This window comes from Chitinophaga terrae (ex Kim and Jung 2007), assembly GCF_900107795.1.
Taxonomy (GTDB): Bacteria; Bacteroidota; Bacteroidia; order Chitinophagales; family Chitinophagaceae; genus Chitinophaga; species Chitinophaga terrae.
In genome coordinates this window covers 346,028-456,576 of sequence record NZ_FNRL01000002.1, presented here as the reverse complement: position 1 = coordinate 456,576, position 110,549 = coordinate 346,028, and the positions used below count along the sequence as shown (strand labels likewise).

88 protein-coding genes, 4 tRNA genes and 1 rRNA gene (1 of these 93 cut by a window edge) are annotated in these 110,549 nt (G+C 45.8%); 44 read left to right on the top strand and 49 right to left on the bottom strand.

All coding sequences use genetic code 11. From position 1 onward, the window contains the following. From BLV62_RS04000 to BLV62_RS28900, 4 genes are all read right to left on the bottom strand, one after another. Positions 1-183: ribosomal RNA gene (locus BLV62_RS04000) — 16S ribosomal RNA — on the bottom strand; the annotation flags it as partial. Between the two features lie 551 nt (positions 184-734). Then, positions 735-1,496 (bottom strand): tRNA pseudouridine(38-40) synthase TruA, encoded by a 762-nt coding sequence (gene truA, locus BLV62_RS03995; protein ID WP_089758914.1) that lies wholly within the window; start codon positions 1,494-1,496, stop codon positions 735-737. Positions 1,497-1,520: 24 nt separating this feature from the next. Beyond that, the gene (locus BLV62_RS03990; protein WP_168927867.1) at positions 1,521-2,816 is read right to left on the bottom strand and encodes a DUF4476 domain-containing protein; all 1,296 of its coding nucleotides are present in this window, start codon (positions 2,814-2,816) and stop codon (positions 1,521-1,523) included. Between the two features lie 169 nt (positions 2,817-2,985). Beyond that, complete coding sequence (locus tag BLV62_RS28900; protein WP_168927868.1) at positions 2,986-3,483, bottom strand: biotin/lipoyl-containing protein; 498 nt, start codon at positions 3,481-3,483, stop codon at positions 2,986-2,988. Between the two features lie 133 nt (positions 3,484-3,616). Between BLV62_RS28900 and BLV62_RS03980 the strand changes: the two genes are divergently transcribed. Further along, positions 3,617-6,166, top strand: coding sequence for a M1 family metallopeptidase (locus BLV62_RS03980; protein WP_089758908.1), 2,550 nt, complete (start codon positions 3,617-3,619; stop codon positions 6,164-6,166). Positions 6,167-6,199: 33 nt separating this feature from the next. Here the strand turns inward: BLV62_RS03980 and BLV62_RS03975 are convergent, their stop codons facing one another. From BLV62_RS03975 to BLV62_RS03960, 4 genes are read right to left on the bottom strand one after another with little or no spacing between them, the layout of a single operon-like run. Further along, positions 6,200-7,120 (bottom strand): DUF1835 domain-containing protein, encoded by a 921-nt coding sequence (locus tag BLV62_RS03975; RefSeq protein ID WP_089758907.1) that lies wholly within the window; start codon positions 7,118-7,120, stop codon positions 6,200-6,202. A 19-nt stretch (positions 7,121-7,139) separates the two neighbouring features. Beyond that, a complete protein-coding gene (locus BLV62_RS03970; protein ID WP_089758905.1) occupies positions 7,140-7,910 on the bottom strand; it encodes a TPM domain-containing protein in 771 nt (256 codons plus the stop codon). Between the two features lie 34 nt (positions 7,911-7,944). Beyond that, the gene (locus BLV62_RS03965) at positions 7,945-8,403 is read right to left on the bottom strand and encodes a TPM domain-containing protein (RefSeq protein ID WP_089758904.1); all 459 of its coding nucleotides are present in this window, start codon (positions 8,401-8,403) and stop codon (positions 7,945-7,947) included. 56 nt (positions 8,404-8,459) lie between these two features. Continuing rightward, positions 8,460-9,038: a LemA family protein gene (locus BLV62_RS03960; RefSeq protein WP_089758902.1), complete on the bottom strand. Its 579-nt coding sequence runs from the start codon at positions 9,036-9,038 to the stop codon at positions 8,460-8,462. A gap of 387 nt (positions 9,039-9,425) precedes the next feature. Here BLV62_RS03960 and BLV62_RS03955 point away from each other — a divergent pair, with 387 nt between their 5' ends. From BLV62_RS03955 to BLV62_RS03935, 5 genes are all read left to right on the top strand, one after another. Beyond that, positions 9,426-9,890 carry a response regulator gene (locus tag BLV62_RS03955; protein WP_089758900.1) on the top strand — a complete coding sequence of 155 codons (465 nt, stop codon included), beginning with the start codon at positions 9,426-9,428 and terminating at the stop codon, positions 9,888-9,890. Between the two features lie 114 nt (positions 9,891-10,004). Next, complete coding sequence (locus BLV62_RS03950) at positions 10,005-11,375, top strand: dipeptidase (protein ID WP_089758898.1); 1,371 nt, start codon at positions 10,005-10,007, stop codon at positions 11,373-11,375. Positions 11,376-11,499: 124 nt separating this feature from the next. Next, positions 11,500-11,907, top strand: coding sequence for an RNA-binding S4 domain-containing protein (locus tag BLV62_RS03945; RefSeq protein ID WP_089758896.1), 408 nt, complete (start codon positions 11,500-11,502; stop codon positions 11,905-11,907). 371 nt (positions 11,908-12,278) lie between these two features. After that, positions 12,279-13,502 carry a diaminopimelate decarboxylase gene (gene lysA / locus BLV62_RS03940; RefSeq protein ID WP_089758894.1) on the top strand — a complete coding sequence of 408 codons (1,224 nt, stop codon included), beginning with the start codon at positions 12,279-12,281 and terminating at the stop codon, positions 13,500-13,502. 210 nt (positions 13,503-13,712) lie between these two features. Next, entirely contained in the window at positions 13,713-16,055 is a 2,343-nt protein-coding gene (locus BLV62_RS03935; protein WP_089758892.1) for a GAF domain-containing protein, read from the top strand. A 43-nt stretch (positions 16,056-16,098) separates the two neighbouring features. Here the strand turns inward: BLV62_RS03935 and BLV62_RS03930 are convergent, their stop codons facing one another. Together BLV62_RS03930 and BLV62_RS03925 are read right to left on the bottom strand one after the other, a co-directional pair. After that, positions 16,099-19,755 (bottom strand): BamA/TamA family outer membrane protein, encoded by a 3,657-nt coding sequence (locus tag BLV62_RS03930; RefSeq protein ID WP_089758890.1) that lies wholly within the window; start codon positions 19,753-19,755, stop codon positions 16,099-16,101. Continuing rightward, entirely contained in the window at positions 19,752-20,603 is an 852-nt protein-coding gene (locus BLV62_RS03925; RefSeq protein ID WP_089758888.1) for a hypothetical protein, read from the bottom strand. The genes BLV62_RS03930 and BLV62_RS03925 overlap by 4 nt, the downstream gene beginning before the upstream one ends. Before the next feature lie 113 nt (positions 20,604-20,716). On the opposite strand from BLV62_RS03925, the gene BLV62_RS03920 reads away from it, so the two are divergent. Genes BLV62_RS03920 through BLV62_RS03900 form a run of 5 tightly spaced genes read left to right on the top strand, consistent with a single transcriptional unit; the run spans position 20,717 to position 26,420 of the window. Then, positions 20,717-21,967, top strand: coding sequence for a Pycsar system effector family protein (locus BLV62_RS03920; protein WP_089758948.1), 1,251 nt, complete (start codon positions 20,717-20,719; stop codon positions 21,965-21,967). Positions 21,968-21,977: 10 nt separating this feature from the next. Continuing rightward, positions 21,978-23,963 carry a polyphosphate kinase 1 gene (ppk1, locus tag BLV62_RS03915; RefSeq protein ID WP_089758886.1) on the top strand — a complete coding sequence of 662 codons (1,986 nt, stop codon included), beginning with the start codon at positions 21,978-21,980 and terminating at the stop codon, positions 23,961-23,963. 27 nt (positions 23,964-23,990) lie between these two features. Then, the gene (locus BLV62_RS03910) at positions 23,991-24,491 is read left to right on the top strand and encodes a thioredoxin family protein (RefSeq protein ID WP_089758885.1); all 501 of its coding nucleotides are present in this window, start codon (positions 23,991-23,993) and stop codon (positions 24,489-24,491) included. Between the two features lie 8 nt (positions 24,492-24,499). Beyond that, positions 24,500-25,012 (top strand): DUF4442 domain-containing protein, encoded by a 513-nt coding sequence (locus BLV62_RS03905; protein WP_089758883.1) that lies wholly within the window; start codon positions 24,500-24,502, stop codon positions 25,010-25,012. A gap of 4 nt (positions 25,013-25,016) precedes the next feature. Beyond that, entirely contained in the window at positions 25,017-26,420 is a 1,404-nt protein-coding gene (locus tag BLV62_RS03900; protein WP_089758880.1) for an MBL fold metallo-hydrolase RNA specificity domain-containing protein, read from the top strand. Between the two features lie 38 nt (positions 26,421-26,458). On the opposite strand, the gene BLV62_RS03895 is transcribed toward BLV62_RS03900, so the two are convergent. From BLV62_RS03895 to BLV62_RS03870, 6 genes are all read right to left on the bottom strand, one after another. Next, positions 26,459-29,659, bottom strand: a complete 3,201-nt coding sequence (locus BLV62_RS03895) for a ligand-binding sensor domain-containing protein (protein ID WP_089758879.1) — start codon at positions 29,657-29,659, stop codon at positions 26,459-26,461. A 222-nt stretch (positions 29,660-29,881) separates the two neighbouring features. Further along, a complete protein-coding gene (locus BLV62_RS03890) occupies positions 29,882-30,805 on the bottom strand; it encodes a leucine-rich repeat domain-containing protein (protein WP_139169911.1) in 924 nt (307 codons plus the stop codon). A gap of 59 nt (positions 30,806-30,864) precedes the next feature. Beyond that, complete coding sequence (locus tag BLV62_RS03885; RefSeq protein ID WP_089758875.1) at positions 30,865-31,596, bottom strand: endonuclease; 732 nt, start codon at positions 31,594-31,596, stop codon at positions 30,865-30,867. Positions 31,597-31,673: 77 nt separating this feature from the next. Continuing rightward, positions 31,674-32,147 (bottom strand): hypothetical protein, encoded by a 474-nt coding sequence (locus tag BLV62_RS03880; protein WP_089758873.1) that lies wholly within the window; start codon positions 32,145-32,147, stop codon positions 31,674-31,676. A 174-nt stretch (positions 32,148-32,321) separates the two neighbouring features. Then, a tRNA-Glu gene (locus BLV62_RS03875) sits at positions 32,322-32,393 on the bottom strand. Positions 32,394-32,462: 69 nt separating this feature from the next. Further along, on the bottom strand, positions 32,463-33,146 hold the full coding sequence (locus tag BLV62_RS03870; RefSeq protein ID WP_089758871.1) for a DUF1345 domain-containing protein: 684 nt from the start codon (positions 33,144-33,146) through the stop codon (positions 32,463-32,465). Between the two features lie 255 nt (positions 33,147-33,401). Here BLV62_RS03870 and BLV62_RS03865 point away from each other — a divergent pair, with 255 nt between their 5' ends. Together BLV62_RS03865 and BLV62_RS03860 are read left to right on the top strand one after the other, a co-directional pair. Continuing rightward, complete coding sequence (locus BLV62_RS03865; RefSeq protein ID WP_089758869.1) at positions 33,402-36,179, top strand: TonB-dependent receptor; 2,778 nt, start codon at positions 33,402-33,404, stop codon at positions 36,177-36,179. A 248-nt stretch (positions 36,180-36,427) separates the two neighbouring features. Further along, on the top strand, positions 36,428-39,145 hold the full coding sequence (locus BLV62_RS03860) for a hypothetical protein (protein ID WP_089758867.1): 2,718 nt from the start codon (positions 36,428-36,430) through the stop codon (positions 39,143-39,145). A gap of 90 nt (positions 39,146-39,235) precedes the next feature. Here BLV62_RS03860 and BLV62_RS03855 read toward each other — a convergent pair whose 3' ends face one another. Further along, entirely contained in the window at positions 39,236-40,033 is a 798-nt protein-coding gene (locus tag BLV62_RS03855; RefSeq protein WP_168927869.1) for a helix-turn-helix transcriptional regulator, read from the bottom strand. 85 nt (positions 40,034-40,118) lie between these two features. Here BLV62_RS03855 and BLV62_RS03850 point away from each other — a divergent pair, with 85 nt between their 5' ends. Further along, positions 40,119-41,012 carry a TIM barrel protein gene (locus tag BLV62_RS03850; protein WP_168927870.1) on the top strand — a complete coding sequence of 298 codons (894 nt, stop codon included), beginning with the start codon at positions 40,119-40,121 and terminating at the stop codon, positions 41,010-41,012. 224 nt (positions 41,013-41,236) lie between these two features. Here BLV62_RS03850 and BLV62_RS03845 read toward each other — a convergent pair. Further along, a tRNA-Glu gene (locus tag BLV62_RS03845) sits at positions 41,237-41,311 on the bottom strand. Between the two features lie 140 nt (positions 41,312-41,451). On the opposite strand from BLV62_RS03845, the gene gap reads away from it, so the two are divergent. From gap to BLV62_RS03830, 3 genes are all read left to right on the top strand, one after another. Then, positions 41,452-42,468 carry a type I glyceraldehyde-3-phosphate dehydrogenase gene (gap, locus tag BLV62_RS03840; protein WP_089758863.1) on the top strand — a complete coding sequence of 339 codons (1,017 nt, stop codon included), beginning with the start codon at positions 41,452-41,454 and terminating at the stop codon, positions 42,466-42,468. A gap of 168 nt (positions 42,469-42,636) precedes the next feature. Further along, positions 42,637-43,830 (top strand): phosphoglycerate kinase, encoded by a 1,194-nt coding sequence (locus BLV62_RS03835; protein WP_089758861.1) that lies wholly within the window; start codon positions 42,637-42,639, stop codon positions 43,828-43,830. A 128-nt stretch (positions 43,831-43,958) separates the two neighbouring features. Beyond that, on the top strand, positions 43,959-45,377 hold the full coding sequence (locus BLV62_RS03830; RefSeq protein ID WP_089758859.1) for a cation:proton antiporter domain-containing protein: 1,419 nt from the start codon (positions 43,959-43,961) through the stop codon (positions 45,375-45,377). Positions 45,378-45,526: 149 nt separating this feature from the next. On the opposite strand, the gene BLV62_RS03825 is transcribed toward BLV62_RS03830, so the two are convergent. The 9 genes from BLV62_RS03825 to BLV62_RS03785 all read right to left on the bottom strand — a co-directional run bounded on the left by BLV62_RS03825 (position 45,527) and on the right by BLV62_RS03785 (position 53,710). Then, the gene (locus BLV62_RS03825; protein ID WP_089758857.1) at positions 45,527-46,813 is read right to left on the bottom strand and encodes a lytic transglycosylase domain-containing protein; all 1,287 of its coding nucleotides are present in this window, start codon (positions 46,811-46,813) and stop codon (positions 45,527-45,529) included. Between the two features lie 10 nt (positions 46,814-46,823). Continuing rightward, positions 46,824-48,275: an Asp-tRNA(Asn)/Glu-tRNA(Gln) amidotransferase subunit GatA gene (gatA, locus tag BLV62_RS03820; RefSeq protein ID WP_089758855.1), complete on the bottom strand. Its 1,452-nt coding sequence runs from the start codon at positions 48,273-48,275 to the stop codon at positions 46,824-46,826. A 62-nt stretch (positions 48,276-48,337) separates the two neighbouring features. Then, positions 48,338-48,595, bottom strand: a complete 258-nt coding sequence (locus BLV62_RS03815; protein ID WP_089758852.1) for a Sec-independent protein translocase subunit TatA/TatB — start codon at positions 48,593-48,595, stop codon at positions 48,338-48,340. Between the two features lie 374 nt (positions 48,596-48,969). After that, positions 48,970-49,317, bottom strand: coding sequence for a 50S ribosomal protein L19 (rplS, locus tag BLV62_RS03810; RefSeq protein WP_089758850.1), 348 nt, complete (start codon positions 49,315-49,317; stop codon positions 48,970-48,972). A 119-nt stretch (positions 49,318-49,436) separates the two neighbouring features. Further along, complete coding sequence (gene trmD, locus BLV62_RS03805) at positions 49,437-50,111, bottom strand: tRNA (guanosine(37)-N1)-methyltransferase TrmD (protein ID WP_089758848.1); 675 nt, start codon at positions 50,109-50,111, stop codon at positions 49,437-49,439. A 5-nt stretch (positions 50,112-50,116) separates the two neighbouring features. Then, on the bottom strand, positions 50,117-50,638 hold the full coding sequence (gene rimM, locus BLV62_RS03800) for a ribosome maturation factor RimM (RefSeq protein WP_089758847.1): 522 nt from the start codon (positions 50,636-50,638) through the stop codon (positions 50,117-50,119). Positions 50,639-50,731: 93 nt separating this feature from the next. Beyond that, positions 50,732-51,193: a 30S ribosomal protein S16 gene (gene rpsP, locus BLV62_RS29095; protein ID WP_089758845.1), complete on the bottom strand. Its 462-nt coding sequence runs from the start codon at positions 51,191-51,193 to the stop codon at positions 50,732-50,734. Positions 51,194-51,304: 111 nt separating this feature from the next. Then, positions 51,305-52,645: a signal recognition particle protein gene (gene ffh, locus BLV62_RS03790; protein WP_089758844.1), complete on the bottom strand. Its 1,341-nt coding sequence runs from the start codon at positions 52,643-52,645 to the stop codon at positions 51,305-51,307. Between the two features lie 198 nt (positions 52,646-52,843). Beyond that, positions 52,844-53,710, bottom strand: coding sequence for a sigma-70 family RNA polymerase sigma factor (locus BLV62_RS03785; RefSeq protein WP_089758842.1), 867 nt, complete (start codon positions 53,708-53,710; stop codon positions 52,844-52,846). A gap of 364 nt (positions 53,711-54,074) precedes the next feature. Here BLV62_RS03785 and BLV62_RS03780 point away from each other — a divergent pair, with 364 nt between their 5' ends. After that, positions 54,075-54,455 (top strand): START-like domain-containing protein, encoded by a 381-nt coding sequence (locus BLV62_RS03780; protein WP_089758840.1) that lies wholly within the window; start codon positions 54,075-54,077, stop codon positions 54,453-54,455. Here the strand turns inward: BLV62_RS03780 and BLV62_RS03775 are convergent. Continuing rightward, positions 54,452-55,069: a hypothetical protein gene (locus tag BLV62_RS03775; RefSeq protein ID WP_089758838.1), complete on the bottom strand. Its 618-nt coding sequence runs from the start codon at positions 55,067-55,069 to the stop codon at positions 54,452-54,454. The two genes, BLV62_RS03780 and BLV62_RS03775, sit on opposite strands and share 4 nt — an antisense overlap. Positions 55,070-55,198: 129 nt before the next feature. Between BLV62_RS03775 and BLV62_RS03770 the strand changes: the two genes are divergently transcribed. The 3 genes from BLV62_RS03770 to BLV62_RS03760 all read left to right on the top strand — a co-directional run bounded on the left by BLV62_RS03770 (position 55,199) and on the right by BLV62_RS03760 (position 59,058). Continuing rightward, positions 55,199-56,638, top strand: a complete 1,440-nt coding sequence (locus BLV62_RS03770) for an LptF/LptG family permease (protein ID WP_089758836.1) — start codon at positions 55,199-55,201, stop codon at positions 56,636-56,638. A gap of 11 nt (positions 56,639-56,649) precedes the next feature. Continuing rightward, positions 56,650-57,324: a phosphatase PAP2 family protein gene (locus tag BLV62_RS03765; protein ID WP_139169909.1), complete on the top strand. Its 675-nt coding sequence runs from the start codon at positions 56,650-56,652 to the stop codon at positions 57,322-57,324. A 105-nt stretch (positions 57,325-57,429) separates the two neighbouring features. Continuing rightward, a complete protein-coding gene (locus tag BLV62_RS03760; protein ID WP_089758832.1) occupies positions 57,430-59,058 on the top strand; it encodes an ArnT family glycosyltransferase in 1,629 nt (542 codons plus the stop codon). Between the two features lie 210 nt (positions 59,059-59,268). Here the strand turns inward: BLV62_RS03760 and BLV62_RS03755 are convergent, their stop codons facing one another. Continuing rightward, entirely contained in the window at positions 59,269-60,000 is a 732-nt protein-coding gene (locus BLV62_RS03755) for a superoxide dismutase (RefSeq protein WP_089758830.1), read from the bottom strand. 430 nt (positions 60,001-60,430) lie between these two features. On the opposite strand from BLV62_RS03755, the gene BLV62_RS03750 reads away from it, so the two are divergent. The 6 genes from BLV62_RS03750 to BLV62_RS03725 all read left to right on the top strand — a co-directional run bounded on the left by BLV62_RS03750 (position 60,431) and on the right by BLV62_RS03725 (position 66,119). Further along, positions 60,431-61,528: a ThiF family adenylyltransferase gene (locus tag BLV62_RS03750; RefSeq protein ID WP_211117799.1), complete on the top strand. Its 1,098-nt coding sequence runs from the start codon at positions 60,431-60,433 to the stop codon at positions 61,526-61,528. Positions 61,529-61,615: 87 nt separating this feature from the next. Then, entirely contained in the window at positions 61,616-62,287 is a 672-nt protein-coding gene (locus BLV62_RS03745) for a hypothetical protein (protein WP_225889598.1), read from the top strand. 31 nt (positions 62,288-62,318) lie between these two features. Beyond that, positions 62,319-64,466, top strand: a complete 2,148-nt coding sequence (locus BLV62_RS03740; protein WP_089758824.1) for a sensor histidine kinase — start codon at positions 62,319-62,321, stop codon at positions 64,464-64,466. A 22-nt stretch (positions 64,467-64,488) separates the two neighbouring features. Next, entirely contained in the window at positions 64,489-65,586 is a 1,098-nt protein-coding gene (locus BLV62_RS03735; RefSeq protein WP_089758822.1) for a sensor histidine kinase, read from the top strand. After that, the gene (locus tag BLV62_RS03730) at positions 65,570-65,989 is read left to right on the top strand and encodes a response regulator (RefSeq protein WP_089758820.1); all 420 of its coding nucleotides are present in this window, start codon (positions 65,570-65,572) and stop codon (positions 65,987-65,989) included. The genes BLV62_RS03735 and BLV62_RS03730 overlap by 17 nt, the downstream gene beginning before the upstream one ends. 57 nt (positions 65,990-66,046) lie before the next feature. Continuing rightward, positions 66,047-66,119: transfer RNA gene (locus BLV62_RS03725), tRNA-Ala, on the top strand. A 40-nt stretch (positions 66,120-66,159) separates the two neighbouring features. Here BLV62_RS03725 and BLV62_RS03720 read toward each other — a convergent pair. Genes BLV62_RS03720 through BLV62_RS03700 form a run of 5 tightly spaced genes read right to left on the bottom strand, consistent with a single transcriptional unit; the run spans position 66,160 to position 73,269 of the window. Continuing rightward, entirely contained in the window at positions 66,160-67,413 is a 1,254-nt protein-coding gene (locus BLV62_RS03720; RefSeq protein ID WP_089758819.1) for a hybrid sensor histidine kinase/response regulator, read from the bottom strand. Positions 67,414-67,464: 51 nt separating this feature from the next. Next, positions 67,465-68,037: a chemotaxis protein CheB gene (locus BLV62_RS03715; RefSeq protein WP_089758817.1), complete on the bottom strand. Its 573-nt coding sequence runs from the start codon at positions 68,035-68,037 to the stop codon at positions 67,465-67,467. Positions 68,038-68,058: 21 nt separating this feature from the next. Further along, positions 68,059-68,886 (bottom strand): CheR family methyltransferase, encoded by an 828-nt coding sequence (locus BLV62_RS03710; RefSeq protein WP_225889599.1) that lies wholly within the window; start codon positions 68,884-68,886, stop codon positions 68,059-68,061. Continuing rightward, positions 68,883-69,263 (bottom strand): response regulator, encoded by a 381-nt coding sequence (locus BLV62_RS03705; RefSeq protein WP_089758815.1) that lies wholly within the window; start codon positions 69,261-69,263, stop codon positions 68,883-68,885. Before BLV62_RS03705 ends, BLV62_RS03710 begins: the two co-directional genes overlap by 4 nt. 1 nt (position 69,264) lies before the next feature. Next, on the bottom strand, positions 69,265-73,269 hold the full coding sequence (locus BLV62_RS03700; protein WP_089758814.1) for a response regulator: 4,005 nt from the start codon (positions 73,267-73,269) through the stop codon (positions 69,265-69,267). A gap of 153 nt (positions 73,270-73,422) precedes the next feature. Between BLV62_RS03700 and BLV62_RS03695 the strand changes: the two genes are divergently transcribed. Next, positions 73,423-73,827, top strand: coding sequence for a response regulator (locus BLV62_RS03695; RefSeq protein WP_089758813.1), 405 nt, complete (start codon positions 73,423-73,425; stop codon positions 73,825-73,827). A 150-nt stretch (positions 73,828-73,977) separates the two neighbouring features. Here the strand turns inward: BLV62_RS03695 and BLV62_RS03690 are convergent, their stop codons facing one another. Next, positions 73,978-75,366 (bottom strand): S41 family peptidase, encoded by a 1,389-nt coding sequence (locus tag BLV62_RS03690; protein ID WP_089758811.1) that lies wholly within the window; start codon positions 75,364-75,366, stop codon positions 73,978-73,980. A gap of 128 nt (positions 75,367-75,494) precedes the next feature. Here BLV62_RS03690 and BLV62_RS03685 point away from each other — a divergent pair, with 128 nt between their 5' ends. Beyond that, on the top strand, positions 75,495-77,801 hold the full coding sequence (locus BLV62_RS03685; protein WP_089758809.1) for a tetratricopeptide repeat protein: 2,307 nt from the start codon (positions 75,495-75,497) through the stop codon (positions 77,799-77,801). A 33-nt stretch (positions 77,802-77,834) separates the two neighbouring features. Here the strand turns inward: BLV62_RS03685 and BLV62_RS03680 are convergent, their stop codons facing one another. Next, on the bottom strand, positions 77,835-78,155 hold the full coding sequence (locus BLV62_RS03680) for a VOC family protein (protein ID WP_139169907.1): 321 nt from the start codon (positions 78,153-78,155) through the stop codon (positions 77,835-77,837). Between the two features lie 175 nt (positions 78,156-78,330). Next, positions 78,331-79,551 carry an ROK family transcriptional regulator gene (locus BLV62_RS03675; RefSeq protein ID WP_089758805.1) on the bottom strand — a complete coding sequence of 407 codons (1,221 nt, stop codon included), beginning with the start codon at positions 79,549-79,551 and terminating at the stop codon, positions 78,331-78,333. A 175-nt stretch (positions 79,552-79,726) separates the two neighbouring features. Here BLV62_RS03675 and BLV62_RS03670 point away from each other — a divergent pair. Next, positions 79,727-79,808, top strand: a tRNA-Leu gene (locus BLV62_RS03670). 193 nt (positions 79,809-80,001) lie between these two features. Here the strand turns inward: BLV62_RS03670 and BLV62_RS03665 are convergent. The 6 genes from BLV62_RS03665 to BLV62_RS03640 form a co-directional block, all read right to left on the bottom strand. Continuing rightward, the gene (locus tag BLV62_RS03665) at positions 80,002-81,000 is read right to left on the bottom strand and encodes a PorP/SprF family type IX secretion system membrane protein (RefSeq protein WP_089758803.1); all 999 of its coding nucleotides are present in this window, start codon (positions 80,998-81,000) and stop codon (positions 80,002-80,004) included. 10 nt (positions 81,001-81,010) lie between these two features. Further along, positions 81,011-81,943: a T9SS type B sorting domain-containing protein gene (locus BLV62_RS03660; protein WP_089758801.1), complete on the bottom strand. Its 933-nt coding sequence runs from the start codon at positions 81,941-81,943 to the stop codon at positions 81,011-81,013. Positions 81,944-81,951: 8 nt separating this feature from the next. Beyond that, positions 81,952-82,812, bottom strand: coding sequence for a hypothetical protein (locus BLV62_RS03655; protein ID WP_139169905.1), 861 nt, complete (start codon positions 82,810-82,812; stop codon positions 81,952-81,954). Between the two features lie 3 nt (positions 82,813-82,815). Further along, complete coding sequence (locus tag BLV62_RS03650; protein ID WP_089758797.1) at positions 82,816-84,177, bottom strand: immunoglobulin domain-containing protein; 1,362 nt, start codon at positions 84,175-84,177, stop codon at positions 82,816-82,818. Between the two features lie 295 nt (positions 84,178-84,472). Then, a complete protein-coding gene (locus BLV62_RS03645; protein WP_089758796.1) occupies positions 84,473-87,466 on the bottom strand; it encodes a glycosyl hydrolase in 2,994 nt (997 codons plus the stop codon). 177 nt (positions 87,467-87,643) lie between these two features. Continuing rightward, on the bottom strand, positions 87,644-88,951 hold the full coding sequence (locus BLV62_RS03640) for a hypothetical protein (protein ID WP_089758794.1): 1,308 nt from the start codon (positions 88,949-88,951) through the stop codon (positions 87,644-87,646). A 626-nt stretch (positions 88,952-89,577) separates the two neighbouring features. Between BLV62_RS03640 and tig the strand changes: the two genes are divergently transcribed. The 4 genes from tig to BLV62_RS03620 all read left to right on the top strand — a co-directional run bounded on the left by tig (position 89,578) and on the right by BLV62_RS03620 (position 93,351). Continuing rightward, the gene (gene tig / locus BLV62_RS03635; protein ID WP_089758792.1) at positions 89,578-90,957 is read left to right on the top strand and encodes a trigger factor; all 1,380 of its coding nucleotides are present in this window, start codon (positions 89,578-89,580) and stop codon (positions 90,955-90,957) included. Beyond that, positions 90,947-91,648 (top strand): ATP-dependent Clp endopeptidase proteolytic subunit ClpP, encoded by a 702-nt coding sequence (gene clpP / locus BLV62_RS03630; protein ID WP_089758791.1) that lies wholly within the window; start codon positions 90,947-90,949, stop codon positions 91,646-91,648. The genes tig and clpP overlap by 11 nt, the downstream gene beginning before the upstream one ends. A gap of 154 nt (positions 91,649-91,802) precedes the next feature. Further along, positions 91,803-93,047 (top strand): ATP-dependent Clp protease ATP-binding subunit ClpX, encoded by a 1,245-nt coding sequence (clpX, locus tag BLV62_RS03625; RefSeq protein WP_089758789.1) that lies wholly within the window; start codon positions 91,803-91,805, stop codon positions 93,045-93,047. A gap of 115 nt (positions 93,048-93,162) precedes the next feature. After that, a complete protein-coding gene (locus BLV62_RS03620) occupies positions 93,163-93,351 on the top strand; it encodes an HU family DNA-binding protein (RefSeq protein ID WP_089758787.1) in 189 nt (62 codons plus the stop codon). Positions 93,352-93,745: 394 nt separating this feature from the next. Here BLV62_RS03620 and BLV62_RS03615 read toward each other — a convergent pair whose 3' ends face one another. The 6 genes from BLV62_RS03615 to porX form a co-directional block, all read right to left on the bottom strand. After that, positions 93,746-94,621, bottom strand: a complete 876-nt coding sequence (locus BLV62_RS03615; RefSeq protein WP_089758785.1) for a c-type cytochrome — start codon at positions 94,619-94,621, stop codon at positions 93,746-93,748. A 391-nt stretch (positions 94,622-95,012) separates the two neighbouring features. Next, complete coding sequence (locus BLV62_RS03610; protein ID WP_089758783.1) at positions 95,013-96,152, bottom strand: acyl-CoA dehydrogenase family protein; 1,140 nt, start codon at positions 96,150-96,152, stop codon at positions 95,013-95,015. Positions 96,153-96,164: 12 nt separating this feature from the next. Then, positions 96,165-96,869: a ComEA family DNA-binding protein gene (locus BLV62_RS03605; protein ID WP_089758782.1), complete on the bottom strand. Its 705-nt coding sequence runs from the start codon at positions 96,867-96,869 to the stop codon at positions 96,165-96,167. Between the two features lie 66 nt (positions 96,870-96,935). Then, entirely contained in the window at positions 96,936-97,697 is a 762-nt protein-coding gene (locus tag BLV62_RS03600; RefSeq protein ID WP_089758780.1) for an MBL fold metallo-hydrolase, read from the bottom strand. Positions 97,698-97,719: 22 nt separating this feature from the next. Next, positions 97,720-98,037, bottom strand: a complete 318-nt coding sequence (locus BLV62_RS03595) for a hypothetical protein (protein ID WP_089758778.1) — start codon at positions 98,035-98,037, stop codon at positions 97,720-97,722. A 23-nt stretch (positions 98,038-98,060) separates the two neighbouring features. Beyond that, positions 98,061-99,614 carry a T9SS response regulator signal transducer PorX gene (gene porX, locus BLV62_RS03590; protein ID WP_089758776.1) on the bottom strand — a complete coding sequence of 518 codons (1,554 nt, stop codon included), beginning with the start codon at positions 99,612-99,614 and terminating at the stop codon, positions 98,061-98,063. A gap of 335 nt (positions 99,615-99,949) precedes the next feature. On the opposite strand from porX, the gene BLV62_RS03585 reads away from it, so the two are divergent. The 10 genes from BLV62_RS03585 to BLV62_RS03540 all read left to right on the top strand — a co-directional run. Beyond that, positions 99,950-101,194 carry an HD domain-containing protein gene (locus tag BLV62_RS03585; RefSeq protein WP_089758774.1) on the top strand — a complete coding sequence of 415 codons (1,245 nt, stop codon included), beginning with the start codon at positions 99,950-99,952 and terminating at the stop codon, positions 101,192-101,194. Between the two features lie 68 nt (positions 101,195-101,262). Then, on the top strand, positions 101,263-102,312 hold the full coding sequence (gene lpxD / locus BLV62_RS03580; protein WP_089758772.1) for a UDP-3-O-(3-hydroxymyristoyl)glucosamine N-acyltransferase: 1,050 nt from the start codon (positions 101,263-101,265) through the stop codon (positions 102,310-102,312). A gap of 42 nt (positions 102,313-102,354) precedes the next feature. Continuing rightward, positions 102,355-103,779, top strand: a complete 1,425-nt coding sequence (locus BLV62_RS03575) for a bifunctional UDP-3-O-[3-hydroxymyristoyl] N-acetylglucosamine deacetylase/3-hydroxyacyl-ACP dehydratase (protein ID WP_089758770.1) — start codon at positions 102,355-102,357, stop codon at positions 103,777-103,779. After that, positions 103,776-104,570, top strand: coding sequence for an acyl-ACP--UDP-N-acetylglucosamine O-acyltransferase (lpxA, locus tag BLV62_RS03570; protein ID WP_089758768.1), 795 nt, complete (start codon positions 103,776-103,778; stop codon positions 104,568-104,570). Before BLV62_RS03575 ends, lpxA begins: the two co-directional genes overlap by 4 nt. Next, a complete protein-coding gene (locus tag BLV62_RS03565) occupies positions 104,567-105,184 on the top strand; it encodes an ABC transporter ATP-binding protein (protein WP_089758766.1) in 618 nt (205 codons plus the stop codon). Before lpxA ends, BLV62_RS03565 begins: the two co-directional genes overlap by 4 nt. Positions 105,185-105,237: 53 nt before the next feature. Then, positions 105,238-106,512 carry an MFS transporter gene (locus BLV62_RS03560; protein ID WP_089758942.1) on the top strand — a complete coding sequence of 425 codons (1,275 nt, stop codon included), beginning with the start codon at positions 105,238-105,240 and terminating at the stop codon, positions 106,510-106,512. Positions 106,513-106,538: 26 nt separating this feature from the next. Then, a complete protein-coding gene (locus BLV62_RS03555) occupies positions 106,539-107,378 on the top strand; it encodes an MBL fold metallo-hydrolase (RefSeq protein WP_089758764.1) in 840 nt (279 codons plus the stop codon). A 61-nt stretch (positions 107,379-107,439) separates the two neighbouring features. Continuing rightward, complete coding sequence (locus tag BLV62_RS03550; protein WP_225889601.1) at positions 107,440-107,820, top strand: co-chaperone GroES; 381 nt, start codon at positions 107,440-107,442, stop codon at positions 107,818-107,820. A 105-nt stretch (positions 107,821-107,925) separates the two neighbouring features. Continuing rightward, positions 107,926-109,485, top strand: a complete 1,560-nt coding sequence (locus BLV62_RS03545; RefSeq protein ID WP_089758763.1) for a helicase HerA-like domain-containing protein — start codon at positions 107,926-107,928, stop codon at positions 109,483-109,485. 32 nt (positions 109,486-109,517) lie between these two features. Continuing rightward, a protein-coding gene (locus BLV62_RS03540; protein ID WP_089758761.1) for a Gfo/Idh/MocA family oxidoreductase crosses the window boundary here: on the top strand, positions 109,518-110,549 show its 5' portion. Its footprint extends 21 nt past the window's final position; 1,032 of the gene's 1,053 nt are visible here — the first part of the coding sequence; it begins with the start codon at positions 109,518-109,520; its stop codon lies beyond the right edge, outside the window.

Below are 110,549 nucleotides of genomic sequence, written 5' to 3'. Positions count from 1 at the left end.
ATTCCTATGGGGTATTAATCCAAATTTCTCTGGGCTATTCCCCGCTTGAAGGAAGGTTGCGTACGTGTTCCGCACCCGTTTGCCGGTCGCCACCCAGTATTGCTACCTGTGCTGCCCCTCGACTTGCATGTATTAGGCCTGCCGCTAGCGTTCATCCTGAGCCAGGATCAAACTCTCCATTGTAAAGAAGTTGATACCTGACTAATTTCTCTCGAAATCAATCGGATATTTTTTTAATAATGTTAGCTGTTACATTACCTGTTTAAATTGAACCAAACTATCACTAATTTGATTCGTGCTGTTGTTTCCATTCTTTCAAAGAACTTCGATCATTACTGATCTGTTGCTGATGTCTGAGATCCGATCTCTGTGCCCTTGCGGCCTACATCTTAGTTAAGAACTTACCCGTCGTTGTCGTTGGGGTTGCAAAGGTAATTAACTTTTCATTTCTACCAAATCTTTTTCCATTTTTTTTATTGAAAGCGCTAAAGATAATTCAACATACTGCTATCAAACATCCAAGCGTGAAAAATGACCGGAATTAAGAAGAGAAGAACTTTGCAAAAACCGCTTTTTCATCGACGCGGAGCGCAAAGGTAGCAGGTTTTGCATTATATCCAATGCTTTAGCTTAAAAATTTTTTAATCATCTCACAAAGCCCTTGATAACAAAGGGCCCCAGGTTTAACCACCTCACGATAAAGGATAATTGAAAACAGCAGGAAACCCTCCCCGCTAACGCTTAAAATGTATAGGTTCCAACAACCGGTCAGGATAGTTCACCTGCATCAGGAACAAGCCCTGGGGCGGCACCGCAAAATCGGCCCTGGTACAATCTTTACTTTCAATCACCGCCCGGAATTCAGAGAGCGACAGCTTCCCTCTTCCTACCCTTAACATCGTTCCCACCAATCCTCTCACCATTCCTCTCAAAAACCGGTTGGCCTTAACGTTATAGACTATACGGTGTCCCTCTGTCGACCATTGCGATTCCATTATATTACACAGGAAGGTTTTTACCTGGGTGTTCCGCTTAGAGAAGGTAGTAAAATCAGTATACTCAGTAATAATGGAAGCCGCCTCCTGCAAAGCTGCAATATCCAGCCTGTAAGGGAAGAAATATCCCCTGTCTTGCAGGAAAGGATCTTTCTTTGTATATAAAGTATATTCGTAAGCACGGCTCAGCGCCGCAAACCTGCTGTTGGCATCCGGCGGCACAGCATAAACACCATTCAATACCACATCGTCCGGTAAAATGGCATTTATTTTATAAATAAACTGGGGATGTAAAGGAAGTTCTGTATCGAAATGTAAAAAGTTCTGATAGGCATTCACCCCTGCATCTGTACGGCTGGACCCAGTGCTGACGATCGTTTCTCTAAATAAAATACTCAAAGCCCTGTCTACTTCCGCCTGAACGGTATGAGCATTTTCCTGCACCTGAAATCCACTGTAAGCGGCTCCTTTATAAGCTACTTCGATAAAATACCTGTTCATAGGCGGCGAAAATACAGAATTATCCTATCGGCGGATCATTGCCTTGAAACGTTTCTTATAATAATCATCTATCAGCAACGATTCCAGTGCTGCATACTTTTCAGAATCATACACTTTGGAATAACCGTATTCCAGCAACTGGTAACGGGTGTCATCTGCTGTCAGCAACTGGCCCAGGGTTTTCACCTGTGCTGTTTCCAGGCAATAGTTCCGGGATTGCTTCCTGAAAACGTCTATCATGCTGTTATCGGTACGGGCGGCAACAAATTTGCGAAGCAACTTACGGAAAGTAGCATCATCCATAATATTCACACAATCTGAATTCACCAGCCGGACAGCGGGTTTCTTTTCCTCCTCTGTAGCCGCAACTTCCTCTGTTTTCTTCTTTTTCTTTTTGGAAGATGACTGTTCTTCCGGCGCGGCTGCCGACACGCCATAACCGCTCGGATCTGTTATGATATTGGCAGGATGCTCGGTATCATCAAATAACTTACGTTTCTTTTTCCTAGAAGCCTTAGTGGTAGTTTCTTCTACAGGATCTGTATCTGCAACCGGTGTAGTTACTACTGGTGTTTCCTTAGGCGCTTCTGCAGGTTTATCGTTCTGGAATTCAATAAAATCAGGCTCGTCGGACTTTGTCTTATGCTTCTTGTTCCTTTTTGGCCGCTCCTCTTCCACAACCGGTGTCACTACCGCGTCTTCCGCCGCCGAAACTGCAGCGGCTTTGCTTTCTTCCGCCAGCACCGATCTAAGGATATCCTTCTCTTCATCTGTCAACGGCGCCCGGGCCTTTTTCCCGCTCTCCGCTTTCTCCTCTGTTTTTGCAGGCTCGGTAGCTGCAGCAACAGGCACTTCCTCTATATTGCGATCATCTGAAGTAACCACTACTTTATCCAGCGCCGAGGCAAAAGAGTTACCGGATGATGGTTTAGGAGCCGGTTTCTTGGGGCCTGTTACGATGGCTTTATCTGCGAAAGCCGTTTCCAGGTCTTTCTGCAGGTTATTCATCATTTCACCTTTTTCCGTCGCAGTATCAACGTTCGTTGCAGCTGCAACAGCAGGTTCTGTAGCTGTTTCCGGCTCGGTAGCCGCAGCAACTGATCCGCCATCCGGTTTGAGCTCCTTAAATGTTTGTAAATTATATAATGCGTAACTTGAGCTTCCTGAACGTTTCAGCAAATAACCCTGGTCATTTTTCGCGACCCGCAGGTTGAACTGTGCTTCATGGGCCTCTTCTTTAGGAAAACCCACTGTAATATTGGTAGTTCCGTTCTCTAATTCGGGAAGAATGATATACCCACGCTCGGTGGAACTAAGCACTTTACCATTGTGCTTTACATAAAACGGCTGGCCCTTCTCACTTTGAATATATATATAATAATGTTGTTGACGTTGCGCCGATAAAGAGCGGCCCAAGATCAAGCATATACAAAGGAATAGTAATGTTTTAAAACGCATATTATGAATTGAAAATAATCCTTTGCAAATATTATTCCAGCACTATCAACACTTCTCCTTTCTCCACTGCCGTACGTTCCGCAACCTTAATTTCCTTCACGGTTGCATCTGAAGTGGCTTTGAATACATTTTCCATCTTCATTGCTTCCAGTATCAATACCGGGTCTCCTTTTTTGATAGCCTGCCCCGGTGTCACCAAAACTTTTAAAACCAATCCCGGCATCGGTGCTTTGATATCATTCACCTTCCTGGCCATAGCGTCTTTAATGCCCATAGAAGCCAATAGCTGGTCTATCGGTTCTTCCAGCGCTACCTCGAACAGTTGCTGGTTAATCTGCAATACGACAGTTTTGCTTTCTCTATCTACCTTTAAAACCTGAGCCTGGTAACTATAGCCATCCATTATGACGCTATAATCGCCAGACGGAAGCTGCACGGCAGACCAATTCACTTCCCGGTCGTTACAGGTTACTTTTTTATCATGATTGATAGCAAATGCAGATTTGCCATTGACTGTCGCTTTGATCATTGTGTTAATTTTAGACCCTGTGGACAACAAAAATAGCATTTTTAACCACTTAGCTCGTTTTTAGCCCATTTGTTTAAATTTGGGCCTTTGAAAAAATCGCAAGCCGATACTTTTGTTTAAAACAATCTTTTACATGAATCAACAACTGAAGCAATCCTTAATGGGGATGCTGATAGGAGGAATGGCGCTGGCGGGTTTGAATACCCCCCTGTTTGCCCAATCCGAGAAAGCAACCCAGGACGACCCCGCCCTGAAAATTTACAGAGCCTCTGCCACCAAGATCAACGACCTGGTACATACAAAACTGGATGTACGCTTCGATTATGCCAAAAGATACCTGTACGGCAAAGCATGGGTTACCTTAAAACCTCACTTCTACCCTACCGATAGTTTAACCCTCGATGCCAAAGGCATGGATATTAAAGAAGTAGCGTTGGCAAAAGGAGCAGCCAACACTCCTTTAAAATATACCTATGATGGTATGCAGCTGCATATCCAGCTGAATAAAACTTACCAGGCAACAGAATCTTATACTGTATATATCAGTTATACAGCCAAACCTGACGAACTTAAAGTAAAAGGCAGCGCCGCGATCACGAACGCCAAAGGGTTATATTTTATCAACCCTGATGGGAAAGAGCCAAATAAACCTACCCAGATCTGGACACAGGGAGAAACAGAAAGTTCCTCTGTATGGTTCCCGACGATCGATAAAACCAACCAGAAAACGACCCAGGAGATCAGCATGACCGTTGAAAAGAAATATGTAACCCTTTCCAACGGTAAACTGGTAAGCCAGAAAAATAATGCTGACGGTACCCGTACTGATACCTGGAAAATGGACCTGCCTCATTCTCCTTACCTGTTTATGATGGCGGTAGGAGAATATGCTATTGTAAAAGATTCCTGGAAAGGGAAAGAAGTAAGTTATTATGTAGAGAAACCATATGAAAAATATGCCAGGAACATTTTCGGGAACACTCCTGAAATGCTCACCTTCTACTCAAAGATCCTGGGCTACGATTACCCATGGGTAAAATACTCGCAGATCACGGCCAGGGATTATGTTTCCGGGGCTATGGAAAACACCACTGCAACCCTGCACGGGGAGTTCCTGCAAAAGACAGATCGCGAACTGCTGGATAATAATAATTCCAACGAATGCGTAGTGGCCCATGAGCTGTTCCACCACTGGTTTGGCGACCTAGCCACTGCCGAATCATGGAGCAACCTCACGGTGAACGAATCGTTTGCTGATTACAGTGAATACCTCTGGCTGGAACATAAATACGGGAAGGACGCTGCCGACGAACATGCGCTGGAAGCGGCCCAGTCTTATATGTCTATGGTGCAATACAGCGGGGATAAAGACCTGGTGAGATTCCATTACCACGATAAAGAAGACATGTTCGACCAGGTTACCTACCAGAAAGGCGGCAGGATCCTGCATATGCTGAGAAATGCGGTAGGCGACAGCGCCTTCTTCAGGTCACTGAACCTTTACCTGCGTACCAATGCCTTTAAAGCTACCGAAGCTCATCAACTGCGCCTGGCCTTTGAAGAAGTAACCGGCAGGGATATGAACTGGTTCTTTAACCAATGGTATTTCGGAAAGAGCTTCCCGCAATTCGATATAAGCTATAACTATAACGATGCTGCAAAGAAAGTAACGGTGATCATCCAGCAGATCCAGCGTGAGAACAAGACCTGGCAAATCCCGATGGCTATAGACGTTTATGAAGGCAGCAAAGTAACAAGACACAACGTAACGGTTGCCAACCGGGTAGATTCATTCACTTTCGCCTACAACACCAAACCTGACCTGGTAAATGTGGATGCAGAGAAAGTGATCCTATCGAAAACTGACGACCACCGCGCCTTCAGCACCTATGCTTTCCAATACCATCATGCGCCCGGCTACCTGAACCGCCGCATTGCCATTGAAGAAGCTGCAGATGCACAGGCTACTAACCCTGAAGCGCTGAAATTACTTCAGGCTGCACTGAAAGATAAATACCACGGGCTGCGTTCTTACACTATTTCAAAACTGAATTTTGAAAATGAAACAGTAAAAAGCGCCACCCTACCCATCATCCAGGAACTGGCAAAACAGGACCCCAGCTCTCTCGTTCGTGCAGCTGCCCTGGATGCCCTCGGCGCCCTGAAGAACGCACAGTATGCATCCCTGTTTGAAGCGGCCATCAAAGATCCATCCTATGCCGTGGAAGCGGCGGGACTGGAAGGATTAGCCGCCCTGGATATCGATAAAGCCTATACGCTGGCCAAACAATTGCAGAACGATTCGAAAGGCAAGCTGGTAAATGCCATTACAGGCGTTTACGCCAGGAAAGGCAACCCGGATGATGTAGCTTTTGTGGCAAATAAGTTCGACGAAACAAGCGGGCAGGATAAACTGAATGCGGCGTTTGATTACCTGGGCTTCCTTTCCAAGATCAACAATACCGACGCGGTGATCAAAGGAATTGAGCAGGTAAAAGCCATGTGTGTGCAGTTTAACAACCCGCAGGTTAACAACTACATCAGCAACTGGATGCAGGAAATAAGCAGGAAAAAAGCAGATGAAGCAACCGCCGTGAGTGGCGACAATAGAGCTGCACTGGAAAAGCAGGCAGAATATTTTAAAAAGGCATCTGAAGAAGTGAAAAGTTCTTCTAAAGACTAATACGAAGAAAGCGGGGCACAGCGCCCCGCTTTTTTAATCAATTTCTACAAGGCGGTTAAGGGATTGATCCCAGCGCCAGGGGGTTGTGGCAAGCCTGACCCCTCCCAGCCAACGATGTTCCAACGATACATAGTCGAGATAATTTTCCTGTTCTTCCAGTATCTCTCTACCCAGGCTGGTGATCATGAGCAATTGTTCGCGTTCGTCTATCACGCCCGCATCTTCCATGCGATGCACAAGTACGTCTAACTGGAAGTTACTGAAGCCGTATATTTCCAGGTCTCGCCAGAAGAACATATAAAGTACATACCAGCGGTAGCTGCCAAGCGCCAGTTGCAGCAGGAAGTATTGTTCAATGACGCTCAGACCGGTTACTACATCCGGGAAACGTTTTAAGTGGGCGGTAATGGCTGATGGTATATGTTTCAGGTTGCCGGTGGGCATTTTGCTGATGGTTTCCAGCAGCAATGGGGTATCCATGCACCAGGCGTCCCAGATATCTGCGGCCAGTGAGAGATCGTCGGTTTGCAACCGGGTTCGTTTTTCAAAAGCTTTCGGTATGTCTTCTGAGCCTGGGTGATGAGGGAGGTCTACAATACTGATAGGGATTTGTTTATCTATTTTACTGTTGGCTATAAAATGAAGTATGAAGAGGAGGTTTACCTGGGAGAAAAGGTCATATTCGAACCAAAGTACGATTTCGTCTGAAGAGCTGGCGAAGGATACCATCTTCTCCAGCTCAGTGACTACATTGCTATAATAAGTTTGTTTATCGATCCCGTAATGAAACTGCAGGTGTTTGGCCCTGCTTTCGAATAAGGTTGGGAGGTTGTTGGTATTTTTTACCTTGCCTTCGCACATCATTTCCCGGCATATTACTACTTCTCCGGGCACCTCGCATTGCCGAAACAAGGTAAGGGCTGCATCTCCGTTTAACACATGTAGGTATCTCATAAAATAGTTTTCTATTCTTTTACCAACTTCCGCTGGCGCCTCCTCCACCACCAGAACCGCCTCCGAATCCGCCGAAGCCGCCACCGCCAGACCAGCCGCCTCCACTGCTGCTTCCGCTACCCCAACCGCTGCTCATCCCGCCTATTACAGGCCAGATCCATCCGCCACGCCTGTTGTAGGTGGTACCGTTACCGCCACCGCCTCCACGACTGATCATTGCTATTACGATGATGATCAGCATAATGAGGAGAAAAATACCACCTATGCTAATCCCCGAGTCGTCTTTTTTCGGACTGCCTTTATATTCGCCTGCCGCCGCTTTTTCAATAGCGGTAACTGCGTCGTCCAGTCCTTTATAATAATTGCCTTCCCTGAAGGCAGGTTTGATAAAATTGTTGATGATGTCGTTTGCTACTGCATCCGGCACCACTCCTTCCATGCCATACCCGGTTTCAATCCTTATCTTTCTATCCTCAACAGAAACAAGAATCAGCAAGCCATTGTTCTTTTCTTTCGTTCCTATCCCCCATTCTCTCAGGATCTTTAATGCAACCTGGCTGATATCGTAATCGCCAACTGATTTAAGGGTAACGATAGCGATCTGCGTGGAAGTACTGTCGTTATACGCTACCAATCTTCGTTCCAAAGCTTCGTCCTCACTTCCTAGCAGGATCTTCGCAAAATCATTCACTAAAGTTGGAGGATTGGGGCGAGGAGGGATATTCTGTGCATTGGCAAACAGACCTATCAATACAAATAATCCCGGTAATAACCAGCGTAATATCCTCATTGTATAAAATACTAATTCGTTAAGAAAGAATCCCTTATTTGCCGAAAACTATGTCATCAGGCAGTTCATTGGCATCGTTTCCGGCTTCATGTGGGAAATGGGTTCGGAGAGAAGCGCCAATTTCCGCGATACAGGCTTCAATTCCTTCGATGATCCGATCGCGTTGAAAGTGGCTGATGAGCAGCTCCGCTTCTTTTTCCCAGAAATCGTTGCCTACTTTCTCATGAATACCCTGGTCGCCTAAAATCGCGAACTGGTGATCTTTGATGGCCACGTATACCAATACCCCGTTGCGCAACCTTGTTTTAGCCATATCAAGGGAATTAAAAACTTCCTGGGCGCGTTCAAGGGGATTTACGTATTTACAGTGGTTTTCGACAAATAGTCTGATTTCTCCGGATGTTAATCGTTCTGCCACCCGGATAGCCTGCACCAATCTGTTCTTTTCTGTTTCGGAGAAAATTTCTTTTTGTTTTAAAAAAGGAATGCGCATGCTATAGGTTTATGAAGCCAGGAGTTTGAATTCTCCTGGCTTACTCAATGAATTAATCAGAACTTTACCTGCGGGGCAGTTGCTGCGCCCTGATCGGCTTCGAAATAAGGTTTTTGTTTAAACCCGCCGATACCGGCAATAATATTATTAGGGAACGTTCTTACGGCACTGTTATAATCTTTTACCACTGCGTTAAAATCGTTCCTGGCAACATTGATCCTGTTTTCAGTTCCTTCCAGTTGGGCCTGGAGGTTCTGGAAGTTAGCATTAGCTTTCAGTTCCGGATAATTTTCTGAAACTGCCAGTAAACGTCCCAATGCGGCTCCTAACTGGCCCTGGGCCTGTTGGAACTGTTGCAGTTTTTCGGGGGTCAGATCGCTGGGGTCTACCTTGATCTGCGTAGCGCTGGCGCGGGCCTGGGTTACTTTTTCCAGGGTTTCCTGTTCAAAATTGGCGGCGCCCTTTACGGTAGCAACCAGGTTAGGGATAAGATCTGCACGGCGTTGATAGCTGCTTTGTACAACTCCCCACTTTTCTTTCACTGCTTCGTCCTTGTTTACAAGACCATTGTACTTTCCGCAACCAAACAATACTAGAATTGCCGCAATGACAATGACAATAATACCTGTTTTCATCTGAATTAAAATTTAAGTTTAGGTGCCGTCCGTTGTGCAAAACACATTCCTGTTTTGACCACTTCGGGCAGAAGTAGTTGATTTACCCGGTGAGTGCTATAAAAAAAGCGGTGAACGCACGATTTTCATAACTATACGAAAATAGGGAAACTCGTCCACTAAACCGCCCGATGGATAAGGAAACGGCATTTTTTTAAAAAAGTTCAGTCATCCTTGAAATATTCATCATAAAACAGTATGTTTATATGTACCTTTGTAACGGTTAAACCCTAAACGGTTTAATCAATTTAAGGTGAATGGGGCAGAGAAAAGGACGCAACATCTCAATTAAAAAGTTTCATTGTTTCTAACTCATTTATTATCAATAATAGGATTAAGTCTGCTTAAATGAGTGCACAACACATTCATATACTTTATATAGACGATGAAATACACAACCTGAATGCTTTTAAAGCATCTTTTAGGAGAATGTACAGCGTTGTTACCGCCACTTCTGCTGAAGAAGCAGAGAAATTGCTTGCCGAACAGGAGTTTCATATCATCATCTCTGACCAGCGGATGCCTAAAATGACAGGCATCGAATTTTTCGAATCAATACTGGACAAGTACCCTGAACCTATCCGCATGCTGCTGACCGGCTATGCCGACATCAATGCAGTAGTAGATGCTATCAACAAAGGACAGGTTTATAAGTATTTTTCCAAACCCTGGAATGAAGATGAGTTGAAGCATAACATCGATAAAGCCTATGAAGTATATGCCTTACGTAAAGAGAACAGGGAGTTGACAGCCAAGCTGCTGGACGTTAACCAAAAACTCGAATTCCTGGTAAGGCAGAAACTTATCTCATAAACTGCCGTTTTACCGTCGCTCCTCTCCTATACCGAAATTTACCCAACCGGAAAAATTTCCAAATATTGATTTTCCGTTAACTTGCACCCCATTGTGAACTTAATTTCCTGAATCATGCAAGTTTGGAAAGATTACCAGGCAGAGAACAAAGACCGTTTTCTGGACGAATTACTGGCATTATTGCGCATCCCTTCTGTGAGTGCAGATTCCCGGTATAATGAAGATACCCGTAAATGTGCGGAAGCTGTAAAACAGCGCCTGCAGGAAGCGGGTGCGGAGAATGTAGAAGTATGTGCAACCGCCGGCCATCCGATTGTATACGGAGAAAAAATTATAGACCCTTCTTTACCTACCGTACTGGTATACGGACATTACGACGTTCAGCCGGCCGACCCGCTGGATCTCTGGCATAGCGGCCCGTTCGAACCTGTGATTAAAGACGGTAACATATACGCCCGCGGAAGCGCAGACGACAAAGGACAGTTTTACATGCATGTAAAAGCCTTTGAAACAATGAATAAAACCAACACCCTGCCTTGCAATATCAAATTCATGATAGAAGGGGAAGAAGAAGTTGGTTCCGCTAACCTGGGCATCTTCCTGAAAGACAATAAAGAAAGACTGAAAGCTGATGTAGTACTGATCTCCGATACTTCCATGATCAGCCTGGAAAACCCGTCTATCGACACCGGTTTACGCGGTCTTTCCTACATGGAAGTAGAAGTGACAGGCCCGAACCGCGACCTGCACAGTGGCGTATATGGCGGCGCAGTTGCCAATCCCGCCACTATCCTGGCAAAAATGATCGCTTCCCTGCACGACGAAAACAATCATATTACCATCCCTGGCTTCTACGACAAGGTGCAAACACTGAGCGACGAAGACAGGAAAGCGCTCAATGCAGCCCCATTTGATGAGGAAGAATATAAAAAAGACCTGGGGGTAGATGAACTGTGGGGAGAGAAAGGGTATACTACGATAGAAAGAACAGGCATACGCCCAACCCTGGAAGTGAACGGTATCTGGGGTGGTTATACCGGCGAAGGTTCTAAAACCGTATTGCCTTCCAAAGCATACGCGAAAATCTCTATGCGCCTGGTTCCCGACCAGGATTGGCACGAAATCTCCGATCTCTTTGCCAAACATTTTGAAGCGATTGCGCCTAAGAGCGTAAAGGTGAAAGTAACCAAGCATCATGGCGGCAGTCCTTACGTTACTCCAACAGATGCGGTAGCGTTCAAAGCAGCGCAGAAAGCTATCAATGCTACATTTGGCAAAGACCCGATCCCGGTGCGCGGTGGCGGAAGTATTCCTATTGTAGCCCTTTTCGAAAAAGAGCTGGGGTTAAAGACCATCCTTATGGGATTTGGCCTGGATAGCGATAACCTGCATTCGCCTAACGAAAAGTATGGATTGGAAAACTACTATAAGGGTATTGAAACCATCCCTTATTTCCACCAGTACTTCGCGGAAATGAGTAAATAACTATCGTTTTAACGGCATACAGGATCGGAGTAATTAAAAATACGGGATTGCAGCATTCTTCGTATTTTTAATGTTACTCCGATCCTTTTGTATTAAAGGAAGTGATTTAGTTAGAATAAGTAATATGAGTAACACAACAACAGAAAAAGTACGGGTAGATAAATACTTATGGTCTATACGGGTGTTTAAAACCCGCAACCAGGCTTCTACGGCCTGCGATACAGGAAAAGTTAAGATGAACGGCGCCCCCGTAAAGGCAGCCAAAGCAGTGTCTGTAGGTGATAAATTTGAGATCAGGGGAGAAAACCGCCGTTGGGTGATAGAAGTAACCGGCATTATTTCCAACCGGGTTGCCTATAGTGAAGCTATCAAATATTATATAGATAATACCCCTGATGAGGGTAAGTTGGATGCAGCCTACATACCGTCGGCTTTCCAGACGGGTAAACGCCAGAGTAAGATCGGGCGGCCTACCAAGAAAGACAGGCGGAGTATTGAAGGGTTTATGGAAGGAGGTGTGGAGGAAGAGTAGGGAGTTGAAGGCCTGACAGCTTTAAGAAAGGTTCCTCTTTATACTTCAGAGGCGCCTTTTTATTTTTATAGCCTGTCTTTTAGCTCCTGCTGTATTTCCCAGGCAGATCTTTTATTCTTTCTATTTCGGCTTTAATTGAAGCAGCAGGCATCAGTAAAATGGAAAAGCAGGCAACGCTTGTGCTGGAAGTGGCGCTGTCTGAATTGTTTACCAGGTAATATGACTGGAGCCTGTAGACTCTCTGAACGATGTTTCCCCCGGACTTTATCAACCCGGGCAGCAGTTATAGCGGATTCTCCCCGATTTTCTAAAATTTCTCACTTTTGCGTAGTAATTTTGCCAACTCATATATTAAAAAATAAGGATTATCAATGCCTAAACAAAGCGACGTACTCTCTGCAGATTTCCTTGTGAAAGTAGCAGAAGAATTTGGTACACCTGTGTATGTGTATCATGCAGAAAAGATTAAAAATCAATACGAAAAGCTGCAAAAGGCTTTCCACAAGACCAACACCCGCTTTTTTTACGCTTGCAAGGCATTGACCAATATCAATATCCTTAAGTATATCAATTCACTGGGCTGCGGTCTTGATACGGTATCTATCCAGGAAGTACAACTGGGCCTTAAAGCCGGTTTCGATCCGAAGAACATCATTTTCACTCCAAACTGCGTGGATCTCCAGGAGATCATCGCAGCAAAGGAACTGGGCGTTATCATCAATATAGACAACCTCAGCATCCTGGAGCAATTCGGTAATAAATTCGGAGGTAGCTACCCTATCTGCATCCGCCTGAACCCGCACATCATGGCGGGAGGCAACTTCAAGATCTCCACCGGGCATATCGACAGTAAATTCGGTATCTCTATCCACCAGATGCGCCATATAGAACGCATTATTAATTCTACTAAACTGAAGGTGACCGGCCTGCATATGCATACCGGCTCCGAGATTAAAGACGTAGACGTTTTCCTGCGTGGCGTAGAGGTAATGTTTGAAATGGTTCAGCACTTCCCGGACCTGGAATCAATTGACCTGGGCAGTGGATTCAAAGTAGCTTATCAACAGGGCGACCCTGAAACAGATATAGACCTGCTGGGCAAAAAACTGAGCGAAGCATTTAATAATTTCGCCAAGTCTTATGTTCGTCCGCTGGAACTCTGGTTCGAACCAGGAAAATACCTGGTAAGCCAGGCCGGCTACTTTGTTGTAAAGGCTAATGTTATTAAGCAAACAACGGCTAACGTATTTGTAGGGGTTAATTCAGGCTTCAACCACCTGATCCGCCCTATGTTTTATGATGCATTCCACCTGATCCGCAATATTTCCAATCCTAAAGGCACGGAAAGGATCTATACCGTGGTAGGAAATATCTGCGAGACAGATACTTTTGGATGGGACAGGAAGATCAATGAAGTAAGGGAAGGTGATTACCTGGTATTTTATAACGCCGGCGCGTATGGTTTCGAAATGTCATCTAACTTCAACTCCCGCTTAAAACCAGCAGAAGTAATGATAAAAGATGGCAAACCGTTCCTTATCCGCAGAAGAGATACATTGGAAGACTTACTGAAGAATCAAATTGAAATACAGTAAGATATAAATACAATATTTTCCTGGTTTAAGAAATATTTTAAGCCAGGAAAATATTAACGGCTTTATTTAAAATATCGTTCCTACCTTTACGTCTACATTACTACCCTCCCTCTGTTTTTCCTGCACTGTATAACTACTGTTATAGTATCAATATAAATAACTAGATTATCTGGCACTAAAAGGTTAGCCTTTGGATATAATTATACGAGCATGAAAGTTTTAACAGCACACCCCGGATTATTTAACGACGATAATACAATAGAGTCAAATATATCGTTCGTGCCATTCTTAAACTTCCTGAAACAAAGAATTGCTCAGGATCCTTCAGATGCACGTACTTCTTTTTATAAACTGATCATAGATAAATTCGAAAGCAATCCTGCTACTTTACAACCGATCCCCGCTACTTCAGAAAGCGATCTGTCGAAGTACCAGGATTACCTCGATCTTATCACCGCAGCTATCTTCCCGGTTACCACCAACCCCGAATCCGATATCTACGGTATCGGCGTTCCTTACAGGTTTGCCATCTTCTATTATTCAGACCTTTTCAAACAACTGTTCTCGGAAGACGGCAGGGAGCTGATAGCGGTGCCCGACGGCATTTCTGTGCAACAGGTAAAAAAGGACAAGATCACCTGGTTGTATAAACTTATCCTGGAAAAGCTCTATCACTTCCCTATGAGCTACAAAAATGATATCATCCACACACTTGTTGCGCCGGATGGTACCAAAAAGTTCATGAAGGTGAACATAGATCCCAGGTTCGTGGATGTAAAGGTAAAGGGCGAATTGCCTTCGCTTGATTACAACCTGTTCTGTTCAAAACAGATCACGCCGGAAACCCTGCTGAAAATACTGCCTCCAAGCATGTTCAGGCTGGAAGGATTTGTGATCTGGACAGTAAAAGACGTTACCCAGTCAGAAAGCCTGAACACTATCAAATCGCTGGTAATGAATATGCGCTCCAGCAATGAAGTGGAGAGCTACCATGCTGCCGAACGCCTCATTCCAACCATACTCGGGCTTCCCGACATTACAGCGCACCTTGTTCCATTCCCTAAAGTGAATGGTAAAAATGTGCTGGAAGAGCAATTTGTAACTACAGACCCTATCCTGGGCATCGGTAACAAAAAGCAACAGCAACACTTCTTCCAACTGGTATTGGAACAACTGCAAAACAATCCTAATCCGCTGGTGATTCCGGATGTGGATGACACTTCCATTGCAGCTCATCCTTTCCTGAAATACCTGCCTATTAAGAACATAAAGAGCTTCCTCGTATTGCCTATCACCCACAAAAAAGAAGTGCTGGGCATGCTCGAACTGGCTTCCTCTGTTCCTAACAGGCTGTCTGTTGAGCCTCTCTGGCGCCTGCAGAATACCTACCCGCTCCTGGTACTGATGCTCAACCGAAGCATCAGCATCCTCGAAAACAGGCTGAATGAGGTTATAAAAGATCAGTTTACAGCTTTGCAACCTTCTGTTGAATGGAAGTTCATCGACGAGGCATGGAAATACCTGCTAACGCCGGAGGATGAACGAAAAGATATTGAAAGCATCAGCTTTGAAGACGTATACCCGTTATATGGCGCAGTTGATATCAGGAATTCGTCTGTGCAGCAGGGAAACGCTATCAGGGAAGACTTGCAGGAACAACTGGAACTGATCCGCGATACCCTTATCGCCATCGGCCAATCCATCCACCTGCCGCTGCTGGAAGAGCTGCTCTACAAAACGAACGACTTCCTGCTGGGCCTTACAGACAACCTTCCTGCCGGTGAAGATATCAAGGTGAACGAGTTCATGAAACATGAAATACAACCCGTATTGCAACACCTCTGCGAAGGTAACGAAGAGCTGAAACCGCTGCTGGAAAACTACTTTGCCAAGATCGACAAGTCCGAAGGTCATGTATTCCGCCACCGGAGAGAGTATGAAGACAGTCTTTCTACCATTAACACTGCTATCAGTCAATACCTGGAAAAAGAAAGACAATACATACAGCAAAGTTTCCCTTGCTATTTCGAGAAATACAGGACAGACGGGGTTGAATATACCATCTACATAGGCCAGTCTATCGCCCATGAGAAGAAGTTCGACAACTTATACCTGCGCAATCTCCGCCTGTGGCAACTTTCATCTATGGCGCACATCGCAAGGCTTACCCACAAGATTGGCCCTAAGCTGAAGGTACCGCTGGAAACAACCCAACTGATCTTAATGCACAGCTCTCCTATCACCATCAGCTTCAGAAGCGATGAAAGACGTTTCGATGTGGAAGGCGCTTATAACATCCGCTACGAGATCATCAAAAAACGGATCGACAAAGTGCATATCAAGGATACCGGCGAAAGGCTTACCCAGCCTGGCACAATTGCCATGGTATATTCTTATGTGAGAGAAATGGAAGAATTGAAAAAATACATCACCTTCCTGCAAAGCAAGCAAATCCTGGAACCTGAAGTAGAAGAACTGGAGCTGGAAGAACTACAGGGAGTGAGCGGTCTGAAAGCCTTAAGAGTAAAGGTTAACATGAACCCTCCGTTATAAAAATTAAGCCGGGGTATCGTCTGCCCCGGCTTAAAAATAAAGTTTAGAACCTGAATCCCAGGGTAAAATACCCGATCGTCTCTTCTGTTGAATGCCCTAATGCTGCCGTAACGATCAAGGCATTGATCGGCGCCAGGTAAATACCTCCACCAAATCCATCGTGCCACACATGAGAGGTTTCCCCTGTTTTCCATACCCTTCCCACATCGTTAAATGCAAGCAGGCCAACGCTGGCCGGGAACAGGTAAGTACGTAATTCAAATAATTTCACCCTGATCTCGGTATTGTTGTACGCGAGTGCATCGCCGGCAAAACGATAGTTGCGGTAGCCCCGCAGGTTGATCACACCTCCTGCTGTTAACGCCTGGAAGTATTCATAATTCCCCCAGATCTTTCCGCCGCCGAAACGGGTTACGATCACCACGTTGGCGGGGTCGGTGAAGCTCAGGTACAAACTCATGTCGGATGTCAGCTGGTGCGTGTTGTAGCTGTTCTTATCCAGGCCTATATTGGCCGAATACACTGTATTCCACAACAACCCCCGGGTAGGAATAAGCTGGTTATTTCGTGTATCTATCGTGGCCACTATCTTTCCGCCACTGTATATTTTGTTTTTAAAGATACTGGCCGAGTCTAACCCATTATGAGCGAAGTTGGTAATATACCTGTGATTGTTTTCGTCTTTATCCAGGGCGTAGTAGTTGAAAGTTGGACCATAAGAAACAGAGAAATGAGCTCCCAGCTTTGTTCTAAGCAATCCTTCGGCGGTATACATATTGAACCTTGCCCGGTAGTAGGAAATAGTTTTACCGCCCGATTTGTCGAACACTGTTTCATTACCCAAGCCAAAGAAGTTGATAGTATTGTTAGGCGCTTTGGCACGGGCTAACAGCACCAGGTCGGTTTTGCCGATCACATCTGTATATTCTCCCTGGTACCTGAAATTCCATGCTTTGGTTGCCAGTGCGTGGGTTGCGGTAAAAACATGCTTGGTAGAGAAAGGTTCTCTTCTCCAGGCATGGCGGGTATCAGTAAAGCCAAGACCTAACAATAAACCATCGTCCCTGTTATAACCCGCAGCAAGCATAGGAACAAACTTCTCATACTGGAACGCATCTCTTTTGTATTTAATATTGGCCGGATCGGAAGATAAACGGCGTTGCTCATTACCACTAAGCGCAAAAGAATCCCTGCCGTTCTTCATATCATAAACGCGTATACGTTTCCCGGCCCTGGTTGTGGTACTGTCCAGGTACGTGTCCGGCTCCGCTCCGCCGATCAGCCGAACACGTATAGGCGTGGCATGATCTCCTCTTACTACAAACTGATCGCCGCCGCCCAGGCCATAAACATTCACTTCTTTTGTGACACGCGGATCGAAAGTCCTTGAATAGATGCTCTGTTGCACTTCTCCCTTCTTGCTGATCTTATTGATGTTCAAGGCCACTTCTCCTCCTTTCAGCTTATCAACGGTGATCAGCTCCGTTTTTTCTGTAGCCGGAATATCCACTGCCTTCGCGAGGAAGCGGTAATATTTCATAACATTTTCTTCCAGGATGTTACGACGGGCAGATAAACGATGCAGCATCATTGGGCCTACCTGGGCTTTTATAGAATCCGGGAAAGCGTTAACCGCAGCCTGGATAACGCTGTCTGTCATTTTTTTGAGGAACTTCTCCGTCTGTTTCCTCCAGTCCTTTTCATCCAGTTCATTCATGAAAGAGCGATCGAAATACCTGGCGCTAAAGTTAAACCCGTTAATATCAGGTATCTGGTCCCTGAATCCCTGGATGCCTGGCAGCAGCCATGGCCGTGCAGCCAGCCGTGGTATTACTCCCTGGTTCAGGAAAAAAGCCTGGTCCCTGTCTCTCGGTACCGGGTAATAATAATGTGTTCCTTTATGTTTTTCGCGGTACCAACGCCATTGATCATCGTGCCTGTCGAAGTCCATGATGTACATATCCAGCAGCCGTGCGCGGAGTACCGATTTCTGATCTACCCTTTCATCATTATCTCCCGTTATCTTGCCAACTACTTTAGGGGTATTATAGGTTTTATCACCTTTTCCTGTTTCCGGTTCTCTTTCTTCAAACAAAAAGACATCATTGCCAAAATCACTTGCCAGCAATCCCAGGGCTGTATCTCTTGGGAGATAAACGAAAGTAGGGTGCGTATGGGGCACTCCCTCCGCTTCTGCCAGCACAGCTACTGCCAGGGGCGCGTAAGGATTGGCTGCCGAGATCTGGTCCTGCACTACATCTTTCGCAATAGTTTCCCTTAATAATTCAGGAATTGCAGCCAGCGGGTATTTCTTCAGCGATCTTAATACGTATTCCGTACCGGTGCTGTCTTCCAGGCGGAGGGAATGGGTTTGTTTACCGCCGCCCCGCTGCAATACTTTAAGCCCGCCTTTCGCGGTAGCCAGGTTTAGCACCGGGAAATTCAGCGGCGTGGCCCAAACCTTCCTGTAATTATCTCCCAGTATCCATCTTTTAAACCCGCCGGCGCTTACGTATTGTGAATCGGCAACTGTACGGATATAGGCCGGTAACTGTGAAGGCAATGTATAAGCCACCGCCATCCGTTGTTTTTCCTGCAACCTGTGAAGGTCGCTGGTGAATACGGGTTCCTTTCCTTTCTCTGCCACATAAAACTTAGAGGTCAACGTACTGTCGGATAAGAGTTCTATCACCGCAAACCCATTTTCTGTGCTTGTATACAAGGCTTTGGGCCCTTTATGTACCCGGTTGTTCTTTGCCCCGCTGCCACTGACGATATAGTCGTTCCCTTTATCTTTTATCATTTGCAGGGTATGATCATGCCCTGATACAAATACAACAGAGCCATGCGGTTTCAATGCCTCTTCCACGCCTTTGATCATGGCCTGGTATTTAGGATGGGGCATATCTTCCGGCGTTCCGAACACTCCCCTTGCCAGCGGATAAATAGACCCGATCACCGGCAGCGGGATATAGAGGTAAGGCCTGAGGTCTGTCAACGGGAAAATGTGTTGCTTGATGGTGTAATAACCACCATGGGGTCCATAACTTCTGAATGGATGATGCGTAGCGAAAATGATGATCTTATCCCTGTTCGCGGCGGCGATGTCGCCTATTTTGGTAAGCACTTCGTCGTTATCCTTGCAATCGCAGGACGACTCCAGGCCGGGTTTCTTATAAGGGAATACCCACCATTCGCTATCCATGATGATCAGGGTAATGTCTTTGGAGATATTTACCTCTACAGGGCCAGGACAGCCATCCTTAGGCAGGAAGGTGAAGTTGCTGAGATGCATGGAATCTACATACCGTTGTTGATTGCGGATGATGTCCCAACCATCGGGTTTGCTTTTATCCCAATCGTGGTTGCCGGGGATAATAAAGCCTGTTGCATTGGTGCCCTTTACCAGGTTGATCTGGTAATCCAGTATCTCTTTGGCCATAGCGTATTGACTGCTGAGAGAATCGGGCACTCCCCTGGGGTATACGTTATCGCCCAGGAATATGACAACGTTCCTGTCGTCCTGCAGGTCGAAAGTATTTCGTACTGCGTCAATAACCGGGTTTTTCCCATTGCTGTGAAGTTCGCCAGCATCTCCTACCAGGATTATCCGCTTCACAACAGAGGGCGACTGGGCGGATGTTTCATGAAAAGAGACAGCTAATAAAAGGGTGACAATTGCTAAAAGGATTCTGGTCATCTGGCGTTATAAGTAAATTTAAGAATACTGGCGGTTCCGTCGTAACCTCCTTCGTTGGAGATATACATATCGCCATTCGGGGCAAAATCGATCCCTTCGGGTTGTAAAAACAGCCGGTGCTTCAGGTTATACGCTTCCTGTACGTGGCCGTGCAGGTCGCATATCACGAGCAAGCCGTTTACGGATGCAATGATATACAATCTTTTTTCAACGGGGTGAACGGCGGCTGCCGATGGCTTAAAAAAGCGCATATCCGATCCTGCCAGCTTGGCTATTTCACTATTGTCGAAACGATAGATCGCTACTGTATCAAATGTCCGGGTAGCGAGATCGAAGCTGTAGGCGCTGGTTTTACCTTCTTTCTTATCATCTGCACAATTCTTACAGATCATTACAATCCGGTTACTGTCCTTATCGTAATAGGTAGTTTCAAACTCGCGCTTTCCTGACTTTGGGAACTTGTGATGATCGCTGTATACGGAATCAGTGAACAGTCCGTGCACTTCGAATAAAGAGCCGTTGCTTTTCAGTACAAACCAGCCGCTGTCTGTTTTGCAGATATCTTCATAGTCGCCTGATTTCGCGAACTTATAATGCGGGTACGGCGTTGTTCCGGCAACATCTACCTGGTAAATGCGGCCTTCTTCGTCATTCACCGCCATGATACGGTGTTCATCCGGGTATAGCACAATTCCGCTGATCTCCTGCATGGATTCCCTGACCCGGTAGCGGACAGGGGTTTTCAAATCATAGCCCTTTGGTGAGTTGTAAACTTTCTCCTCCCTGTCGCCAAACGAGTTACACGACAGCAGGAAAGCGAATAATATTAATCCGGCCCGGAGTTTCATAGCATTACTTTATAGCATAAATTTAACTTAAAAATGCAGTAACTTCCGGTGAGAATAAAGAATTATAGCCGGATAACTTTAATAACCTGCTATTTGATTTAATAACCATGAACATGCAAAACAGCGCAATCATAGATGCAGCCCGGGATTTTATTGTCGCCCAATACTCGCAGCACCCCAGTCCGCAACTGGTTTATCATAACCTGGCACACACCCAACAGGTAGTGCAGGCCGCAGGCCAGATAGCCGCTCATTACAGGCTGCAGGACGATGAACTGCTTGCCGTATACATCGCCGCCTGGTTTCATGATATTGGTTATTTAACCGGCGACGGAACAAACCACGAAGAAACAGGCGCCCGGGAAGCCGTTCAGTTCCTAAAGGAACACCAGGTACCGGAAAATGTTCAAACTATGGTGCAGGGAGCCATACTGGCAACAAAAATGCCTCAATCGCCCAACAACCTGGTTGAACAGATCGTTTGCGACGCCGACCTTTCACACCTGGGCTCAAAGAACTTTTCCGACAGGAATAAACTGTTAAGACATGAAGTTGAGCTGACCAGGCAACAGGAGATCCCCTCCACCAAATGGCTTAGCAGCACTATTACTTTTATGTTAAACCAGCATTACTGGACCGATTATGCGCAAACATTATACAAGCAGCAGAAGGAGGAGAACATCGAGAAACTGACAAAAAAACTGGATAAAAAAACTGCTGAAGAAAGCAAAGCCGCTCTTGAAAACAGCATTACCGTGGCCGGAACAGGTGAAGCCGGTGAACCGGCCCCGCACGAAAAGCATAAAAAAGACAAGGAGAAGAACAAGAAACCCGACAGGGGTATTGAAACCATGTTCAGGATCACTTCTACCAATCATATACGCTTAAGTTCAATGGCCGACAGCAAGGCGCATATAATGATCTCCGTCAACTCCATTATCATTTCAGTGATACTGAGCGTACTTGTTCGCCGGCTGGAAGATTATCCGAATATGGTTATTCCATCTATCATCTTCCTTACCACCGCGGTATTAACGGTAATATTTTCCGTACTGGCCACCCGCCCTAATGTCACCAGCGGAATGTTCACGAAAGCGGATATAGAAAAGAAAAATGCCAACCTGCTGTTCTTTGGCAATTTCTATAAAATGCACCTGGAAGAATATGAATGGGGAATGAAGCAGATGATGACAGATGCCGATTTCCTTTACAGCAGCCTCACAAAAGACGTATACCACCTTGGCGTGGTATTGGGCCATAAATACAAGTTGCTGCGTATTTCCTATAACATCTTCATGTTTGGCCTCATCATTTCCGTACTTGCATTCTTAATTGCAGCAATCTTCTTTCCCGTAAAAGTTTAACGATCGAGTCATGGCTATTCCTTTAAATAACCGCGATCTTAGTTGGTTATCTTTTAATTACCGGGTATTGATGATGGCGGATGATCCGGAAGTTCCTCTATACGAGCGTATAAAATTTCTTTCCATATTCTCTTCGAACCTCGACGAATTTTTCAGGGTAAGGATGCCCGCCATTCTTGCCATTAATAAAGTACTGGAAACCGATCCGGAAGTAGATGAAACACCTGCTGTAAATACGCAGACCCTGCATGATGTATTGCAGGAAATAGACAGGCAGCAGCAGACCTACGGCAGGATATTCTCTAAAAAGATCATCCCCGAACTGCTTTCACAAGGCGTTGTGCTTTACTACAACCAACCCTTGCTGGAAGCCCATCACAGTTTCACGAAAAACTATTTTCTTACCACCGTTATGGCTTACCTGCAGCCGGTATGGCTGCGGGAAAACAAGAAACTGTTCCCTGAAAACAATGCGCTTTACCTGGTGCTTACCCTCTACCCGGATAAGGATGCCAGGGCGCAGGAATACGTGGTGATCAACATCCCGGCGGAATTGCCAAGGTTCCTGCAACTCCCCGCTATCGGGGGGATGCAGTATATCGCTTTCCTGGATGATATTATCCGGACCCATGTTGGCTACCTGTTCCCCGGGTACCAGGTAGCAGACTGCCACAGCGTAAAGCTGACCAGGAATGCAGAAGTAGATATGGATGAAGTAAAAGGAGATATCCTGGAAGAAGTAGAAACGTTTATCCGTAAACGTGAGCTCGGCGTTCCTACGCGCCTGCTGTATGATTCAAATATCCCTGCACCGCTATTGGATTTCGTGGCGAAACAGTTTGAAGTGCTGCCCAGTGAATTAGTTGCCGGTGGCAGGTATCATAACCTGAAAGACCTGGCTAATTTGCCTAAACCTGCAACGCTGTTACATGCAGAGTATCCAAAAGTTGTTCCGGCAGTTAATACTGCAGCGGCTACAGACAGGTTGCTGGATAAGGTTTTGCAGGAAGATATCCTCATTCATCTGCCCTACCAGCAATACGACTACATACTTCGTTTCTTTAACGAAGCGGCGTTGGATAAGGATGTAGAAGAGATCTATATCACGCTTTACAGGATCGCTTCCGGCTCGCAGATCGCACAGGCGCTCATCAGCGCTGCGAAGAACGGCAAAAAGGTAACGGTATTTGTAGAGTTGAAAGCCAGGTTTGATGAAGCCAATAATGTAAGATGGTCTAAAAAACTGAAAGACGCCGGCGTAAAGCTCATTTACAGCATCCCCGGTATGAAGGTGCATGCAAAAACAGCGCTGGTAAAAAGGCGGAAAGGATATAACTGGGAGTATTGCGGGCTTATTGCAACGGGCAATTTCAATGAAACCACCGCCAGGTTCTATACCGATCATGTACTGTTCACTTCACATATTGGCATTACCAGGGAGATGGAGCTCCTGTTCCTGTACCTGCAAAGCAGGGAACAGCCTTCGGCATACAACTTCCTCGAGTTCAAACACCTGCTGGTAGCACAGTTCAACATGACCAGCCGCTTTACAGCCTTCATAGACAGGGAGATCAAACATGCCAGGGAAGGACTGCCCGCAAAATGCACTATCAAGATCAATAACCTCCAGGAAGTAGGCATGATCAGCAAACTATATGAGGCCAGCAAAGCAGGCGTACAGGTAGATCTGATCGTGCGCAGCATCAACTGCCTGGTACCCGGAATTGAAGACAGCGAAAATATACGGGTGATACAAATTGTAGGAAGATACCTGGAGCACCCCAGGGTTTTCGTGTTTCATAATAACGGGGAAGAAGAAGTGTACATGGGGTCGGCCGATTGGATGAACCGCAATCTTCACAGGCGGATAGAAGTATGCACTCCTGTCTATAATCCAGCCCTGCAACAACAGCTGAAAGACATACTCGCCATACAGGTGAACGACCGTGTACACCCGCAGGAAGCCATACAGGACTATGTTAAAAATATAATGTAAATTAGATAGAACGATCAATTATTTTTTATGAAACTTTACGTTTGGACAATATTATTGAGTGTAGGGATCATTACAAGTGCGAAGGCCCAAACACATGACCTGGAACACATTTACAACCCGTCGGCCGATGCGAAGACGGATATTGAAGCAGCAGAAAAACAGGCAGCGAAAGAAAATAAACACGTGCTTTTACAGATAGGCGGGAACTGGTGCATCTGGTGCAAAAGGTTTTACAAATTCGTAGAAGACGACCCGGAATTAAAAGCAGCAATGAACAAAGGCTTCGTGGTCTATCACCTCAACTACAGCAAAGAAAACAAGAACCTTCCTATACTTCAGTTGTTAGGTTACCCGCAGAGATTTGGGTTTCCCGTGTTCGTAGTGCTGGATGCCAAAGGCAACCGGCTGCATACGCAGAACTCGGGCCTGCTGGAATCCGCAGACTCCTACGATAAAAAGAAAGTGGCGGACTTCCTGAAACAATGGTCGCCCGATGCACTGAGCCCGGCTTATTACATCAATCAATAAACCACACTATGCAAGAAGGCGCTCAAACATTTGACCCGGCAGTTGTGCAATCGTTCATCCGGTTTGCACAGCACCGACTTAAATTTTCAGCCTACCTGTTCTGGAAATTGCCGTCGGCCTGGCTGGCGGGGGTCAGGTTACAGTCTTTGAGCCCCGACAAATGTGAAACGAGCGTTCCTTATAAATGGTTGTCGCAAAATCCGTTCAAATCAACTTATTTCGCCTGCCTGGCAATGGCCGGAGAATTAAGTACCGGCTTGCCGGCAATGATGTTTGTTCGAAGCACGTCTAAACGTATATCCATGCTGGTTACTAACATGGAAGCCAGCTACTACAAAAAAGCTACAAGCATCACATTATTTACCTGCACAGAACTTCCGCAGCTCCGTGCGGCTATTGAACGTGCTATAAATAATAATGCCCCCGAAACAACAGTACTTCACAGTGAAGGCAGGGATCAGGACGGCACATTAATTGCCTCTTTTGCGATCACCTGGTCGTTTAAAAGTAAATCAGTATAACAATATGAAAATCGCATTTCATGGGGCAGCGCGCACCGTTACAGGATCAAAACATCTGATCACACTTAAGAATGGAAAGAAGATTTTATTAGACTGCGGAATGTTTCAGGGAATGGGACCGGATACCGACAGCCTGAACAGGGATTTCGGTTTTGATCCGCAAACAGTTACCTACATGGTCCTTTCTCACGCCCATATCGATCACTCAGGCCTGATACCAAGGCTGGTGAAAATGGGATATGCAGGAGATATTTATTGTACCGCTGCAACCCGCGACATGACAGAAATATTGTTACTGGATTCGGCAGAGATACAGGAAGACGATGTAAAATTCACCAACAAAAAGAAGGCAAAGGAAGGACTTCCTTACGTTACCCCGCTGTATACCGTTGAAGATGCAAAGATCGCCATCGGCTCACTGAAACCGGTTAATTTCAACACCTGGATACAACTGGACCCCGACATTCAACTCATGTTCACTGACGCCGGCCATATAGTAGGCGCAGCCTGCGTACACCTGCGTATAACAGAGAATGGCAAAACAGAACAGATCACTTTCAGCGGCGATATTGGCAGGTATAATGATGATATCCTGAAATCGCCCGCCGTTTTTCCGCAGGCCGATTACATACTGATGGAATCAACTTACGGCAGTACGCTGCATGCCGATGCCGCGCCTGCCGATAATGAGCTATTACGTTATATACAGGAAACCTGTATACAGAAGAAAGGCAAACTGATCATCCCCGCCTTCAGCGTGGGAAGAACCCAGGAGCTTTTATATGCCCTGAACAAAGCCCAGCTGAACGGGAAACTTCCGCCTGTAGATATTTTCGTAGACAGCCCGCTGTCTACTGAAGCTACGGCAGTTACAAAAGCGCACCCCGAAGTTTTCAACAAGGAAGTATCAGCGCTGCTGAAAAGGGATAGCGACCCATTCGACTTCCCGGGATTGAAATACATAAAAACAGTTGACCAGTCGAAGCTGCTTAACTTCCGCAAAGAGCCCTGCGTGATCATTTCCGCATCGGGCATGGCGGAAGCGGGGCGTGTAAAACACCATATCGCCAACAACATCGACGACGAAAGGAATACCATACTGATAGTTGGATACTGCGAGCCTGAATCGTTAGGCGGCCGGCTGATGAGAGGAGCGCAGGAAGTTTCTATCTACGGTACCCGTTACAAAGTAAATGCAGAGGTTGGAGTGATACGCTCTATGAGCGCCCATGGCGACTATGAAGATCTTAGCCAGTGGCTGGCCTGCCAGGACCCTAAAGAAGTGAAAAAACTCTTCCTGGTACATGGTGAGTACGAAGTACAGAAGATCTTCAAAAAATGGCTGTTTAAAAAAGGTTTTTTAGATATAGAAATTCCTGAACGGCATTTTGAATTAGGATTAAGCTAATCCATATAAAAGAGGGTAGGAAAAGTTCTTACCCTTTTTTATTCTTTTACCAATGGAAACCAGATATTAACCCTTGTTCCCGCCGGCTTGCCTTCTTCATCGAAGAGGTCTATTATTTCAAAACTTGCATCTACATTAAACCGGCTGTTATACAGCGATAGCCTGTCTCTCGTGATCTGCAGGCCCCTGGACTGATGCCTGGATTTTCCCTGTTTAATAGCGGTCGCTTTCTCCCTTCCTACCCCGTTATCTTCTATCATACACAGTATCCGGTCGTTCACTTTGGTAAAGCTGATCAGTAGCTTCCCTTTCTTCTTATCGTTCAGCAAACCATGCCAGATGGCATTTTCCACGAAAGGCTGGATAACCATGGTAGGAACATCAGAGATATTTGCATCCAGCTCCGGATCAACTGTTATTTCATAATCGAAACCATCCGAGAAACGGAGTTTTTCCAGCTCCATATAGTTCTCCAGCATATTCACCTCTTCGGTGATGGGAATATTATTTAACTGGGAATGATCTAAGATATTGCGGATCAATTTAGCGAAGCGGCTCATGTACGATAACGCCTGCTCCGTATCATTCTTCATTACAAATATCTGGATAGAGTTCAGCGCATTGAAAATGAAGTGCGGGTTCATCTGCGCCCTGAGCGCTTTCATCTCCAACTGGGCGATCCGCTGTTGAATGGCTTCCCGTTCCTTCGCTTCTTTCCTGATAGAATGAACGCGCATTTTGTAATAGAAGTAAAACAGGGCAATGGCCAGCAACAGGCAACCGATCTTAAACCAGTTGGTTTGCCAGAACGCTGGTTGAATGAACAAACGTAGCGTCGTTACATTTGCGGAAAAAGTACCGGCAGTATTAACTGCCTTTACTTTGAAGGTATACATGCCCGGGGGCAGGTTGGTGTATTTCGCGATCAGCAGGTTTTCGGCTACCACCCAGTTATCATCTACTCCTTCCAACTGGTAATAATACCTGAGCTTTTCGTGGTGATATTGGAGGCTTTTGAATTCGAAGGAAATGAAGTTTTGCTTGTAGCTAAGCGTTACAGGCGTACTGTCGTGGTTTGCAGACTGGAAGAGGATAACGCTGTCGAGCGCCTTCAGGTTGATAATAGTTACATCAGGAGGCGGAGGTGAAACCTTCAGGTTGTCGGGATCAAACGACACTACATGGTCGGAGGCTCCTACCAGTATATTCCCGTTTGCCAGGTGAATGATATTGCGTCTTACCTTCCTGTTATTATCAATAATATCATCGTTCTGTATGAAAGTTTCCAGGCTGTTTGTGCCCAGGTCGTACCTGTAAAAGCCGTACTGGGTGGTAAGCCAGATGGTGCCCGGCATTTCTTTGTTCCCTGAAGCAATGCTTAAAACCCACTGGTCAAACAATTGGTTGTTGATCAGCAAAGGCCGGCTTTCATCTGTGTGGAAATTGTAGATCCACAGGCCGTGATCTGTTCCTGCGATCAGCAGGCTGTCGTTGTACCGGAGCAAGGAGGTGATATTATTGTATACATACCTGTTATACTGGAAACAGATACGATTGTCAATACTTCTTTTCGCTGTATTGAACCTGAGCAACCCGGCAGTACTTGTTCCCAACCAAAGTATGCTGTCGTTTTCGGGCACCAGGTCCATTACAGAAACAGGGCGTTTCAGCGAGTCGATGATCTCGGGGAAATGTTGAAAGGAATCATTTTTCGGATTCCATTTCGAAAGTCCGCGTTTATACAACCCAACCCACACAGTAGAGTCGTTATATGGCTCCAGGTGCAACAAGGTTTGCTGGAAGAATTCCCGGGCGGTTAAATGTTTTGTGAATTTACCTGTAGCAGGGTTAAAGAGAGAAAGATTCCCGTTTTCCTGACCAACCAGCACTGTTCCGTTGCTTAGCTCCGCGAAGCTCCAGACCAGCGACCTCTCTTCAGGGATGCTCACAGCCGGGTCTGTGGTGAAGTGGTTGTAAGTCCGCAGCAGTTCGAGATTAGGGCTTAACCTGCCCAGGCCCTGGCCCCAGTACCCTATATATACATCGCCGTTAGATGCCTTGAATACGCCTGTAACTTCTGCATCCGGCAATTTAGCTGTTGTTTTTGCAAAATTGGTTTTATGATCAAGGAAACGAAAGCTTTTGCTATGCAGGCTAAGGATATTGATACCGGCGTCTGTACCTACCCACAAATGGCCTTCCCTATCGTTCATGAAGCAATTGACCTCATAAGCGTAATGCAGTCCTTTAGGTTCATTATTGCCCTCGAGGATATTAAGATCAAATTCGTCTGTAGCCCTGTTGTACCTGTATATCCCGCTCTTTTCTGTAGCTACCCAGATGTTGTTATCAGAATCAGCGATGATGTCAAAAACCCGTTCAACGAAATTGCCTATCTGCGGCGGTGATTTTAACTGGTAGGCGCTTAGTTTATTAGAACCAGGATCATATGCATACAGGTATCCATTACGGGCTGCCAGCCATATTCTGTTGAAGGGATCTTTATAGATCTTTTTGTAACTGGTAACCGGAATGTTGAGAGCGGATATTTTCTTAGGGTTGTTGTGGCTGGTATAGAGATGTTTCCTGGTTTTATCAAGAATAAAAAGGCCCTCTCTCCCACTTAACCAGAGCGCGCCCTCATTATCTTCCATGATAGCGTCGAGCATTATACTGCGGGCGGCTTCCGGCACCATGGTAGCCTTTTCAAAGATACCGGCTTTTTCATTGAACCTGAGCAAGCCATCGTTGGATGTTGCCCAGATAACGCCTTCGTGATCTTCCAGGAGCTGTGTGCATTGCAGGCCTTCAGGTCTGAATACCCTGCTGGCAATCGGCAATACTTTCTCTTCGCTGGTTACAGGATCATAAACGCGGATATTATCGGGCGTTCCCATCCAGATCCGTCCTTTCCTGTCTTCACATAAACAGATATCGTCATAGTAAATAGACCCCGGTATCCTGTCGAAGCTGGCTACCGTTACAAGATTATTCCCGTCGTACCGCTGCAGTGCAGTTGTAGCGATCCATACAAACCCTTTCCTGTCCTGCAACATAGCAGAAACATGGTTGCTGGCCAACCCCTTGTTGATATCGATATGCGAAAAATTATAGTCGACGCCGGCCGGCCGTTGCGCAAAGGCCTGGCAGCATGTACATACGAGCAGCAGCAGGACTGCTACAGCCCTGATAACAAGTTGATTATACCCAGTAAGAACCCGATTGAAATGAAATAACATTACCTGGTAAATGACGCGTCTGGATAAAAATACTAAATGTTATGTTCACGGGACCGAAAATATAGGATCTGTATACAAATAACAGTTTACGGCCAGGCAGGTTCTAACTTTAATGCAGTTTTCAGCGTTGTTATTTCCTGTTATTCTTCCAATACAGACATTTAGCCCACAGAAAACCAGTTGATCTAACAAGATACAACTACAATTCCTGGATCTGCCGTACTACAGCACTTTCCAGGCTTCCAGCAATGTATGCCGCCCATAAGGTTCAAGGCGGATCTTTTCAAAACCTGCCTGTGTAAATCTTCTTTTAAGCTCTGTGTCGTTTGGTATCCATGCAGAGCCGCAATCTATAATACGCATCCATTTCAGGCTTTTAACAGAAGCGATATCCCCAAGGTTGGCCAGCTTAGGACATCCGGCAATTTCAAGCTGTTCCAACTGTGGCAGTTGTTCCAACCCTTCCAGGGAAGTCAACGCTTTATTCCACTTGATCTCAACTTCCCGTACCTGGTTAAATCCTTCAAGACCGATGAAATCCGTATTCTTCGCTTCCATCCAACCTGCAAATTGAAGATTGGGGGCGCCTGCGTTGTTTATGTCGGCAACCGAAGCTGCCTTATGAAGAAACAGGTTAGCCAGCTTTTCGCACCGGCCAATTTCCTGTAAAGAGAGTTTTTTATTATCTGCAGCGATTGTCAGCGTTCGATCGAGGCCAGTGAAACAACCTGCATAGAAATCCGACGACACTCTGCCCAGATCAAGCATTTGGATATGGGGAAACACCAATGTTTTATCCCAATAAACCTTCGGCTTTTTCTCGTTTGCCACTCCAACCTGTAACGCTTCCAAGCTAGCCGGAAGGTCTGCGGACTTAAGGTCTGCAACAAACCAGGAAGGAATGATGAGTGTTTTCAGATTAGGAAGCGTTGCCACTATTGGAGGTATATGTGTAGTACTGGTATCGTCTGGCCATAGCCCCAGCATATCGATTGCGTTCAGCTGATCCGGTTCAATTACACCCCAGGAGAGTCCCTTTCCTTTATATCCTGCAAATTTTTCTTTCCCCGGCAAATGCAGTGTTTGTCCCATTAGCCAGCGTGGGCTGCCCGAAGGAATTATCTTATCGAGGTAACTAATTGCCATTTTCTGTGAAGTTAAGAAATGTGCGGGTTTACAACACAGGCATAAAAATACCGAACATTTTATTCATACAATACCTGGCAATTATCGCAGTAAAAAGTTCGGCGGTTGGTTTTACCAAGATATTCTTTGTGTGCGGGAATATGACAACGGGGGCAGATCTTCTTGGTATGAATAAGCCAATGTTTCTTTAATACGAAAGCCCGTTTCCATTCCAGGAACTGGAAGCTGTAGTTGACCACTTCCTTTACCAGCTCGCTCTTTTTCTTAGCAGGCAGCTGACCAACCAGTGTAGCCGGATGCACCCGTATGCGGAATAGTACCTCGTTCTTGATGATATTTCCTGCACCTGCAAAGATGTGCTGATTGAGGATGGCATCACATACCATAGTATCGGGGATCTTTGCCAGTTTGGCCATCGCTTTGCGATGCGACCATTGAGGGCTCAATACATCTGCACTCCAATCGTACAGGTCATCAGGCGGTTCATAAAGGATGCGGATAGAACTTGTATAAAAGTTCACTTCCTGTGTACCGCACACCAGCCTCAATCGTGGCGCCATATCTTTACGCTCGTTTATCCGGTAGGTACCGAACAGAAGGAAATGGATACGGATAGTGAAACCAGGAAAACAGATCAAAAGCTCTTTCCCGAATGTTTTAATTTCCGTGATCTTCTTTCCTTTGATAACAGGGAGTGAAATACGTGTATTCCCTTCCACATCCGTTACCTTTTTACCTACAAAAGGAACAAGCGCTTCTTTTAGCAAAACGAGTGATGGACCTTCTGGCATGATCTTGCAAGTATTGTTTGCTGAAAGAGTGCAAGAACTGCACCGGGTATGAAGGTGTGGTTACAGCCGGATAACAACTATTTGTTATAATACCTTTCCCGGCCCCGGTAATATTCATCCAGTTCTTTTAAAGTCATTCCTAACAATACAGCGCTTTTGTTTTTCCATTGTTTAGGGTACTTCTTTTTATAGTAACGGAAAATAGCATCGGCGGCCGGCGGGTTATTGAGATCCCGGGGATCAAATTTCAAATCCCTGTCTTTCTCCTTTTCGTAATGGTTCTTCCAGGAATTATACATGTACAGGTAATAGATCACAATTTCAAGGCTTATTTTATCGATATCTGCGAGGTCGAAATTTTCAATCTCGTTTTGGATCATTGACAGGTAATGTTCTTTAACCACTCTGAAATTGTGTCCCAGCAACTCCGATACCTTCCCGATGCGTTGATTTTCCAGGATGGCTTCCCCGCCGGGGAAATTTATTCTTATGTTATTCCCTTCTTCAGAGAGTTTAAACTTCAGGGTTCCCAGTTCCATTTCTTTGTTCATGTGATGTAGACCTTGCTCAGGTATAAGTTACCAAACCTGTAGGAAATTGCCAAGCTTAGGCGCTGATCATTGATGTGGAGTAAACAGGATCTTTGGGGGGAGATTGATTATTTTCTAAAAACAAAAAACCTGCAAATTTGCTTTGCAGGTTTTAAAGCATTTTAATGCTCTTTGTACCACGTACGGGAATCGAACCCGTGATTCCTCCGTGAAAGGGAGGCGTCTTAACCCCTTGACCAACGCGGCGTTTTCGTTTGGGATTGCAAAGATAGAAAAAAGAATTACAAACCAAAATTTTTTTTCAATAAACCCGGTTTATTGTTTCAACCCTGCAATCAGGTTTACTGTTAACGCCACAACAAAGGTATTCAAAATAAAGGAAATGAGGCCATGCAACAATACCAGCCGCCTTAACACACGGCGACTGACCTGCACATCCGACACCTGGAAGGTCATCCCTATAACAAAAGAAAAATAAGCAAAGTCGATATAATCAGGATTCTTTTCTGACGGGAACATCAGGCCGCCTGCATGACGGGTATTATCTGATTCGTCATCATCATAATAAACATCCGCATAATGGAAAGCGAAGGTAGTATGTACCATAGCCCAGGAAGCAAGCATGCCCAGGATCGCCACAGGCAGGTATATTATTTTGGATGCCCCCAGGTCGTCTGATAACAGCATCAGCAAAACGATCACTAAACTGGCAACTGCTGCTATTATCACAATAGCAGATACAAACAAACGGCTGCCATCATCAACCCTGGCCCAGGTCCTGATCTCAGCAACATTCCTGCTGTAAAATACAATCCACCCTGTAACGATATAAGAGATGGCAAAAACATCCCACAGCATCACTGCAAAAACAAGAGGATTGATCCTGGTCCCTGTAAAATAAAATAATACGAATACTGCCAGGGCTAACGCTAAACTCACAGAAACCCTCGCCACAGGAGGCATGTTAACCAGCAGCTTAACAGCAGCTTTTTTACTCATAATACTTAAAGATATTACTGTATACGCATCATGCAAAAAATAAATACTCTACATAATAAGTAGACTATTGTTTAGCTCGCCAATATTCTCTACTTTCGTTCTATCATCTTACCACCAACAATCAGTAAAAGGCTGATTGCACGGAAACCCGGAAACTATTCAGCAAGATTTTCCTTTTTACATCAACCAACAGGTAAATGTTTCCCTGTTCCCAAGTCAACCAATTTATAACTCCATCAGCATAAACCAAACAGTATGAAAGTGAAACTCTACGCCCTTGCAGTGCTGTTGCTTTTATCGGATATCGCATTCGCTCAAAGCATACAAGGCACGATCTCAGACAAGAACCAACCATTGATAGGCGCCTCTGTAAGAGTGATCGGCTCTAATACCGGTACGGTCACCAATTCGTCGGGGCATTTCTCCCTTACCCTTAAACCAGGAACTTATAAACTCAGCGCCAGCTATATTGGCTACCAGGCATTAGAAAAAGAAGTGACCGTTGTAAGTGGCCAGACCGCCACGGTCGATTTCCAGCTTACTTCTGCCGAAGGCCTTAATGAAGTTGTGGTACTGGGCTCGCGCAGCGCGCCTCGCAGCCAGCTTACAACAGCAGTGCCTGTAGATGTGGTAGATATCAAACAGGTTGCGCAAACTGCTCCGCAGGTTTCCATCAACCAGATATTAAACTACGTTGCTCCTTCTTTCTCGTCCAATACCCAAACCCTTTCAGACGGAACAGACCATATCGATCCTGCTTCTTTAAGAGGCCTGGGGCCCGACCAGGTGCTGGTATTGATCAACGGTAAAAGAAGGCATACCACTTCTCTTGTGAACATCAACGGCAGTTTCGGTAAAGGTTCCGTAGGCACAGACCTTAACGCGATTCCTACCGCCGCTATTAAACGTATTGAGATACTGAGAGACGGCGCTGCCGCCCAATATGGTTCCGACGCTATTGCAGGCGTTATCAACATTGTATTGAACGATGATGTAAACAGGTTGAATGCAAGCGTTACTACCGGCGGCTTTGTATCTAAAAACGCAGAGAACGGGCTGGATGGACAAACCGTCCAGGCTAACCTGAACTACGGGCTTCCATTAGGTACCAAAGGCGGTTACATCAATCTCTCCGGCTCTTATGACTACAGGAATGCAGCTAACAGGGGCGGCATATTTACAGGTACTATCTTCTCCGATTACAATGATCCTGCACTTGCAGACGTGCCAGGATCGCCTAAAGGAAAAGATATTACAGAACAGGAACTGGCGAAGAGAGGACTTACCCGTAAAGATTTCAATACGCGTATAGGCCAGTCTGCCAACCGTGGCGGTACCCTTTTCCTGAACGCTTCTCTTCCTGTTAGTGAAAATGCAGAAGTATATGCTTTCGGAGGCCTGAACTACAGGCATGGAGAAGCGGTTGCCTTTTACAGGATGCCCGCCCAGCTTACGCAGAACAACGACACTATTTACCCTAACGGATTCCTGCCGCAGATAGTGACCGATAACAGGGACCGTTCGCTGGCCGCAGGTATCCGCGGAAAACTGGGCGAATGGAAAGTAGATTTCAGCAACACCTATGGCGAAAATGGCATCGACTTCACAGTGGCTAATACCCTGAACGCCTCTATGTTAAAAGCTTCGCCAACCAGTTTTAAAGCCGGAGGTTACAGGTTCCTGCAAAACACGACCAACCTGGATTTCAGCCGTTTCTTTGAACAGGTGTTAAGCGGGTTGAACGTCGCTTACGGCGCTGAACACCGCTTTGAAAAATACCAGATCTTACCGGGCAGCGAAGCCTCTTATACCAACTACGGCAACGCCAGGAACATAGGCACCGGCGCCGATGGCAGGCCTATACTGATCCCTGATCCAAGTGGAAATGTATCTACCAGGTTTGCCGCCAACGGCAGCGCGTTTGCAGGAGGCGCCCAAAGCTTTACCGGCTTCAGTCCTGTTAACGCCATCAGTGCATATCGTACATCCATTGCCGTGTATGGAGATGTGGAAGCGAACTTCACTTCAAAATTCCTTGTCGACGGAGCTTTAAGGTTTGAGAATTATTCAGACTTCGGATCTACTTTAAACTGGAAGATAGCCAGCCGTTACCAGTTCAGTCCTAAATTCCTGCTGCGCGCTGCCGCCAGCACCGGTTTCAGGGCGCCATCGTTGCACCAGCGGTATTTCAGCGCAACCTCCAGCATCTTCACAGACGGGGTGTTTGTTGAATCAGGCACGTTTACCAACGATAGCCGCGTAGCTGCTTTGTTAGGCATACCCAAGCTGAAACAGGAAACTTCATACAGCTACAGCGCGGGTATCACCAGCAACCTTGGTCCTGTTAAGATCACGGTAGATGGTTACTTTATCAGGATCAACGACCGCATTGTTTATACCGGCCAGTTCTCCGGCAATAAAACAGGCACCCCGCAGGAGCAGGAAATTTATAACATCCTTCGCAGCGCCAATGCACAAACAGCCCGGTTCTTTGCTAATGCCATCAATACAGAAACAAGGGGTATAGATGCGGTGATCACCTATACAACCAGGGCGGGTAAAGGACATTTCAGGGCCGACCTGTCAGGTACTCTCGCCAAAACATCCCTTGTTGGGCCTGTACACGCATCACCGCTGCTGGCAGGAAAAGAAAGTACTTATTTTGATGAAGCCAGCCGCATCTACCTCGAATCGGCGGTTCCGCAAACCAAAGCTAACCTGACGCTTAACTACAATATCAGCAAATGGGGCTTCTTCCTGAGAAATGTTTATTTCGGCAAGGTAACAGAAGCTACCAACGTAGTAGCTAACCAGGATGTTTACAGCGGCAAAGTGATCACCGACCTGAGTGTGAGCTATGCATTTATCCCTGCCCTGCGGCTTACAATTGGCGCCAACAACCTGTTGGATGTGTATCCGGATGAACTTTCGGTGGCTAATTCCAGCTCCGGACGGTTCCTTTATTCCCGCGCTTCTCAACAGTTTGGTTTTAACGGACGGTTCCTGTTTGCCCGTTTAAATCTTAGTTTCTGATCTCTTTTTATCGCATAGTTTGATGTCCCGGCCCCTGCGGCCGGGATTTTTTTTATCTCTCCCTAAAAAATCATTTTCCCAGTATTTTTGCTTACATAAAAAGCATATATTTGTTTACAAAATTTCATAGACCGTACATAACTGCCTATGAATCAGTATATCAGCCAATAATTAAGAGTCGCTATAGGTCAACATAGTTCCTCTCCTACACTATTGTTCGTCCCCGTTACCTGAAAAATTGACAAAAAGTGAAAAAAGGATTTTTATTACTTCTTTTGCTAAGCCTGGGTTCCTTAGCAGTATTCTCCCAAGCCTACCCTTATGTGGTTGGCGATAAGTATGTGAACAAACAACCGGCGTCAAAAGCGCTGATAAACAGCCGTACTGCCCGGGTACTGACCAGCGCCAAAGAAAAATGGGTAGCGCTGAAGCCTGGCGCAGCTTCCCGGCTCGACAGCAATGCAGCAGCCCCCGACCTCACATTTAAGATCAAAGCCCCCGTTGCAGGAACTTATGAGCTGTCGACCTACGCCATGCCAACCAACCCTGCAACAGATATCATGAAAGACGAGAAAGGCAATCCTGTAACTACTTATATCAAGCTCCAGGTAGGAGATCAAAGACCAACCAAAAGAATCCTCTACGACGCCTTCAGGCGCGGCAACCAGGTAACAGGCAAATTTGAACTGAACGGCAGGGAACAAACTGTAAAAGTCTGGTTGCCTGAAGGAGTGCAGTTAGGACACCTGGAATGGAAGAATTATAATGACCCTGCAGTTCCTGCTGCTGCAAAGAACTATGTTCCTAAAATTATTCCGCCTGCAGGGCATCCCCGGATCTGGGTGAATAAGCAGTCGCTATCCCTTGTTCAGAGCCGCCTGACAATAGGAGAAAACCGGCAGGCCTGGGAAAAAGTGACTGCCGCCGCTACAATGCCTTTTCATTTCGAATTTGATATCAACAAAGAGATCTTTTATAGAGAAGATGTGGAGAAGGCGGCAGAAACCAAGGCATTCTATTACCTGATGACGAAAGATGAAAAAGTGGGTAGAGAAGCCGTTAAACTGATGGTCGACTATTTCTCGGTACTGGAGTTCGGGAACGTAACATATGGCGATATTACCCGTGAAATAGGCAGGGCTATCTATACCGGTTCGTTGGTTTATGACTGGTGCTTTGATCTTTTGAGTAAAGACGATAAGCAACAGCTTTACTCGCACATGCTGAAACTGGCCAGGGAAATGGAAATAGGATGGCCTCCGTTTATGGATAGCATTGTAAACGGCCATGGTAATGAAGCCCAGGTAAGCCGCGACCTGCTCTCTATGAGCCTCGCACTGTACGACGAAAACCCGGAGCTTTATAAATACACTTCATATACCATACTGGAACAACTGGTACCAATGCGGAAGTTTGAATACGAATCGCCCCGGCACAACCAGGGCGTAGATTACGGCGCATATCGTTTAGGCTGGGAAATGCATGCAGTATGGCTGTATTATCGCATGACCGGCTTCCCCGTATTTGACGACAACATCAAACAACTTCCTTATTTCTGGTTGTACATGCGCCTGCCCGACGGCTATATGCTCAGGGATGGCGATATGTTCAATGTAAAGAATGTAAACGGGAAACGCCCGTACTGGAAACAACCGCAAACTATGCTGCTATGCGCTTCCTACGCCAATGATCCTATACTGAAAGGCGAATTTGAAAGGGAAGGCGGACTTCCCGACAATCCGGTGCTGTTCCTGTTGGTAAATGATCCTGCGCTGAAAGCAGATCATAATCTCAACTCCCTGCCCCTTACAAAGAATTTCGGTCATGTATTGGGAGGATTGGTTACCCGTACCGGTTGGGATAATACGCCTGATAGTAAAGATGTGATCGCGGAGATCAAAGGCGGCGGTTATCATTTTGCCAATCACCAGCACTCCGACGCCGGCGCCTTGCAGATATTTCATCATGGCATGCAGGTAGGCGATATTGGGCTATATCTTTCCTATGGTTCGCCATACGACTATAACTTCAACAAACGTTCGATCTCTCACAGTATGATGCTGGCCAAAGACCCGGATGAGAAGTGGTTGTTCAGGGCAAAAGACAACGATGGCGGTACCCGCTTTAATCAACGTTTTCCTATGTCGCCAGCTGAAACTACCACCGATCCATGGTTCGACAATGGCCAGGTATTATCAGCCGATTTTGGTCCTTCCGCCCAAAAGCCTGCCTTCAGTTATTTCAAAGCAGATCTGACAGGCGCCTATACAGCGAAGATGACTAACTATACGAGAGGTTATTGCTTCCTGAACCTGGGAAGGCAGGATGTTCCGGCAGCCATCATCCTCACCGATGATATGACCACTGCAAAAGCAGACTTCAAAAAATACTGGCAGATCAATACTATTCAACCTCCCGTGAAAAACGGGGATCAACTGGTATTAAGCAATGAGCTGAATGGCCATGTGGGCAAAACGTATGTAAATATGCTAATTCCTGCAGCTGCCAACAGAACGATGGAAATACTGAGCGGTAAAGCCGCCAACAGCAATTTCGATGAACAGTTCGATATCAAATCAGATAAAGCAGAAGCCAATGCGCATCGTATTATGATCTCTCCTTCCGCCGCCAATCAACACGATCGCTTCCTTACTGTTTTCCAGATGACAGAAGGCGATGCCGCTCCCCTGCCAATCCGCTTCCGGGAATATCCTTCCTACTACCTGGTAGGCCTCGCAGATCAACTCGTATGCATGAGCACGGGCAGTGAACTGGTTAATACGGCTATCGATCTCGACATCCAGGCGAATACAAAAGTGACGTTAACAGGCTTGAAACCTGGTTTCTGGACGGTAAAAGGACCTGATGGAAAGAGCAGGAACTTCGATATCCGGCAAGGTAAAAACACTTTGTATTTCGAGGGGGTGGCAGGTAAATACAGCATTATGCCGGGAAGAGCTTATTAATAAAAAGGCTGGTATTGAGGAATGCCAGGCTTTTCATTTTTTTCATATTTTAGGTTAGAAGAGATTGTTTTCCAGCAATCTCTTTTTTTTTCAATAACTGATACCGTTCCTTGTAAGTAAATAATCATCCGACCTGAATTTACCTGGAGAGATGTTCAACATTGTTTTAAACGTTTTAATGAAATGAGCCTGGTCATAAAACCCTTCTTCCAGGGCGATGCTGCTAAACCTGGTTGCATGGCTCTCCTGCTGCAGGCGGTCTACCAGGCTGCGTATCCGGATAATGCCTGCATACTCTTTGGGTTTTATTCCCAATACCGACTGGAAAACAGTTTCCAGGTACCTGTTAGAACATCCCATCTGGTCAGCTACTTCTTTTATCCTGACATTTCCTCTCTGTTGTCTTATCAGCTGGCAGGCATGCTGGGCAGAGGTAATGATATTTCCTTTTCTTAAAAAGGCGCCCGAATTAAAGTATTGCATAACAGCGGCTTCGTTTGCAGGGTCAAAATCCAATGCCAGGTTATGTTCAAGCAGGGAAAGATCAATGAATGCATCGGCGGTTTCAGGTATTGCGTTCCGTATAAAATGCGCCGGCGCCCAGGGATAGAACTGGACGAGAAATATTTTCGTGTATTCATTAATGTTAATACTGATGCTGGCGGTAAGCTGGCCGCAAAGGTATACTCCTTCTTTCATAAAGACATCTGCCTTGCTGCTTTTTACGCCTATTCCTTTGCCTGTAACAAATGCAATATTAAAACAGCCGTTTGGCAACACCTGTTTGCCTGCTACAGCAACAGCGCCGGAGGCATTGTCCAGCACCCAGCATTTCTTGATATAATTTACTACGACCGGGGATACGGGGTATTCTTCATATCGGAACATATACCAAGATAAAAATTTTTTGCTTCGCATTTTTACAATGACAGGAGGCAATATCATTTTATGTTTACTCCATAAACACCCACTTATGAACAGAAGAAATTTCCTTCGCACTTCAGGTACACTGGCAGCAGCCAGTTTTTTACCCGGCATTATGAGAGCGGCGCCGGGATTCGACTACCAGCTCGGGTTGCAACTTTACTCCCTGAACACTGAAATGAAGAATGACCCCAGAGGGACGTTGCGCAAAGTAGCCTCCTTTGGCTATAAAGACCTGGAAACCTATGGCTTCAACCACGGAGGCAATAAGTTCTATTGGAACCTGGAACCAGCCGAATTTAAGGCGCTATTGCAGGAATTTAACCTCGTCACATCCAGCGGCCATTATGACATCGACAAGTTCCTGTTGCCGGGAGTAACAAAAGATGAGAGGAAAAGGTATGTGGACGATTGTATCAACGGCGCCAGGGTCCTGGGTCAGCAGTACATTGTATGGCCATGGCTGGACCCGCAGTTGCGGAACCCGGAAAAGTTCAAGCTGCTTGCCCAAACGCTGAACGAGATCGGCGAACAGGTGAAAGCAGGCGGGTTGCAGTTGCTCTACCATAACCATAATTTCGAGTTTGTGAGCGAACAGGGAAAAATGGGGTATGATACTATTCTTGCAGAAACCGATCCCAAACTGGTGAAGCTGGAGTTGGACCTTTACTGGGCCATCCGCTCGGGCCAGGACCCTCACCGGTTATTCAGCAAACAACCCGGCAGGTTTGCTGTCTGGCATATAAAAGACATGGATAAAAAAGATCCTGACCTGCATACGGTTGTTGGCGATGGGAGCATTGACTTTAAGAAGATCCTGCCGGATGCCAAGCTTTCTGGGTTGAAAAAGATCTTCGTTGAGCAGGGGAATAATTATGTACCGGATGCGTTGAGCTGTGTGGAAAAGAGTGCAGGATATATGAAAAGGGAGATATTGAAATAGGAGAAAGGGGATCAGCGATTTATTTCACATAATGATTGTTATTCATATTTCCCGGTAGAATCATTCGCGCCGAAGTGGCCGGAGATCTCAAAGTCGATTATTTCTGCTGCTGGCAAACTGTACCGGCGGGGTAATTACTTGCCGGCATAGGTTCTGCACCTGCCAATTAAAAAGGGCTCCTCTAAACGAGAAGCCCTTAGCTCTTTTTGGGTAAAACCCTTATCTGGTACCACGTACGGGAATCGAACCCGTGATTCCTCCGTGAAAGGGAGGCGTCTTAACCCCTTGACCAACGCGGCGTATTGTTTTGGGATTGCAAAGGTATGTCCTTATTTCATATTTCCAAAAAAAATTTTGATAACTTAAAATTCTATTGATTAATAGTGGTATTGATTGTAAATTCGCCTTCGATTTTTTCATACTCAAATCACGATGTAAAATGGGAAGTACTCTCAAAATTGGTATTAATGGTTTCGGCCGTATTGGTCGTTTGGTATACCGCCAAATTTACAAAATGCCCGGTATTGATGTGGTGGCAATCAATGACCTCACCAGCCCTAAACAGCTCGCGCATTTGCTGAAATACGATTCAGCTCAGGGCAGGTTTGATGCCGAAGTAAAACATTCTGACAATGCTATCAACGTCAATGGAGAAGACGTGACTATATATGCACAGAAAGATCCTGCTCAAATTCCATGGGGCAACCATGAAATCGATGTTGTGATCGAGTGTACTGGTTTCTTCGCTGATAAAGAAAAAGCTGAAGCTCACCTGAAAGCCGGCGCTAAAAGAGTAGTAATTTCTGCTCCAGCAACCGGCGACCTGAAAACAGTAGTTTTCAACGTAAACCACGATATCCTGGATGGTAGCGAAACCGTTATCTCCTGCGCTTCCTGCACTACCAACTGCCTGGCTCCAATGGCAAAAGTACTGGATGATCAATTCGGTATCCAGTCTGGTCTGATGACCACTGTTCACGCTTACACCAACGACCAGAACACCCTGGATGCTCCACATCCGAAAGGTGACCTCCGTCGTGCCCGCGCTGCTGCTGCGAACATCGTTCCTAACAGCACCGGTGCTGCAAAAGCAATCGGCCTGGTACTGCCTAAACTGAAAGGTAAATTAGATGGTAGCGCTCAACGTGTACCTACTATCACCGGTTCTTTAACTGAACTGACCACCATCCTCGGCAAAAAAGTTACTGCTGAAGAAATCAACGCTGCAATGAAAGCTGCCGCTAACGAATCTTTCGGTTACACTGAAGATGAAATCGTAAGCTCAGACATCATAGGTATCCACTATGGTTCATTGTTCGATGCTACTCAAACCAGGGTATTAACTGTTGGCGAACACCAACTGGTTAAAACCGTTTCCTGGTACGATAACGAAATGAGCTATGTATCTCAGCTGGTTCGTACTGTTAAGTACTTTGCCGGTCTGATCAGCAAATAATATCTCCTGCTCCCGGCCTGAAACCGGGAGCAGTTATTTAGGCCAATCCGCAGAACCACACCATTACAGCACTTGCCCGGTTCTTTCAATCTATCCCGGACTCTACTGCTTTATGCTGGTACTGCGGTTTTTTATGCTCCATCTTATCTATCCAAAAATTGATTCCGTATGAGTAAATTCTCCGACTACAACTTCAATGGACGCAAAGCCCTGGTGCGTGTCGATTTCAACGTACCATTGAATGACAAATTCGAAATCACCGACGACACCCGTATGAGGGCTGCCGTTCCAACTATAAAAAAGATCCTGAAAGACGGCGGCGCCGTGATCCTGATGTCACATTTAGGTCGCCCGAAAGACGGTCCTACCGATAAATATTCTCTCCGTCACCTGGTTTATCACCTCATCACCTTATTAGACGGCGTTACTGTAAAATTCGCTGAAGACTGCGTAGGCCCTGTCGCTGAAAAAGCAGCCGCCGACCTGCAAATGGGCGAAGTGCTGTTGCTGGAAAACCTGCGTTTCCACAAACAGGAAGAAAAAGGCGACGCTTCATTTGCTGAACAACTGGCTAAACTGGGTAACGTATATGTAAACGATGCATTCGGTACCGCTCACCGCGCCCACGCATCTACAGCTATTATCGCTCAATACTTCGACCCCGCTAACCGCATGTTCGGCCTGCTGATGGAAGCTGAAGTGAACAGCGCCCAGAAAGTGCTGAACGAAGCTGAACGTCCTTTTACCGCTATCCTGGGCGGCGCCAAAGTGAGCGACAAGATACTGATCATCGAAACCCTGATGGATCGCGCCAATAACATCATCATTGGCGGCGGCATGGCCTATACTTTCCTGAAAGCCCAGGGAAAAGAAATCGGCAGCTCCCTCTGCGAAAATGATCGTCTCGACCTCGCAAACGAACTGGTTGCCAAAGCAAAAGCAAAGAACGTACAACTGATCCTGCCTGTTGATTCCGTAGCTGCCGATAAATTTGCAGCCGACGCCAACACCCAGGTTGTATCTAACGATAATATCCCTGCCGGATGGATGGGCTTAGACATAGGACCTAAATCCGTTGAACTTTTCGGAACAACTATCAGCAACTCGAAAACCATCCTGTGGAATGGCCCGATGGGCGTTTTCGAAATGGCTCCATTCCAGGGCGGCACTAAAGGCGTAGCCGAAGCAATTGTTACCGCAACTGCAAAAGGCGCCTTCTCTCTTGTTGGCGGCGGCGACTCCGTAGCTGCTGTAAACCAGTTTGGAATTGCTGATAAAGTAAGTTATGTATCTACCGGCGGTGGCGCATTACTGGAATTCTTTGAAGGTAAAGAACTGCCAGGTATCGCTGCTATCCAGTAAACCAGCATAAGATTGAAGCAAAGTTTTTTAGGAAGTGTAAGGATCTGTGTACCCACATAAAGAACTGCCTTATACTGCTTAAAAAACTTTGCTGTTTTTATACCATCCCGTTTTTAAAAATCCGAACCATGACCAAGCGCTTACTCTGGTACCCCGCTATCATTGGCGTTTTCGCCTTCCTGATCTGGTTTATACTAAACAAAGGCCAGTCGTTGCCTATGCATGTTGCTGCAACGCCTGCCCCTCATGTTACCCCGCCTGCTGTTGTTAAAGCCAGCTGGTTACAATATTTGGAAAACCTGAAGCACCCCTTAGGTTTATTGCTGCTGCAGATCATGTTCATCATGCTCGTGGCCCGCTTTTTCGGATGGCTGGCCAATAAGGTGAAACAGCCTGCCGTGGTAGGCGAGATCATTGCAGGCGTACTCCTGGGCCCTTCCCTGTTAGGATGGGTTGCTCCTTCGTTTTCTGCTTTCATTTTCCCGGCAGATTCGCTCAAAACCCTGCAGTTCCTGAGCCAGATAGGGCTTGCTTTCTTTATGTTCATTGTAGGTATGGAACTGGACATACAGAAGATCAGGCAAAAAGCGCATGATGCAGTTATGATCAGTCATGCCAGTATTATTATACCCTTTTTCCTGGGCGTTTCCCTGGCTTATTTCCTCTATACGAGGTTTGCCCCTGTCAATGTAAGCTTCATCTCTTTCGCGTTGTTTATGGGCATTGCAATGAGCATTACAGCGTTTCCTGTGCTGGCGCGGATAGTACAGGAACGGAAACTTACAGGAACTCCCCTCGGCGTAATGGCCATCACCTGTGCAGCCGCCGACGATGTTACCGCCTGGTGCATACTGGCCGTGGTAGTAGCAATTGTTAAAGCCGGCGGACTGGTAAGCGCGTTATTGACAATTGTGCTTGCAGTAGTATTTGTAGCGGTGATGTTGTTTATTGTGCGTCCGCGACTGGAAAAAGCCATCAGGAAACATACCGAGAACAATCAAATGAAAAGAGCAGTTTCACTGGCTTTCTTCGTTTTACTGCTCTCCGCCTGGCTGGCGGAAGTAATTGGTATCCATGCCCTGTTCGGGGCCTTCCTGGCGGGCGTGATCATGCCTTCCAACACTATCAAGCAGCTACTGACCGATAAGCTGGAAGACGTGAGCGTTATGATGTTGCTTCCTATCTTCTTTGTTTTTACCGGTCTGAGAACTCAAATCGGTTTGTTAAGCCAGGGCGACCTCTGGGGTGTTTGCGGTATGATCATGTTTGTTGCAGTTGCCGGCAAATTCGGCGGCAGCGCCATTACAGCCAGGTTGATGGGACAGAACTGGCACAGTGCGGCGTCTATCGGTGCACTGATGAACACACGGGGATTGATGGAATTGGTAGTATTGAATATCGGCTATGACCTTGGCATCCTGTCGCCGGAGATCTTTGCTATGCTGGTGCTGATGGCGTTGGCCACTACTTTCATGACCGGCCCCTTGCTGGATTGGATTGGTTATAGTGAAAGAAAGAAAGCAGCGATCACCAGGATCTCCTGTTAAGACTAAAATCCTGTTTCCGGATATGCCCTGGAAGTAAGCGCTTCCGGGGCTTTTTTTTGTTTATTGAAAATAGATGATAGTATAATTAACTAAAAACGGCTGTCTCGCCACTTGAGACAGCCGTTCTTAGTTAATTCTTTATACCACGCTTATGCTTTCTTATGCGTGGTTTTCTTTTTTGCTGCTACATGTTTTGTAGAAGCATGTTTTTTTGAAGTTGAAGTTTTCTTCTTGTAGGAAGTAGTTCTTTTAGCAGGAACTTTCGGCGCTGCAGTGTTCTTTTCTGCCATTTTCACCGGAGGCGGGAATTTGGATTTGTCTAATCCCACCGCTTTATCATCCAGTGTCATCTGAACAGACTCTTTCAGCATTTCTTCTTTCTCTGCCATGAATTCCTTCATTTTGGTTTTAGGAACACGCAGATCGTAGCTGTTTTCGGCGCTGCTCATTGCTTTGGCGAAGCCTGGGTTCAGGCGATCCAATTCGCTGACAGGCATATCCAGTTTTTTGGCGATAGCCTCAAGACGGTATTTACCAGTGATGTTGATCTCAACAGTGTTGAAGATCTCTTCTTCGCTCAAAGGAGCCCTGGTAATGCGTTCTTCAGCCGGCATGTTAACGGTGATCGTTTTATTTGTATTATCGTCATCGTCGCTCACGCCGAAGAAGTTATTGAATCTATCTAAGATATAACCGGTTGCGATGAATTTGTAAACATGGTTACGTGATTCGGCAGGCAGGAAATACTGCATACCCCAGAAGTCCGTACGTCCGCTGGCGTTAATAGCGCGTTGAACGCCGCCCGGACCGCAGTTATAAGCTGCTACTACCAGTAACCAGTCCCCGAACTGTGCATACAGCTGGTTTAAGAACTGGGCTGCAGCGATAGTGGATTTATAGAAGTCTTTTCTTTCGTCAACTTTCTTTCCTACGTTCAGGCCAAAGATACGCGCGGTACCTGCCATGAACTGCCATGCACCTACGGCGCCCACCCTGGAACGTGCGTTGGTGTTAAAGCTGGATTCAATCACAGCCAGGTATTTCATTTCTTCCGGAATACCGTTGTCGCGGAACACCTTTTCAATCATATTGAAATATGGTTGTCCCCTGTCGACCATGATCTGTAAATGCTGACTATACCTGGTAGCATAGTTATTCACATAGCTGGCAACCAGGTTATTGTTGATCTGTTCGTAGACTTTCGGGCTACGAATAGTATTAGGCAGACTTTGAGCGGCCTTTCTCACCGCTACAGAGGTAGGAGATGCTGCAACTGTATCTTTAGGCAAATGCACTTTGTGATTCAGCTTCAATACAGTCGTATCAGGTGCAACTGCCGAATACACCATCTCTTTAGGATTGCTGATGCCCCCCCTTGCGCTCACATATACCAAACTTGTCGCTGGCAAAAGCAGTAGTAAAAAGATTTTTCTCATACAATTTATTTTAAACAACAGTCACCTGCTCTTTAGCCATTAACAGGCGGGCTATCCTGAGCAAGCTTTCTTCGCTAAACTTCTTTGTGATGATCTGTACACCGTAAGGCATTCCGTTTGAATGCTTCTGCAATGGGACCGATATGGCCGGTACCCCAACTAAATTTGCCAGTACTGTATAGATATCAGCTAAGTACATGGCTATCGGATCGTCGGTTTTTTCTCCTAATTTAAATGCTGTGGATGGCACAGTTGGCATTAAAATGGCGTCATACTCTTCAAGAATCTCATTTAATTTATCTGCAACAAGACGCCTAACTTGTTGTGCCTTCGTATAATATGCGTCGTAATATCCAGCGCTCAGCACAAATGTCCCTAACAATATACGACGTTTTACTTCTATACCAAACCCCTCGGATCTACTTTTTTTGTAAAAATCGGTCAGGTCAAGGTTTTGCTCCCGGGTGCGATGCCCAAATTTAACACCGTCGTAACGTGACAAATTTGAGGATGCTTCGGCAGTGGTTAAAACGTAATATGCTGGTACTATATGATCAATGTATTCGAAACTATGCCCGGTAACCGTGTGACCATTATCTACCAGTTTTTCAAAGAAGTCGATATACGCCCCTCTCATTTCTGCGTCCAGTCCGTCGTGGTACTGTGCATCTCTTAAATACGCAAATTTGAGAGATTTATTGTTCTCCAGGGCCAGGTTGGCCAGATAATCAGGTACAGGATGCTGAGATGCGGTGCTATCAAATTCATCCGGTCCGGCGATCACTTGTAGAACAGCCGCCACATCTGCAATATCCCTGCCAAATATGCCGATCTGGTCAAAAGATGACGCGTAGGCGATCAAACCATGCCGGGAAATCCTTCCATAGGTTGGTTTCAGCCCTATAATGCCGCAGAAGTCGGCTGGCTGGCGAACTGATCCGCCGGTATCGCTACCGAGGCTCACATGGCAGAGGTTGGCTTGTACGGCTACAGCTGAACCGCCTGAAGAACCGCCCGGTACACGGGTGATATCCAGTGCATTCAGGGTAGGGCCATAAGCCGAGTTTTCATTGGTAGATCCCATTGCGAATTCGTCGCAGTTCAGATTACCAATGATAATAGCGTCTTCCGCCAGCAGCCGTTCTATGGCTGTGGCAGAAAATATAGAATTAAACCCTTCCAGCATCCTGGAAGCGGCGCTTACATTATGTCCTTTGTAGCAGATAACATCTTTTATTCCCACTACCACACCTGCCAAAGCACCCAGCTTCCCGCCTTTTGCAAGGCGGTTATCCAGTTCTTGTGCTTTATTCAGGGCCTCTTCTTCATATACCTCCAGGAAGGCATTCAGATGTTTTAGCTTCGCTATGCGGTCCAGGAACGTACGTACCTCCGCCACACAGCTAGTTCTGCCGGCGTATAATGCTTCATGAAAAGTAGCTATACTGCTGAGTTCAGACAAGGCTAAATCGGTTGATTATTTTACAATCAGGACTAAGAAAATTGGCTATAGGTCGTATGCGATTATTTAGATGCTTCCGTAGGAGTATCAGTAGTGGCAGACGGTTGTACAGGTTTTTCTCTCATACCTTCTTCAATTTCCTGGCGCACATTGTTTTTGGCGTCATTGAATTCGCGGATACCTTTACCTAAACCACGCATTAATTCCGGAATTTTTTTACCTCCGAAAAGCAGCAGTACAACCACAGCAATCAACAGTAATTCGGACATCCCGATATCCTGAAGAATCAAAAATGATGATTTAACAAAAACAGCTGTCATCTTCTCAAATATTTATAGTGTTCTGTAAACAAAGATAGGTCATATAATCCGCTTTTTCACGCCATTTATCCAACCTTTAATACCATTTTAATTGTTTCACGCGGGAGTTTCACGCAAAGGAGCAGAGGAGGCAGAGAGCGCAAAGGATTTTTTTAAGAAATAAAGGAAGCAAAGACGGTGAAATAAGAAAACAAAGAGAGCGGAGATTGTGCGATATAACACAATCTCCGCTCCCTCTGCTTCTTATTCTTCTTAAAAAAATCCTTTGCGCTCTCTGCCTCCTCTGCCCCTTTGCGTGAAACTTCCCGCGTGCAATCAATGAAAAAAGCGATGTCCGGAAGACACCGCTTTTAACAAATTTCCCTGTATTTATACTAAACCCTTTTTTCTTTGATACGGGCTTTCTTACCAGCACGCTCACGCAGGTAGTAAAGCTTAGCTCTTCTTACTTTACCCACTTTATTCAACACAATACCGTCGATATTAGGAGAGTAAAGCGGAAACAGTCTTTCCACGCCAATGCCATCAGAAATTTTTCTAACAGTGAAAGAAGTTGTGAATCCTGTACCCTGGATTTTCAACACATCACCTTTAAAGGACTGGATCCTTTCTTTATTACCTTCCACGATTTTATAATTGACAGTGACGTTGTCGCCTGCTTTAAACTTCGGGTACTGTTTTTTTGCTGTCAGTTGCTCGTGAACAAACGAAATTGCGTTCATCTTTCAAATATTTATGGGAGTGCAAAAGTAAGTCAAGAAATAGCATTTACCAAATTAAAAAGCAAGAATTATTATTATTAAGTTGATAGCATGCCATTTTTGACCTCATAATCATTCAGTTATGTTAATAAATCGGGGCGGCGTGTTTTTGTCCGCTCCAAAGACGCCTGGTGGCGCCATTCGTCTATTTTCTTGTGATCGCCGCTCAACAGGATATCCGGCACCTTCCAGCCCCTGAATTCAACAGGGCGGGTATAAACCGGCGGAGCCAGCAAATTGTCCTGAAATGAGTCTGAAAGGGCGCTGGTTTCATCATTCAGCACACCCGGTATCAGGCGGCCGATGGCATCTACCAGTACGGCTGCCCCTAATTCTCCCCCACTGAGCACATAATCGCCTATAGAGATCTCCTTAGTGATGAAATGATCCCTGATCCGCTGGTCAATACCTTTGTAGTGCCCGCAGAGCATCAGGAGGTTACCTTTGAGCGAAAGCTGGTTGGCCATTTTCTGGTTCAGCGTCTCCCCATCCGGCGTCAGGTAAATGACTTCATCGTACTTTACCTTCGCCTGCAACGTTTCAATGGCATTTACAATGGGTTCAAGCATCATCACCATACCTGCGCCTCCGCCAAACTGGTAATCATCTACCTGCTGGTGTTTAAGGTTCGAATACTGGCGAAGCGGGTGTACATGCACTTCCAGCAACCCTTTTGCCTGCGCCCGCTTCATGATAGAATGGGAAAGCGGACTTTCCAGCAATTCAGGGAGTACTGTAATGATATCTATACGCATAGTTATCAGCTTGTATATAATTCAATCAAACCATCAGGTAATTGCACATGCACTACCTGATTCTTTTTGTCCACTTTTACCAGGGTTTGTTCATTTATTGGCAATAAAGCCTCGTTTTCGCCAATAAATACTTTTACCAGCACCTGCATCGGCATTTCGATCACTTCCTCTACCGTACCTAAAGTTCCGTGCTGTGCATCTACTACTGAAAAACCTAATAAAGCTAATGGAGCAGAAGAAGCGGTTTGCTGTTTAAAATCTTCTTCCTGTAAAAATACCTGTGCAGGCATTAATTTATGAGCAGCTTCCTTGGTATCGATACCTTCCAGTTTAATAAATACCTGTTCATGGTCTTTTACCTTCACATGCTCTATAAAGTAGGGAATAAAGCTATTCTTGCGTTCTTCGAGGAAAATAACGGTTACTCCTTTCAGCGCTGATCTTTTACCTAGGCTGTGGCGCAGGATCAGCTCTCCCTGTAACCCGTGAGCCGAGGCCAGCTTTCCTATACTGAAATAATTACTCATAACCTTTTAGAGATTGGGTACTGCATTAAAAAAAAGGAAATATTTGCGTTTGCAAATATTTCCTTTTTCAGGTATTGTTAAAACGTTGCCGTTTTATGCTTCTGTACCTTCTCCTTCTGCCGGAGCTTCAGTAGCCGGAGCTGGAGTGTCTTCAACCTTTCTTACGATTGGAGCAGCAACTCTTGCTTTTTTGTGGCTGTCGCGGCGGGCAGAAACTTTTTGTTCGTGTTCAGCTTGCCATTGTGCAAATTTCTGGTAAGCAGTAGGCTCGTCGAACAGGTTCAGGGAAACACCTCTTAACAGGTGTTTTAAATACAATACACCTTTGAAAGACAAGATCCTTCTAACAGTATCAGTAGGTTGTGCACCTTTCTGTAACCAGCGTAAAGCTTTATCTGTATCGATATTGATAGAAGCTGGAACTGTTAATGGATTGTAAGTACCGATTTTTTGGATGAATTTACCATCTCTTGGAGCGCGTGCGTCGGCTACTACGATAAAATAGAAAGGCCTTTTCTTCGCGCCATGTCTCTGCAGTCTGATTTTTACTGGCATAAATAAGTCGAGATTATTTTTTGCGAGTTAGGAAATATTGTTTAATTAGGGATGCAAATGTAAACAGTAAGTTTTTATTTGCAAAAAAAATTTATATCAAAATCAATTTAATTATTTCATCATTCCCTTCATCCCTTTCAGGCCTTTGCCTCCGCCGCCCATTCCGAACTTATTCATCATCTTCATCATCTGCCTCATTTGTTCGAACTGCTTCATGAACTGGTTCACGTCCTGAATATCTTTTCCGGCGCCTTTAGCGATACGTTTACGGCGGCTGCCATCGATCATATCCGGATCAGCGCGTTCTGCCTTGGTCATTGAATTGATCATAGCTTCGATGCCTTTGAAGGCGTCGTCGCTGATATCCAGGTCTTTAACCGCTTTCCCAACTCCGGGGATCATAGCCATCAGATCTTTCAGGTTACCCATTTTCTTGATCTGCTGCAATTGCTCCTTGAAGTCGTCGAAATCGAACTGGTTCTGGCGGATCTTCTTTTCAAGTTTTTTGGCCTGCTCCTCGTCGAACTGCGCCTGTGCACGTTCTACCAGGGTAGTAATATCACCCATTCCCAGTATTCTCTGGGCCATCCTTTCAGGGTAGAAAACATCGAGGGTATCGAGTTTTTCGCCCATGCTCACAAACTTGATAGGCTTTTCTACCGTGTATTTGATGGTCAGCGCCGCACCACCGCGGGTATCGCCATCCAGTTTCGTTAATACAACACCGGAGAAATCCAGTCGTTCGTTGAACGCTTTAGCGGTGTTAACCGCATCCTGGCCGGTCATGGAGTCCACTACGAACAGGATTTCCTGGGGTTTTACCGCTGCTTTCACGTTGGCTACCTCGGTCATCATTTGCTCGTCGATGGCCAGGCGGCCGGCAGTATCGATGATGATAACGTTGTTGTTATTGCTTTTGGCGTGCCTGATAGCGTTTTCAGCGATCTGAACAGCATTTTTGTTTTCAGGCTCGCTGTAGACTTCCACTCCTATCTGTTCACCCAGCACTTTCAACTGGTCTATCGCCGCCGGACGATAGATATCCGCAGCTACCAGCAATGGTTTCTTGCTCTTCTTGGTTTTGAGGAAGTTGGCCAGTTTACCGGAGAACGTGGTTTTACCGGAACCCTGCAAACCTGCGATCAGGATAACGGTTGGATTGGTTTTGATATCCAGCTCCGCTTCGGTACCACCCATCAGGGATACCAGCTCATCCTTCACGATCTTCACCATCAACTGCCCGGGAGAAATAGAAGTCAATACCTTTTCTCCCAATGCTTTATCTTTTACCTTATCAGTAAATTCTTTAGCAATTTTATAGTTCACATCCGCATCCACCAATGCACGACGGATCTCTTTAACGGTAGACGCTATATTTATTTCCGAAATCCGACCCTCTCCTTTAAGCTGCTTAAACGCGGAATCGAGTCTCTCTGATAATGATTCAAACATTGTTGGTATTTTAAACGGATGGCAAAAGTAACAAAAAGAGTGTAAAGGAAAAAGCAGCAACCCGGTATGTTGGCCGGGCTGCAAAAAGAAATACAGCGAAGCAATAGCGGTATTACGCTATGTACTTCGCTGTAACAACTTTATACAATCGACAGTCAAGCAGGCTTTGACGCCTGTTGTCCTATAGCTTTCTTACTATTAACCCAGGTAGTTCCTGAGCAGTTTGCTGCGGGAGGTAGTACGAAGCTTGGTGATAGCTTTGTCTTTGATCTGGCGCACCCTTTCGCGGGTCAGGCCAAACTTCTCGCCAATATCTTCCAGCGACATCGGATGTTCTACAGCAATACCGAAGTACAGCATGATCACATCTTTTTGTCTGTCTGTTAACGTGGAAAGTGAACGTTCGATCTCACGACGTAATGAATCGTGATGATCCAATTCTTCATCTGCACTTACAGCATTCGGATTTTCCAGCACATCCAGCAGAGAGTTGTCTTCTCCATCAATGAACGGAGCGTCCATAGACACGTGCCTGGCTGCTACGCCTAAGGTAGCTTCCACTTCATCTGTGTTGATTTCCAGAATAGTGGCCAGTTCGTCGGGCGACGGCTCTCTTTCATACTCCTGTTCCAGCTGAGAATACGCTTTGCTGATCTTGTTACTCAAACCTACTTTGTTCAATGGCAGTCTTACAATCCTGGATTGTTCTGCCAATGCCTGCAGGATAGACTGACGGATCCACCATACAGCGTAGGAAATGAATTTAAAACCACGTGTTTCATCAAAACGTTGTGCGGCTTTAATTAACCCGAGGTTACCCTCGTTGATCAGGTCACTCAGTGAAAGACCCTGGTTCTGATACTGTTTCGCAACGGATACCACAAAGCGAAGATTAGCTTTTGTCAGCTTTTCCAACGCTCTCTGATCGCCCTGCTTGATCCTGATAGCCAGATTCACTTCTTCTTCCGGCGTGATCAAGTCCACTTTACCAATTTCCTGCAAGTACTTCTCCAGGGATTGCGATTCCCTGTTGGTAATGGACTTTGTGATTTTTAGTTGGCGCATTGACATAGAGTCGGAACAGTTACAGGTTAATAAAAAGTTAAGATTTGATGAATGCCTGACAAAAATAACTTTTTTTAGATAGCGACCAAAAAAAATCTGTTTGTTTTAAAGTATTTCCAAATAAAATCGATTGATCGTTAAGGGCTTGCAATTGTCGCGGAAATTCGCCACTATGGGGGCAAAGGGCGAAAGTAGCCAATATATGCAAAATCTGTATTTATTATTTCCGTAATATATGTGATTTTCTTTAGGTATTCCGGGCATTTCCAGGATAGTATAAAAAAAAACCACAAATAATTTTGACAGAGTAAAATATTTTCTATAATTGCAACTGGATGATATTGATTTACTAATTATTTGAGAGATGTCAAAGAAAGTGCTTTATGAATTAGAATTTCCGGTTAGATGCTCACCCGGTATCCTGTATGAGTTCTTATCTACTCCAGCTGGTTTGCAGGAATGGTTCGCAGATAAGGTTGACTTCAGGGATAACGTGTTTTCTTTTTCCTGGAATGGTACTACTGAAGAAGCTGAAGTAATGGAACAGGAAGAAGATGAGTTTATCCGGCTGCACTGGACGCATGCCCCGAAAGACGAGTTTTTTGAGTTCCGCATACAAATTTCTGAAGTAACGAACGAAACTATCCTGGTAGTAAAAGATTTCGCAGAGAAGAAAGAAGTGAAGGACCAAAGCCAGCTATGGGAATACCAGGTGAAAGATCTTTTCCACCGTATCGGCAGTTAATAGCCAGTTTTACCATGTAATGCGTCGAGCAGGGTTGCATATGTCGTAGCCACCCCGGAAATCATTTCTCCCCAATCTCCTATCTCGAAACGTTTAGCCAGTTTAAGGAAGTCATACCGGCTAATCAACTTATTCCAGTCTTCTAAACTTAAATCCTCTATGTAAGCATAGCTACCATTTTCAAAGTCATGTTCCCAGGGATCTTCCCGGAGATAAACCTGAAATCCGCCAGCTTTTAATGGTTCATACGCATCCTTCAATGCCGTAGAGAACTGCTCTTTTGCCCCGCCAGACAGGTGTAGGGTTGCAATAAAATAATGCCCCCACCAGAACATCGTTCTGAATGCAAATATTTCTTCCTTGCTGAAATAACGCGGATAATCCATCATCACCCACGGAAATCCCTTGTATTGCTCGCCCTTCGATATCTTGCCCCCCGAATGCTTCCAATGCGCCGCAAACGGGAAATCTATCCCCTCTTCTACTTTCACCAATGCATCCTGCAATTCTCCTAACAGTAAAATAACTTTCTCTATTACCCTGTTTTTCAGCCGGATAAAATCTGCATTTCCCGCAATAGCCGCTTCCTCCGGCGTCAAATCAAAATTTTCCATATAATTTTAACGGTATTTTCAGGTTATCCTGCTCCCTCCTTTGGGAATTCGTACTAACTTTACCAATTACTTGGATCAGTACTGTTCTTTACGAAGGTCGGGATTCAATATTCTAATACAGCATTATCAGTGAAAAAACTCGACAAATTAATTATAAAAACCTTTCTCGGTCCTTTTGTTGCCACCTTCTTCGTTACCTTGTTCGTACTGGTAATGCAGTTCCTCTGGAAATACGTGGACGACCTGGTGGGAAAAGGATTAGACACCGTAGTTATTATTCAGCTGATCTCCTATACCAGCGCTACCCTGGTACCACTGGCCCTTCCGCTGGCTGTATTACTCTCTTCCATTATGACGTTCGGGAACCTGGGCGAAAGTTTTGAACTGGTAGCCCTCAAATCGTCTGGCATCTCCCTGCTCCGGTTTATTGCCCCTCTATTGGTGGTTACCGCCTTTATTGGCGTTGGCGCCTTCCTCTTCTCCAACTATGTGATCCCCGTAGCCAACCTGCAGGCAAAATCCCTGCTGTACGATATTACCAACTCCAAACCGGCCTTCAACATCAAGGCTGGCGTATTCTATAAAGATATACCCGGCTATACCATCAAGGTAGCCCAGAAAGATAAAGACAACCAGACCATTCACCAGGTAATGATCTTTGATCAGCAGAGCGGGGGAGGCGATAAAGTTATTTTCGCTGAAAAAGGCCAGATGGTGCTTACCGCCAACAAACGTTTCCTGTATTTTATTCTGGAAAATGGCTGGAGATATGAAGAAAGAGGCAATCGCGGTTATTCCGTACCCTCCGACATGATACGTTTAGGGTTCAAGAAGTATAGCAAAGCCTTCGACCTTAGCTCCTTTGCCTTCAACAGGCTGAATATGGACCTTTTTGCGTCTAATCATCAAATGCTGAATGTACGGCAGCTCGACAAGGCTATCGACTCGCTTCAGAAGGCGGAAAAAGAGTTTTCCAAAACCATCAGCACCTCCAATGTAACGGTGCGTTTTGCCTTCTTTAAATGGAAGGACAGCGCCTGGCTGGCTTCCGCTCCACCGTTAAAAGTGAAGGATTTCGAAGAAATAGTGCCGGCTAAAAGTAAACGCAGCGTCCTGGAACGGGCCCTCCAGAATACCCGGGAAATGATAGGCAGCATGGAGCAGCCGGTGGTAGAGTATGAAGATAAACATGGTAACGTATTGATGCACAAGGTAGAATGGCAGCGTAAATTCACCCTGGCGGCAGCATGTATCGTCATGTTCCTGATAGGAGCACCCCTGGGTTCTATTATCCGGAAAGGGGGATTAGGTACCCCATTGGTATTTGCAGTGATTTTCTTTGTGATATTCAACGTCTTCTTCATGATAGGGGAAAAGATGGCCAGAAGCGGCGTTATGCTGACCTGGTCGGGCATGTGGCTGTCTAATTTCGTGCTGATGCCGATAGCAGGTTTCCTTATCGTTAAGGCTATGAATGATTCGCAACTTTTTAATAAAGAATATTATTTTCGCGTTATTCAAAAGATAAAAAAGTTCTTACAAAGATTTAAAAAGCAACCTACAACTTAAAACCTACAGAATTGAAAACGCTGTTATCACTGTTCAGAAAGAACTCATACTTCTTTCTGCCGTACCTGTTATGCCTAATTTCAGGGGGGTACATACTTGCAACCTACAGCCAACGAGATCTCTTTCTGTATATCAATGGAGGACACTCCTCCTGGGGAGACATTCTCGTTACAGGCCTCACTTATCTTGGCGATGGTCTGATGTTTGGCTTAGTATTGCTTTTACTGTTAGTAAAACAAAAATTCAGGCTCTTTTTTTCAGGTCTGGCTATCTTGTTGTTAGTAACATTAATCGTTCAGGTAGGGAAACATTATTTCAATGCGCCAAGGCCCATCAGCTATTTTGGTGACGAATCCGCAACCCTGGTACATACCGTCAGCTGGGTAAATGTACACAGCAGTTGCAGTTTTCCATCAGGCCATTCTGCTGCGGCTTTTGGACTTTTCAGTTTCCTTGCGGTGATCCTTCCCAATAAACGCTTTGGGATATTTTTATTTTTGATGGCACTATGTGCGGGGTATTCCCGTATATATCTTGCCCAGCATTTCTTTGCTGACGTATATGTTGGCAGCATTATTGGCACCCTTTGCACTACGGTGATATGCGGCTTTTTCAATTTCAGGAATACCACAGAATCGCCGGAAGTATGTGCAGAAACGCTTTTACAGGCACAGGCCAATACCTAGTAAACAGATTCGGATTTTTTCGTTCATGGATTTTGTAATGAGGGTCCGTTTTCTGGTTACGAAGTCCATGAATTTCTTTAATCATCCGAAAAACAGATTATTTTAATGAAGTACCTGCTGATTGCCCTTTTTGCTGCGTTACTATTCATACCATTCCTTGGAGCTGTACACCTGTTCGACTGGGACGAGATCAATTTTGCCGAAGCGGCCCGCGAAATGATTGTTACACATAATTTCAGCCAGGTACAAGTTGATTTCAGGCCTTTCTGGGAAAAGCCGCCCTTGTTCATCTGGATGCAGGTGCTCAGTATGAAACTGTTTGGGATAAATGATTTCGCAGCAAGATTCCCGAACGCAATTGTAGGCATCATTACCCTGGTCACCCTGTTTGCCATCGGCAAAAAACTGGTGAACGACAGGCTGGGCGCCTGGTGGGCATTGGTATACGCTGGCTCCTGGTTACCTCATTTTTATTTCAAATCGGGCATCATCGACCCTACTTTTAACCTCTTCATCTTCCTGGCAATCTATTTCGCATATTCTATAGCGCATAGCAAGAACACTTACCGGCTGGCTGCTTTAAGCGGTTTTTTCCTCGGCCTGGCCGTACTGACGAAAGGGCCGGTTGCCATCCTGGTGGCCCTGCTTACCTTATTGATCTACTTTATTTCCCGCAAAGGAAAGATCGGCATCAAACTGGGCCATATTGGCGTAATTGCGCTGCTGGCCTGCGTTACAACCCTCCTCTGGTTCGGCTATGAGATCATTGCCCACGGATGGTGGTTTGTAAATGAGTTTGTTGCTTACCAGGTCCGGTTGCTGACAACGGAAGATGCCGGCCATGGCGGTCCTTTCTTTTATCACTGGATCGTGTTGCTGATCGGCTGTTTTCCTGCCAGTTCTTTCCTTTTTACCTGGCTGCAGAACAGGAAGAACAGTAAAAGCATCTATGCCGCCGGCACCGGGCAGGAATTAAAAGATTTTATCAGGTGGATGTGGGTATTGTTCTGGGTAGTGCTTATTCTTTTCTCTATTGTAAAAACAAAGATCGTTCACTACTCTTCCCTTTGTTATTTCCCGCTCACCTTCCTGGCTGCCTGGCAGGTATACCTGCTGGCAGAAGGCCAGAAACGGCTTAAAGGCTGGAATATCACAATTATCGGCATCATAGGTATCCTACTGGGAATTGCTATTGCCTTACTGCCGCTGGTTGGAGTGTATAAAAATATGCTGATACCATATATAGGCGACAAATTCGCGGTAGCCAACCTTCAGGCGAATGTTCCATGGTCTGTAGCCGAAACTGCCTACGGCGCCGGCTATGTGATCCTGGTGATCGTCAGCCTTGTATTGCTGGCCAGGCAATCGCTGACCAAAGGCCTGTTATGCCTTTTTATCAGCACTATTGTTGTTATACAGGTAACTGTACTTCATTTTGTTCCTAAGATAGAAGCCTACTCCCAGCGGGCGGCTATCGAATTCTTTGAATCCATGCAGGGCAAAGACGTATACGTAAAAGCATTGAGCTACCATAGCTACGCACAGCATTACTATGCGCGCCAGCAACCGCCTGCCAATAAGAACTATTATAATGAAGACTGGCTGTTAAATGGCCAGGTAGATAAACCGACATACTTCATTTGCCGCATCACTGATAGCGAACCCTATATGCATCACCCTAACCTGGAAGTGATCGGCGAAAAGAACGGCTTCGTATTCTTCAAGCGGAAGTAATTTCACGCAAAGGAGTTTCACGCAAAGGGGCATAAGGAGCAAAGAGGCATAAGGATTTTTTTAAGAAAATAAGAAAGCAAAGAAAGTAAGAAGAATGTTATATAACATAATCCTTGCTTCCTTTGCTTTCCTTTTTTCTTATTTTCTTAAAAAAATCCTTATGCCTCTTTGCTCCTTATGCCCCTTTGCGTGAAACCCCTTTGCGTGAAATTACGCTTTGTTGTAGAGTTTTTCTACTTCGTCCCAGTTCACTACGTTCCAGAAGGCTTCGATGTATTCGGGCCTTTTGTTCTGATGTTTCAGGTAATAGGCATGTTCCCATACATCCAGGGCCAGGATCGGCGTACCTTTGTCTTTAACCAGGTTATGCATGAGCGGGTTGTCCTGGTTTGGAGTGGTGGTAACGGCAAGTTTCTTGTCAGGTGTTACGATCAGCCATGCCCAACCTGAGCCGAACACTGATTTGGCGGCATCGTTAAACTTGGTCTGGAAAGCCTCCCAGCTGCCGAAAGCCCCGTTGATAGCGTTCTTCAGTTTAGCAGACGGAGTTTTTTTGGTAGGTGATAATAAGGTCCAGAAAAGAGAGTGGTTATAGTGTCCGCCTCCGTTATTTCGTATAGCCTTGTCCTTTTCCGTTACCTGGTGCTGGATCTCTTCAAGCGTCAGGTTAGCGAAAGGGGTATTGGCAATATTATCGTTTAAGTTCTTTACATAAGCTGCGTGGTGCTTATCGTGGTGGATCTCCATCGTGAGTTTATCGATATGCGGTTCCAGCGCTTCGTAACCGTATGGAAGCGGAGGTAACACGAAGGGGGCTTTAGGATCAGCTTTAAAAGCAGGGACACCGGATGTTGCTCCTGTAGCGGCCAGGCTACTTAATGGACCGCTAATGATTGCGGCGCCGGCAAGACCAGTCAGTTTGAGAAAGGCTCTCTTATCCATATTTTTTTTATTTAAAATATATTAAAGTATAATAAAGACCGTAATTAGGCGGCTATAAGCCGCAAATTTCAAACCAATCTCGCAGGTGGGATGCGATCAGAAAGTGATGTCAGGAGCAAAGTAAAAGTATAAAATCCTTTTTTTAATGTCAAAATATCGGAAACTTTTACATGATTTCGCATTAAATTACTATTTTACCTTACATTCATGTCTTGATTACGATTTTTAGGTTGTAATTAAAACTATGATTGCCAATAACATTTATCCCGGGCCGCAGGGTGATATTTCCTGTCTTAACCCGCCATTTCGCCAACAAGTAACCGATTTAATATATATATTATCAGGGCACGGATTGCTTTACAACAATAGAAATGAAAACAAGCCAGATCTATACTAGCGTCCAATGCACTACCTCGATAAAGCTGGAATCATGATACAAGAGCACCTCAAGCGCCAACAGGTAGAAAACAATGACTATACGCCTGTTTTTTATGACTTGAAGAATACAAAAGACCAGGAGGCATTAGAAACCCTTCTAACAAACAGACCGCACATCAGGATCAACGATAGTATTTATTCACAGTTGCGGGAACTGATGAAAATAAGGAACCCTACTAAAAGACTTACTGTCGAAGAAAGCGATGCGAAGATCAGGGAATATGTTGGCGACACCCCATTGTCCCATATCGGCGTTTGGGTATATTACCCCTGGAGCGACCGCCTGGTTCACCTGGTTGATGAGGAAACCTTCATTGAATTACGCACAAGCCGGAATCAGTATAAGTTAACACCGGAAGAGATCCAACTTCTCAGAACGAAGAAATTCGGGATAGTGGGCTTGTCTGTAGGCCAATCCATTGCATTAACATTGGTAATGGAGCGGATCTGCGGCGAGATAAGGCTGGCCGATTTCGATACCCTGGAACTGACCAATATGAACCGCTTACGTTGCGGGGTACACTCCCTTCAGCTTCCCAAAGTGGTGATTGCAGCCAGGGAAATTGCAGAACTCGATCCATTTATCAAAGTAAAGGTATTTAACGACGGGCTTACAGAACAGAACATGGAAGCTTTCTTCACTGAAGGCGGAAACCTGGATATTTTCATCGAAGAGTGCGATGGTGTAGATATTAAGATCCTCAGCAGGATTATGGCGAAGAAATTGCGCATTCCTGTTGTCATGGAAATGAACGATAGGGGAATGCTTGATATAGAGCGTTTCGACCTGGAGCCGGAAAGACCGCTGCTTCATGGCATGGTACCGGAAGTAGACATTGCTACCCTCAAGGGCCTTACAGACGCAGAAAAACTGCCTATTTTCAGCCCGATGCTGGAACTGCAGAATGCCTCTTCCCGGATGAAATACTCGCTCAGCGAAATCGGTAAAACAATTACAACTTGGCCGCAACTGGCATCCTCGGTAGTACTGGGAGGTGCAATGGTGGCAGATACATGTAGACGAATAGCTTTGAACCAACTTAAGAGTTCTGGCAGGTATTACATAGATTTTGAGCAGTTGATTGTTTAACATACTTACGCCTTGTTTTAAGCGCTATTTCGCAATGTCATGATTAATGTAAGGGTATTTAGGGCTCCAGATGATCCAGAGTCCTGCATGAGATTTTATGAAGGACACATCAGGCTGCTGGAAATTTACTATGGCATTGCCCAGGTAACTTCCGGGAGTGCAGACTGGATGCAACATGAAAACACTATTGTAGTAATTGTTGAGGATGAGACTCGCACTAAAACCTATGGTGGTGCGCGGGTGCAGCTTGCTGACGGCATTTTGCCCCTTCCGATCGAAACCGCGATAGGCAAATACGATCCTAAAATTTATTCTTATATTCAAAAAGGCAGTGCTGAAATATGCGGGATGTGGAACTCCAAAGAGGTAGCCGGCATGGGAATAGGCAGCCAGGTACTGGCCAGGGTCGGAGTAGTGCTGGCTGCACAACTGCCAATTACCAATTTTCACGTGTTATGCGCCCCCATCACTACCCGCATAGGGAAAAGAGTGGGATTTGTGATAGACGAATCATTGGGTAATAAAGGAACATTCTTCTATCCGAAAGACGACTTCCTGGCAACAGCAATGGTCATTAACGACTGCTATAACCTGGAACATGCAGATCCTAAAGAAAGGCTGTTGATCGCCGATCTGCGGGAAAATCTGGAACAAACCAAAGTAGAAGTAGGCCCTAAAGGAACTTATGAAGTAAATTACAGTCTGCGGATACCTTCGCATACACCTTCCACCCCTGTTGCCGGTAACCAGGGTCTGTAATTATGTAACTAAACAAATAATTTCATCGATAATGTTTTCCAAGGCGTTCGCTTTATGGTCTGTTATAACGTTAGCCATTGTATTCAACCTTTCTGCCCAGACAATTGTCTTTAAAGACAATAAACGGCTGCTGCAGATAGGCCGGTACCTGGAGTTGTATACAGACAAATCGAATCAACTGTCTTTTGAAGAAGTACAACACCAGTCATTCAGCCCTTCCGGGCAGGATGTTCCCAACCTCCAGATCACGCCATATACACAATGGGCACGTTTCAGCATCACCAATAATTCTACCGCTAATCACCTGATGCTGGAAGTAGAATCTCCCACCATCGATGATATTACTATCTACGAACGCCGCCCCGACGGCAGCTACGCCACTACCCGGCTGGGCGAATTCGTCCCATTCCAGGCAAGGGGATATGATCACCAGAACTATCGTTTCAAACTGGCTATCCCCCGCGACTCAACCAAACAATACTACCTCAGGGTAAAAGCAGGCGAACAACTGCAGCTCCCTATCTACCTGGGAACCGCTGAAACTATCTATGAGAAGAACAGCCGTAGGGATATCATTTTTGGGATATACATAGGAGTTATCCTTGCCATGGCCTTCTACAACCTGTTCATCTGGTTATCGACCCGCGATAAAAGTTACCTTACCTACGTAAGCTATATCATCTTCGTTGGCCTTACGCAGGTAACGTTACAAGGGTATGCCTTCAGGTTCCTCTGGCCTGGCAGCTCATGGCTGGCTATGCATTCTACCGTTCTGGTACCGGTTTTTAACGGGTTGACAGCCCTGTGGTTCATTCAACAGTTCCTCTCGACCAGGGAGAATTACCCCCTGGGAAATAAACTGATCAATGTAGTGATAGGATTATACCTGTTGTGCCTGATCCCGACCTTCCTTAACAAGTATGTAATGGCCCAGCTGTTCGTGCAGTTTGACGCATTCATTGGCGCCCTGCTGGTATTGGTAGTTGCATACCGCATCAGCAGAAAAGGGGTTAATGCCGCTATGTTCTTCCTGCTGGCATGGTCTGTATTCCTGCTCAGTATATTCGTGTTCGTACTACGGAACTTCAACGTATTGCCTTATAATAACTTTACGTTCTATGCACTGCAGATAGGTTCAGGTCTGGAAGTATTGCTGCTTTCCTTTGCGCTGGCTCATCGCATCAACGTGTTTAAGGCAGAGAAAGAAGCCTCCCAGCAAATGGCACTCGCTATTTCCATGGAGAATGAGCGCCTGGTGAGAGAGCAGAACATCATTTTGGAAAGCAAGGTTAAAGACAGAACGGAAGATCTGCAGGCTACCAACCTGGAACTGAACAATGCGCTGACCACGCTGAAAGAAGCGCAAACCCAACTGGTGGAAAAAGAGAAAATGGCCTCGCTGGGTCAGTTAACCGCAGGTATCGCACACGAGATCAACAACCCGATCAACTTCGTTACTTCCAATATCAAACCGCTGAAGCTGGATATTGCCGACCTGGAATCATTGCTGGAAAAGTACAATGAGCTGCATACCACACAGGATATACCCGGTACTTTAGCTAAGATCAATGCATTTAAACGGGAAATAGATATTGATTATATTCATGAAGAAATCGCTTCCCTCATTAAAGGGATAGAAGACGGCGCGGTTCGTACAGCCGAGATCGTGAAGGGATTGCGTACCTTCAGCCGCCTGGATGAAAGCGATGTGAAGTCTATAGACATTCATGAAGGGTTAGACAGCACGCTGGTGCTGCTGCGTAATGCCATCCCGTCTTATGTTAACCTGATCAAGGACTATGGCTCACTTCCGAAGATTGAGTGCTATGCAGGAAAGGTTAACCAGGTGTTTATGAACATCTTTTCAAACGCCATCAACGCCATCAAAAGCAAGCCCGTTCATGGGAACGAATTCCTCTCCATAAAAACGGCCCAGGAAGACAATTACGTGGTTATCACCATCAAAGACTCGGGTATCGGGATGTCGGATGCGGTAAAAGAAAAGATATTCGACCCATTTTTTACAACTAAAGATGTAGGCGAAGGTACAGGCTTGGGACTATCTATTGTATTTAGCATTATTGAGAAGCATAAGGGTAAAATTATCGTAAATTCAGCGCCGGGGGAAGGAGCTGAATTTATTATATATTTACCATTACATATTGCGAACCATTTATAGTAATAACCATAAGGTCTTTTTGATGAAAGAAAACCGTATCAGAATCCTGTACATAGACGATGAGATCCATAATCTCAATGCGTTTAAGGCCAGCTTTCGCAGAAGTTATGAGATATACACTGCTTTATCGGCCCAGGAAGGCAAGCAGTTGTTAAAGGAGATCAATGTACATATCATCATTGCCGACCAGAAGATGCCGGTTACTACGGGTGTTGAGTTCTTTAATGAAATTAAGGAAACCCTGCCTGAACCGATCCGCATCCTGTTAACCGGGTATACTGATGTGGAAGATATCATTGATGCGATCAACAAGGGCCATATCTATTCCTATATCAAAAAGCCCTGGGACGAGCATGAGTTGCACAGGACCATCAACAACGCCTATGAGATCTTTAAAACACGGAAGCAGCTCCAGGAAAAGATCGTAGAGCTGGAGAAAACGAACGATGAACTGAACAGGTTTATTTACTCAACTTCTCACGATCTCAGGTCGCCGCTTATGTCGGTTCTGGGTATTATCAACCTCTCCAGGCTGGATAATTCCGTGGTTGACCCTAACGGCTATATGAATATGGTTGAATCCTGTGTGCTGAAGCTGGACGATTTCATACAGAAGATCATTGAGTATTACAGGAATTCGCGGTTGGAAGTGGAATATGAGAAGATAGATTTCAATTCACTGCTGAATGACTGCATTACAGCCTTTAAACCTCAGAATACCGCCATCCTTTTCCAGACCCAGGTAGATCAGTCAGTCGATTTCCGTGGCGATACTTTCAGGATAAGCGTAATTTTAAACAATCTGATTTCGAATGCTGTTAAATACCAAAAACCGGAAGAAGCTAACCCGATGGTAAATCTGACAGTGAAAGTAGAGCCTCACAAAGCGACAATATCAATTCGCGACAACGGAATTGGTATCCTCAGTGAACATCTCAACAATATTTTCAAAATGTTTTTCAGGTCCAAGAACAATAATAAGCCAGGAAGCGGAATTGGCTTGTATATTGTGAAGGAGGCGCTGAATAAAATCGGAGGAACCATTAACGTCGCATCCAAATACGGAGAAGGCACTCAATTCGAAATTACCATTCCAAACAGAAATGAATTCGATACCTGATCTACGCGTTATATTAATTGATGATAATGAAATTGATCTGTTACTACATGAAAAACTGATTGACTTACAGCAGATCAGCAGAACAGTACTTTCATTTTCCAGTGCTAATAAAGCATTGGAATTCCTGTCGTCCAACATTTCCCTTCCCAGGATCCCACCCACTATCATACTACTGGATATACAAATGCCGGAAATGGACGGATTCGAATTTCTCCAGGCTTTCGACAGTTATCCGCAGAAGATAAAGTCGCAATGCCATATCGTAATGGTTTCTTCTTCCCTGGATTATGGCGATATCACCAGGACAAATGCCAACCCGATGGTAGTAAGACTGTTACGGAAACCCTTACTGGTGAAGGAACTGAAAGAAACGGTATCATTAATTTTTAAAGATTTTGTTTAAATAGTTGGCGATTTCAATAAAAAATATATTTTTGCAATCCCGAAAGGGAATCTACATGGGGGATTAGCTCATCTGGTAGAGCGCAAGCATGGCATGTTTGAGGTGAACGGTTCGAGCCCGTTATCCTCCACCCAAAAAAGCCTATAGATCGAAAGATTTATAGGCTTTTTTTATGAATGACTTCTATGAATGGGCAGTACAATAATAAATGAAGTGCCTACTCCTTCCTGGCTTTTAGCTGTTATAATGCCTCCGTGCTTATCTATCACCTTTTTTGCAATAGCCAGCCCTATTCCTGTTCCTTCGTACATATCGGCATTATGCAGCCGCTGGAAGATGGTAAATATCTTTGAAAGGTATTTCTCATTAAACCCGATCCCGTTGTCGCTGATCACTATGCGGCAATATCTCCCGTTTTCATAGGTAGCGCTGTCGGGGTTCAGATCCGTGACCCTTTCTGCCTGTATCCTGATCTCCGGCGCCACCCCCGGCTTGGAGAATTTCAGGGCGTTGCTGATAATGTTCTGGAAGACCTGCCTCATTTGCCCAGCGGCCGCTTCAATTTGTGGTATTTTTTCCACAGTTATCCTGGCGTCCTTTTCACTGATCATTAACTCCAGGTCACTTAATATTTCATTGATCAGGACATTGAAATCAGTCGGTTCGTATATGCTTTCCACAGATAAACGGCTGTAATTCAACAAGTCGTTGATCAGTTTGGCCATGCGTTCGGAGGAGCCGACTATCCGCTCCATATACGACATAGCATTAGGATCCTCGTGCAGGAACCTGTCTTTCAGGATGGCTCCAAATAACTGGATCTTCCGCAAGGGTTCCTTCAAGTCGTGGGAGGCTACGGAAGCAAACTGCTGCAGGTCATGGTTGCTGGCTTCCAGCGATTTGTTGATACGCCTTAACTCTTCGGTTCTTTCCCTTACCTTCTGCTCCAGCATTTCGTTCACCTGTTGCTGATGAGCGATAAGGGCTTCCTGGGCTAATTTGCGTACTTCTGTTTCCTCTTTCAGGGATTGGTGCATCTGTTTCAGCTCCAAAGATTGCTGGTAAAGCCGGGAGAATGTTTTGACCTTCATGAGGAGGATATCCGGGTCTACGGGCTTAGTTATATAGTCTATTCCCCCCGAATCGTATCCTTTTACAATAAACCTCTTGTCTTTATTTACCGCGGAAAGAAAAATGATAGGGATGTCCTTTGCCTTGCTGTAACCTGAAATAGCTTCCGCAACTTCAAAACCGTCCATACTAGGCATTTGCACATCCAGTATGATGACGGTATAACTATGTTTCAGTATTTTCTTCAATGCCTCCTCTCCAGATAAAGCCGTATCTACTTCAAAATTGTATAATTCAAGCGTTTTCCGGATAGATAGGATATTCTCTGGTTTATCGTCAACAATTAAAATCATACGTGTTGCTAGGTTTATGCGAAAGCACGGGAGCAGCATTCGTAACAATAATCATACCCCGGCAATGGTGTTGATAAACCTGGCCATTTCCTCTGGCTGCAGGATCAGGTCTATCTTTGCCTGCCTGACGGCTTCCCTGGGCATGTAGTCCACATCAGCGGTCAGTGGGTCTTGTACCACGGTTGTACCTCCGGCTTGATGAATATCTATTAGCCCTTCTACCCCATCTGCGTTGGCTCCAGATAGAAGCAGGGCTGAAACTTTCGATTTGTAGGCGTAGGCTGCAGACGAGAAAGTAACATCAATACTTGGTCTGCTAAAATTCACCTTCTCGGAATCATCGAGCGAAAAGGTACGATCAGATTCTATCAACAGGTGATAATCCGCAGGTGCAATATAAATCGTTCCCGCCTGAATAAGCTCTTTTTCTTCGGCTTCTTTCACCGTCAATCCTGTTCTTGTGGCCAGCAGGTCTGTCAAAACAGAGGCATGGTGGCTCTGGCGATGCAATACTATTACCACTGCCACTTTCAAGCTTGTTGACAGTCCTGGTAACAAGGTAAGTACAGGTTGCAATCCGCCCGCCGAGCCGCCTATAACAACCAGATAAGGTGCTGAAGTCATAATCAACCACCATTTTAAGAATTACAGCTGTATTTTACGCCAGATCTTTTCCCTGCCTTCCAGCTGTTTGAATTTTCTCGCCACTTTGGTAAAGTTAAGTGTTTCCTTGCTACCTAAAGCCAAATAGCCTAATTGTTCCAGGCTGTCGCTGAACAGGGTCAATACCCTGTCTTGCAGTTCTTTGTTAAAATAGATAAGCACATTCCGGCAGATAATGAGCTGGAACTCGTTGAATGAACTGTCTGTAACCAGGTTATGTGGAGAAAAGATGATCTTTTCTCCCAGCTCTTCCCTGAATTTGGCATATTCATAATTGGCAGTATAATAGGAAGAAAAATCTTCCGTTCCTCCTGCTTCCATATAGTTTCGGCTGTATTGCTGCATCTGCGAAAGCCTGAACATACCCCTTCTCCCTTTTTCAAGCACGCTTGTGTTCAGGTCAGTGGCATAAATTATTGCTTTGTGCAGCAATTTTGCTTCTTTCAGCAAAATTGCAAAAGAATACACCTCTTCACCCGTAGAACAGCCGGCATGCCATACCCTGATAAAAGGATAAGTGGCCAGCACCGGCAATACCTCCATGCGCAAAGCCTGGTAAAATGACGGATCGCGGAACATTTCAGTAACGTTTACCGTAATCTCTTCTACAAAGCGATGCGCATACGCAGGGTCAGAAATGATACGATACCTGAACTCCGCGAAACTGACAAACCTATCGAGCTGGTATAAATGATTTACTCTTCGGTTAATAGATGCAGGAGCATAATCAGTAAAATCGTACCCGTATTTCTCCAGTACATCATTCAACAATAAGGCTACCTCCTGCTCGTTAATCAGATTTCTACTCACTGTTGCTTCAATAAAAATTGTTGTAGGTGAGCCAGCAATTCATCTACATCAATCGGTTTTGAAATATAATCATCCGCGCCGGCTTCTATACATTTTTCCCTGTCTCCCACCATCGCCCTTGCAGTTACCGCAATAATAGGTAAATGCCTGGCTTCCGGCATCTTCCGGATACTGGCAATGGTTTCATATCCATCCATATCCGGCATCATTATATCCATTAAAATTATTCCAATCCGGTGATCATGTGACAGCAACTCTAATGCCTCACTTCCCGAACCGGCTGTAATACAGGAAATATTTCTTGAACGTAATACGGCTTTCAACGCAAAGATGTTCCTAACATCATCATCTACGATTAAAACTTGTTTTTGCTCCATACTATTTCATGGATTTATCGTATAACCACACCCGTAATAAAGACAGCAACTGGTCAACATCCACAGGCTTTGAAATATAATCGCTGGCGCCGGCCTGCAAGCATTTTTCCCTGTCTCCCATCATCGCTTTTGCTGTCACTGCAATGATCGGCAGGTTCTTATAAGGCGCCTGTTTGCGGATGGCTGCAATGGCGTCGTAACCGTCCATCTCCGGCATCATCATATCCATCAGCACAATATCTACCTGGTTCTCTTTCAATTGCTGCAAGGCTTCCTTGCCGTCGATGGCTGATAAAACCTTCATCTGGTGCCGCTCCAATGCTTTTGTTAACGAGAAGATGTTCCTTACGTCATCATCTGCTATCAACACTGTCTTATCTTTCAGCACCTCGTTCAGCATGCCCATCTTATTGTTCGGCTGTGAAGCTGCCGGCGCCTGTTCAGACACCAGGTGCAGGAACAGCGATACTTCGTCCAGCATCCGTTGGTAAGAATGCGCTGTTTTAACCACGATCGAATCCGCATACTGGCGGATGCGCTGCTCTTCTGATTTCGACAGGCTTTTACCGGTGAAAATAATAATCGGCAGGTTCTCCAGTCCTTTTATCTCTTTTACAGTTTCCAATGCTTCATATGCCTTCTGGTCGGGGATCCCCATATCCAGGATCACGCAATCAACATCCTTCTGCTGCAGCAGACCTATGCCATCGTTCACCGAACTGCTGATCTCCGAGTTCACCTGGTAGTTGCTCAGGAAGTAAGCCAATGCTTTCGCATGTTTGGTGTTTTCTTCCAGGATCAGCACCTTCTTGGTAGAGCGTTGCAGCACAAATTCAAGTTTTTCAAATACCAATGCCATGCTCTCCAGGTCTACCGGCTTGCTGATAAAGTCGACCGCCCCTTTCATCAGGCTTTCTTTCCTGGCTTCCAGCGACGACATGATATGCACCGGGATAGGCCTGGTACGCGGATCGCTTTTCAATTCTTCCATCACCTGCCATCCGTCTTTTACCGGCAACTGTATATCAAGCAATATGCCCACTGGTTTATAGATCCTGGCAAGTTCTGTGGCCTCATCCCCCCGTACGGAAACTATTCCTTTGTATCCGCGTTTGCGTGTGAAATCCAACAATGCTTTCGCAAAGTTAGTATCGTCTTCCACGATCAGGATCACCCGGTCATCGTTTCTCACTATTCCCCTGTCATCTTCCACGGATGCAGGTATTTCAGGCACCACGAACCGGCTTGTTCCTTCTTCTTTGGTCTTTTCTTCCGGCGACGCCTGCGCTACAGTGCTTGCAGGTGTAGCATCACGGGAGACAGGAACGGTTACAGTAAACTCGCTTCCTTTGTTCGGCTCGCTGCTTACGGTTATTCCACCTCCTAGCAATTTAGCCAGCTCACGGCTGATGGAAAGCCCCAATCCGGTTCCGCCGTATTTACGACGGGTGGATCCATCGGCCTGTTGGAACGCTTCAAATATCACCTGTTGTTTATCTTCCGGTATACCGATTCCGGTGTCCCGTACGGTGAACTTGATAGCGCCTGCCGCAGCAGCGCGTTCCACAACCAGCTTCACGCTGCCGCGTGCAGTAAATTTCAAGGCGTTCGACAGCAGGTTTTTCAGGATCTGCTCCAGCCTTGTCTGGTCTGTTTCGATGGCCGACGGTACATCCCCATGGATATCTATCAGCAACTGCAATCCTTTTTCCCTGGCTATATGCTCAAACAACGATTGCATATTGTTGCAGATAGTAGCCACGCTCACCTGCATATATTCCAGCTCCATTTTACCGGATTCGATCTTGGAAAGATCAAGTATTTCATCTATCAGGGTAAGCAATCCTTTACCTGAATTGTTGATCACATCTGCATATTCGATCTGGTCGTTGGTCAGGTTCTTATCATGATTTTCTGCCAGCAGGCGGGATAAGAGAAGAATAGAGTTAAGCGGGGTTCTCAGTTCATGCGACATATTAGCAAGGAACTCGGATTTATAGCGGGTGCTTAATTCCAGTTCTTCAGCCTTTCTCTGGATCTCCAGATTGCGTTCAACAATGATCTGGTTCTTTTCTTCCAGCATCCTGCTTCTTTCTTCCAGTACGCTGTTGGATTGCATCAGCTCTTCCTGCTGTACTTTCAGTTCTTCTTCGGATACCTGCAGTCGCTGGGCCTGCGCTTCCAGTTCTACGTTCAGGCTTTCCAGTTCACTATGCTGTGTTTGCAGTTCTTCTGCCTGCGCCTGTGTTTCTTCCAGTAATTCCTGCAACCTTGTTCTGCTTCTCGTACTCTGGATAGCGATCGCGATGTTCACCGCAGCTTGTTTCACAAAGTCGACAGCCGCTTCCCTGAACGGGTACAGCGATGCGATCTCTATCACTCCTTCTGCGATGCCTGCGTGCACCAAAGGAACTATCAGTACATATCCCGGTTTGGAGCCGCTGGTTGCACCGGCAATATGAAGGAAATCGTCAGGCGTTTCCTGCAGGTACAGTGGTTCTTTTTGCACCATGCTTTGACCTAACAGCGTTTTCCCTATTTCAATAGTTTCAGGGGCCGGATGATCAGGCGACAGAGCGTAACCAGCTGAAAGGGTAAGGATGCCCGATTGCTTAATGTACAATACGCCGGTTTGCGCGCCTGCATACTGGATCAGATCTGTAAGCGCATTATCGCTTAAAGTGTTCAAATCCTTTTCTCCCAGTAAGGTTTCGCTGATCCTGTTAAGCCCTGTCTGTATCCATATTTTCTGATCGTTGTTATACCTGAAGGCTTTAAGATCTGCCGCCATCTGCACAACGGCAATTCCAAGCACATCTTCGCTGCTGCGGGGTTTTACATCTATATTGAAGTTTCCTTTACCAATACTGTCGGCCGCCGTGGCCAGGTCCTGGTTATTCTGGTCTATCAGCACAAACGACCTGACAAGGCTTCCCAGGGCATCTTTTGTATTGATCACATCCGGAATGGAACTCGGAATTCCTCTTGCCACATTCACGGCCGCCGATCTCAACAACTCCAGGCTGTCAGCAATACTCTTAATAGTGATAGCAAGAAAAGTAATGACCAATACAACGATAAGCACCAGTGCCACCAGGTATTTGGTTTTAATATCATTTTCCTGTTTAGACAGTACCCTGGTATCTTTCGATACTTTATCGGTGATGGTTCTTTGCAATTGTTTCAGCTGATCAACAGATTGAGTAGATATGCTCCACCAGGAATCTGCATTAAAAAGCGTGTCGATCTTCCGGGTCTGGATAGTGGATTTGATAAAGTCAGAGGTGATCCTCACTTCATTGGAGTTCTCCATTCTCTGGAAATCTTTCACTAATTCCGGCGAGGCTTTATCGAGAAACTCTGCCCTGAAGGAATTGACCATGTCGTTGTTGTTTTCGATCCTGGCAAAATCTTCAGGCCATACCTCCTTCTTCAGCATGAAGTAGTAGATATCCATGCGTATCATTCCCTGGTAGGCGGCCATCTGGGCCAGCAGGTACTGGGCGTTCATATCCTTCTGGATGGGCGACAGCACGGGCAGGTCCGGCACATTTACATTAGCCAGGTCGTTCAGGCGGAAGATGAGATTGGAGTAGTAATCCAATACCTGTCGCTGGGGCATGCTCTTGCTGTCTATCTCATTCCTTTTCTTGGGAAGGGTATTGAGCAAAGAGTATTGGAAGAAGCGGGTATCGGACGCAAGCAGCCGGCTTTTCACGGCGTCGATTGCCAGGTCAGTTTTCGCCCGCTGGGTGAGCAGGTCGTTCAGGCTGCCTGTTTGCAATACATAGTTGACGCTGTTGCGGCGTTCCATATGTATTTCGTCTGCAACCTTCATGATGGCGGTAGCGTTAATCACTCTATCTGCAAGCCGATCAATGGTGTTAATGTCCTCGTTCTGTTTCTTGAATACTGTAAAGCCAAAATAGAGTAAGCATATCAATGGTATTACAGCGATCAGTATCAACTTCCTTGGCAGCGGGAGTTGCATAAAAAATTTCTTCATTTGCCTGAGCTTGTTTAGTTTTTAAGAACTATCGCATAGATGGTTAATAATGAAGGGCTTCCGCGGAAACCTTACTCAACGTTAAAATTACTCCTATTATAATTATAATAAAATAACAACAAAATCATAGATTTGTCTCTATTCGAAAATGTTATGTCCGACAATAGTTGTAAATATACCTCCGTCTTGCTAATTGACGATGATATTGATGATAGAATGATATTTGGCGAAGTATTGCGGGAGTTGGCGCCAGACATACACTATCACGAAGCGATCAATGGAGAGGATGCACTGATAAAATTAAGCCAGGATTTATTACCCGACCTGATATTTGTAGACCTAAATATGCCGAGGGTAGATGGTAAACAGTTTTTAGCCGAGATCCAGCAATTGGATCATCTGAAAGATATACCTGTTATTATCTATACTACCTCCTCCCATGAAGTCGATAAAAAAGAAACGAGAGAGCTGGGCGCCTCTTACTTTCTTACCAAACCTAATAGCCTTCATGAACTCACTAATATCCTGACAGATATCCTTCAACAAAAATTATTTTAATAAAAAGCCTCACAAGGAATTGTGAGGCAACTTTTTCTACCATTGTTACTATTTTTTAAACCCTCATATATGCGCGAGCATATGCTTTGAGGTATAAAGATGAGATATTAAAAAATTGAGAGTGTTAATCAAATCTTAACAGAAACTGCATTAGAAATTTTTTATTACCTCGTTTATCCATTCTCCTTTGCTATAATCCAGGGTAACATCTGGTATAATTCCTTTATTATCAATACCTTGTTTGGCTGCAACCCGCCTTGATCGGGTAACCGGGTAGCTGAGAAAAAAATTGGGAGAAAAAAATTTAACATTGGTAGTATGCCCATAATCCGACACCCCGGCTGTTGGCCTCCCGAATAGTTTAACCTTCTGGCTTTGTTTTGCTTCCAGTAAAAACAGTTCGGCAGCCTCCCGGCAGGTACCGTCGATTAATATAGCTACCTTTTCAGGTAACAGTAAAGGCGTTGGAAGGATCATGTTCTCATCCGGCCCCATACTCACCAGCCGGCCCTGCAAACCCGCTGATTGTTGCAGTACTTCTTTCAACTGTTCCACATATTCGTCCGGCAACTGGTTGGTTTGCGCTTCCAGCAATTGTCGCCAGGCGGCCAGGTTATCCGGCGTCGCAAAAAAATCTTCCCCGATTATCCTCACAGGCTGGGTGTAAAGAACCGGGCGCAATCTTTCAGCTATCCTGTAACTGCCACTGTCGCAGCCCCGGATATCGATGATCAGGCGATTGTTTTTGCGGATATGTTCATCGTTTGCATTCAGTACAGAATCAACGGCATCGTAGTCGCCGGCCCGCATGCTGCTGATACGCAGGTACCCCAGGGAGTCGGATAACTGGCGGAAATAACTTCCCTGCGGTGTTATATCAGGGAAGGCCGGTGCAGCTGCAGTTAAATGAATGTCTGCAGCGCCGCGGGGCCTCCAGCCCAGCGTTACCAGGTCGTTCCGTTGTTTGTTGATCACGAGGCTGTCGAAAGGGTGTTTGTTCCAATCCCCGTAATTGATGATGTCGAATTTGTCTCTTCCCCTGGCCACCAGTTCAAAGATCACTTCATTGGGGCGCCAGGCAGGCGTTCCCGGGGGCAGTACTACAGCGGCATAGCTCCTGAGCCCTTTGGGTTGTTTCAGCAGCGCTACTTTCAGGCTGTCTGACTGGTAATAGCCCGCAACGCTGCCGGCGGGCAGTTTATCCAGCATCTCCAATTGTGCAGGAAGAGGAGTAACGACTTCTCTACCTGGTATAAATGCAGGAGTAATGAACAAATGCTGATCTTTGAAAAAACGCAGGTAGTTATGGATCAGGGATAAACAATGAACATAGCTTCTGGCGGCACTGGCTTGTGTAGAGACTTTTGTCAGTAAACTAAGATAAGATTGTTGGGTAACCGGGTTAACCTTATCAATAAATCCAACGTAATTCTTTCTTAGATAAGCAGTTACACTATCTACTTTCTTTTTGCAATCACATTCCTGGGCATATAACACTGTATTACCCAGGAGTAATAACAATACTATTATTGCTTTCATGGCAAAGGATTTGTAAGTTTCTGGCTGATAATAAATGGTCTTTAAATATAGCTATTCGGAAGCACTATTTTAGAAATATTTAGCATCCATCCTGCTTTCTTAATAAATTAGCCGATGGAATAAAGTGTATGGAATTAGTAGAACTGGAAAATCTGTACAACGAGCAGGCATATACGGAGGTTATTACACATTTAGACTCCTGGTTACAGGAACATCCTGACAATATCAGCGGATGGCAACTGTTAGGGTTATCCTTACTGGAAGAAGCGAAATTGACCAGTAACTTGGATTTGGCCAACACTGCATTTTTATCTGCCTATGGAGCCTTTAGCAAAGTATTAGACCTGGATCCTACTCATTTAAAGGCGCGGTTAAACCGGGCCTGGATCGGTGCGCACGAGATTTCCGATAAAGAAGAAGAAACGCTGGCAGATTGTGAGGCAATTGTTGGGAGCGGCGATGCTGTTTCTTCCACTACTGCTTTACTATACAGCTTCCATGTTCACAGGCAACTGGAAGAAACAGAACTGGCGCTGGCCGATATGCTTAAATATCTCGAGATCGTCAATACCCATTACAGTACTGATCTTCCGCAGCTCAACTCCGCAAAGTTCGAATGTTTTATACGCATAGGCGACCTGTATATCAGTAATGATAATGCCCCGCTGGCGCTTATCTATTACAAGCAGGCCATCGGCTGCAATCCATTCCCCAAACGCCTTTTATCCATTGCCCACCTGGCGTTTGAGCAGAAAGATTACGAATTCCTGGAATCCCTTATCGACACCCTGCTTTATACCAATGAAAGCGGGGATGATTATATGCTGCTTTTGCTGAAAGACATCAAGAAGCGGCTGGAAACAGGCGAAAGATCGCTGCCCCTTTATAAGACGTTCTGCAAGGGATCGCTCATCTATTGGCGGCACCTGTTTTCTGAAGATCCCGAGGAGAGCGCATTGCAGCAGATCTCTATGGGCAAGGAACTCTTATTGCAATACCCGGAAGAAGATTATTTTTTCAGTTACTATATAGCTACTGCTTTATTTAATGTTGAAAGTTACGAAGAGGCGAGGAAGTGGTATAACAGGTGTATGAACGGAGATCAGCTTCCATCCTGCTTTATCCGCTGGTATTACTCCTGCTGCCAGGTGAACGGCGAGTGGCCAGAATATTGGCCGGCCAGTAATGAAGGATCTGCTTTTGAATGGTACCTGGCAGCGATGACGTTCAGCGAACTGGTATCCAACGAAGCCAATGAAGCGGTGCATAAGGCGAAGAAGTTCCTCTATAAACAGGCTTTCGACAGGTATTACAATTATTGGAATAAAAATACCGGCGAACCTACCGCCGGCAACCTGCTGCACTATGCCATGTGTTGCAACAACTATGGCATCGCACTAAACGAAGCAGGGGTGTATGTAGAAGCTGTATTGGTTCATACCATCGGGTTCAACATACATCCGTTCTGGGAACAGCTGGAATCGCGCGCCGATGCGTACCATAACATGGGCAAGCTGGCTGCTGCAGTATCTGACCGCAAACGCATATTGCAGGAATACAGCAAGGAGTTGCCACTCATCTACTATGTTTCTATTTACGAGCGCCTGATAGAAGACCTCTGTGCATTGGAAGAGTTTACCTCCGCGTTAGCGCTGCATGAAAAAGTACTGGACGATTACCAGCAAAAAATTATACCGCAGTTAAACCAGCTCTCTGTTTTTGAAAGGGAAAGAATAGGTTTAAGCATAGACAGGATCAAGACGGGCAGGGCGTTCATCCGGTCAGACAGGAGCAATGACCTCTCTGAACGGATCAAGGCGTTGGAAGATCATTTAAGCGAGAAGCCCGACGACAGCGATGCTTATTTCAATCTTATGTACCTGTATTTCGACAACCAGCAATATGAACATTGCGTGGGCGCGGTAAATAATCGTATATCCATTGGCGGTATACCGCAGCTTCCTGTTATCTCCCAAATGAAAATATATTACTTCAGGGGTAAAGCGTTGTTAAAGCTGCGCCGGTACCAGGAGGCAATTACAGACATGCTGCATACGCTGACCATTATGCAAAGGGGAGATATTATTGCCAACAGCCCCAGCTATAGCGTGAGCATATATACGCATCTGGCGGAAGCTTATATGGGAGTAAAAGAGTACAACAGTTGCCTGGCCTACTGCATCCAGAGTTTGAACATCTACACCGCCAACAACTGGGCCTGGGATAGCGAAGTTTCGGGTATCAGGTACCTGATGGCGCTTGCATTTGAAGGGAAAGGAGATCTTTATACCTGCCGGAAAATGATAGACCTCATCATTACTTATGACCCGGGGTACAAACCTGCAATTGAAAAAAGGAAACAATGGGGTATTTCTGAAAAGCTGATATCCGGGTTCAGGAACCTGGTCGCAAAAATCAAGTCGCTGAAGAATTAACGATCGCTGAACCCGGGGGTTAATGTACTGGCGCTACATTGGCTTGTTATAGCTGATCATCCAGTTAATGCCATATTTGTCGGCAAACTGCGCATAGCGATGGGCCCAGAATGTTTCCTGCAACTCCATCTTGATGCTGCCGCCAGCCGATAAGTCCTTATACAATTTTTCCGCTTCTTCTATTGAATCGACGCCCAGCGCCAATGCTACGGAATCGCCGTTTACAGGAGGTTGCCCCTGCATGCCATCAGAGGCCATCAAAGCAAATCCAGGAGCCTGCAAATAACCATGCATTAAAAGGTCTTTTGCCTCAGGAGGCATCTGGTCTTTCATCGGCGATTCGCCCATTGTCATAATGTGCAGATCTCCTCCGAAAACTTCTGATAGAAATTCATGGCTTCCCGGCCATTGTTGCCGAAAACCAGGTAAGCTGTTAAGGTAGCCATAAGCCCGATTTTAAAGGTGAGAAATGGAATTCAGGTATATGCTAAAGTTAACTAAAAATCAGCTCTTCCATGTTAATAAAACATCAACTTATCAATACTTTATTCCTTACCAGCAAACAAGCGCCGATAATCCCGGCCCTTTCCCCGAGCCTCGACATTTTCAGGGTAGAATCGTTGCTTACCAGGCTCAACGAATACTTATTCATAGCACTCCTGATGGGCAAACGGATATGATCCCGCGCTTCAGCCAACGCACCTCCCAGGATCACCAGTTCAGGGTTGAAGATATTCATCAGCAATGCTACGCCCCTGCCCAGGTTCTCTCCTACCTTTCCCAGCATTTCTATTGCCAGCATGTCATCGTTATTGGCAGCTTCTATGATATCGTGCAGGTGTATGTCTTCCGATGATTTATGACTACGGGTAAGCATAGACGAGGAGCCGGCGGCCAGCTTCTGCCTGAACATATTTACCAGCGCCCAACCCGATGCTTCTGTTTCCAGGCAGCCTTTCTTTCCGCAATGGCAAATGATCTCGTTATCGAACATGGGTATATGTCCTACCTCTCCGCTATAACCGGATTTACCATAGTATAATTCTCCGTTGATCACTACTCCCATACCAATACCGTAATCCAGGTTCAGGAACAATACGTTCTTTTCGCCATTCACAATGTCGGAACTGAATTCTCCATACGCCATAGCCCTGGAGTCGTTCTCCAGGAATACTTTGATACCAACCTTTTCGGAGATCACCTTGCTGAGTGGCTCGTCGTCGAAATGAAACAGGCTGTAGTTATATCCCGTCGCATAGTTAATACGCCCCTGGATGTTGATACCGATGCCCAGGATCTTTTCTTTTTCGACCGTTAAGCCGTCAATAAAGTTGTTGATCAGTAAACATAGTTGCTCTAATGAAGCCTTGGTATTATCCAGTTGGTAAGGCAGATCCTCCACTGTAGTGATCAGGTTTTTATGCAGGTCGGAGAGGCCAAGGTTCAGGTGATCCTGTTTTACATCTACCCCGATAAAGAAAGCAGAATCAGGCACCAACCCGTACAAATTAGGCTTACGCCCGCCTGTAGATTCAATCTTCCCATAATCCATTACCAGTCCGTCGCCAATCAGGTCATTAACCAGGTTAGTCACTTTGGGAGTACTCAGGTTAAGTTCTTTGCACAGGTCGGCAATGGTTGCATTTCCACTATTGGCAAAAAAGGCCAGGGCGGCTTTTTTCAGGTTGATATTCTTGTAGGCTACACCGGTAGCATTGCTATTTAATTCTTCAAAAAAGGTTTTAGCCATGGTAGAAGACTGATTTTTTTCTGGAAATCTCTGTTAATTTAAGCAGCTTAACGCGAATTTCTAAATATCGGGGCGATATACCTTATATTTTTTTAGCACAGGATTTTGTTAATTCAGAAAAAAATATACCTTTGCAGTCCTTTAAATCCCGTTCGTAGCGGGAAGTTCTTACAATGCGGGTGTGGTGAAATTGGTAGACACGCTAGACTTAGGATCTAGTGCTTCGCGGCATGGGGGTTCGAGTCCCTCCACCCGCACTCAACTCTACAGCCCTTTTATTCAAAAAGGGCTTTTTCTTTTCCAGCAACATAAATAGATCAACACCCTAATTCACTACTCTTTTCCTGTTATACCATTGCTTTAAATAAAAGAAGGCCGACTAGAAAATCAGCCCTGTTTCTACCATATGATTGATATGCTATAATTCCATTTACAGCATTTAACACTAAACTAGAAATAACTACACCGTAATTGCCGTAACGCCCGACTGCGGCTGTTCTCAGCCCTTTTGAAATAAAAGCCCAGTGATAGCTCATGCGTTCCATTGTTATAACTGCTGTATTTGTTCAATGCATAATCGTAAGCATACCCTATTCTCAGTTCCGGCAAAACAAATACTTCAGCCATTGCAATAACGGCGCTGGAGCGGGTAAGGTTAGATTGAAGATCAGGCTTCCTGTAGAGATCCACAGCGGTTCTGTAACCGCCTCCCAGCCATACCATTTCCTTTAGCAACACGAAAAGATTGAGATCCAGGCTGGTAGGTCCTCCCCGGTCATCTTTCAGCAGGAACACCGGCTTCAGGTACACATCGTCGTTCATCCGCAACATAGCTCCTGCAGTCAGGTAATAATGCGGCTTCGGCGCCGGGATGAATTTTGCAAGCGGCTTCCTTGCTGCCTGGTATTGGGCTGTAAGGTTATCTACAGACAACCCCGCAAACCAGGTGGCGGTTGTATAGTAGATCCCTGCCCGCATATCGAACAGCAGCATATACTGTGCAGCCCCCGACAGGTTTGGTTCGTTGGGATTAGCAAACTGTAATTTGGATGGGTCCAGGCCCTGCTGCGTAATTCCTGCACCTATACCAAAAGCCAGCTGCGAGGCATCTTCATTGAAATGCAAACGGTAAGCATAATTCAGGTAGGCTGCCTGCTGTGTCTGCGCTCCCACTTTATCGGAAGATAGCAACAACGCTAAACCTACGCGGTCGTCATTCACGCTGCCGTCTACCGCCACCGACATAGTTTCGGGAGCGCCGGGTACCCCGGCCCACTGCCGCCTGTAAAAGGCATTTGCATTCCACTCCTGCCGGTAACCGGCATAAGCGGGGTTGATATAGATCCCGTTAAAGATATACTGGCTGAACTGGGCATCCTGTTGCGCCTGTACGCCCATTGCCCAGCTGCATAACAGGAGCAGGCCTGTCAATCGCTTTTTAAAACGCATAATGTATACATTAAGGTCTCAGTAATGTGATATATCCTTTGAACTCCTGCCATTGTCCCCTGCTGTCTTTCACCCTTAAGAGGTAGAAGTAGGTGCCATCATTGAGCCCCTGGCCACTCCAGTTTTGTGCATATCCTTTCTGTTCAAATACGTGGTTGCCCCAGCGGTTAAGAATTGTAAGTTCATTCTCAGCATATTTTTCCAATCCTTCAATCACCCATTTGTCGTTGACGCCATCACCATTAGGTGTGATCGCATTCGGGATGAATAAAGGCAGTACTTCCAGTTGATGCGTACTGCTGTTATTGCCGGTTACCGGGTCTTTTTCCATAGCTGTTACCGTTGCAGTATTGGTGATCCGGCCTGTTGCCTGTATTTTCACCCGGATAGAAAGCGTAGCGCTGCCGCCGGCAGGCAATTCATCGATCTTCCATAATACCGTATGTGCGTTGACGTTATATTCTGCTTTTCCCGCTGACGGTTTCTCCAATAGATCCAACAACACCTGCGATGGCAGTTGATCTGCTATCTGCAAAGCGGAAGCGTTGCCCGGGCCGTTGTTGAATACCTGCAAATGGTAACTCATCGTATTATTCAGCTGGAAAGCGCCCTGGTCGGCCGATTTGCTGATCGCAACATCCGCTTCTGCGCTATTGGTGATCAGTTCTATCACCACGGGGTCCGATAACTCGGATACACATCCGCCTTCATTGAACGCCTCCACTGCATACACGCCGGGTTGTGAGGTAACAAATTCCTGTTGTACTGCGCCTTCTATGCTTGCGCCATTCCGGTACCATTGATAGCGGGGCGCAGTAAGGGGACTGGCAGAGAGTTTCACCTGCTGGCCGGGCATGATATACCTGATAACAGGAGGGTGTGCCGCAGCGCGGTACCCCCATCCTGTTGTCACGAATAAAATGGCTATGGCTAGTCTCCGCATCTGGCAGCTTATTCGATGGTGATAACTGGTTTACCAGGTTTCGGAGTTACAGTTATTTCAGCCGGTGTAGTACCGGTCTTCATTACAGTAGCCTCGGTAGCAGCGCAGGTAGATTTGACAGCATATGAAACCTGCACTTTGTAGCCATATTTCTTTACCTCAGTTGCCGTAGTAGATGCCGGATCAGAGATCGTATATGTGCCGGTTGTATTTGTGGCTACATCCGTAGTGCTGTTATCTGCCAGGTTTACCCTGATCCATTTATAATTGAGTTCAAAGTCTGTTACTTTCAGGTCACGTAACCCCTGGATGATGCGGATACCGCCGCTGGGGAAGCCGGCAGTAGCATCCATCTTGATCAGCTTAGCGGGATCAGTAGGCGCCCCACTCTCCGCGCAATAGGTCAACGATAGGTTATTGGCCTGATCTATAGCCGCGGCAACCGTAAGTGGAGGTAATACAAATACTGTGAAGGTTACAGGTTCGGAAGGACAATTAGCATCGCCAGTCGACGCTACTACCTGGTAAGTATGCCAGCCGGGAACAGCGCCGCTGACTTCCAGTTTTTCCTTATTGGGAGTCGCACCCGGGAGCAGAGCGCCCGGCGTTCCGTCTGTACCCAGTTCAGACCATGTCCAGGTTTTATAAGGGGTAGTGTTGTCGGTAGGGTCAACAGTCGAAGATTTAAGCGTAAAATTCGCGCTCTCAGAACAGATGATGGTTTTACCATCCTGCGTACTTGTTCCTACCAGGTCGGCCGCCGTTTTAATGACCTGTGCTTTTAACTGCCATGCGCTCATAAGCATTATAACAGCCAGAAGGGCGAAGCGGTAAAGGGATGGACTCTTCATAAGTGTAGTTGTTTTCATATTTTATGGATTATTTGGTTGAATAGTAAGCAAGGGACTACCAGGTACGGGAACTATTTTCACGGTAACGGGCATACGATTTTTAACCTGGCTGGAACAGCCGTTCCGAACTGCTTCCACATACCAGGTATAAGTTCCGGCGGCGGTAAGGACCGGCGAAAACGAAGTGCCTGCCGGCAGTGGCGTATTGTCTGATTTGTACCAGTAATAAGTGGCGCAGGGATCGATGTTCGTTACTTGCAGTTTGATCTTTCCTACATCCCGGATGCATACAGGGCCCGCATCCGGAATACCGTTCAACTGCAATTCGATCTGCGGACGGGGCGCGACCATTCGAACATCATATAGCCGCAGGGACGCAAGCGCGTTGGCTACCCCTCCCATTTGTATATCGAGCCGGTCGAACGACGCCGGCACAGCGGCAGACAACACATACTTGTTCCCTGCACCAGCCAGCAAACGCAGGTTCAGCAGGGATGCGCTATTAGTTATTGGGGCGCCAACAGCGTTATCGCCGAGGTAAGGCTGTATCCTGAAACCATTCAGGAGTCCCAGGTCCAGCAATGCGGCGCCGGGGTCCTGCAATACGATATAGAGCGAATCGCCGGGTTTTGATGGAGTACTGAAAACAACCGTTTCAAATACCTGGCTTAATACCTGTACACCTGTGTTAAGCGTTGCGTAAGTGGTCAGTCCGGGATCATCGTCTATCGCGTCCCAGGGTTGGGTCACCCCACCGGTAGCATTGAGTAACTGCACTGCACCGGCCCGGGCGCCCGACAATACATCTATTGGATTATTGCAGGCGGCAGGATTAACGGTTTCCATGATCCAGGCGTCGTAAACATTCATGCTAAGTCCAAGCCCCACGGCTGCCGACATTTTCACTGAAACCCCATCGTAAGGCAGGTTAACGCCACTGTTATTTTGCGGGGTTACTGTCATGATAAAATCGCCATTGGCGCTGGCCAACGCAAGAAGGCTGGAAGCGGTCCAGGACCGGCCTGTGGCCACAGGGCTACCTGAACCGTTGTAAACAAAGGGTTGTACCGTAACGGTAACGCCCACACCCAGGAGACTTGAAGGATAATTTATTTTAACGCTTACCGGTGTACCCGCCTGAACCCGTGAACTGAAGCCCATATGCTGAGTAGCGCTACCGCCTAAAAGCGCCAATCCTATACTTAATGTGGACGCAGTTTTTGGGTTTGCATCCGCGCTTTTTTCACCTTCGGATACCGAACCCGCTGAACTCTCTTCTATATGTTGGGTAGCGTATTTCCTCTGCTGGGTAACGGGGCAATTTTGTGCATTGGTTAAAAGCGAGAATAAACAACATCCCAACAGGCATAACAGGTACTTCATTCTGCTTTGGCAAACAGAAACGACATTCCGGGAGTTATAGGGACGCAGTGGGTTATGCATAAGGATACTATCGCTATGATTCTATCGGGCTATTTCGGTACAGCAGCTAAAATAGGGGTTAAAACAGCAGGGAAGTCAGCCGTTTCGTGAATGAACAAAATGAACAGAATTTCAGAATGAATAAAATGAACACGCTCGCTCCATCCCTGTAAGAGTGGAGTTAGCATTGTTCAATAAAAAAAGGCTGACCCAAAAATATAAAGGTCAGCCCTATACGAAATTACCTGGCAGCCGTCTATTCGTCCTCTATTGTAATAGTGACTGGCCCCAGTAACCCCGACTCAAACAACCTGGAGTTAGCATTATATTGCCTGCTGGTTGTGAAAGTATACCTGTTACCAGGCCTTGGCGTTCCGTTTATCAACCATTGAGGCCAGGCGCCGTTCTTTATGCCATCGTCCGTCCTTCGTTCATCGCCGATCAACCGGTTCGCCCATAAATTCGCTACTTCTATTTTCAGCACATTGTTCTTTTGCTTTAGAGCCGAACTGATATCAATACGCCATGGCGCTGTCCATACAGTGCCTAACTCTTTTCCATTCAGGGTAATGCGGGCAAGGTTACGGACTTTTCCAAGATCCAGGTAAATGCCGCTTTGTTTCATCGAAGCATTGTAGTCGAATGTTTTGGTATAGACAGCGATGCCTGAATAATAACGGATACCGGAATCCGGCGACCGGCTCCAGTCCTGCAACCGGGAAAAGTCGGCCATCTCAGGCCCTCCCCATTTTTTATCAAAGGCTACTTTCCATTCAGTGCTGAGATCCATTACCTGCAACGATTTCTTTTCTACAGGCGCTGAAATTGAGGCCCAGCGGTTATTCTCATCAAACACTATAAAGCAGCTTTCAAATGCATCTAACTGCAAAGGAAGGGAAGTGACCGGACCTTCCTGTTCAAAATATTTTACCCGGCTGATCTTGCCATTAATGGCATCCCAGCGTTCGGGCGCTCCTTTGGTTGTACGGAAACGGCACTGAACATTAACAGGTTTATCAGTAGTGTTTGAAACGAAATATACATCCCAATGTCCGCCAGTCCTGTGGGTGTACCTCACGGGACCGTCGGCCTCAAAGTCTGCCGGCGCCCCGTAGCGTTTAAGCATTGCCGTTACAGTTTCATAAAAAGGATACAACTGGCCATCCAGTTCTTTTGTATTGCCGCCGGAGATAATTGTTCCTTTTCCATAAGGGCGGATAGAAAGAGAAGGATCATCGGCAACTGCCCATATTCGCTTAGCTGCGGCTACAACTTCTTTATCGCAGGCAGGATAGTTTACCAGGCTTGGCGACCTGGAAGGCGGGTTACCGATCACCATTGCACCGGCTTTCAGCAGGCGTTCTACCACTGAAAGCAACTCAGGCGTCATAGTTTCAGAAGCGGGCAATACCAACACCCTGTATGTTGCGCCGCCGGGAAATACAATTTTCTTATTCACCACCTTCGCCCTGGCCAATTGCGACGCCGTACATCCATCGAAGTTATACTCGCGCCTGTCGCCGATCGTATCGCCACGGATGGCAGACGAAGGAGGTACAAAAACATGCGGGCATCCTTCCGGCGCCAGGTACAGGATATCGGCAACCGTGCGGCCTTGCTGCAACAAATAGGAGCAGCGGGTTACATACTGATGATAACTGCCTGCCATCGGCCACCATGTCTGGCTCCTGTCCCAATGTATACCATATGGCCCCATAGTTGCACCGGGCTTTAAAGAATCCGGCAGGAACTGGTTCTGGAAGGTATGGTATACAAACCTGTTCACACCTGCGGCAAATGCCCAATCGCCCTGGTTCTTCATGGATGCAGGGTGCTGCTGCCACCCTTCATTATCCTGCGCGGTAAAAGCCTCGGCGGGTACCTGCGGTTTTCCTTCAACATGAGCAATGGAAGATGCTTCTATTACACTGAAAGAGCTGTTGAATCCCCTATGCAGGCTCCAGAACTCGGCCATGGGCACATCTGCCAGCCGCCCGAGTTCCAGGTCGGATGTTGGATTCATATCGTATGGCTCAATAGATAGCTTCAGGTTGTATTTCTTTGCATATTCTTTTACAAACTTCACATGGTATTCGAATATCAGTTCCTGCGTCGTTAAGCGCATATCCCACAGGAAACGTTCACTTACCTGGGCGTTGTCCACTACGTAACCCCGATAGGCCGGGAAGTATTTTAACGGATCATATCCCCTGCGCCTGGAGAACTCTTTCCTGAAATGCTGCGACCAGTTTTGCGAACCCATTTCCCAGCTATCCATATGCAGGAATGTTATTCCGCCGGGCGATTGTTTTCCTGGCTTCATTCCCACTTTTTCAAATATTCTTCCCACGTACGCGTTGAGGTGATCTTTCAGGGCGGTAGTATCAAATTTATCGCATTCAAAACCTAATCCCGGTATGGGAGCAGGACGCGTAACAGCGCCGTTGTTGCGGCTTCCGAAGCGCATTACTATCCATTTCCCGCTTTGAGGCCGCCAGTGTAACCGGCCCTGTTTATCCATTTTTTCCGTCAGGTCAAGCACCTCCCGGCGCGGTATTGTAGCAGCAGGATCTACCACTGTAGTGGCTTCCGTCAAAAATGGCTTAACGATACTGGATGTATATGGAGCCCGGTAATAGAATGCTTTTTCAGGCCAGCTGGCAATCTTTTCCTGTTTCTCCGGCGCCGGGAAGGCCAATACGGCCACGTCTTCATAGAACGCATTACGTTTGTCACGCAATTCATCAGTTAAAGTACCCTCACCGAAAAAAGGTTTTTCCGGAGGCGGCACAGGCAGTACAACAGGCGCTGCATCATTCGCCTGAATAACCGTTTCGCTGGCTACCAGGGTTTGCATGGAACGATTGGCGGTTACCCATGGTCCTCCGCTTCCTGTCCACCCCGGCCCTATGCCGAGTGTAACGGATATACCTAAACGCGTTGCTTCTTTTACCAGGTGAGAAAAGAGATGCAGCCATTCGTCGCTCAGGAAAGTAACATTCCCCCGTGGGATACCCACATTCACTTCAAGGAACACTACCTGCCCTATACCAGCCGTTTTCATCGACTCCAGGTCGCGGGTAATGCTTTCTGCGTTCATATTCCCATCCATGAAATACCAATAAACGCCGGGCCGGCAATTGGCGGGCGGGCGGAGAAATCCCGCTTTCAGGTTGTTTGATTGTGTGGACGCCGGCAAGCAGGGAAATAACAGGAAAAGTGGAATACAAAGACTAGCTAAACATTTCATAACGGAGATACATTGCTGATACCTGTAAATATATCAGGTACGCTAAGGGAGATGTTATGAATTTTGATACAAGACTTGCACTATTTGATCTTTTCCCGGGGATATCAGCGTTGATATCATACGGCATAAAAAAAGTTCCCTGGCTTTATTAAACCAGGGAACTTCTATTCCTGATGATTATTTTTTCTCCAGCTGCTGCAATCTCAGCTCCATTGCTTTATCCTTTTCCTGGAGTTTGTTAATTGTTTTTTGCTGGTCTATGATATAAAGGGTGAGTTCTTCGATCTTTTGCAGGAGCTTCTTGTTCATGTCTCCCAGGTCAATTCCTTCTTTCTCTACTTCAGCAGCTGACGGGATTTCCGGGAGGTGCTGGTTGGATCTGATAAAGGATTCAACTTCCTGGAGAGGAGGTAGTTTGTAATCGGGATGGAATACAAAGTCGGCCCAGTTAGCGGATTGGGTTACCCGAACTTTCCGGGCGGCAATAGTCCCTTCAACTGAAAGTTTATTGGTACCTAAAGTGGTTGTACCAATTCCAACGGCGCCGTTGCCGCCTATTGTAAATACTTCGGTAAAGGAATTTACATCGAATGGCCCGCTGCTGCCCGCATAATTTTTTTGCAAAATATGCAAGCCGTTATATCCCGCTTCTCCCATGATCACTAAACCGCTTCCTGTGCTATACATTGGCGTAAATTCATTCTTATCGTCGGAATTCGTCAGCGTGGCGTTAAACGCTATATATGGCCGGTTATTCAGAGCAGTATTTCCAATAGTAATATATCCGGTTTTGAAATATTTGCCGGCGCCATTACCCACATTAATAATACCATTCTGCACATCCAGTTTAAACGCCGGGGAAGTAGTACCTATGCCTACGTTCCCACTGGCTGCGATCCTCATTCTTTCAGCGCCATTGTTAGTTTCAAAGCTTATGAACCCACCTTGCGTACTTCCGCCTCTGTGAAAATTAATGGCACTGTTGATTTGCCCGTAAAACTTGTGCTCCAGTGCAAAGGAGACAACATCTGCTCCTGCCGTTTTATAGGTTTGGACGCCAAGATAGGTCCCCGAACCCACGCCATTACCTTCCGGCAACCTGGCCAGTACAGAAGCCAGGGTATCCGTAAATGCGCGTCCCAGGTCCAGGAAAGCGCTTGGAGCGCCTGTACCGATACCCACCTTGCCATTGGGCAAGATCGTCATATCAGTATTAGAGATAGCCCCGCCTAACGTCAGTCCATTTGCCTGGGTACCATAAAGCTGAGGGCCAACATTTTTTGTAAAACCAATGCCATAAGCCTGTCCTCCTTTACTTCCCCCCACTCCTAATTTAAAATCATTGATCACCTCGAATGCCGCCGACGGTGTTTTGGTTCCGATTCCGACACTTCCAACTGTATCAATCTTGTTTTGGGCATATAAGGGCTGGGCGCCCAAGGCGGCTACGGCTAACAAACCGGCTAATCTGAATACTTTGATCATAATGTAAGGTTTAAATAGTTCTGAATACTACGGTCAGCATTCCGGCAATTATCACCAGTTATGTTTTTGGGCTATGAAGGAAGTTGAATGGCTCATAGGTCGCTTCATTTGGTGGTATAGGTTTAACCGGATTAACAAAAACCACAGTATAAATTCATTATTGCAATCTATCTATTTTTTAATAAAATCCATCTCCCGGTTAAAGTCTAGAAAAGTTTGCGCACCCTGCCCGGGTCCGTTTGCCCTTCGCTGTCCGTCCATAAAGATTTGCAATATTTTAGGAGATAAAACCCATGTAAATTAGCTATCTTCGCGCAGCCTTAAGGTGTGCGATTTTCACAACAATTTAATTTTCAATTGTTTACATCGCTAAACGGTTTTAATAATAGGGGTTAAAAGCCGCTTATTCATTAAATGATGGTTGTGTGATGCGTCAATATGGCAAATGTGAAATGTTTGACTATTCCTTTCTTTTCATCCTCACAAATGTCGTATCCTGACTGAATTTCACTAAAATTTGACCGGGAACCGCTCCCTGCCAATCCTACCCACCGTTGTGACTTCATGGCAGAAAAATAAACAAGGAATCATTATTGCTTCTAAAGAACACTTTATATAATTCAATTATGGCAACCGTTACGAGAGAAAACATTGGTTTATTGAACGATAAGATCACTGTGAAAGTGAGCCAGGAAGATTACCTTCCTAATTTTGACAAAGCAGTAAAACAATTCAGCAAACAAGCCAATATCCCAGGTTTCCGCAAAGGTATGGTACCTGCAGGCATGATTAAAAAAATGCATGGTCAGGCGCTGTTCGGCGATGAAGTCCTGAAAACTGTAGAAAAAGAGTTAATGGGATATGTACAGGCAGAAAAGCTGGAAATTTTTGGCCAACCATTATCACTCGACAAAGAACCAAAAAACCTGGATTTCAACAACCCGGCTGAATATTCATTCGAGTTTGAAGTAGGTCTGAAACCAAGTTTCGAAATCACTCCGCTCGAAAACAACAAAACCACGCTTACCCGCTATAAAGTAACGGTAACAGACGAAATGGTGAACGATGAAGTAACCCGTTTACAGTTAAAGGGTGGAAAAACTACCGAGCCTGAAACAATTACCTCTGAAGATAACGTTATAAACGTTAAATTCGAAGAATCAGATGCAAAAGGCAACCTGGTTGAAGGCGGTATCGTTAAAGAAAATTCATTACTTGTTAAATATTTCTCTGCCGGCATCCAGGAACAGCTGATGGGCAAAAAGATCGATGACAGCATCGTTTTCCAGTTAGCTACCTCCTTCGACGAACAACGTCTGGGCTGGATTCTGAAAGACCTGGGCTTCGCAACTGACGATAAAGAAGCAGCTCAGAAATACTTCAAACTGACCATCACTAAAGTAGGTCTGATTGAAAAAAGAGAATTGAACGAAGAATTCTTCAAAGAAGTTTACCCGGGAGAAGACATCACTACAGAAGAAGCTTTCCGCGCTAAACTGAAAGAAGAGATCGGGAAATACTGGGATATCGAAGCCCGTAACCACATGCATAACGACCTGTTCGAAGTGCTGGTTCACGAAACACCGATAGACCTCCCTAAAGATTTCCTCAAACGTTGGCTGCAAGTAGGCGGTGAAAAGCCAAAAACCGCTGAAGAAGCCGAAAACGAATACCCAAGTTTCGACCATCAATTACGTTGGACACTGATCAGCGATAAACTGATTAAAGACAATAAACTGGAAGTTTCTTTCGATGAACTGAAAGAAAACGCCAAACAAAAAGTATTAGGCTACTATGGTGGCGCCGCTGCCGACGGCGCAGAATGGTTAGACAGCTACCTGGACCGCCTGTTACAAGACGAAAAGTTTGTAGACCAGACTTATCGCGAAATGATCACTACCAAGTTATTTGACCTGGCCGAAACCAAGGTGAACGTGAAAGAAGAGGAAATCAAAGCAGAAGATTTTGTTAATTTACCTCATAAACATCACCATCATGAACATTAATAACGAATTCAGAAAATATGCCATCCATCATCGTGGAATCAGCAGCCTGGTAGTAGACAGCTATGCTAAAAGTCACCAGCTTAACAGCCTGACTCCGTATATCCTGGAAGAACGTCAAATGAACATGACCCAGATGGACGTTTTCTCCCGGTTGATGGCTGATCGTATTATTTTCCTCGGCGATCCGATCAATGACTATGTTGCCAACGTAATCACCGCGCAACTGCTATTCCTGGAATCAGCCGACCGTAACCGCGATATTCAGATGTATATCAATAGCCCTGGTGGTAGCGTATATGCCGGTCTCGGAATCTACGATACCATGCAGATCATTTCTCCTGACGTAGCAACTATCTGTACAGGTATGGCCGCCTCTTTCGGCGCTGTACTGCTGGTAGCTGGTACCAAAGGTAAACGTACCGCTCTGAAACACGCCCGCGTAATGATCCACCAACCACATGGTGGCGCTGAAGGTCAGACTTCCGATATCGAAATCACTGCCCGTGAGTTCGTGAAACTGAAGAAAGAACTCAACGAAATCATTGCCACCCACTGCGGACAACCAGTGAAAAAAGTGGAAAAAGACTCAGACCGCGACTACTGGATGACTGCAGACGAAGCGAAAGAATACGGTATCATTGATGACGTTCTCCAGAAAAATCCTAAGAAAAATCTGGAAACTCCTCAATAAGCCTTACAGTTAAACGTATAGCTGGTGTAGCGAAGAGAGTAGCGACATATAACAAAAAAAACGCTACTTTCTTCGCTACACTGTTTTAGCCCGATTTAACGTAAATTTGTAACCCTGACAATGATAGTTTCGTAGAAAATCAATCTATTCAGCAATGAAAGAATCCAAAATTCGTTGTTCCTTTTGCAGCCGCTCGAAAGAAGAAGTGCAGATATTGATTGCCGGCGCAGAAGGACATATCTGTGAAAACTGTGTGGCTAACGCCCAGGAAATAATAGACCAGGAGCTTTTCACTCCAGGCCGCAAATCTGCTTCTGCAACGCCTCAGCATTTTGCCCCTAAAGTGGCAAAACCTGTGGACATCAAAAAGTTCCTGGACGAATATGTAATCGGTCAAGACGATGCTAAGAAAATACTGGCTGTAGCTGTTTACAACCACTATAAAAGGCTTAACCAGAAAATAGAAGATGATGAAGTGGAAATTGAAAAATCCAACATCGTCATGGTAGGTGAAACCGGTACAGGTAAAACCCTGCTGGCTAAATCCATCGCCAAACAACTCAACGTACCTTTCACAATCGTAGATGCAACCGTGTTCACAGAAGCCGGTTACGTAGGCGAAGACGTGGAAAGTATCCTCAGCCGCCTGCTCCAGGTTTGCAATTACGACGTGGAAGCCGCTGAAAGAGGGATCGTATACATCGACGAGATCGATAAGATCGCCCGTAAAAGCGATAACCCCTCCATCACCCGTGATGTAAGCGGCGAAGGAGTTCAGCAAGGCCTCCTGAAACTCCTGGAAGGAACTGAAGTATTGGTTCCACCTCAGGGCGGCCGTAAACACCCTGAACAGAAGCTGATCAAATTAAACACCCAAAATATCCTGTTCATCTGCGGCGGCGCCTTCGATGGCATCGAAAAGATCATCAGCAGAAGAATTCAGACTCACTCGATCGGCTTTACCGTTAACAAGGAAAAAGAAGAAGAGAACAGGAAACAGATCCTCCGGTATATCAATTCCCAGGACCTGAAATCCTTCGGCCTGATCCCTGAATTACTGGGCCGTTTGCCTGTTGTTACTTACCTGAATTCACTGGATCGTGATACGCTGAAATCTATCCTCACAGTTCCTAAAAATGCTTTGATCAAGCAATACAAAAAGCTGTTTAAAGTAGAAAATATTGACCTGCAGGTAGAAGAAGCAGCTATAGACTACATCGTGGATAAAGCGATGGAATATAAACTGGGAGCCCGTGGCTTGCGTTCTATCTGTGAAGTAGTACTCAGCGACGCTATGTACGAACTGCCATCTTCCAACGAGTCTGTATTCCACCTTACCAGGGAATATGCCGAGGCTAAATTGGAACAGTCTACACTCGTAAAACTGAAAGTAGCGTAGTTACTATCAAAATATTATTACAGCCAGGCAAAAGGATTTACTGAAACTGCATCACGGATCAGTAAATCCTTTTGCATTAAATACAACCTATCTCCAAACCATAAAACACTATTTTATGCAAGAACTTATTCAGCAATTGCAGGATAAAGCCGGCCTCACAGCCGAGCAGGCTGCACAAGCTATTGATGTCATCAAAGAATATGTAAAAGGCAAACTGCCTCCTTTCATAGCAGGTACTGTGGATAACTGGTTTGCCGGTATGGCGAAAGAAGGAAGCCAGGCGAGCGACGACTTCCTCGGTTAGTTGGGGCACGCAAAGACGCGAAGGAGGTTAAGAGCGCAAAGGATTTTTATTAAGAGAAATAAGGAAGCAAAGGGATTGAAGATGTTGATATAGACATACTCTTCAATCCCTTTGCTTTCTTAAAATTCGCTTTAGGTCAAAATTCTTTGTGGCCCTCGCCTCAATACAAGTATTTTCTGTCCTTTGCTTTCTTAAAATTCGCTTTAGGTCAAAATTCTTTGTGGCCCTCGCCTCAATACAAGTATTTTCTATCCTTTGCTTTCTTAAAATTCGCTTTAGGTCAAAATTCTTTGTGGCCCTCGCCTCAATACAAGTATTTTCTGTCCTTTGCTTCCTTATTTCTCTTAATAAAAATCCTTTGCGCTCTTAGCCTCCTTCGCGTCTTTGCGTGAAATCAAATGCTCTTCAGGTATAAGTACAGCGCCTCCAGCTCCACGTCGGTGTATTTTTCCGTCATCTTCCAGGGCATATCTTCATTTCTCAATACTTTTCCTTCGGGAGTATTGCCTGTACGCAATGTCTTTATAAAATCTTCCTTGCTCCATTTGCCTACATTTCCTTTTGAAGTGATGTTGGCAACAGGTACCCCGCCAGGTACAGGATTGTCTCCGCCTGTTAAGGCCGGCTTATGACAACCGGTACACGAAGCTACCAGGTATTGACCATAGGCTGCTGATGCCGCTGTTTGCACCTTTTCCGGCTGTTTATAGCCATGATCTATGGTTTCGGCAGGTACCATATCAATTTTGCCCAATACGGTCAGAATTTTGCCTAAAGGGCCTACTTCATTAGGAGCAGCCAGGCTATCGATATAAGGGAGAGATTTGCAGTAGGCAATGATCGCCGCCATATCATGATCATCCAGTTTATAATAATCCTGGGACGGCATCAATAACAGGGGTTTATTTTCTGTATTGAGGCCATGCCTTAATGCTTTCAACCATGCTTCGTTATCAAAGGAGGAAGGCAAGCCGTTCTTACCATAGGTCAGGTTGGTACCGGTTATTTTACCGATCGCAGGGTCATTGATCACTACCCTGCCGCCAAGATTGGCCCCGTGGCATTCGCCACAGCCTTTGATCTCGTATAGGTGCCGCCCGTAAGCCAGGGTCGCAGAATCCGTAGGGATAGGGATATTCCGGACATTCACGGCATAGGGTTTATTGACTTTCCTGTCAAAGCGCCAGGCAAATACACCATAGGCGATAGCGCCTGTTAGCAGCAACGCAAGTATGGCAATACCCACGTACTTCAGAATTTTGGAGAACATAACAATTAGAATTGTGAAACGCAAAGATATAGGGACCTTAAAGTTGATTTGCCGGTAGAACTACGTAATAATTATTTCCAGTAAAAAAATCATAACGTGGGATTACAGGTGGTCTCTTTCCCAATGTTGGCCGGTTAAAAAGGCTCGGTATAGAAAAGCACCCGCTTACAGGGTGCTTTTCATTGGGTAGAAATGTTTCAAATCTTACTGTGAATTTGCGTTAAGGTTGATAAACGGTAAAGAGTGACGAATTAACCCAAATTTAACGTTCCTTTTGCAATATTCAATAACACTAAAGGGTTAATGTTATATTTTTTTGAAAAAATGATGAACGGTAATAGTACCTTTTATAACAAATTATAAAAAAAACAGGTTCCCAATCCTATCAGAATCAGCGTAATACTTCCCGTGCAATGACCACTTTCTGGATCTCGGAAGTCCCCTCCCCGATGGTACATAATTTTGCATCTCGATAAAATTTTTCTACCGGAAAGTCCTTCGTATAGCCATATCCACCAAAAATCTGTACGGCATCATTCGCTGTTTTTACCGCTACTTCCGACGCGAAATACTTTGCCATGGCCGCTTCCTCCGTCATTTTCATTTTCTTGTTCTTCATATCTGCCGCCTGCAATGTTAACAGTTCCGCCGCTTCAATTTCAGTTGCCATATCTGCCAGCTTAAACGCTATTCCCTGGAAATTGGCAATAGGCTGATCAAACTGGTGCCGTTCTTTCGCATATTTTAATGCTGCATCTCTGGCCCCTTTTGCAATGCCAAGCGAAAGAGCGGCAATTGAAATACGCCCTCCGTCCAGCACTTTCATAGCCTGGATAAACCCTTCTCCTACATTTCCCAGCAGGTTGGCTTCCGGAACGCGGCAATTGTCGAATATCATTTCCGCGGTTTCAGATGCCCGCATACCTAGTTTATTTTCTTTTTTCCCGCCGCTGAAGCCTGGCGTTCCTCTTTCTACCACAAAAGCAGTCATCCCGTGGCTATCTCTCACATTTCCTGTCCTGGCTATCACTACTGCCACTTCCCCGCTTTTACCGTGCGTAATCCAGCTTTTTGTGCCGTTTATCACCCATTCATCGCCTTCCTTATGCGCTACACATTTCATATTCATGGCATCCGAGCCGGTGTTCGGCTCTGTAAGCCCCCAGGCGCCTATCCATTCAGCTGTTGCCAGCTTGGGCAGGTAACGTTGTTTTTGCGCTTCATTCCCGAATTGCAGGATATGACCTGTGCAAAGCGAATTATGCGCGGCAACGCTCAGTCCTAAAGCGCCGCAGATCCGGGCCACTTCGCTGATCACCGTTACATATTCCAGGTAGCCAAGCCCGCTTCCCCCATATTCCTGGGGCACCAGTACCCCCATCAATCCCAGCTCTCCCATCTGCCTTAGCACCGCTGCAGGAAATTCCTGCTTCTCATCCCATTCTGTCACATAAGGCGCAATGTTTGTTTTCCCGAAGTCGCGGATCATTTGTGCAATCTGTAGCTGCATTTCCGTAGGCTGAAAATTCATAAACGCGTGGATTTAAGGTTTTACTGTTATGTAATATTCAAGTTTACGATAAATAATATCATCCACCAACGGTAGCTGCCGAAGGTCCGAAACCTTGCTGAAACCCGCATGCATACTGCGATATTGAACTATCTGGCGGGCCAGTTTATAGCGTATGTATGGGTGAGCAGCTAAAGATTTTTCATCTGTGAGGTTGAGGTCTAGAATTTTTAGAGAACTATCACCAATCTTCAGAAAAGGTTGAATTTTTTGAAATGTCGAATCAGGCAATCCATAACATTCAGCCACCTGTTGTATGCTATAGAACCCTCCAAGCGCCTCCCGGAAGCGAACGATCCTCCTTGCAAACCCCGGTCCTATGCCCGGTAAAAGCTGCCATAACAAGGTGTCAGCCGTATTGATATCGATCGGCTTTATAGCCGGCTTGCGGGCATGACGAAATGTATCCTTCTTCATTGGGGGAAAAGACCTTTCCGTAGTCCAGCGTGGACGGCGGTTATAAGTATCCCGCCTTGCGGAGGTAACTATACTGTCGCTGATCAGTTGCTGCTCAAATGCCTTCACGGCAGCTTGCAGGTCTTCCTCTGCTGCTGGCTCGCTCGCAGGCCACAGGTCGGGGATGTAATGAGTAACAACAATAAGCAGCGCCAACAGGATAATACCTGTCCTTTCTTTCCGGGAGAATTGAAAAATGGGAGGTAAATAGAATTTACGCATGGGTTAACAACTAGGCCTCAAAAATAAAAAAGAGAAAGCGGTCAATTGTTAACCAAATGCGAAGGGTCAGATTTCCAGCGTTAACCCATCATATGCCAATGCCATACCTTCTGGCAGCTCTTTCGACACTTCAGCATGTAAGCCCAGCTGATGGCTGATGTGGGTGAAGTATACTTCCGGCACTTCCAGCTCCCGGCCCAATTCGATGGCCTCTCCGAGGGTAAAATGAGAAATATGTTTTTCCCGACGCAGCGCATTCAGCACCAGGATCTTTGATCCCCTGATCTTCTCTTTTTCTTCCGGGGCAATGAAATTAGCGTCGGTGATGTAGGTGAAATCATGGAACCTGAAGCCCAGTACCGGCATCTGGTGATGCAGTACGTGTATGGGAGTAACCTGCAGCCCGTTTACGTCAAACGGTGTGTCAGGGATGGTTTGCAGGTTGATCTCGGGGATGCCCGGGTATTTGTATTCGGTGAACGCATAGGCGAATTCCCTCTTGATCACTTCCTGCGAAAATTCGGATGCGTAAATATTGATAGCGCTTTTCTGGAAATAGTTGAAGGCTCGGATATCGTCCATCCCGGCTATATGATCTTTGTGAGAATGGGTGATCAGTACGGCTTCGAGGTGACCGACTTTTTCCCGCAGCATCTGGTACCTGAAATCGGGGGTCGTGTCTACCACGATGTTGCCGGCAGGCGAAGAAACCATGATGCTGCTTCTGAGTCTTTTATCCTTTTTATCGGTAGAAGTACAGACCTCGCAACCGCAGGCTATAACCGGAACGCCTTGTGAAGTGCCTGTACCTAAGAATGTAACTTTCATCCCAAATACTTTTTTATTGATCCTATTCCTCTGTCTTTTCTTCTCCGGGTTGTTCTGCAGAAGCTTGGGAAACAGGTTTATCTGCCTGGATCTGCTTGTACAGCTTGTGAGATTCGGCTGTGAGCATTTCTTCTTCCAGCGGTAATGTGCTCAGGATATCTATCAGGGTATTGATACGGCCTTCCAGATTGAGAAATTTATTGATCACTACCACTTTCTTGTGCTCCAGGATACAATAACCGGAGTTGAAGCTTCCTTTTTCAAAACGCAGAACATACTTTGCGTCTTCGAAGATCTTCTCCAGCTTGGTTAAGTTGTTGGGCGTGATTTTAATATTCATGCGGCAAAAATAGCAAAAAGCAATTACCTGGTTATCATTCTTGCAAACGGCACTATCATCTCTTCCAGTGAAATACCTCCGTGCTGGAAGGTGTTTTTATAATAGTTTACAAAGTAATTGTAGTTGTTAGGGTAGCAAAGATAGCCGTCGCCTTTGGCAAAGATGTAGGATGAATTTACGTTGGGTTTCGGCAAACCTGCATCTCTCGGATCCCTGAAGGCCAATACTTCTTTAGCGTCGTAGTTCAGGTTGCGGCCATGTTTATAGCGTAGGTTCGTAGTCGTTTGTTTGTCGCCTATCACCTTTACAGGCGTTTTCACCCTTACGCTGCCATGGTCAGTGGCCACTATCAGGTTGATCTTTTTATCGCTGATCCGTTTAAGGGCCTGGTTTAGCGGGCTGTGCTCGAACCAGCTGGCGGTAATAGAGCGGTAGGACGCTTCATCGGCGGCCAGTTCTTTCAGCACTTCCATCTCTGTTCTGGCATGACTGAGCATATCCACGAAGTTATACACGATGATGCTCAGCGGGTAATCCATCATATTGTGGATATTATTAAGCATGGTCTGGGCGTCTGCGTGGTTGGTCACTTTCGTGTAATGAAAGCGGCTGTCCATTTTCAGCCTTTTCAGTTGCTCTGCAAAGAAATGCTCTTCGTACAGGTTCTTTCCTCCTTCTTCATCATCGTTCTTCCATTCCTGCGGGAACTTATGCTCTATATCGATGGGCAGCATGCCTGAGAAAATGGCATTCCTGCTATACTGGGTGCTGGTAGGCAGTATGCTGTAAAAAGTATCTTCTTCTACCAGCCTGAATGATTCCTGGAAAAGTGGCAGGATAGCCTTCCACTGATCGTAACGTAAGTTGTCTATCAACAGGAAAACATTCGGCACATTCGGGTCCAGGTTGGGCACTACTTTTTCCCTGAACAGGGTATGCGACATCACGGGGGCGTCTGTAGCTTTAGGGTGCAGCCAATCGCTGTAGTTACGGGAAATGAATTTGGAAAACTCGCTGTTGGCCTCCGTTTTCTGGGCGTTCAGCACTTCCAGCATTTCCGGGCTATCGGTTTTGGCCATTTCCATTTCCCAATAGACCAGTTTTTTATAGATATCCGCCCACTCTGTATGGTCAGGGTTTGAGCTCAACGCCATGAAAAGGCTGCGGAATTCCTGCTGGTAGGCGCTGGTAGTTTTTTCGGCCACCAGTCTTTTATTGTCGATAATTTTTTTGAGAGATAATAATACCTGGTTAGGATTAACAGGTTTGATGAGGTAGTCGGTGATCTGGGAACCGATGGCGTCATCCATCACATTTTCCGCTTCATTTTTTGTGATCATGACAATGGGGATCTGCTGGTCAATTTCCTTGATCTTGCCAAGGGTTTCCAGGCCGGTGATACCGGGCATGGATTCGTCCAGCAATACCACATCCACAACCTGGTCTTTCAGGAATTCCAGCGCATCGTACCCGTTGGTGAGGGCCGATACTTTATATCCTTTACTTTCTAAAAAAATGATCTGAGACTTTAGCGATTCAATTTCGTCATCAACCCATAGTATATTTATCTGACTCATTAAAAAGATTTAAGGTTTCTGGAAAATCGGAAATTACCCCAATTTTATGTCAAAAATCATTCCCCTACTATCATTTCCATGTAATTATATGTTAAAAACAAGCCAGCTGGTTAAAAAAGGCTTTCCCAAAAGCACGAGAGGAAAGAAAGTTAATTAACTTCGCATGATATCTACCTGCAACCTACCGATTGTTTTCACTGTTATAGGGGTTTCGTGGACGGAGAGCGTCATTATAGGTAAAAAATTTACATATAATTAATTCTAGGTGTAGTTTTGCACAAAGGCACTGAGATCTCGGATGCGGGTCCACGTCCGAAATCGTATAACTAAATGCAATGACCGAACGCAAGCGAAAAATTGTTAATGATCCGGTGTATGGCTTTATTACCATAGATCACCCGTTGATTCTTAACCTCATTTCACATCCATATTACCAACGGCTTCGCCGTATTCATCAAATGGCTTTAGCCCATCTGGTGTATCCTGGTGCTATGCATACGCGTTTTCATCACAGCATGGGCGCCTATCACCTCATGTGTATGGCGTTGCAGGAATTAAAAAGCAAAGGCACAGAAATTTCGGAAGAAGAGGAAGTAGCAGCAAAATTGGCTATTTTATTGCATGATGTAGGTCATGGCCCGTATTCGCATGCCCTGGAACACGGGATCATTGAAGGCGTATCGCATGAAGTGATCAGCCAATGGCTAATGGAGGAGTTGAACAGGCAAATGAATGGCGCATTGTCGCTTACCCTTGAAATTTTCAACAACCGTTATCATAAAAAATTCCTGCATCAATTGGTTTCCAGCCAGTTAGATGTAGACAGGATGGATTATTTAAACCGGGACAGTTTTTATACCGGCGTAGCTGAAGGAACGATAGGATATGACCGGATCATCAAAATGCTCATTGTTCATAACGGTGAGCTGATGGTGGAAGAGAAAGGTATTTATTCAATAGAAAAATTCGTGATCGCCCGCCGCCTGATGTACTGGCAGGTATACCTGCATAAAACGGTATTAAGCGCCGAAAATATGCTGGTAAAGGTGTTGACAAGGGCCAAGGAACTGGCACAGAAAGGAGTGGAACTGTTTTGTTCTCCTACCCTTTCCTACTTCCTGTACAACAATATCACCAGGAATAATTTCGAATGTACGGAAGAATGCCTGCAACGTTTTTGCCTGCTGGACGACTATGATATCATGGGGGCCATCAAAGTGTGGACAAACCACGAAGACAAGATTCTGTCACTTTTAAGTAACTGGTTGATAAATAGGAATTTATTTAAGGTGGTGTTAAGAGATCAGGCATTTGAAGAACAGGAGATTGAAAGACTAAAGACACAGGTAAAAGATAAATTAGGCATTGAAGGAGCGGATCTGGACTATTTCGTGTTTTCCGGGACTGCCACCTTAAGGGCCTACAATGTAAACGACGAAAAGATCAATATTTTATTCAAAGACGGGAGTGTAAAAGACATTTCGTCTATTGATAATGCACTGATTAGCCATACGCTGGCGATACCGGTAAAAAAATTCTACATTTGTCATCCAAAAATTCAGACTAACAACGTTTTATAAGGAATAAAATGTTAAGCAAATTTCAAACTATCCGGTGTTGGGTCTGGAAAACATTACAATTTTAAACTATGCAGTTTAGCGCATTACAATTAGCTACCATGCTGAATGGGAAGCTGGAGGGAAATCCGGACGTTAAGGTGAGCAACATCGCCAAAATTGAAGAAGCGAATGAGGGCATGCTCAGTTTTATAGCTAATCCTAAATATGAAGAGTTCATATATACTACCAATGCTTCCATTTTGATCATCAATGAAAGCCTGGTGATCGAACGTCCTGTTAAACCGACCCTGATCAGGGTAAAGGATGCTTACAGCAGCTTTGCTTCGCTCCTGGAGCAATACCGTTACCTGACAGGCAATAAATCCGGTATTCAGCAACCTTCCTACGTTCCCGCTTCTGTGAAGATGGGAGCTAACGTGTATGTAGGCGCATTTGCGTACCTGGGCGAGAATGTAGTCCTGGGCGATAACGTAAAGATCTACCCGGGCGTTTACCTGGGCGATAACGTGGTAGTAAATAACGATTCTGTTCTTTACCCCGGCGTAAAAGTTTATGACAACTGCGTAGTAGGCAAACGTGTAATGTTACATGCCGGCTGCGTTATCGGCGGCGATGGTTTCGGGTTTGCCCCCCAAGCCGACGGCTCCTATAAAAAAGTTCCCCAGATCGGTAATGTAGTGATCCACGACGATGTTGAGATAGGCGCCAATACGACTATCGACCGTGCTACCATGGGTAGTACCGTGATCCGCCAGGGAGTGAAGCTCGATAATCTTATCCAGGTAGCCCATAATGTTGATATAGGAACAAATACTGTTATTGCAGCACAAACCGGCGTATCCGGAAGTACCAAAATTGGCCAGAACTGCGTTATCGGCGGCCAGGTTGGTATGGTTGGTCATATCCACATCGCCGACGGAACCAAGATCAATGCCCAAAGCGGCTTATCTAAATCTATTACCACTCCAAACTCCTCCCTGACAGGCAGTCCAGCCTATGATTACAAAAGTTCGCTGAAAAGTCAGGCAATTTTTAGAAATTTGCCGGACCTTGAAAAGCGCGTTAAAGAATTGGAAGAGATGGTAAAACAACTGCTGCAGGAAAAAGCAGGCGTTTAATTTATTACTGTTCAACTAGTTATATATTAGAGTTAGGTTATTATGGAAAATCAACAGTTGCAATACCAACATACCCTAAAAGGGGATATTACCTTTTCCGGTATTGGCTTGCATACAGGTGTACATGTAAACATGACGCTTAAACCAGCGCCTCCGGGACATGGCATCAAGTTTCAGCGCATCGATCTGCCTGGTCAGCCTATTGTTAAAGCGGATGTAGACTACGTAGTAGAAACCACCCGCAGCACTACTTTAGAGCATAACGGAGCAAGGGTAAGCACCGTTGAACACATTATGGCTGCATTGGCAGGAACGGGAGTAGACAACGTTTTAGTAGAACTGGACGCTGGCGAAATTCCGATCATGGACGGCAGCGCCTACGAATTCATCACCGAAATCGAAAAAACAGGCCTGCAAAACCAGGATGCCAAGAAAATCTACTACACCATCGACACCAACATCAGCTTCTATGATGAGAAGAAAAAGGTGGAAATGGTAGCAATGCCATCTGTAGATTATCGTATTACCTGCCTGATCGACTTCAATTCCCCTGTTTTAGGCACTCAACACGCCAAAATGAAAGGGATTGAAGAATTTACCACCGAAATCGCTCCCTGCCGCACCTTCTGTTTCCTTCATGAACTGGAATACCAGCTTTCACTGAACCTGATCAAAGGCGGCGATATCAACAACGCGATCGTAGTAGTAGATAAACCGGTTACCGAAGAAGAACTGGACAGGTTAGCCAAAGTGTTCAACCGTGAAACCATTTCTGTACAGAAAGAAGGTATCCTCAACAATATTGAATTGCGTTTCCCTAACGAACCAGCCAGGCACAAACTGCTGGATGTAGTAGGCGACCTCGCACTGATAGGTTATCCTATCCATGCGCATATCATTGCCAATCGCCCGGGCCACTCTACCAACGTAGAATTTGCCCGCCAGATCAAGGCATATATCAAAAAGAACAAACACAATAAAGACGTTCCTGTCTACGATCCTAATCAACAGCCAATCTTTGATACCCCGCGTATCGAAAGAACATTGCCGCACCGTTATCCAATGTTGCTGGTTGATAAGATCATTGAACTGGAAGAAGAAAAAGTAGTAGGTATTAAAAATGTTACCTTCAATGAAAGCTTCTTCCAGGGCCATTTCCCGGGAAATCCTGTAATGCCGGGCGTACTGCAGCTGGAAGCATTAGCCCAGGTTGGCGGTATCCTTGCCCTGAACAGGGTACCAGACCCTGAGAATTACGATACCTATTTCCTGAAAATAGACAACTGTAAGTTCAAACAGAAAGTGGTACCAGGAGATACTATGATCCTGAAAATGGAGTTGCTCAGTCCGATCAGAAGAGGACTGGTAGAAATGCGGGGTACAGTATTTATCGGCAATAAAGTAGCCACAGAAGCCGACATGATCGCACAAATTATAAAAACAAGAGAAGGCAAACCTAAGCAATGATCCACCCGCTAACATATATACATCCGGACGCCAAAGTTGCGCCCAATGTAAAAATTGACCCCTTCACCGTTATTCACAAGAATGTTGAGATCGGAGAGGGTACCTGGATAGGCTCCAACGTGACCATCATGGACGGCGCCCGTATCGGCAAGAACTGCCGTATTTTCCCGGGAGCTGTAATTTCTGCTATTCCTCAGGATTTAAAATTTGCGGGAGAAGAAACCACTACAGAAATAGGTGATAACACTACGATCCGCGAATATGTGACCATCAACCGCGGAACAAAAGATAAATGGAAGACCAAAGTTGGCAACAACTGCCTCATTATGGCATACAGCCATATTGCACACGACTGTGAAGTTGGCAACTACTGCGTATTTTCTAACAATACCACGCTGGCCGGCCATATCACCGTTGGCGATCATGTTGTACTGGCAGGAATGGTTGCTGTTCAGCAATTCTGCAAGATCGGCGATCATGCCTTTGTTACAGGAGGTTCCCTGGTACGTAAAGACGTTCCTCCTTACGTAAAGGCAGCCCGCGAACCGCTTTCTTATGTTGGCGTCAATTCAGTAGGACTCAAAAGAAGAGGCTTCTCTTTGGAAAAGATCAATCACATCCTGGATATCTACCGTATCATCTTTGTAAAGGGATACAAATTATCCAAGGCTGTAAGCATTATTGAAGCAGAATTCCCTGCAACTGATGAACGCGACGAGATCCTATCTTTCATCCGCGATTCAGGCAGGGGAATAATGAGAGGCTACACTTCCCTCACGAACGACGAATGATGATATCTCTTGATCAAGTAGGAAAAAGATATAATTACGACTGGATTTTCCGTCGGGTAACGCTCACCTTCCAGCAAGGCGGGCGTTACGCCATCTTAGGCCCTAACGGCTCCGGGAAATCCACGTTGTTACAGATAATAGGCGGCGCCATTCAACACAGCGAAGGCGCCATCTCTTATACTACTTCCGGCCAGGATATCGCCCCCGACAACTTCTTCAACTATTGCACGTTTGCCACTCCCTACCTGGAATTAGTAGAAGAATTCACCCTTACAGAAGCCATTCAATTCCATCTGCAATTCAAGAACTTCCTCCCTGACGTAACGCCTAAACTGGCAATGGAGCTGGTTGGATTGGAAAAAGCCGCAAAAAAACAGATCCGCTACTTTTCATCAGGCATGAAACAACGGATCAAACTGGCCCTGGCCATCCTCTCAGACGTTCCGGTGCTGCTGCTCGACGAACCCTGCACAAACCTGGATGCTGCAGGTGTTACCGTTTACCAGCAGCTCATTAACCAATACGGAGGCGACAGGCTGATCATCGTCAGCTCCAACGATGAACAGGAATATTTCATGTGCAAAGAACATATACACATCTCCCAATATAAATAGCTTCCACTTTTTGAAAGGTAGTGCTATCTTCGCCCAAAGCTAAAATGCTAGTTATGAACACTGCCAGTAAGAAAGTTATCAATGGCTGGGCGATGTACGATTGGGCCAACTCCGTCTACAACCTCGTTATCACTACTACCTTTTTCCCGATTTATTTTCTAGCGGTAACAGACGAACATCTCACCTTCCTGGGTATGAAGTTCCTGAACTCTTCCCTCTACAGCTATGCTACCGCCGTAGCATTCCTGATAGTTGCTTTTACCTCCCCTATCCTTTCTTCCATTGCCGATACCAGGGGCAGCAAAAAGAACTTCCTGAAGTTCTTTACCACCTTGGGTTCCCTCTCCTGTTGCGCTTTGTACTTCTTTGACCACGATCACCTCGGCATTGGCGTTCTTGCATTTATACTGGCAACTATAGGCTATTGCGGAGGACTGGTTTTCTATAACTCTTTCCTGCCCGAAATTGCCGCGCCGGAAGACAGGGATGCTGTCAGCGCCCGGGGCTACAGCATGGGCTATATAGGCAGCGTTATACTGCAGGTAATAGGTTTCCTGCTGGTACTGATACTGCCACGTTTCGGATCAGGCGATCTGCTGCCCGTCAAACTCACTTTTTTTCTTGTAGGCGTCTGGTGGCTGGGATTTGCACAGATCACTTTCAGAACGTTGCCCGACAGCACAGCAACACGCGCCGGTCATAAAGGCAATGCCATCAAAGATGGATTTACAGAATTACGCAAAGTATTTACACAGGTAAAGCAGATGCCCGTACTGAAAAGGTTCCTGAGAGGCTTCTTCTTCTACAGCATGGGTGTACAAACTATTATGCTGGCAGCTACCGTATTCGGAAGCAAGGTGCTGAACCTGCCTTCCACCAACCTGATAGTGACCATTGTGATCATACAGGTGGTAGCAATACCCGGCGCCTGGATAATTGCCAAACTTTCAGGCAAATATGGCAACCTTCGTGTATTGATTGGGGTTATCCTTCTCTGGATGGTGGTATGTTATGCCGGTTATATGATGAAAACAGCCACTCACTTCTATATGCTGGCTACGCTGGTAGGCCTCATCATGGGCGGTATACAGTCTTTAAGCCGCTCTACCTACGCGAAGCTGATGCCCGAAACTACAGATACCGCCTCCTTCTTCAGCTACTATGATGTAACGGAAAAAATATCTATCGTGATCGGTATGTTCACCTTCGCCTATATCGAGGATCTGACAGAAGATATTCACAATTCTGTATTGGCCCTGGGCGTCTTCTTCCTGATAGGGCTGGCCTGGACCTATTCCGCTTTAAAAAAGCAGAAACAGCTGGTTTAAGTATATTTGGTTAAATTCAACGCATTATGAAATTATACACCATAGATACGGGCTTTTTTAAGTTGGACGGCGGGGCTATGTTCGGCGTAGTTCCTAAAACCATTTGGAATAAACTGAACCCGGCAGATGAAAACAATCTTTGTTCCTGGGCTATGAGGTGTTTGCTGATAGAAGACGGCAACAGGCTGATCCTGGTAGATAACGGGATCGGCGATAAACAGGACGCGAAATTTTTCAGTCATTATTACCTGCATGGCGATGCAACGCTCGACAAATCGCTTGCCGCTCATGGATTCCATAGAAATGATATCACGGATGTTTTTCTCACCCACCTGCATTTCGATCATTGCGGCGGAAGCATTATAAGAGAAGGCGAGAAACTTGTCCCCGCCTTTAAAAATGCTACCTACTGGAGCAATGCCGACCACTGGAAATGGGCAACCGAACCTAACGACAGGGAGAAAGCCTCTTTCCTGAAAGAGAATATACTGCCTATACAGGAAAGCGGCCAATTGAAGTTTGTGGAACATACGGAAGGTGTCAGGTTCACTGACAATTTCACCGTTCGCTTTGTAAATGGGCATACAGACGCCATGATGCTCCCACAGCTGAATTACAAGGGCAAAACCATCCTTTATATGGCAGATCTACTGCCTTCAACCGGGCATATTCCTGTTCCTTATGTAATGGCATACGACATGTTCCCGCTGACGACTTTACAGGAGAAAAAGCAGTACCTGAAGGAGGCATTGGATAACCAGTACATCCTCTTTTTTGAGCACGACCCGGTGACAGAATGCTGTACTTTGCAACAGACAGAGAAAGGTATCAGGGCAGGTGAAACCTTTAAACTGAAAGACCTGTAACCTATTACTGCCAGTCTGTCACTGAGCCACAGATCAGCATTATATTTGATACGGCTATGGCATGGCTATTCATATTACAACGGACAATAAATTGAAAAAACTGATCGTTGTGGGCGACAGAGTATTGATTAAGCCTGCTACTCCCCACGAGCGTACCAGCAGCGGGCTATATTTACCTCCTGGCGTACAGGAAAAGGAAAAGGTGCAACGTGGTTACGTAATAAAAACGGGGCCCGGATATGCGATTCCTGTCCCTGCCGATAGTGATGAAGCCTGGAAACCGGAGGAAGAAAAAGTAAAATACATCCCTTTACAGGTAAAAGAAGGGGATCTGGCTATTTTCCTGGTCAGCGGTTCCACTCAAGTGGTTTACGAAGAAGAAACCTACTATATCGTACCACAGGCGGCCATTTTAATGCTGGAAAGAGAAGAAGACCTATAAGAAATTTTAATAATCAGAAGAGAAGCAGACCTGGAAAGTTCCTGGTCTGCTTTTTTTTGCCCTTTACTCGTTTTCGGTTTTTATTATCTTCATAAAAAAATACACATGGCCAATCAGGATGCATTTCTCGAATACATTAAAAACGGCTACTCATTTTCCGGAGAGCATTTTAAGTTAGGATGTGCGATGTTAGATGGTGAGGTTGTAGCGGGAGCAGACGTTAATCTTCCCTTAAAAACGCTTAACCGGCACGGACTTATTGCCGGGGCAACCGGTACCGGTAAAACAAAAACCCTGCAGATCATTGCAGAAGGTTTGAGCGATGCCAGCGTACCTGTACTACTGATGGATATTAAAGGCGACCTTAGTGGCATTGCCGCTGCCGGTAGCGCCAATCCAAAGATCGAAGAACGGTATAAACTCATCGGGGGTTCCTGGAGCCCTGCGGCTTACCCCGCCGAATTGCTTTCATTAAGCCAGGAAAAAGGAGTACGTTTACGCGCTACCGTTAGCGAGTTCGGACCTGTGCTGCTATCCAAGATCCTTGAGCTGAACGATACCCAGGCAGGCCTTGTAGCCATGCTGTTCAAATATTGCGATGATAACAAGCTGCCGCTGCTCGACCTGAAAGACTTCAAGAAAGTGCTGCAATACGCCAGCGACGAGGGAAAAGCCGAATTGGAAAAAGATTACGGCAAGATCTCCACCAGCTCTACAGGCACGATACTCCGTAAAGTAATAGAACTGGAACAACAGGGAGCGGATCTTTTCTTCGGTGAAAGATCTTTTGAAGTGGATGACCTGATGCGCATCAGCGACGATGGCAGAGGCATGATCTCCATTCTCCGGGTCAGCGACCTGCAAGATAAACCTAAACTATTCTCCACCTTCATGCTTAGCCTGCTGGCCGAATTATACGCCACCATGCCTGAAGAAGGAGATATGGATAAACCCAAGCTGGTAATGTTCATTGATGAGGCTCACCTGATCTTCAATGAAGCCAGCGACGCACTGCTGAAACAGATAGATACCATCGTAAAACTTATCCGCTCCAAGGGCATTGGTATCTTCTTCTGTACACAGAACCCGATGGATATTCCACCATCCGTACTTGGCCAGCTGGGCTTGAAAGTACAACACGCGTTAAGGGCCTTTACAGCCAACGACCGTAAAACAATCAAACAAACAGCTGAAAACTACCCGCTTTCCGATTTCTACAAAACAGATGAACTCTTAACGCAGATAGGTATAGGACAGGCCCTTATCACCTGCCTGAACGAAAAGGGCGTACCTACTCCTTTAGCCGCTACCATGCTGGTTTCTCCAAGATCCAGGATGGACGTGCTGACGCCTGCGGAGATAGACGCGCTGGTAAACAATTCCAAGCTGGTAAAGAAATACAGTGAGCAGATCGATAATGAAAGCGCTTACGAAATATTAACTGCCAAGCTGGAAGAAGCAGCCAACAAAACAGCCGCCGCTGCTGGAGAAGCCAGCAGCAATAAATCAAGCGGTTCGCAGAAGAAGGAAAAAGGCTTCCTGGAAGAAGTACTGGACAGCTCTGCTGCCCGCCAGGTAGGCCGTACAGCCGCCAGCGTTATTACCCGCAGCCTGCTGGGGGCCCTGGGATTAGGCGGACGCAGTAAAAAAAGCAGCTGGTTTTAAAACGATAGTTTAATATATAGCACATCAAAAGTATGAGTAAAGTAATTAAAACGGGCGTATGCTCGTACGGCATGTCCGGCCAGGTGTTCCACGCGCCTTTCCTCCATGTAAATCCGGGTTTTGAATTTACAGCGGTAGTTGAAAGAAGCAAGAACCTGGCGCAGGAACGCTATCCTGATGTCAAGGTTTACAGGAGCCTGGAAGAAATGCTGGCCGATAAATCTTTAGAGCTGATAGTAGTGAATACTCCTAATTATACCCACTACGAATACGCTAAAGCCGCTTTGGAAGCTGGTAAAAATGTGATCGTGGAAAAACCTTTCACCGTACACGCCGGCGAAGGTAAGGAACTGGCTGCATTGGCTAAATCCAAGGGTTTATTATTAAGTGTGTACCACAACAGGCGGTACGACAGCGATTATAAAGTAGTCAGGAAGATCATCGAATCAGGCGTCCTGGGAGATGTACTGGAAGCGGAGATCCACTACGATCGTTTCAAAGAAGAACTGAGCTACAAAAAACATAAAGAAGTTGGCGGGCCGGGAACAGGAGCCCTGTATGACCTGGGATCCCACCTGATCGACCAGGTGCTGACAATCTTCGGAATGCCTAAAGCCGTGTGGGCCGACATCCGCGTTATCCGTAAAGATTCGATCGTCGACGATTACTTTGAACTGGTCCTGTACTATGATAAACTGCGCGCAAGAGTGAAATGCAGCTACCTGGTAAGAGAAGCATTGCCGGCTTACCAGATCCATGGCCGCATAGGTTCTTTTATCAAAACCAAATCAGATATCCAGGAAGCGCAACTGCAAAGAGGATTATTTCCTAACAGCCCCGACTGGGGAGCCGAAGCGCCGCACGAGTGGGGATTGCTGCACACCGAGATCAACGGGGAAGTGGTAAAGAAGTTTGTACCCGGAGAAAATGGCAACTATATGGATTACTACCAGGGAGTGTATGAGGCTATTGCCAATAACGCGCCTAACCCGGTTGTACCTGAAGATGCGATTCGTGTTGTAGAGGTAATAGAAGCAGCTTTCCAGAGCAGCGAAACAGGGAAA

Excerpts from the sequence above, each read along its gene's own strand:
- BLV62_RS03760 (WP_089758832.1), top strand. The coding sequence starts at position 57,430 with ATGAAGTACCTGCTGATTGCCCTTTTTGCTGCGTTACTATTCATACCA.
- BLV62_RS03850 (WP_168927870.1), top strand. The coding sequence starts at position 40,119 with ATGAACAGAAGAAATTTCCTTCGCACTTCAGGTACACTGGCAGCAGCC.
- lysA (WP_089758894.1), top strand. The coding sequence starts at position 12,279 with ATGCCTAAACAAAGCGACGTACTCTCTGCAGATTTCCTTGTGAAAGTA.
- BLV62_RS03825 (WP_089758857.1), bottom strand. The coding sequence starts at position 46,813 with ATGAGAAAAATCTTTTTACTACTGCTTTTGCCAGCGACAAGTTTGGTA.
- BLV62_RS03750 (WP_211117799.1), top strand. The coding sequence starts at position 60,431 with ATGATACAAGAGCACCTCAAGCGCCAACAGGTAGAAAACAATGACTAT.
- BLV62_RS03955 (WP_089758900.1), top strand. The coding sequence starts at position 9,426 with ATGAGTGCACAACACATTCATATACTTTATATAGACGATGAAATACAC.
- trmD (WP_089758848.1), bottom strand. The coding sequence starts at position 50,111 with ATGCGTATAGATATCATTACAGTACTCCCTGAATTGCTGGAAAGTCCG.
- tig (WP_089758792.1), top strand. The coding sequence starts at position 89,578 with ATGGCAACCGTTACGAGAGAAAACATTGGTTTATTGAACGATAAGATC.
- BLV62_RS03650 (WP_089758797.1), bottom strand. The coding sequence starts at position 84,177 with ATGAAGTACCTGTTATGCCTGTTGGGATGTTGTTTATTCTCGCTTTTA.
- BLV62_RS03890 (WP_139169911.1), bottom strand. The coding sequence starts at position 30,805 with ATGGCAATTAGTTACCTCGATAAGATAATTCCTTCGGGCAGCCCACGC.
- BLV62_RS03550 (WP_225889601.1), top strand. The coding sequence starts at position 107,440 with ATGGCTATTCATATTACAACGGACAATAAATTGAAAAAACTGATCGTT.
- BLV62_RS03585 (WP_089758774.1), top strand. The coding sequence starts at position 99,950 with ATGACCGAACGCAAGCGAAAAATTGTTAATGATCCGGTGTATGGCTTT.
- ffh (WP_089758844.1), bottom strand. The coding sequence starts at position 52,645 with ATGTTTGAATCATTATCAGAGAGACTCGATTCCGCGTTTAAGCAGCTT.
- BLV62_RS03645 (WP_089758796.1), bottom strand. The coding sequence starts at position 87,466 with ATGAAATGTTTAGCTAGTCTTTGTATTCCACTTTTCCTGTTATTTCCC.
- BLV62_RS03730 (WP_089758820.1), top strand. The coding sequence starts at position 65,570 with ATGAATTCGATACCTGATCTACGCGTTATATTAATTGATGATAATGAA.
- lpxD (WP_089758772.1), top strand. The coding sequence starts at position 101,263 with ATGCAGTTTAGCGCATTACAATTAGCTACCATGCTGAATGGGAAGCTG.
- BLV62_RS03690 (WP_089758811.1), bottom strand. The coding sequence starts at position 75,366 with ATGAAAGCAATAATAGTATTGTTATTACTCCTGGGTAATACAGTGTTA.
- BLV62_RS03655 (WP_139169905.1), bottom strand. The coding sequence starts at position 82,812 with ATGAAAACAACTACACTTATGAAGAGTCCATCCCTTTACCGCTTCGCC.
- lpxA (WP_089758768.1), top strand. The coding sequence starts at position 103,776 with ATGATCCACCCGCTAACATATATACATCCGGACGCCAAAGTTGCGCCC.
- BLV62_RS28900 (WP_168927868.1), bottom strand. The coding sequence starts at position 3,483 with ATGATCAAAGCGACAGTCAATGGCAAATCTGCATTTGCTATCAATCAT.
- BLV62_RS03975 (WP_089758907.1), bottom strand. The coding sequence starts at position 7,120 with ATGAGATACCTACATGTGTTAAACGGAGATGCAGCCCTTACCTTGTTT.
- BLV62_RS03545 (WP_089758763.1), top strand. The coding sequence starts at position 107,926 with ATGGCCAATCAGGATGCATTTCTCGAATACATTAAAAACGGCTACTCA.
- BLV62_RS03605 (WP_089758782.1), bottom strand. The coding sequence starts at position 96,869 with ATGCGTAAATTCTATTTACCTCCCATTTTTCAATTCTCCCGGAAAGAA.
- BLV62_RS03745 (WP_225889598.1), top strand. The coding sequence starts at position 61,616 with ATGAGATTTTATGAAGGACACATCAGGCTGCTGGAAATTTACTATGGC.
- BLV62_RS03660 (WP_089758801.1), bottom strand. The coding sequence starts at position 81,943 with ATGCGGAGACTAGCCATAGCCATTTTATTCGTGACAACAGGATGGGGG.
- BLV62_RS03560 (WP_089758942.1), top strand. The coding sequence starts at position 105,238 with ATGAACACTGCCAGTAAGAAAGTTATCAATGGCTGGGCGATGTACGAT.
- BLV62_RS03855 (WP_168927869.1), bottom strand. The coding sequence starts at position 40,033 with ATGTTCCGATATGAAGAATACCCCGTATCCCCGGTCGTAGTAAATTAT.
- BLV62_RS03685 (WP_089758809.1), top strand. The coding sequence starts at position 75,495 with ATGGAATTAGTAGAACTGGAAAATCTGTACAACGAGCAGGCATATACG.
- BLV62_RS03950 (WP_089758898.1), top strand. The coding sequence starts at position 10,005 with ATGCAAGTTTGGAAAGATTACCAGGCAGAGAACAAAGACCGTTTTCTG.
- rpsP (WP_089758845.1), bottom strand. The coding sequence starts at position 51,193 with ATGCCAGTAAAAATCAGACTGCAGAGACATGGCGCGAAGAAAAGGCCT.
- BLV62_RS03865 (WP_089758869.1), top strand. The coding sequence starts at position 33,402 with ATGAAAGTGAAACTCTACGCCCTTGCAGTGCTGTTGCTTTTATCGGAT.
- BLV62_RS03600 (WP_089758780.1), bottom strand. The coding sequence starts at position 97,697 with ATGAAAGTTACATTCTTAGGTACAGGCACTTCACAAGGCGTTCCGGTT.
- clpX (WP_089758789.1), top strand. The coding sequence starts at position 91,803 with ATGAAAGAATCCAAAATTCGTTGTTCCTTTTGCAGCCGCTCGAAAGAA.
- BLV62_RS03610 (WP_089758783.1), bottom strand. The coding sequence starts at position 96,152 with ATGAATTTTCAGCCTACGGAAATGCAGCTACAGATTGCACAAATGATC.
- BLV62_RS03700 (WP_089758814.1), bottom strand. The coding sequence starts at position 73,269 with ATGAAGAAATTTTTTATGCAACTCCCGCTGCCAAGGAAGTTGATACTG.
- BLV62_RS03715 (WP_089758817.1), bottom strand. The coding sequence starts at position 68,037 with ATGACTTCAGCACCTTATCTGGTTGTTATAGGCGGCTCGGCGGGCGGA.
- BLV62_RS03910 (WP_089758885.1), top strand. The coding sequence starts at position 23,991 with ATGAAACTTTACGTTTGGACAATATTATTGAGTGTAGGGATCATTACA.
- BLV62_RS03665 (WP_089758803.1), bottom strand. The coding sequence starts at position 81,000 with ATGCGTTTTAAAAAGCGATTGACAGGCCTGCTCCTGTTATGCAGCTGG.
- BLV62_RS03980 (WP_089758908.1), top strand. The coding sequence starts at position 3,617 with ATGAATCAACAACTGAAGCAATCCTTAATGGGGATGCTGATAGGAGGA.
- ppk1 (WP_089758886.1), top strand. The coding sequence starts at position 21,978 with ATGGCTATTCCTTTAAATAACCGCGATCTTAGTTGGTTATCTTTTAAT.
- BLV62_RS03900 (WP_089758880.1), top strand. The coding sequence starts at position 25,017 with ATGAAAATCGCATTTCATGGGGCAGCGCGCACCGTTACAGGATCAAAA.
- BLV62_RS03785 (WP_089758842.1), bottom strand. The coding sequence starts at position 53,710 with ATGCGCCAACTAAAAATCACAAAGTCCATTACCAACAGGGAATCGCAA.
- BLV62_RS03835 (WP_089758861.1), top strand. The coding sequence starts at position 42,637 with ATGAGTAAATTCTCCGACTACAACTTCAATGGACGCAAAGCCCTGGTG.
- BLV62_RS03870 (WP_089758871.1), bottom strand. The coding sequence starts at position 33,146 with ATGAGTAAAAAAGCTGCTGTTAAGCTGCTGGTTAACATGCCTCCTGTG.
- BLV62_RS03575 (WP_089758770.1), top strand. The coding sequence starts at position 102,355 with ATGGAAAATCAACAGTTGCAATACCAACATACCCTAAAAGGGGATATT.
- BLV62_RS03735 (WP_089758822.1), top strand. The coding sequence starts at position 64,489 with ATGAAAGAAAACCGTATCAGAATCCTGTACATAGACGATGAGATCCAT.
- BLV62_RS03705 (WP_089758815.1), bottom strand. The coding sequence starts at position 69,263 with ATGGAGCAAAAACAAGTTTTAATCGTAGATGATGATGTTAGGAACATC.
- BLV62_RS03780 (WP_089758840.1), top strand. The coding sequence starts at position 54,075 with ATGTCAAAGAAAGTGCTTTATGAATTAGAATTTCCGGTTAGATGCTCA.
- BLV62_RS03895 (WP_089758879.1), bottom strand. The coding sequence starts at position 29,659 with ATGTTATTTCATTTCAATCGGGTTCTTACTGGGTATAATCAACTTGTT.
- rplS (WP_089758850.1), bottom strand. The coding sequence starts at position 49,317 with ATGAACGCAATTTCGTTTGTTCACGAGCAACTGACAGCAAAAAAACAG.
- BLV62_RS03935 (WP_089758892.1), top strand. The coding sequence starts at position 13,713 with ATGAAAGTTTTAACAGCACACCCCGGATTATTTAACGACGATAATACA.
- rimM (WP_089758847.1), bottom strand. The coding sequence starts at position 50,638 with ATGAGTAATTATTTCAGTATAGGAAAGCTGGCCTCGGCTCACGGGTTA.
- BLV62_RS03925 (WP_089758888.1), bottom strand. The coding sequence starts at position 20,603 with ATGAAACTCCGGGCCGGATTAATATTATTCGCTTTCCTGCTGTCGTGT.
- BLV62_RS03555 (WP_089758764.1), top strand. The coding sequence starts at position 106,539 with ATGAAATTATACACCATAGATACGGGCTTTTTTAAGTTGGACGGCGGG.
- BLV62_RS03695 (WP_089758813.1), top strand. The coding sequence starts at position 73,423 with ATGTCCGACAATAGTTGTAAATATACCTCCGTCTTGCTAATTGACGAT.
- BLV62_RS03930 (WP_089758890.1), bottom strand. The coding sequence starts at position 19,755 with ATGACCAGAATCCTTTTAGCAATTGTCACCCTTTTATTAGCTGTCTCT.
- porX (WP_089758776.1), bottom strand. The coding sequence starts at position 99,614 with ATGAGTCAGATAAATATACTATGGGTTGATGACGAAATTGAATCGCTA.
- BLV62_RS03945 (WP_089758896.1), top strand. The coding sequence starts at position 11,500 with ATGAGTAACACAACAACAGAAAAAGTACGGGTAGATAAATACTTATGG.
- BLV62_RS03960 (WP_089758902.1), bottom strand. The coding sequence starts at position 9,038 with ATGAAAACAGGTATTATTGTCATTGTCATTGCGGCAATTCTAGTATTG.
- clpP (WP_089758791.1), top strand. The coding sequence starts at position 90,947 with ATGAACATTAATAACGAATTCAGAAAATATGCCATCCATCATCGTGGA.
- BLV62_RS03755 (WP_089758830.1), bottom strand. The coding sequence starts at position 60,000 with ATGGATAAGAGAGCCTTTCTCAAACTGACTGGTCTTGCCGGCGCCGCA.
- BLV62_RS03675 (WP_089758805.1), bottom strand. The coding sequence starts at position 79,551 with ATGGCTAAAACCTTTTTTGAAGAATTAAATAGCAATGCTACCGGTGTA.
- BLV62_RS03920 (WP_089758948.1), top strand. The coding sequence starts at position 20,717 with ATGCAAAACAGCGCAATCATAGATGCAGCCCGGGATTTTATTGTCGCC.
- gap (WP_089758863.1), top strand. The coding sequence starts at position 41,452 with ATGGGAAGTACTCTCAAAATTGGTATTAATGGTTTCGGCCGTATTGGT.
- BLV62_RS03775 (WP_089758838.1), bottom strand. The coding sequence starts at position 55,069 with ATGGAAAATTTTGATTTGACGCCGGAGGAAGCGGCTATTGCGGGAAAT.
- BLV62_RS03905 (WP_089758883.1), top strand. The coding sequence starts at position 24,500 with ATGCAAGAAGGCGCTCAAACATTTGACCCGGCAGTTGTGCAATCGTTC.
- BLV62_RS03965 (WP_089758904.1), bottom strand. The coding sequence starts at position 8,403 with ATGCGCATTCCTTTTTTAAAACAAAAAGAAATTTTCTCCGAAACAGAA.
- BLV62_RS03595 (WP_089758778.1), bottom strand. The coding sequence starts at position 98,037 with ATGAATATTAAAATCACGCCCAACAACTTAACCAAGCTGGAGAAGATC.
- BLV62_RS03830 (WP_089758859.1), top strand. The coding sequence starts at position 43,959 with ATGACCAAGCGCTTACTCTGGTACCCCGCTATCATTGGCGTTTTCGCC.
- BLV62_RS03640 (WP_089758794.1), bottom strand. The coding sequence starts at position 88,951 with ATGATCAAAGTATTCAGATTAGCCGGTTTGTTAGCCGTAGCCGCCTTG.
- BLV62_RS03740 (WP_089758824.1), top strand. The coding sequence starts at position 62,319 with ATGTTTTCCAAGGCGTTCGCTTTATGGTCTGTTATAACGTTAGCCATT.
- BLV62_RS03815 (WP_089758852.1), bottom strand. The coding sequence starts at position 48,595 with ATGACAGCTGTTTTTGTTAAATCATCATTTTTGATTCTTCAGGATATC.
- BLV62_RS03680 (WP_139169907.1), bottom strand. The coding sequence starts at position 78,155 with ATGACAATGGGCGAATCGCCGATGAAAGACCAGATGCCTCCTGAGGCA.
- truA (WP_089758914.1), bottom strand. The coding sequence starts at position 1,496 with ATGAACAGGTATTTTATCGAAGTAGCTTATAAAGGAGCCGCTTACAGT.
- BLV62_RS03880 (WP_089758873.1), bottom strand. The coding sequence starts at position 32,147 with ATGAACAAAGAAATGGAACTGGGAACCCTGAAGTTTAAACTCTCTGAA.
- BLV62_RS03620 (WP_089758787.1), top strand. The coding sequence starts at position 93,163 with ATGCAAGAACTTATTCAGCAATTGCAGGATAAAGCCGGCCTCACAGCC.
- BLV62_RS03970 (WP_089758905.1), bottom strand. The coding sequence starts at position 7,910 with ATGAGGATATTACGCTGGTTATTACCGGGATTATTTGTATTGATAGGT.
- BLV62_RS03885 (WP_089758875.1), bottom strand. The coding sequence starts at position 31,596 with ATGCCAGAAGGTCCATCACTCGTTTTGCTAAAAGAAGCGCTTGTTCCT.
- BLV62_RS03720 (WP_089758819.1), bottom strand. The coding sequence starts at position 67,413 with ATGATTTTAATTGTTGACGATAAACCAGAGAATATCCTATCTATCCGG.
- BLV62_RS03615 (WP_089758785.1), bottom strand. The coding sequence starts at position 94,621 with ATGTTCTCCAAAATTCTGAAGTACGTGGGTATTGCCATACTTGCGTTG.
- BLV62_RS03565 (WP_089758766.1), top strand. The coding sequence starts at position 104,567 with ATGATGATATCTCTTGATCAAGTAGGAAAAAGATATAATTACGACTGG.